The organism is Xanthobacter luteus, assembly GCF_040049235.1.
Classification (GTDB): domain Bacteria; phylum Pseudomonadota; class Alphaproteobacteria; order Rhizobiales; family Xanthobacteraceae; genus Xanthobacter.
Map to the genome: position 1 here is coordinate 1,442,266 of NZ_JBDZDO010000001.1, position 108,942 is coordinate 1,551,207.

At 71.1% G+C, this 108,942-nt stretch carries 107 protein-coding genes (2 of these 107 cut by a window edge); 33 read left to right on the forward strand and 74 right to left on the reverse strand.

What is annotated here, in order from left to right; genetic code table 11:
- Both rpoD and dnaG read right to left on the reverse strand, forming a co-directional pair.
- On the reverse strand, positions 1-1,734 hold the 5' portion of the coding sequence (gene rpoD / locus ABLE88_RS07060; protein WP_348830727.1) for an RNA polymerase sigma factor RpoD. Its footprint begins 267 nt before the window's first position; only the first 1,734 of its 2,001 coding nucleotides appear in the window; the start codon lies at positions 1,732-1,734; its stop codon lies beyond the left edge, outside the window.
- A 187-nt stretch (positions 1,735-1,921) separates the two neighbouring features.
- The gene (gene dnaG / locus ABLE88_RS07065) at positions 1,922-3,829 is read right to left on the reverse strand and encodes a DNA primase (RefSeq protein WP_348830728.1); all 1,908 of its coding nucleotides are present in this window, start codon (positions 3,827-3,829) and stop codon (positions 1,922-1,924) included.
- 154 nt (positions 3,830-3,983) lie between these two features.
- Between dnaG and ABLE88_RS07070 the strand changes: the two genes are divergently transcribed.
- The 3 genes from ABLE88_RS07070 to ABLE88_RS07080 all read left to right on the forward strand — a co-directional run bounded on the left by ABLE88_RS07070 (position 3,984) and on the right by ABLE88_RS07080 (position 6,101).
- Positions 3,984-4,277 carry a BrnT family toxin gene (locus ABLE88_RS07070; protein WP_348830729.1) on the forward strand — a complete coding sequence of 98 codons (294 nt, stop codon included), beginning with the start codon at positions 3,984-3,986 and terminating at the stop codon, positions 4,275-4,277.
- Positions 4,278-4,281: 4 nt separating this feature from the next.
- Positions 4,282-4,563, forward strand: a complete 282-nt coding sequence (locus ABLE88_RS07075) for a BrnA antitoxin family protein (RefSeq protein ID WP_348830730.1) — start codon at positions 4,282-4,284, stop codon at positions 4,561-4,563.
- Between the two features lie 119 nt (positions 4,564-4,682).
- On the forward strand, positions 4,683-6,101 hold the full coding sequence (locus tag ABLE88_RS07080) for an alanine/glycine:cation symporter family protein (protein ID WP_348830731.1): 1,419 nt from the start codon (positions 4,683-4,685) through the stop codon (positions 6,099-6,101).
- Positions 6,102-6,123: 22 nt separating this feature from the next.
- On the opposite strand, the gene ABLE88_RS07085 is transcribed toward ABLE88_RS07080, so the two are convergent.
- Positions 6,124-6,621 (reverse strand): GatB/YqeY domain-containing protein, encoded by a 498-nt coding sequence (locus tag ABLE88_RS07085; protein ID WP_510182858.1) that lies wholly within the window; start codon positions 6,619-6,621, stop codon positions 6,124-6,126.
- 220 nt (positions 6,622-6,841) lie between these two features.
- Here ABLE88_RS07085 and carA point away from each other — a divergent pair, with 220 nt between their 5' ends.
- The gene (gene carA / locus ABLE88_RS07090; protein WP_348830733.1) at positions 6,842-8,032 is read left to right on the forward strand and encodes a glutamine-hydrolyzing carbamoyl-phosphate synthase small subunit; all 1,191 of its coding nucleotides are present in this window, start codon (positions 6,842-6,844) and stop codon (positions 8,030-8,032) included.
- Between the two features lie 63 nt (positions 8,033-8,095).
- Here the strand turns inward: carA and ABLE88_RS07095 are convergent, their stop codons facing one another.
- The 13 genes from ABLE88_RS07095 to ABLE88_RS07155 form a co-directional block, all read right to left on the reverse strand.
- Positions 8,096-8,545 carry a hypothetical protein gene (locus ABLE88_RS07095; protein ID WP_348830734.1) on the reverse strand — a complete coding sequence of 150 codons (450 nt, stop codon included), beginning with the start codon at positions 8,543-8,545 and terminating at the stop codon, positions 8,096-8,098.
- Between the two features lie 185 nt (positions 8,546-8,730).
- Positions 8,731-10,113, reverse strand: coding sequence for an ATP-binding protein (locus tag ABLE88_RS07100; RefSeq protein WP_348830735.1), 1,383 nt, complete (start codon positions 10,111-10,113; stop codon positions 8,731-8,733).
- 39 nt (positions 10,114-10,152) lie between these two features.
- On the reverse strand, positions 10,153-10,821 hold the full coding sequence (locus ABLE88_RS07105) for a response regulator transcription factor (RefSeq protein WP_348830736.1): 669 nt from the start codon (positions 10,819-10,821) through the stop codon (positions 10,153-10,155).
- A 241-nt stretch (positions 10,822-11,062) separates the two neighbouring features.
- A complete protein-coding gene (locus ABLE88_RS07110; protein ID WP_348830737.1) occupies positions 11,063-11,458 on the reverse strand; it encodes a hypothetical protein in 396 nt (131 codons plus the stop codon).
- Positions 11,455-12,315: a glycoside hydrolase family 108 protein gene (locus tag ABLE88_RS07115; RefSeq protein ID WP_348830738.1), complete on the reverse strand. Its 861-nt coding sequence runs from the start codon at positions 12,313-12,315 to the stop codon at positions 11,455-11,457. The genes ABLE88_RS07110 and ABLE88_RS07115 overlap by 4 nt, the downstream gene beginning before the upstream one ends.
- Before the next feature lie 250 nt (positions 12,316-12,565).
- Positions 12,566-12,925 carry a hypothetical protein gene (locus ABLE88_RS07120; protein ID WP_348830739.1) on the reverse strand — a complete coding sequence of 120 codons (360 nt, stop codon included), beginning with the start codon at positions 12,923-12,925 and terminating at the stop codon, positions 12,566-12,568.
- Positions 12,922-14,202 carry a phage head spike fiber domain-containing protein gene (locus tag ABLE88_RS07125; RefSeq protein WP_348830740.1) on the reverse strand — a complete coding sequence of 427 codons (1,281 nt, stop codon included), beginning with the start codon at positions 14,200-14,202 and terminating at the stop codon, positions 12,922-12,924. Before ABLE88_RS07125 ends, ABLE88_RS07120 begins: the two co-directional genes overlap by 4 nt.
- Positions 14,203-14,305: 103 nt before the next feature.
- Positions 14,306-14,626 (reverse strand): spike base protein, RCAP_Rcc01079 family, encoded by a 321-nt coding sequence (locus ABLE88_RS07130; protein WP_348830741.1) that lies wholly within the window; start codon positions 14,624-14,626, stop codon positions 14,306-14,308.
- A 22-nt stretch (positions 14,627-14,648) separates the two neighbouring features.
- Positions 14,649-15,353: a DUF2793 domain-containing protein gene (locus ABLE88_RS07135; protein ID WP_348830742.1), complete on the reverse strand. Its 705-nt coding sequence runs from the start codon at positions 15,351-15,353 to the stop codon at positions 14,649-14,651.
- 35 nt (positions 15,354-15,388) lie between these two features.
- Positions 15,389-19,291: a baseplate multidomain protein megatron gene (locus tag ABLE88_RS07140; RefSeq protein WP_348830743.1), complete on the reverse strand. Its 3,903-nt coding sequence runs from the start codon at positions 19,289-19,291 to the stop codon at positions 15,389-15,391.
- A gap of 291 nt (positions 19,292-19,582) precedes the next feature.
- On the reverse strand, positions 19,583-20,038 hold the full coding sequence (locus tag ABLE88_RS07145; RefSeq protein ID WP_348830744.1) for an NlpC/P60 family protein: 456 nt from the start codon (positions 20,036-20,038) through the stop codon (positions 19,583-19,585).
- Positions 20,035-20,922 (reverse strand): phage/gene transfer agent baseplate hub protein, encoded by an 888-nt coding sequence (locus tag ABLE88_RS07150; protein WP_348830745.1) that lies wholly within the window; start codon positions 20,920-20,922, stop codon positions 20,035-20,037. Before ABLE88_RS07150 ends, ABLE88_RS07145 begins: the two co-directional genes overlap by 4 nt.
- A 7-nt stretch (positions 20,923-20,929) precedes the next feature.
- Positions 20,930-21,568: a phage distal tail protein, Rcc01695 family gene (locus ABLE88_RS07155; RefSeq protein WP_348830746.1), complete on the reverse strand. Its 639-nt coding sequence runs from the start codon at positions 21,566-21,568 to the stop codon at positions 20,930-20,932.
- Positions 21,569-21,676: 108 nt separating this feature from the next.
- On the opposite strand from ABLE88_RS07155, the gene ABLE88_RS07160 reads away from it, so the two are divergent.
- Together ABLE88_RS07160 and ABLE88_RS07165 are read left to right on the forward strand one after the other, a co-directional pair.
- Positions 21,677-22,102 (forward strand): hypothetical protein, encoded by a 426-nt coding sequence (locus tag ABLE88_RS07160; RefSeq protein WP_348830747.1) that lies wholly within the window; start codon positions 21,677-21,679, stop codon positions 22,100-22,102.
- A gap of 590 nt (positions 22,103-22,692) precedes the next feature.
- Positions 22,693-22,977: a hypothetical protein gene (locus tag ABLE88_RS07165; protein WP_348830748.1), complete on the forward strand. Its 285-nt coding sequence runs from the start codon at positions 22,693-22,695 to the stop codon at positions 22,975-22,977.
- A gap of 16 nt (positions 22,978-22,993) precedes the next feature.
- Here the strand turns inward: ABLE88_RS07165 and ABLE88_RS07170 are convergent, their stop codons facing one another.
- From ABLE88_RS07170 to ABLE88_RS07205, 8 genes are read right to left on the reverse strand one after another with little or no spacing between them, the layout of a single operon-like run.
- On the reverse strand, positions 22,994-23,563 hold the full coding sequence (locus ABLE88_RS07170) for a phage tail tape measure protein (protein ID WP_348830749.1): 570 nt from the start codon (positions 23,561-23,563) through the stop codon (positions 22,994-22,996).
- Positions 23,560-23,790 carry a rcc01693 family protein gene (locus ABLE88_RS07175; RefSeq protein ID WP_348831107.1) on the reverse strand — a complete coding sequence of 77 codons (231 nt, stop codon included), beginning with the start codon at positions 23,788-23,790 and terminating at the stop codon, positions 23,560-23,562. Before ABLE88_RS07175 ends, ABLE88_RS07170 begins: the two co-directional genes overlap by 4 nt.
- Complete coding sequence (locus ABLE88_RS07180; protein WP_348830750.1) at positions 23,787-24,128, reverse strand: gene transfer agent family protein; 342 nt, start codon at positions 24,126-24,128, stop codon at positions 23,787-23,789. The genes ABLE88_RS07175 and ABLE88_RS07180 overlap by 4 nt, the downstream gene beginning before the upstream one ends.
- Before the next feature lie 12 nt (positions 24,129-24,140).
- A complete protein-coding gene (locus tag ABLE88_RS07185; RefSeq protein WP_348830751.1) occupies positions 24,141-24,548 on the reverse strand; it encodes a phage major tail protein, TP901-1 family in 408 nt (135 codons plus the stop codon).
- Between the two features lie 22 nt (positions 24,549-24,570).
- Positions 24,571-24,990 carry a DUF3168 domain-containing protein gene (locus ABLE88_RS07190; RefSeq protein WP_348830752.1) on the reverse strand — a complete coding sequence of 140 codons (420 nt, stop codon included), beginning with the start codon at positions 24,988-24,990 and terminating at the stop codon, positions 24,571-24,573.
- Complete coding sequence (locus ABLE88_RS07195; RefSeq protein ID WP_348830753.1) at positions 24,987-25,274, reverse strand: hypothetical protein; 288 nt, start codon at positions 25,272-25,274, stop codon at positions 24,987-24,989. Before ABLE88_RS07195 ends, ABLE88_RS07190 begins: the two co-directional genes overlap by 4 nt.
- Complete coding sequence (locus ABLE88_RS07200) at positions 25,271-25,594, reverse strand: head-tail adaptor protein (protein ID WP_348830754.1); 324 nt, start codon at positions 25,592-25,594, stop codon at positions 25,271-25,273. The genes ABLE88_RS07195 and ABLE88_RS07200 overlap by 4 nt, the downstream gene beginning before the upstream one ends.
- Positions 25,591-26,154, reverse strand: a complete 564-nt coding sequence (locus tag ABLE88_RS07205) for a head-tail connector protein (protein WP_348830755.1) — start codon at positions 26,152-26,154, stop codon at positions 25,591-25,593. Before ABLE88_RS07205 ends, ABLE88_RS07200 begins: the two co-directional genes overlap by 4 nt.
- 101 nt (positions 26,155-26,255) lie before the next feature.
- Here ABLE88_RS07205 and ABLE88_RS07210 point away from each other — a divergent pair, with 101 nt between their 5' ends.
- Together ABLE88_RS07210 and ABLE88_RS07215 are read left to right on the forward strand one after the other, a co-directional pair.
- Positions 26,256-27,017, forward strand: coding sequence for a S1 family peptidase (locus ABLE88_RS07210; RefSeq protein ID WP_348830756.1), 762 nt, complete (start codon positions 26,256-26,258; stop codon positions 27,015-27,017).
- Between the two features lie 155 nt (positions 27,018-27,172).
- Entirely contained in the window at positions 27,173-28,108 is a 936-nt protein-coding gene (locus ABLE88_RS07215; RefSeq protein ID WP_348830757.1) for a lytic transglycosylase domain-containing protein, read from the forward strand.
- A gap of 178 nt (positions 28,109-28,286) precedes the next feature.
- On the opposite strand, the gene ABLE88_RS07220 is transcribed toward ABLE88_RS07215, so the two are convergent.
- From ABLE88_RS07220 to ABLE88_RS07255, 8 genes are all read right to left on the reverse strand, one after another.
- Complete coding sequence (locus tag ABLE88_RS07220; RefSeq protein ID WP_348830758.1) at positions 28,287-29,546, reverse strand: phage major capsid protein; 1,260 nt, start codon at positions 29,544-29,546, stop codon at positions 28,287-28,289.
- A gap of 11 nt (positions 29,547-29,557) precedes the next feature.
- Positions 29,558-30,064, reverse strand: coding sequence for an HK97 family phage prohead protease (locus ABLE88_RS07225; protein ID WP_348830759.1), 507 nt, complete (start codon positions 30,062-30,064; stop codon positions 29,558-29,560).
- A 2-nt stretch (positions 30,065-30,066) separates the two neighbouring features.
- Positions 30,067-30,264: a hypothetical protein gene (locus ABLE88_RS07230; RefSeq protein ID WP_348830760.1), complete on the reverse strand. Its 198-nt coding sequence runs from the start codon at positions 30,262-30,264 to the stop codon at positions 30,067-30,069.
- Positions 30,265-30,827: 563 nt separating this feature from the next.
- Positions 30,828-31,016, reverse strand: coding sequence for a hypothetical protein (locus tag ABLE88_RS07235; protein ID WP_348830761.1), 189 nt, complete (start codon positions 31,014-31,016; stop codon positions 30,828-30,830).
- An 84-nt stretch (positions 31,017-31,100) separates the two neighbouring features.
- Entirely contained in the window at positions 31,101-32,291 is a 1,191-nt protein-coding gene (locus tag ABLE88_RS07240; RefSeq protein WP_348830762.1) for a phage portal protein, read from the reverse strand.
- 300 nt (positions 32,292-32,591) lie between these two features.
- A complete protein-coding gene (locus tag ABLE88_RS07245; protein ID WP_348830763.1) occupies positions 32,592-33,098 on the reverse strand; it encodes an HPP family protein in 507 nt (168 codons plus the stop codon).
- A gap of 623 nt (positions 33,099-33,721) precedes the next feature.
- Positions 33,722-35,095, reverse strand: a complete 1,374-nt coding sequence (locus tag ABLE88_RS07250; protein WP_510182859.1) for a DNA-packaging protein — start codon at positions 35,093-35,095, stop codon at positions 33,722-33,724.
- Positions 34,998-35,738 carry a helix-turn-helix domain-containing protein gene (locus ABLE88_RS07255; RefSeq protein WP_348830764.1) on the reverse strand — a complete coding sequence of 247 codons (741 nt, stop codon included), beginning with the start codon at positions 35,736-35,738 and terminating at the stop codon, positions 34,998-35,000. Before ABLE88_RS07255 ends, ABLE88_RS07250 begins: the two co-directional genes overlap by 98 nt.
- Before the next feature lie 449 nt (positions 35,739-36,187).
- Between ABLE88_RS07255 and ABLE88_RS07260 the strand changes: the two genes are divergently transcribed.
- Positions 36,188-36,859 (forward strand): hypothetical protein, encoded by a 672-nt coding sequence (locus ABLE88_RS07260; RefSeq protein ID WP_348830765.1) that lies wholly within the window; start codon positions 36,188-36,190, stop codon positions 36,857-36,859.
- Here ABLE88_RS07260 and ABLE88_RS07265 read toward each other — a convergent pair.
- From ABLE88_RS07265 to ABLE88_RS07285, 5 genes are all read right to left on the reverse strand, one after another.
- On the reverse strand, positions 36,846-37,418 hold the full coding sequence (locus ABLE88_RS07265) for a YcgN family cysteine cluster protein (RefSeq protein ID WP_348830766.1): 573 nt from the start codon (positions 37,416-37,418) through the stop codon (positions 36,846-36,848). The genes ABLE88_RS07260 and ABLE88_RS07265 overlap by 14 nt on opposite strands.
- A gap of 101 nt (positions 37,419-37,519) precedes the next feature.
- Positions 37,520-38,020: a hypothetical protein gene (locus tag ABLE88_RS07270; RefSeq protein WP_348830767.1), complete on the reverse strand. Its 501-nt coding sequence runs from the start codon at positions 38,018-38,020 to the stop codon at positions 37,520-37,522.
- Positions 38,021-38,299: 279 nt separating this feature from the next.
- On the reverse strand, positions 38,300-39,544 hold the full coding sequence (locus ABLE88_RS07275; RefSeq protein WP_348830768.1) for a GGDEF domain-containing protein: 1,245 nt from the start codon (positions 39,542-39,544) through the stop codon (positions 38,300-38,302).
- A gap of 88 nt (positions 39,545-39,632) precedes the next feature.
- Positions 39,633-39,953, reverse strand: a complete 321-nt coding sequence (locus tag ABLE88_RS07280) for a hypothetical protein (protein ID WP_348830769.1) — start codon at positions 39,951-39,953, stop codon at positions 39,633-39,635.
- A gap of 81 nt (positions 39,954-40,034) precedes the next feature.
- Positions 40,035-40,436: a hypothetical protein gene (locus ABLE88_RS07285; protein WP_348830770.1), complete on the reverse strand. Its 402-nt coding sequence runs from the start codon at positions 40,434-40,436 to the stop codon at positions 40,035-40,037.
- Between the two features lie 163 nt (positions 40,437-40,599).
- Here ABLE88_RS07285 and ABLE88_RS07290 point away from each other — a divergent pair, with 163 nt between their 5' ends.
- Positions 40,600-41,568 carry a diacylglycerol/lipid kinase family protein gene (locus ABLE88_RS07290; RefSeq protein WP_348830771.1) on the forward strand — a complete coding sequence of 323 codons (969 nt, stop codon included), beginning with the start codon at positions 40,600-40,602 and terminating at the stop codon, positions 41,566-41,568.
- 51 nt (positions 41,569-41,619) lie between these two features.
- Here ABLE88_RS07290 and ABLE88_RS07295 read toward each other — a convergent pair whose 3' ends face one another.
- From ABLE88_RS07295 to ABLE88_RS07320, 6 genes are all read right to left on the reverse strand, one after another.
- A complete protein-coding gene (locus ABLE88_RS07295; protein ID WP_348830772.1) occupies positions 41,620-43,236 on the reverse strand; it encodes a serine hydrolase in 1,617 nt (538 codons plus the stop codon).
- Between the two features lie 158 nt (positions 43,237-43,394).
- Complete coding sequence (gene glpK, locus ABLE88_RS07300; RefSeq protein ID WP_348830773.1) at positions 43,395-44,885, reverse strand: glycerol kinase GlpK; 1,491 nt, start codon at positions 44,883-44,885, stop codon at positions 43,395-43,397.
- Between the two features lie 10 nt (positions 44,886-44,895).
- A complete protein-coding gene (locus ABLE88_RS07305) occupies positions 44,896-46,419 on the reverse strand; it encodes a glycerol-3-phosphate dehydrogenase (protein WP_348830774.1) in 1,524 nt (507 codons plus the stop codon).
- A 92-nt stretch (positions 46,420-46,511) separates the two neighbouring features.
- A complete protein-coding gene (locus ABLE88_RS07310; RefSeq protein WP_348830776.1) occupies positions 46,512-47,273 on the reverse strand; it encodes an SDR family NAD(P)-dependent oxidoreductase in 762 nt (253 codons plus the stop codon).
- 70 nt (positions 47,274-47,343) lie between these two features.
- Positions 47,344-48,981, reverse strand: a complete 1,638-nt coding sequence (locus ABLE88_RS07315; protein ID WP_348830777.1) for an acyl-CoA synthetase — start codon at positions 48,979-48,981, stop codon at positions 47,344-47,346.
- 67 nt (positions 48,982-49,048) lie between these two features.
- On the reverse strand, positions 49,049-49,936 hold the full coding sequence (locus tag ABLE88_RS07320; protein WP_348830778.1) for an IclR family transcriptional regulator: 888 nt from the start codon (positions 49,934-49,936) through the stop codon (positions 49,049-49,051).
- 263 nt (positions 49,937-50,199) lie between these two features.
- Between ABLE88_RS07320 and ABLE88_RS07325 the strand changes: the two genes are divergently transcribed.
- Together ABLE88_RS07325 and ABLE88_RS07330 are read left to right on the forward strand one after the other, a co-directional pair.
- A complete protein-coding gene (locus ABLE88_RS07325) occupies positions 50,200-51,219 on the forward strand; it encodes a TRAP transporter substrate-binding protein (protein ID WP_348830779.1) in 1,020 nt (339 codons plus the stop codon).
- A gap of 381 nt (positions 51,220-51,600) precedes the next feature.
- Positions 51,601-53,460 (forward strand): TRAP transporter large permease, encoded by a 1,860-nt coding sequence (locus ABLE88_RS07330; RefSeq protein ID WP_348830780.1) that lies wholly within the window; start codon positions 51,601-51,603, stop codon positions 53,458-53,460.
- A gap of 6 nt (positions 53,461-53,466) precedes the next feature.
- Here ABLE88_RS07330 and ABLE88_RS07335 read toward each other — a convergent pair whose 3' ends face one another.
- The 4 genes from ABLE88_RS07335 to ABLE88_RS07350 form a co-directional block, all read right to left on the reverse strand.
- On the reverse strand, positions 53,467-54,111 hold the full coding sequence (locus ABLE88_RS07335; RefSeq protein ID WP_348830781.1) for a TetR/AcrR family transcriptional regulator: 645 nt from the start codon (positions 54,109-54,111) through the stop codon (positions 53,467-53,469).
- A gap of 80 nt (positions 54,112-54,191) precedes the next feature.
- Complete coding sequence (gene proC, locus ABLE88_RS07340; RefSeq protein ID WP_348830783.1) at positions 54,192-55,028, reverse strand: pyrroline-5-carboxylate reductase; 837 nt, start codon at positions 55,026-55,028, stop codon at positions 54,192-54,194.
- Between the two features lie 281 nt (positions 55,029-55,309).
- The gene (locus ABLE88_RS07345; protein WP_348830784.1) at positions 55,310-55,810 is read right to left on the reverse strand and encodes a type III secretion system chaperone family protein; all 501 of its coding nucleotides are present in this window, start codon (positions 55,808-55,810) and stop codon (positions 55,310-55,312) included.
- Positions 55,811-56,145: 335 nt separating this feature from the next.
- The gene (locus ABLE88_RS07350) at positions 56,146-56,427 is read right to left on the reverse strand and encodes an accessory factor UbiK family protein (protein ID WP_348830785.1); all 282 of its coding nucleotides are present in this window, start codon (positions 56,425-56,427) and stop codon (positions 56,146-56,148) included.
- 212 nt (positions 56,428-56,639) lie between these two features.
- Here ABLE88_RS07350 and ABLE88_RS07355 point away from each other — a divergent pair, with 212 nt between their 5' ends.
- Positions 56,640-58,499: an ABC-F family ATP-binding cassette domain-containing protein gene (locus ABLE88_RS07355; RefSeq protein WP_348830786.1), complete on the forward strand. Its 1,860-nt coding sequence runs from the start codon at positions 56,640-56,642 to the stop codon at positions 58,497-58,499.
- 171 nt (positions 58,500-58,670) lie between these two features.
- On the opposite strand, the gene ABLE88_RS07360 is transcribed toward ABLE88_RS07355, so the two are convergent.
- The 3 genes from ABLE88_RS07360 to ABLE88_RS07370 form a co-directional block, all read right to left on the reverse strand.
- Positions 58,671-61,598, reverse strand: a complete 2,928-nt coding sequence (locus ABLE88_RS07360; protein ID WP_348830787.1) for a TolB family protein — start codon at positions 61,596-61,598, stop codon at positions 58,671-58,673.
- A 142-nt stretch (positions 61,599-61,740) separates the two neighbouring features.
- Complete coding sequence (locus ABLE88_RS07365) at positions 61,741-63,084, reverse strand: MFS transporter (protein ID WP_348830788.1); 1,344 nt, start codon at positions 63,082-63,084, stop codon at positions 61,741-61,743.
- Positions 63,085-63,218: 134 nt separating this feature from the next.
- Positions 63,219-63,926: a L,D-transpeptidase gene (locus ABLE88_RS07370; RefSeq protein WP_348831109.1), complete on the reverse strand. Its 708-nt coding sequence runs from the start codon at positions 63,924-63,926 to the stop codon at positions 63,219-63,221.
- A 291-nt stretch (positions 63,927-64,217) separates the two neighbouring features.
- Here ABLE88_RS07370 and argJ point away from each other — a divergent pair, with 291 nt between their 5' ends.
- From argJ to leuB, 5 genes are all read left to right on the forward strand, one after another.
- Positions 64,218-65,459 (forward strand): bifunctional glutamate N-acetyltransferase/amino-acid acetyltransferase ArgJ, encoded by a 1,242-nt coding sequence (gene argJ, locus ABLE88_RS07375; protein WP_348830789.1) that lies wholly within the window; start codon positions 64,218-64,220, stop codon positions 65,457-65,459.
- Positions 65,456-65,860, forward strand: coding sequence for a (deoxy)nucleoside triphosphate pyrophosphohydrolase (locus ABLE88_RS07380; protein ID WP_348830790.1), 405 nt, complete (start codon positions 65,456-65,458; stop codon positions 65,858-65,860). The genes argJ and ABLE88_RS07380 overlap by 4 nt, the downstream gene beginning before the upstream one ends.
- Before the next feature lie 15 nt (positions 65,861-65,875).
- Positions 65,876-66,730: an aromatic amino acid exporter YddG gene (gene yddG / locus ABLE88_RS07385; protein ID WP_348830791.1), complete on the forward strand. Its 855-nt coding sequence runs from the start codon at positions 65,876-65,878 to the stop codon at positions 66,728-66,730.
- Positions 66,731-66,755: 25 nt separating this feature from the next.
- Positions 66,756-67,607: an SDR family NAD(P)-dependent oxidoreductase gene (locus ABLE88_RS07390; protein ID WP_348830792.1), complete on the forward strand. Its 852-nt coding sequence runs from the start codon at positions 66,756-66,758 to the stop codon at positions 67,605-67,607.
- A gap of 176 nt (positions 67,608-67,783) precedes the next feature.
- A complete protein-coding gene (leuB, locus tag ABLE88_RS07395; protein ID WP_348830793.1) occupies positions 67,784-68,890 on the forward strand; it encodes a 3-isopropylmalate dehydrogenase in 1,107 nt (368 codons plus the stop codon).
- A gap of 200 nt (positions 68,891-69,090) precedes the next feature.
- Here leuB and ABLE88_RS07400 read toward each other — a convergent pair whose 3' ends face one another.
- From ABLE88_RS07400 to ABLE88_RS07410, 3 genes are all read right to left on the reverse strand, one after another.
- Complete coding sequence (locus tag ABLE88_RS07400) at positions 69,091-69,474, reverse strand: (2Fe-2S) ferredoxin domain-containing protein (protein WP_348830794.1); 384 nt, start codon at positions 69,472-69,474, stop codon at positions 69,091-69,093.
- Positions 69,475-69,737: 263 nt separating this feature from the next.
- On the reverse strand, positions 69,738-70,460 hold the full coding sequence (phbB, locus tag ABLE88_RS07405) for an acetoacetyl-CoA reductase (RefSeq protein ID WP_348830795.1): 723 nt from the start codon (positions 70,458-70,460) through the stop codon (positions 69,738-69,740).
- A 153-nt stretch (positions 70,461-70,613) separates the two neighbouring features.
- Positions 70,614-71,792: an acetyl-CoA C-acetyltransferase gene (locus tag ABLE88_RS07410; RefSeq protein ID WP_348830796.1), complete on the reverse strand. Its 1,179-nt coding sequence runs from the start codon at positions 71,790-71,792 to the stop codon at positions 70,614-70,616.
- 273 nt (positions 71,793-72,065) lie between these two features.
- On the opposite strand from ABLE88_RS07410, the gene phaR reads away from it, so the two are divergent.
- Positions 72,066-72,716 carry a polyhydroxyalkanoate synthesis repressor PhaR gene (phaR, locus tag ABLE88_RS07415; RefSeq protein ID WP_348830797.1) on the forward strand — a complete coding sequence of 217 codons (651 nt, stop codon included), beginning with the start codon at positions 72,066-72,068 and terminating at the stop codon, positions 72,714-72,716.
- A gap of 349 nt (positions 72,717-73,065) precedes the next feature.
- Here the strand turns inward: phaR and ABLE88_RS07420 are convergent, their stop codons facing one another.
- Positions 73,066-73,473, reverse strand: a complete 408-nt coding sequence (locus ABLE88_RS07420; protein ID WP_348830798.1) for a hypothetical protein — start codon at positions 73,471-73,473, stop codon at positions 73,066-73,068.
- A 352-nt stretch (positions 73,474-73,825) separates the two neighbouring features.
- Complete coding sequence (gene rpmF, locus ABLE88_RS07425; RefSeq protein ID WP_348830799.1) at positions 73,826-74,011, reverse strand: 50S ribosomal protein L32; 186 nt, start codon at positions 74,009-74,011, stop codon at positions 73,826-73,828.
- 365 nt (positions 74,012-74,376) lie between these two features.
- Between rpmF and ABLE88_RS07430 the strand changes: the two genes are divergently transcribed.
- Positions 74,377-75,291 carry a peptidylprolyl isomerase gene (locus ABLE88_RS07430; protein WP_348830800.1) on the forward strand — a complete coding sequence of 305 codons (915 nt, stop codon included), beginning with the start codon at positions 74,377-74,379 and terminating at the stop codon, positions 75,289-75,291.
- 106 nt (positions 75,292-75,397) lie between these two features.
- Here the strand turns inward: ABLE88_RS07430 and ABLE88_RS07435 are convergent, their stop codons facing one another.
- The 8 genes from ABLE88_RS07435 to ABLE88_RS07470 form a co-directional block, all read right to left on the reverse strand.
- Complete coding sequence (locus tag ABLE88_RS07435) at positions 75,398-75,856, reverse strand: acyl-CoA thioesterase (RefSeq protein ID WP_348830801.1); 459 nt, start codon at positions 75,854-75,856, stop codon at positions 75,398-75,400.
- A gap of 110 nt (positions 75,857-75,966) precedes the next feature.
- Positions 75,967-76,929, reverse strand: a complete 963-nt coding sequence (locus ABLE88_RS07440) for a methyltransferase domain-containing protein (protein ID WP_348830802.1) — start codon at positions 76,927-76,929, stop codon at positions 75,967-75,969.
- A 58-nt stretch (positions 76,930-76,987) separates the two neighbouring features.
- Positions 76,988-77,368: a DUF1850 domain-containing protein gene (locus ABLE88_RS07445; RefSeq protein WP_348830803.1), complete on the reverse strand. Its 381-nt coding sequence runs from the start codon at positions 77,366-77,368 to the stop codon at positions 76,988-76,990.
- A gap of 7 nt (positions 77,369-77,375) precedes the next feature.
- Positions 77,376-79,484 (reverse strand): TRAP transporter permease, encoded by a 2,109-nt coding sequence (locus tag ABLE88_RS07450; protein ID WP_348830804.1) that lies wholly within the window; start codon positions 79,482-79,484, stop codon positions 77,376-77,378.
- A 176-nt stretch (positions 79,485-79,660) separates the two neighbouring features.
- Positions 79,661-80,602 carry a TAXI family TRAP transporter solute-binding subunit gene (locus tag ABLE88_RS07455; RefSeq protein ID WP_348830805.1) on the reverse strand — a complete coding sequence of 314 codons (942 nt, stop codon included), beginning with the start codon at positions 80,600-80,602 and terminating at the stop codon, positions 79,661-79,663.
- Positions 80,603-80,898: 296 nt separating this feature from the next.
- Positions 80,899-81,909, reverse strand: a complete 1,011-nt coding sequence (locus tag ABLE88_RS07460; protein WP_348830806.1) for a Bug family tripartite tricarboxylate transporter substrate binding protein — start codon at positions 81,907-81,909, stop codon at positions 80,899-80,901.
- 19 nt (positions 81,910-81,928) lie between these two features.
- Positions 81,929-82,360, reverse strand: coding sequence for an AtuA-related protein (locus tag ABLE88_RS07465; RefSeq protein ID WP_348830807.1), 432 nt, complete (start codon positions 82,358-82,360; stop codon positions 81,929-81,931).
- On the reverse strand, positions 82,357-83,724 hold the full coding sequence (locus tag ABLE88_RS07470; protein ID WP_348830809.1) for an acyclic terpene utilization AtuA family protein: 1,368 nt from the start codon (positions 83,722-83,724) through the stop codon (positions 82,357-82,359). The genes ABLE88_RS07465 and ABLE88_RS07470 overlap by 4 nt, the downstream gene beginning before the upstream one ends.
- Before the next feature lie 149 nt (positions 83,725-83,873).
- On the opposite strand from ABLE88_RS07470, the gene ABLE88_RS07475 reads away from it, so the two are divergent.
- Both ABLE88_RS07475 and ABLE88_RS07480 read left to right on the forward strand, forming a co-directional pair.
- Positions 83,874-84,779 (forward strand): LysR family transcriptional regulator, encoded by a 906-nt coding sequence (locus ABLE88_RS07475; RefSeq protein ID WP_348830810.1) that lies wholly within the window; start codon positions 83,874-83,876, stop codon positions 84,777-84,779.
- 235 nt (positions 84,780-85,014) lie between these two features.
- Positions 85,015-86,301 (forward strand): glycerate kinase type-2 family protein, encoded by a 1,287-nt coding sequence (locus ABLE88_RS07480; protein WP_510182860.1) that lies wholly within the window; start codon positions 85,015-85,017, stop codon positions 86,299-86,301.
- A gap of 29 nt (positions 86,302-86,330) precedes the next feature.
- On the opposite strand, the gene ABLE88_RS07485 is transcribed toward ABLE88_RS07480, so the two are convergent.
- Both ABLE88_RS07485 and ABLE88_RS07490 read right to left on the reverse strand, forming a co-directional pair.
- Positions 86,331-86,576, reverse strand: a complete 246-nt coding sequence (locus ABLE88_RS07485; RefSeq protein ID WP_348830811.1) for a hypothetical protein — start codon at positions 86,574-86,576, stop codon at positions 86,331-86,333.
- A gap of 103 nt (positions 86,577-86,679) precedes the next feature.
- Positions 86,680-87,552, reverse strand: a complete 873-nt coding sequence (locus ABLE88_RS07490) for a LysR family transcriptional regulator (RefSeq protein WP_348831111.1) — start codon at positions 87,550-87,552, stop codon at positions 86,680-86,682.
- Between the two features lie 151 nt (positions 87,553-87,703).
- Here ABLE88_RS07490 and ABLE88_RS07495 point away from each other — a divergent pair, with 151 nt between their 5' ends.
- A complete protein-coding gene (locus ABLE88_RS07495) occupies positions 87,704-88,885 on the forward strand; it encodes an MFS transporter (protein ID WP_348830812.1) in 1,182 nt (393 codons plus the stop codon).
- Positions 88,886-89,091: 206 nt separating this feature from the next.
- On the opposite strand, the gene ABLE88_RS07500 is transcribed toward ABLE88_RS07495, so the two are convergent.
- Entirely contained in the window at positions 89,092-90,591 is a 1,500-nt protein-coding gene (locus ABLE88_RS07500; RefSeq protein ID WP_348830813.1) for a phosphomannomutase/phosphoglucomutase, read from the reverse strand.
- Positions 90,592-90,785: 194 nt separating this feature from the next.
- Here ABLE88_RS07500 and ABLE88_RS07505 point away from each other — a divergent pair, with 194 nt between their 5' ends.
- Entirely contained in the window at positions 90,786-91,091 is a 306-nt protein-coding gene (locus tag ABLE88_RS07505; protein ID WP_348830814.1) for a hypothetical protein, read from the forward strand.
- Positions 91,092-91,262: 171 nt separating this feature from the next.
- Here the strand turns inward: ABLE88_RS07505 and hisS are convergent, their stop codons facing one another.
- The gene (hisS, locus tag ABLE88_RS07510) at positions 91,263-92,816 is read right to left on the reverse strand and encodes a histidine--tRNA ligase (RefSeq protein ID WP_348830815.1); all 1,554 of its coding nucleotides are present in this window, start codon (positions 92,814-92,816) and stop codon (positions 91,263-91,265) included.
- 453 nt (positions 92,817-93,269) lie between these two features.
- Between hisS and ABLE88_RS07515 the strand changes: the two genes are divergently transcribed.
- Positions 93,270-93,902, forward strand: a complete 633-nt coding sequence (locus tag ABLE88_RS07515; RefSeq protein ID WP_348830816.1) for a GNAT family N-acetyltransferase — start codon at positions 93,270-93,272, stop codon at positions 93,900-93,902.
- Between the two features lie 41 nt (positions 93,903-93,943).
- Here ABLE88_RS07515 and ABLE88_RS07520 read toward each other — a convergent pair whose 3' ends face one another.
- Positions 93,944-94,273, reverse strand: a complete 330-nt coding sequence (locus ABLE88_RS07520; RefSeq protein ID WP_348830817.1) for an SMR family transporter — start codon at positions 94,271-94,273, stop codon at positions 93,944-93,946.
- 301 nt (positions 94,274-94,574) lie between these two features.
- Here ABLE88_RS07520 and ABLE88_RS07525 point away from each other — a divergent pair, with 301 nt between their 5' ends.
- The 3 genes from ABLE88_RS07525 to sfsA all read left to right on the forward strand — a co-directional run bounded on the left by ABLE88_RS07525 (position 94,575) and on the right by sfsA (position 97,500).
- The gene (locus tag ABLE88_RS07525; RefSeq protein ID WP_348830818.1) at positions 94,575-96,359 is read left to right on the forward strand and encodes an amidohydrolase; all 1,785 of its coding nucleotides are present in this window, start codon (positions 94,575-94,577) and stop codon (positions 96,357-96,359) included.
- Positions 96,360-96,635: 276 nt separating this feature from the next.
- Positions 96,636-96,782, forward strand: coding sequence for a hypothetical protein (locus tag ABLE88_RS07530; RefSeq protein ID WP_348830819.1), 147 nt, complete (start codon positions 96,636-96,638; stop codon positions 96,780-96,782).
- Between the two features lie 4 nt (positions 96,783-96,786).
- A complete protein-coding gene (gene sfsA / locus ABLE88_RS07535; protein WP_348830820.1) occupies positions 96,787-97,500 on the forward strand; it encodes a DNA/RNA nuclease SfsA in 714 nt (237 codons plus the stop codon).
- 204 nt (positions 97,501-97,704) lie between these two features.
- On the opposite strand, the gene ABLE88_RS07540 is transcribed toward sfsA, so the two are convergent.
- The 3 genes from ABLE88_RS07540 to ABLE88_RS07550 are packed head-to-tail and all read right to left on the reverse strand — an operon-like array spanning position 97,705 to position 100,397.
- Positions 97,705-98,736: an ABC transporter substrate-binding protein gene (locus ABLE88_RS07540; RefSeq protein WP_348830821.1), complete on the reverse strand. Its 1,032-nt coding sequence runs from the start codon at positions 98,734-98,736 to the stop codon at positions 97,705-97,707.
- A gap of 42 nt (positions 98,737-98,778) precedes the next feature.
- Positions 98,779-99,552: an ABC transporter permease gene (locus ABLE88_RS07545; protein ID WP_348830822.1), complete on the reverse strand. Its 774-nt coding sequence runs from the start codon at positions 99,550-99,552 to the stop codon at positions 98,779-98,781.
- Positions 99,552-100,397, reverse strand: coding sequence for an ABC transporter ATP-binding protein (locus ABLE88_RS07550; RefSeq protein WP_348830823.1), 846 nt, complete (start codon positions 100,395-100,397; stop codon positions 99,552-99,554). Before ABLE88_RS07550 ends, ABLE88_RS07545 begins: the two co-directional genes overlap by 1 nt.
- Before the next feature lie 271 nt (positions 100,398-100,668).
- Here ABLE88_RS07550 and ABLE88_RS07555 point away from each other — a divergent pair, with 271 nt between their 5' ends.
- The 3 genes from ABLE88_RS07555 to ABLE88_RS07565 all read left to right on the forward strand — a co-directional run bounded on the left by ABLE88_RS07555 (position 100,669) and on the right by ABLE88_RS07565 (position 104,754).
- Complete coding sequence (locus ABLE88_RS07555) at positions 100,669-102,264, forward strand: UbiD family decarboxylase (protein ID WP_348830824.1); 1,596 nt, start codon at positions 100,669-100,671, stop codon at positions 102,262-102,264.
- An 84-nt stretch (positions 102,265-102,348) separates the two neighbouring features.
- Positions 102,349-103,935, forward strand: coding sequence for a class I adenylate-forming enzyme family protein (locus tag ABLE88_RS07560; RefSeq protein WP_348830825.1), 1,587 nt, complete (start codon positions 102,349-102,351; stop codon positions 103,933-103,935).
- A gap of 165 nt (positions 103,936-104,100) precedes the next feature.
- The gene (locus ABLE88_RS07565; protein ID WP_348830826.1) at positions 104,101-104,754 is read left to right on the forward strand and encodes a flavin reductase family protein; all 654 of its coding nucleotides are present in this window, start codon (positions 104,101-104,103) and stop codon (positions 104,752-104,754) included.
- Between the two features lie 22 nt (positions 104,755-104,776).
- Here the strand turns inward: ABLE88_RS07565 and ABLE88_RS07570 are convergent, their stop codons facing one another.
- From ABLE88_RS07570 to ABLE88_RS07580, 3 genes are read right to left on the reverse strand one after another with little or no spacing between them, the layout of a single operon-like run.
- Positions 104,777-105,907 (reverse strand): alginate O-acetyltransferase AlgX-related protein, encoded by a 1,131-nt coding sequence (locus ABLE88_RS07570; RefSeq protein WP_348830827.1) that lies wholly within the window; start codon positions 105,905-105,907, stop codon positions 104,777-104,779.
- A gap of 13 nt (positions 105,908-105,920) precedes the next feature.
- Complete coding sequence (locus tag ABLE88_RS07575; protein ID WP_348830828.1) at positions 105,921-107,345, reverse strand: MBOAT family O-acyltransferase; 1,425 nt, start codon at positions 107,343-107,345, stop codon at positions 105,921-105,923.
- A 21-nt stretch (positions 107,346-107,366) separates the two neighbouring features.
- The gene (locus ABLE88_RS07580) at positions 107,367-108,149 is read right to left on the reverse strand and encodes an NAD kinase (protein WP_348830829.1); all 783 of its coding nucleotides are present in this window, start codon (positions 108,147-108,149) and stop codon (positions 107,367-107,369) included.
- A 332-nt stretch (positions 108,150-108,481) separates the two neighbouring features.
- Between ABLE88_RS07580 and ABLE88_RS07585 the strand changes: the two genes are divergently transcribed.
- Positions 108,482-108,646, forward strand: a complete 165-nt coding sequence (locus tag ABLE88_RS07585; protein WP_348830830.1) for a Flp family type IVb pilin — start codon at positions 108,482-108,484, stop codon at positions 108,644-108,646.
- Between the two features lie 9 nt (positions 108,647-108,655).
- Positions 108,656-108,942 carry the 5' portion of an A24 family peptidase gene (locus ABLE88_RS07590; RefSeq protein WP_348830831.1) on the forward strand. The gene runs 199 nt beyond the window's last position, so 287 of the gene's 486 nt are visible here — the first part of the coding sequence; it begins with the start codon at positions 108,656-108,658; its stop codon lies off the right edge, out of view.

The following is a 108,942-nucleotide window of genomic DNA, read 5'->3' on the forward strand; positions in this document are numbered from 1 at the left end:
GTCCTCGATGAAGTCGCCGAGGTGCGAATCTTCCTCGTCGCCGATGGGCGTTTCGAGGGAGATGGGCTCCTTGGCGATCTTCAGCACCTTGCGCACCTTTTCGAGGGGCATGCCGAGCTTCTCGGCCAGTTCCTCGGGGGTCGGCTCGCGGCCGATCTCGTGCAGCATCTGCCGCGAGGTGCGCACGATCTTGTTGATGGTCTCGATCATGTGCACCGGGATGCGGATGGTCCGCGCCTGGTCGGCGATCGAGCGGGTGATCGCCTGCCGGATCCACCAGGTGGCGTAGGTGGAGAATTTGTAGCCGCGCCGGTACTCGAACTTGTCCACCGCCTTCATCAGGCCGATGTTGCCCTCCTGGATCAGGTCCAGGAACTGCAGGCCGCGGTTGGTGTATTTCTTGGCGATGGAAATGACGAGGCGCAGGTTGGCCTCCACCATTTCCTTCTTCGCCTGGCGGGCTTCCTTCTCGCCCTTCTGCACCATCTGGACGATCTTGCGGAACTCGGAGATTTCGAGCCCGGTCTCGGTCGCGAGACCATGGATATCGCCGCGCAGATCCTTGATCATCTCCTTCTCGTGAGCGACGAAGCCCTTCCAGCCCTTGGAGCCGAGCTTGGAGACGCGCAGCACCCACTTCGGGTCGAGCTCGGAGCCCATATATTGCTTGAGGAAGTCGTCGCGGGCGACGCCGTAGCTGTCGGCGAGGCGCAGCAGGCGGCCCTCCAGGCCCACGAGGCGCTTGTTGATCTCGTAGAGCTGCTCCACCAGGGCGTCGATGCGCTGCTGGTTGAGCGAGAGGGACTTCACGTCGGTGACGAGGTCCTCCTTCAGCTTCTTCGCCTTGCGCTCCTGCGCCGGGGAGAGCGTCTCGTTCTTCAGCTTCGATTCGACGTTCTGGTCCTGCAGGCGCCGCAGCTTGGTGTAGGAGGAGGCGATGCGGTCGAAGGTCTCCACCACCTTCGGCTTGATCTCCGCCTCCATGGCGGCGAGCGACATGGAATTTTCCATATCGTCCTCGTCGCCCTCGGGGCCGGCGCCGTCGCCGAGCAGGCCGTCCTCGCCCGCCTCGGGGGCGAGCGCGGCCTCGTCGCCGATGGCGGCGGGCGGGTTCTTGCCCTCGGGGCCGGCATAGGTGGCCTCGAGGTCGATGATGTCGCGCAGCAGCACGCGGCCCTCGGTGAGCTCGTCGCGCCAGATGATGATCGCCTGGAAGGTGAGCGGGCTCTCGCAGAGCCCGGCGATCATCGCCTCGCGGCCGGCCTCGATGCGCTTGGCGATGGCGATCTCGCCCTCGCGGGACAGCAGCTCGACCGACCCCATCTCGCGCAGATACATGCGCACCGGATCGTCGGTCCGCTCGGCCGGCTCCGACTTGGTCTCCGAGCGCGCCACCGCGCGCGGCGAGGCCTCGGCGAGCTCGCCGCTCTCGGGCTCCTCCGGCTCGTCGGCGGTCTCGCCTTCCTCGGCGCTCTCCTCGGTCTCGGCCTCCTCGGCCTCGATCACGTTGATGCCCATGTCGTTGAGCATCGCCAGGGTGTCCTCGATCTGCTCCGAGGTCACCTCCTCGGAGGGCATCACCTCGTTGAGCTGCTCGTAGGTCACGTATCCACGGCGCTTGGCGTTCTTGATCATCTTCCGGACGGCCGCGTCCGAGAGGTCGAGCAGCGGCCCGTCGGGCGCCTCGCTCTCCTTCTCCGGAGCTTCGGTCGTCTCGGCAGACTGCTTCGCCATGGACTTCTCCTGCTGATCTCGCCGGCTAGAAACGACAAGACGGCGGCGCGGCCCCTCGGCCTCACCACCTTTTGCCTTCGCACCCGGGAGCGGCCTTTTCGTCGCCATCCCGTTAAACCAGCCTGAACACGCATCCAACCCCCATGGTCGGAGCGGCAGACTTCCTTCGACTATCCAGAGGACGGTTTCACACCGAGCGCGCCGACGCGCGGCCCGAGGAAGCGCCAAATCCCTCCACCAATGCCTCCGTGCCCTCGATCGCCGAAAGGCGCTCGCGCACGTCGCAAAGCCAAGCAAAATTCTGTTCGCTGGGGTCCTCCCCCAGGGCGCGCTCGGCTTCCCTCAGCTCCCTAGATAGCGCGTGAGCCTTGCGATGCAAGGCCGTGCGCTGGTGCCACCAGAGCCGGACATCGGCCGGGGCGGTATCATTGTAAGCTGGCCAGTCGTGCCGGGGATCGGCAAGCGCGCCCACCCGCCGCGCCAGGGCCTCGATGTCCGCCTCGCCGAGGCGCGCCGCGAGGGCCTGCGCGTCGAAGCCCTGGAGATGGGTTTCCAGCAGCAGCCGGCGCAGGCGGTCGGCATCGGGGTTGGCGAGCGGCAGGCTCGCCACCTCTTCCGAGGCCTCGTCCAGAAGGAAGGGATGATTGATGAGGCAGAACAGCAGCAGTGCCTCGTTGCGCGGCAAGGCGGCCATCGGGCCGCGCACCAGGGCGCTCATGGCGATCTCGCCGCCGCGCGGCACCAGCGGCGCCTCGCGGGGGGCAAAGCGTCCGCCCCGGCTGCCATCGCGCCGCTGGAAGGCGCCCGGGCGGGCGCCGCCGCCGGCCGGCGCGATCAGCGCCCGGAACCGCTCGGACAGGTCCTGGGCGTAATGTTTGCGCACCGTCTCGTCGGCGATGGCGGCGACCACCTCCTTGAGCCGCGCCTCGAGCGCCGCCCGGCGCTCCGGCGTGTCGAGGGAGGCCGCCTCGCTTTCGCGCGCCCACAATTCGGCGGCCAGCGGGCGCGCCTGGGCCAGCACCTCGGCCATGGCGTCCGGGCCGGAGCGGCGGATCAGGTCGTCGGGGTCCTGCCCTTCGGGAAGGCTGGCGAAGGACAGGCTGCGCCCGGCCTTCAGATGCGGCAGCGCCAGGTCGATGGCCCGGTGGGCGGCGCGCCGGCCGGCCTTGTCGCCGTCGAACAGCAGCACCGGCTCGTCCGCCATGCGCCAGAGCAGTTGGAGCTGCTCCTCGGTGAGCGCGGTGCCGAGTGGGGCGACGGTGGCCGAAAAGCCCGCCTCCACCATGGCGATCACGTCCACATAGCCTTCCACGGCGATCACGCGGGCGCTCTTCTGGGCCGCGGCGCGGGCGGAAAAGCCGTTATAGAGCAGCGCGCCCTTGTGGAAGAGCGTGGTCTCGGGGGAGTTGAGGTATTTGGCGGGAACGTCCTTCTCCAGCGCCCGCCCGCCGAACGCCACCACGCGGCCCTTCATGTCGGTGATGGGGAACATCACCCGGTCGCGGAAGCGGTCGAAGGGGACCGGGATGTCGTCGCCGGAGACCAGCAGACCGGTCTCGACCATGTCCTCGGTCGAAACGCCGAGCTTGCCGAGCGCCTCCTTCAGGTGGAAGCGGTCGGGCGCGGCATAGCCGAGGCGGAAGCGCTGCTGGGTGAGCGGGCCGAGGCCGCGGTCGGCGAGATAGCCGCGCGCCTTGGCGCCGAGGCGGGACTGGAGCGTCTCCTCGAAATGGCGCGCGGCGAGCTCCATCACCTCGTGGAGGGTGCGCCGGCGCTCTTCCTTCGCCGCCGCCTCGGGGCTCGCCTGGGGCACCTGGAGGCCGGCCATGGACGCGAGCCGCTCCACCGCCTCGGCGAACGGCAGCCCTTCCGTCTCCATCAGGAAGGCGAACACGTCGCCGTGCTTGCCGGAGGAGAAGCAGTGGTAGAAGCCCTTCTGGTCGTTGACGAAGAAGGAGGGCGTCTTCTCCGCGTTGAAGGGCGAGAGGCCGGCGAACTCGCGCCCCTGCTTCTTCAGCTTCACGCGCCGGCCCACCACCTCCGATACCGGCAGGCGGGCTCTGATCTCGTCGAGGAACGAGGGCGGGAAGCGCATAGGATCAGTCTAGCACGGCTCGGCGGCGGGGTTGACAAATTACGTTTGTATATACAGATTGGAATGCGATCGCTCTGCCACCTGAAAAACAATCCCAGCGTGTAATCCAACGGCGCCAGGATTATTCTAGCCCTACTGTGGCGGGGGCGGGGCGATGGACTGGAGAACGGTCCACTTCGAGTGGGACGAGGCGAAGAACGCGCGGAACGAAGCGAAGCACGGCATGGGGCTCGTGCATGTCTCTGACATGATGAGAAGCGAGCGCCTCCTGCATTTCCGCTCAGACAGAAACGGCGAGGAAAGGCATGTCGCAGTCCTTAAAATCAACGACGTCTTCTTCTCGGTCGTCTTCACTTGGCGCGGCGAAAAAGTCCGCATCATCTCAGCGCGCCGAGCGCGAGACGAAGAGCGGCGCCGCTACCAATTCGTATTTGAACGCGGCAGGTGAGACGGTGAGGTCGGATATCGACTGGGCGCGCCTGCGCGCCATGACGGACGAGGAGATCGAGCAGGCGGCACGCTCCGATCCCGACTGGGAGGGCCTGCTGGACCTTGAGGGATGGACCATGGAGGTCGTGGTCCCGCCGAAGAAGGCGCCGATCTCGATCCGCCTCGACGCGGACGTGCTGGCCTTCTTCAAGGCCTCGGGCCGCGGCTACCAGAAGCGCATCAACGCCGTGCTGCGCGCCTTCATGGACGCGGCCGCGGCGCGCGGCGGCAAAGGCGAGGCGTGAGCGGGCCGCCCGTCCCCGCAATCCACAGCCCTTGCCCGCAACGCGGCCCCCCGAATTCCGATGGACATATGCAAGCCACGCTCTAGCCTGGGTTTTCAACCTATCCGGGCTGGGGCGCCATGGACGCGATCATCGACTTCCTGAATACCGTCTTCTGGGGGTATGTCCTCATTTACGGGCTGCTCGCTGTCGGCATCTATTTCACGCTCCGGCTCCGGTTCCTCCAGATCCTCCATTTCCCCGAAATGCTGCGCTCGGTGCTGCGGGCGAACGAGACCGACAAGTCGGGCATCACCCCGTTCCAGGCGCTGTGCACCTCGCTCGCCTCGCGGGTGGGCACCGGCAACATCGCCGGCGTCGCCGTGGCGCTGGCGCTCGGCGGGCCGGGCGCGATCTTCTGGATGTGGATGGTGGCCTGCGTCGGCATGGCCACCGCCTTCGCCGAGAGCACGCTGGCCCAGCTCTACAAGGTGAAAGACGACGAGGGGCGCTATCGCGGCGGACCCGCTTTCTACATCTCCGCCGGGCTGAAGGCGCCGTGGGCGGGGGCGATCTTCTCGGTCTGCCTGATCCTGTCGTTCGGGCTGGTGTTCAATGCGGTGCAGGCCAATTCCATCGCCGACGCCATGGAAGGCGCGTTCGGATTGCCCAAGATCGCCACCGGGCTCGCGGTGGCGGCGCTGTCGGGGGTCATCATCTTCGGCGGCATCGCCACCATCGCGCGCACCGCCGAGATCGTCGTGCCGTTCATGGCGGCGGGCTATGTGGGCCTCGCTTTGTTCGCCTTGGTGACCCATATCGGCGAGGTGCCCGGGATACTGGCGCTGATCGTGCGCAGCGCCTTCGGCCTCGAGCCGGCGGCAGGCGGGGTGGCGGGCTCAGTGGCCGCCGCCATGCTCAACGGGGTCAAACGCGGCCTGTTCTCCAACGAGGCCGGCATGGGCAGCGCGCCGAACATCGCCGCCGTCGCCACCCCCGATCCGCACCATCCGGTGAGCCAGGGCTTCGTGCAGTCGCTGGGCGTGTTCATCGACACCATCGTCATCTGCACCGCCACCGCCTTGCTGATCCTGCTCTCGGGCGTGTTCCAGCAGGGCACCGGCCTCACCGGCACCCAGCTCACCCAGGCGGCGCTGGAAGCCCATATCGGCTGGGCGGGGCGCTATTTCGTGGCGGTGGCGATCTTCTTCTTCGCCTTCACCTCCATCATCGGCAACTACTCCTATGCCGAGGGCGCGCTGGTGTTCCTCGGCCACGGCCACACCGCCGGCGTGGTGGGGCTGCGCCTTGCCTTGCTCGCCATGGTGGTGTGGGGATCGCTGCAGAACGTCGCCACGGTGTTCAACGCGGCGGACGCCTCCATGGGGCTGATGGCCTCCATCAACCTGGTCGCCATCGTGCTGCTGTCGGGCGTGGTGGTGCGGCTGACCCGGGACTATCTGGCCAAGCGCAAAGCGGGCCAGGAGCCCATGTTCCTCGCCTCCGAGATGCCGGACCTCACCGACGGCGTCGACAAGAGCATCTGGAGCCGCCGCTGAGGCCGGCGCGCCGGGGAGCGGCTCACCCCGCGGTGAGCTGCTCCTTGACCCACTGCGAGGCCTTGCCGAAGTCGATGGCGCCGGCAAATCGCTCCTTCAGCACCGCCATGGTGCGGCCCATGTCCTTGATGCCACTCGCGCCGATCTCGGCGATCACCTTCTTGATCTCGGCCCGGGTCTCGGCCTCCGAGAGCTGGGCCGGCAGGAAGGCCTTGATGTAGCCGATCTCCTCGCGCTCCTGCGCGGCGAGCTCGGGGCGGCCGCCCTCGTCGTAGATCTTGGCGCTCTCGTCGCGCTGCTTGATCATCTTGGCGAGCAGCGCGCGCAATTCGTCGTCGGTCAGCGGGTCCTTGCCGTGGCCGCGCTGCTCGATGTCGCGGTCCTTGAGGGCCGCATTGATGAGGCGCAGCGTCGAGGTGCGCCGCTTGTCCTGCGCCTTCTGCGCCTCTTTCAGCGCGGCGTTGATGTCGTCACGAAGCACGTGGAAACCTCTGTCGAATTGGAATGGATCGGCCGGCATCGGGAGGTCCGGAGCGAGCGTCATCTGGAAAGCGGCACCGGACGGAAAGCCCTCCCGCCGCCCGAGCCGTGGGGCCAGATGGCGCCGCCTGCGGCACGCGCCGCGCTTTCATCCTCTCCCCGGCCGCAGGGGCGGGACCGGGATGCCTCGCTATCCGGCGCGCTGCGCCCATCGCACATCCCTTTGACCCCGCGGCGGCCGATGACTATGTAAGCGTCCCATGACCCTCGAACAAGTCCATTCCGGCTGGGCGGAGCCCACCCCTACGGCCGTGCTGGTGCTCGCCGACGGCACCGTGCTCCATGGCCACGGCATCGGCGCGGAAACCCAGCTCGCCGGCGAGGTGTGCTTCAACACCGCCATCACCGGCTATGAGGAGATCCTCACCGATCCCTCCTATGCCGGGCAGATCATCACCTTCACCTTCCCGCACATCGGCAATGTGGGAACCAACGAAGAGGACATCGAGACGGTCTCCATGGCCGCCTCGTCCGGGGTGCGCGGCGTGGTGCTGCGCACCGACGTGACCCAGCCGTCGAACTACCGCGCCACGCGCCATTTCGACCAGTGGCTGAAGGCGCGCGGCATTCCCGGCATCACCGGCATCGACACCCGCGCCCTCACGGCGCTGATCCGCGACAAGGGCATGCCCAATGCGGTCATCGCCCACCGCGCCGACGGCGTGTTCGACATCGAGGCGCTGAAGGCGGAGGCCCGCGCGTGGCCCGGCCTGGTGGGCATGGACCTGGTGCCCGGCGTCACCGCGCCCCAGCGATTCGGCTGGGACGAGGCGCCGTGGGAATGGGGCACCGGCTACCACCGCAAGGACGACGGCAAGTACCACGTGGTCGCCGTCGACTATGGCGTGAAGCGCAACATCCTGCGGCTGCTGGTGGGCGCCGGCTGCAAGATCACCGTGGTGCCCGCCACCACCTCGGCCGAGGAGATCCTGGCGCTGAAGCCGGACGGCGTGTTCCTCTCCAACGGCCCGGGCGATCCGGCGGCGACCGGGGAATATGCGGTGCCGGTGATCCGCACGCTGATCGAGAAGGGGGTGCCGACCTTCGGCATCTGCCTCGGCCACCAGATGATCGGCCTCGCCGTCGGCGGACGCACCCTGAAGATGCACCAGGGCCACCACGGCGCGAACCATCCGGTGAAGGACCTCACCACCGGCAAGGTGGAGATCACCTCCATGAACCACGGCTTCGCCGTGGACCGCGGCAGCCTGCCGGCCAACGCCGTGGAGACCCACGTCTCGCTGTTCGACGGCTCGAATGCGGGGCTGGCGCTCGCCGACAAGCCGGTGTTCTCGGTGCAGTACCACCCGGAGGCGAGCCCCGGCCCGCGCGACAGCCATTATCTGTTCGCGCGCTTCGTGGAGATGATGGGCAAGCGCAAGGCGGCGTGAGGCGCCGGGCCGGCCGTGCGGCCCAAAACCACTCCCCGCCCGCGGGAAGGGCGGCGGCGCCCGTCAGCTCGTCACCACCGAGGTCCAGACCCCCGCCTCGGTGAGGCAGGCGGCGCCGCGGGCGATCTGCGGGCGGTTGTCGATATAGATGGTGTGGGAATAGTCGCGGCAGCTCTTGTAGCCGGGCCGCACATAGGCCGGGCCGGCGATCACCGTGCCGCGGGCGCCGTCCTCGCCCTTCCAGCCGACCGGATAGCCGGGGCCGCCGGTCTCGAGCGCGGCGATCTCCGCCTCGTAGGCGCGCTGGCGGTCGCCGGCGGCGAGACCGTTGCCCACCGTGCCGCCGATCAGGCCGCCGGAAACCGCGCCGCTCATCACCGGCGCCATGGGCAGCGCCACATTGGCGGTCGAGGTCTTCAGCGCGCCGCCGGGATCGGTGGCGCAGCCCGCGAGCAGTGCCGCAAGCGCCAGCGCGGCGAGCGGAACGGACGGAACGACCAGACGCAGGGCCATTGGACGGGCGAGCCTTTGGGACGAGCGAGCCTTCGACGGGAACGCACGGCGTCCGCGCGCAAAGCGCACGGAAGCCGCCTTGTCGTACATAAGGCCTAGCGGCGTCGGAGGGAAGGCCATCGTGCGGCGGCGGGCGCGCGGCGCGATTCGGCGGCGCAAGGCCGGACGCAGCGCGAAGGCCCGCCTCAGGCGGCGGGCAGCACCAGTTCGCAGCGCAGGCCGCCGATGGGGGCGGCGCCGAGGTCGAAGCGCCCGCCATAGAGGGTGGCGAGCTCCTGGACGATGGACAGGCCGAGCCCGGAGCCGGGCTTCGATTCGTCGAGGCGGCGGCCGCGCCGGCCCACGTCCATGCGCCGCGCCGGATCGAGGCCCGGCCCGTCATCGTCGATGATGACGTGGAAGAACACCCGGTCGGAGGGCGTGCGGCCGCGGCCGATGCACACCTCCACCTCGACCCGCGTCGACGCCCACTTGCAGGCATTGTCGATGAGGTTGCCCACCATCTCCTCGATGTCCTGCTGCTCGCCGCGGAAGCGCACGTCGTCCACCACCTTGACGTCGATGGCGAGGTCCTTGGCGCGGTGGATCTTCTCCATGGTGCGGGCGAGCGAGGTCACCACCGGCGTCACCTCGCACAGGCCCGCCACCACCGACACGCGCGCCGCCATGCGGGCGCGCTCCAGATGGTGGGTCACCTGGTCGCGCATCACGCCGGCCTGGTCGCGCACCAGCACCGCGAGCGGATCGTCGCGGGTGCCGGCCTCGTTCATCAGCACCGAGAGGGGGGTCTTCAGCGCGTGGGCGAGGTTGCCCACATGGGTGCGCGCGCGCTCGACGATCTCGCGGTTGGCGTCCACCAGCATGTTCACCTCCCGCACCAGGGGGGCGATCTCCTCCGGATAGGCGCCCTCCAGGCGCTCCGCCTTGCCGGAGCGCACGGCGGCAAGCGCCTGGGAGATGTGTTTGAGCGGCCGCAGGCCGTAGCGCACCTGGATCATCACCACCAGGAGGAAGGCGATCGCGAGCACCACCAGGGTGCCCACCAGGACCAGGTTGAAGGCCGATATCTCCTCGTCGAGCTCCGCCGCCACCGCCGCCACCGAGACCACGAAGCGCTCGTCCTTGCCGAGGTCGAGGTCGCGCTCGACCACGCGCAGGGTCTCGCCGAGGGGCCCGGCGGCGTAGCCCTGGCGCATGCGCCCGGGGAGCGAGACCACGCCTATTTCCGAAAGGATCGGCAGCTTGCCGGAGGGCAGCGAAGGCGAGGTGCGGTGGCTGTCGGCGCCGCCGACCTTCGCGACCTGCCAGTACCAGCCGGAATTGGGAAACAGGAACAGCGGGTCCGCCATTGCCTGCGGCTGCGGCAGCTGGCCCGGGGCGGCGTTGGCGAGCTCGGCGACGATGGTCTTCAGATAGATGTCGAGCCGACGGTCGAACGAACGCTCGGCGGCGGTGCGGTAGAGGCTCGAGAGCACCAGCCCGACCAGGGTCAGCACCACGACCATGATGGCGATCGCGGACAGCATCAGGCGGACCGCGAGCGAGCCCGGCTTGGTGGAGACGGTCATGGGCGGCGCGCCCGCGGCCCGGCGCGGTGCCCGGGCGGCTCAGGCCTCATCGGGCGCCACCAGGAGATAGCCGAGGCCGCGCACGGTCTGGATCACCTCGCAGTCGAGCTTCTTGCGCAGGCGCCCGACGAACACCTCGATGGTGTTGGAATCGCGGTCGAAATCCTGGTCGTAGAGGTGCTCCACCAGCTCCGCGCGGGAGACCACGCGCCCCGAGTGGTGCATCAGATAGGACAGCAGCCGGTATTCGTGCGAGGTGAGCTTGACCGCGTTGCCCGCCACCGAGACACGGCCCGAGCGGGTGTCGAGCCGCACCGGCCCGCAGGTCAGCTCGCTGGAGGCATGGCCGGTGGCGCGGCGCAGGAGCGCCCGCAGGCGCGCCAGCACCTCCTCCATGTGGAAGGGCTTGGCCACATAATCGTCGGCGCCGGAATCGAACCCCTGCACCTTGTCGCTCCAGCGGTCGCGGGCGGTGAGCATGAGCACCGGCATGGTCTTGCCGGCGCGGCGCCAGCTTTCCAGCACCGAGAGGCCGTCCATCTTGGGCAGGCCGATATCGAGCACCACGGCGTCGTAGGGCTCGCTCTCGCCGAGATAGTGGCCCTCCACCCCGTCGAAGGCGCGGTCCACCGCGTAGCCCGCGTCGGCCAGCGCCTCGACGAGCTGCCGGTTGAGATCGGGATCGTCCTCGATGACGAGCAGGCGCACGAATCCCCCAGGGCACGAGACCGGTTGCGAAAACGATTGCGCGGGCAGAATGCCAGAGCGGGGCCGCGATGTCAGCGCCCCGCTTGCGCGGCCATTTCGCGGACCCCGCGCCGGCGGCCGCCGCGGCGCTCACCACCGGCAGAGCTTGCGCCAGACCGCGTTGTGCGCCTTGGCCTGGCGGATGGTCTCGCCGGTGTCCGCCGTCGACCAGCGCACGGGCTTGGCCGAGCGGCAGAACACGTCAGTCCCGCCGGAACCCGTCGTCGTCGCGCAGGCGGCGAGCGTCAGCATTGCGGCGATCGGCATCAGCGCGCGCGCGCTCCGCCTTCTGAACGGCACGGTCGGCATGGGCTTGCTCCTTGGCCTGCTGCTGGGCGGCGCCCTGGCGCACGCCGAGACGGTGGATGGCGGCGGCCACAGCGCCGGCGAGCCAGGCGAGCGCCGGCTTCAGGCCGAGCGTCGACCAGAGGGCGACGAAGCCGGCGGCGCCGGCCGAGACGATCAGGGCGAGCACCCAGTCGCCGCCGCACAGCAGCGTGGCGATGAGGCTCACCAGCGCCGCGCCGGCCGGCACCAGCCAGCCCAGCGCGAGCGCGGCGCCCCACTTGGCGGAAAGGAGGGCGAGGAGCGCGCTCATGCCGCCACCTCTTCAGGCTCGGCCGCCGACCCGAGATCCGGCGCCTTGAGGTCGAGGGCGTCGAGGAGCTCGGCCGCCTTGGCCTTGGCCCATTCGCGGTAGACGAAGCCGAGCACGCCCACCAGCGCGCCCGCCACCATGAGCACGGTGAGCAGGGTCGCCGCCGTGGCGCTCTTGTCGGCGAGCGGCGCCAAAGCGTCGGTGGCCACCGTGATGCCGGTGGCCACCGTGCCGCCGGCGGCCAGCGCATCGCCGACCGATTTCGGGGGCGGCGCCTTGGCGCTGGAGGCATAGGCCTTGCCGCTCGCGCTCGTGGTCGGCAAGGGCAGGTTCTGCGCGCCGGCCGCCAGCGCGAGGCCGAGCCGGCGCACCTCCTCCACCCGCCGGCCCCACCCTTTGCCGAACACCGGCCAGGTGCGCAGCGCCTTCAGCATGGCGAGCCGGCGCGCCTGGATGCCGGCGACGACGGCGTCGTGATCCTGCGCCCGCGCCACCGCGGCGAGGGTCGCGGGGCCGAGCACGCCGTCCGCCGGGATGCCGAGCGCGCGCTGCAGCCATTTCGTGGCCTGCGCCGGGCCGGAATTCACGGCGCCGTCGAACACCACATAATCGATGCCGGCGGGCAGCCGATCGCCCTGGATCAGATCCCAGTAGCGGCGGCGGTAGATCTCCTGGATCTCGGCCTCGGCGATCTGCCGCACGTCGCGCACGGGCAGGTCCTTGGACCGGCGGTAGTCGTCATAGACCCGCTTGATGACGCCCTTCATGGTGGGGCCGCCGGGGTCGGAAGGGTGGTTGGAATAGCCGCCCTCATGCACCAGCACGGCGGCGAGCGACGGCGTGAAGCTCTCTCTCATGGGATCGGCCTCATTGAGGAAGAATGGCGGGATGGCGCCGCCGCGAAAGTTGCCGCGGACGGGGGCTCATCCCTCGAATTGGGGAAGCAGCGCGCTCGTCCGCCGCGCTAAGGATGGGGCGGCACCAAAGATGCCGGTCAGGAGCGATCGGCCGGCCGAGGGATCCCCCGCACCCGAGGCCGGCCGCTCGTCTCCCTCAACCGCCCGGCCAAGCTGCCGCTCGGCCCGGCTGCTGGCCCGGCAGGTGCGCTCAGGCGAACACGCATTCCGGCGTCGCCGGGAACACCCGCGCGGCGCCGAAATCCGGGATCAGGTCGGCCGGCCCCTGCCACAGCACGTTGACGTGGAAGCCGGGCAGCGGCGCCAGCACCGGGACGGGGCCGATCTCGGCATCGGTCTCGACGGTCTCGCCCGTGGGGCGGAAGAGCGTGCCGTCGGCGCCGACGATCGCGATGTCGTAGCGGTGGCCCTGATAGCTGCCGCAGGACGGCCAGACGGGCGCGCCGTCCGGCCCCGCGACGGTGCCCGAGCCATAGAGCGCGAATGCCGCCTGCGCGCTCGCGCGGTCGGAAAAGCGCAGGAAGATCGTCGTGCCCGTCGTCGTGCTCATGCCCAGCCCCTCGCCTGTGCGGTGAGCGCCGCGCCCGAGCCGCGCGCGGCCCAGGCCACGATCTCGTCGATCTCCAGCGCGCAGCCGGCCGGCAGGCCCACATATCCGCCGAGATAGACCGAGGCGCGCGACGCGGTGACATGGACGGCGTCCGATGCCGCGACGCCGCCATTGACGGCGCCGGCGCGCCCCGCTTCGTCCCAGGCGATGGCGGCGCCGATCTCGCCGGGCACGGCCCCGACGCCGGAGATGTTGAGGCTCGATGCGCCGTCCTCCATCTGGAGGACGCCGGTCGCGCGCGTGCGCAGCAGCGGGAAGTTGCCCGGCAGGCCGATCATGTGCTGGATCGCCGCCGACGCGGCGCGCACCGTCCCCCGCCATACGAACGATCCTGCCGCGCCCTGGAGCGCCGCGGCGGCGCCGCTCGTGAGCTGCGCCACGTCGGCGACGCGCGAGCCCGCTGAAGCCCCGCCGTCCACCAGCGAGGTCGCGGCGGAGCCCGCTTCGAGCTGCATGTAGCGGATGTCGAGGCCGAGGTTGGCGTCGCCCTCCCAGGAGCCGGCACCCGTGCCGGGGTCGGTCGGCGCGGCGCTGATGTAGAGCGCCCCCGACGTGCCCAAGGAGGCGAAGCTCGCCTCAACGAGATAGACATCCGCCGCGATCTGGCGGATGCGCGCCGTGTAAAGGGCGTGGGCGTAGACGACCGCGCCGCTGTCGAGATCGAAGGTGACGTTGTTCAGCCCGCCGCCGGCCAGCGAAGACCGGAAGAAGAGGTAGCGCCGGCCGGCCCGGCGCACCAGCGCGCTGACCGTGTAGGTGGCGCCGGACACCACGGTCACAGCGTCCCGCCCGACACGGTGAAAAGTGGTGTTGACGGTCTCCCGCAGTAAGGACCAGCCCGCCGCAAGAGTGACCGCGGCGTTGCTGGCCGCCCAATCCGCTTGCGTGAGGTCGGCCGGCCAGGTGAGCAGGTTCGTGGCCGGCCCCTCGATCAGGAGGCGGCGCCGGCCGGTGCGGTGGGTATAGGCCGGCGCGTTCGCCGGCGAAGTCACAAGCGCACCGGAGGGGCCGAGCACGCTCTTGATGCCGCTCGACACCGTGAGGATGGCGGAGGCCGCCACCTGCGCGCCGCCGAGCGCATGGCGGTCGCGGGCGAAGTCGGCAACCAGCGTCGGCGCCGCCCCGTCGAGCTGGAAGGCGGAGGCGAGGAAGAAGCGGGCCGGGGGGCGGCGGCTGGCCGCCGTGTCGAGCCCCAGCCCCGGACCGAGATGGGACATCACGCGCACCTCCCCGTGCGGCGGCGGAGGGCGGGACGATGGATCATGGGTTCGCTCCTCGGGAGGGAGAAGGACCGCGCCGGGCGGCGCGGGGCGGCCGGCCTCAGCCTTCCACCAAAGCGTAGACGTGGACGCCCGCCGCGGTGCCGGTCGCCCACACCCGGCGCACCTGGCAGGGCGGCAGCGGCTGCAGGCCGGGCAGCGCGCGGATGTCCACGCTCTCCCCGTCGCCCGCGCCCACCGGCGTCACCCGCACCGTGCCGACGCCGCCGGCCACGTCCTCGGGCACGAACGCCCACAGCGCCTTGGCGTAGGTGGCGAGATCCGCCGCGTCGGAGGGTGTCACCGCGCTGAGCCGGCGGGTGGGCGAGGTGAGCGAGGCGGCGTGGCCGCGCATGGGATCGCGGGCGGGATCGTAAGGCATCAGACACTCCTGGAAGCGGGGATCAGGCGCCGGCCACCGGGCAGGCGAGCAGATGGACGGCGAGGCGCACGACGCCGCCGGTGAAGGCGCCGCCATTGGCGGTGAGGCGGATCGGCGTCGGCGCGTAGAAGGCGGTGGGGCCGATCACGCCGGCATTGGTGGAGCCGGCGCTCGCGCCCAGCGACCCGCCGAACTTCGCCGGCTCGGCGGCGATGCCGCAATCGTAGGAGGCGGCACCGGTGACCGCCGCGAGCGTGCGCGTGGTCACGCCGAGCACGATGGCGCGGTCGGGGATGGCGATGGTGCTCTCGGCGACGGCGCCGGAGAGCGCAAGGTCCTCCTCCAGCACCCGCGCCTCGATGGCGGCGCGGTGGGCGCTCGCCGCCAGCGGCGAGACCCAGGCGGCGCCGTCGAACAGGGCAAGCCGGCCCTCGTCCTTCACGAAGGCGAGGAAGCCGGGCGCCAGCGCGAGGAAGTCGAAGACGCCCGCCTCGAAGGCCGCGATCCGTCCCTCCTGCCCGGCGAAGGCGCCGCTCGCGCCCGCCGGCACGAACCAGCGCCCGCCCTCGGGCGGCGTTGCCGGCGGCGCGCTCGCGGTGATGCTCTCGATCACCAATTGCACGAAGGCGTCGAGGCGGCGCAGCGCCTCGTTGTGGGTCACGTGCTTCTGGGCCTGGGCCGCCGCCAGATAGGGCAGCGCCAGATTGGCCGTGCTGTCGGACGCCATGGGCGGTCCTCTCATGCTCGCAGGTGAGGGAAGGATCAGGCGACGGAAAGCGTCCGCACGCGCGCCGCGCCCGCCCCCACCGCGGCCGAAAGCTGGGCGATGCGCACGGTGAGCGTCGCCTGCGGGGCGCCGAAATCGGCGCTCTCGGCGGCGGCGGGATAGAGCACGGCGGGCGTCTCGGTTTCGAAGGCGCGCACCACGTCGGCGCCGTCGAGGATCTCCAGGCGGTAGGCCTCGCGCGCTTCGCCGAGCGGCACCTCCATCTGCTCCCAGCCGTCGCCCTCGGTGCGGGTGCGGCGGACGAAGGACAGCGCGACCCCTTCCCCGGTGCGCCGCGCCCGGGCGTGGACCGGATAGAGCGGGCGCAGCGCCGTGCCCTCTACGGTACCGGCGACTTCGCTGACCTCCTCGTCGCCCTGGTCGCCGCGCCCCGGGCCGACGCGATAGAGGAAGGACCGCCCCAGCATGGACAGCCCGGAGGCCACCGGCTCGACGCGCCCGTCGAGCTTCACCAGCCGGGTGCCCGCGGGCCAAAGCTCGGCGCCGGCAAGCTCGGTGCCGGCGCGCCCGCGCAGCAGGCCGCCGAGGCGGAACACGCCCTCTTCCAGAAGCTGCGCCTCGGTGAACTGGAGGATATCGCAATCGCGCCCCTCGGCGAACAGCGCGATCATGTTGGCGCCGTCGAGCACCTGCGCCTCGCTCGCCGAGACCAGCGCGGCGGTGGCGACGCGCACGCTCTGGAACCGGTCGAAGCGCCACAGCGGGCCGGGCGCGAGCGCATCCAGAAGCGTGCCGAACACCGCCGGCGAGGTGAGCGCGGCGATCGCCTCGAAGCTCGCCCCGTCGCCCGAGCGCCACACCGCGAGCGTGCCCGGCCAGGGCTCGGCGGCGGCGGCGAGATACTGCAGCGGCACCGGCTCCGCCGCGCTTTCGGCGGGCAGGGACAGCAGCGCCACGGCGGGCGGCCCGGAGGGCGGCGGCAGCGCCACGGCGCCGTCCTCCTCCGGCGCCAGCGCGGCGTCGAACACCTCCGGATCGATGGCGCGCGCGCTCACCGCGCGCGCTTCCGCCTCCTCCACGCGGGTGATCTCCCATAGGTGCTCCCGGCCGTCGAGCGCAAGGCGCACCAGATCCCCCGGCACCAGAGCAAGGCGCGAGGGGGCGAGCGTGAAGGCGGCGGTCTCGCGGCCGGTCCACAGGTCCTGCAGCCAGATGTCGGCGGCGCGCGCCATGGTCGCGGTCTCGGCCACCACCGCGAGGTCCGCCTCCACCTCGTGGCGGCTGCCGCCCACCAGCCGGCGCGAGGTGAGGCTGACGCGGCGATAGTCGCGGTGCGCGTCGATGAAGCCGAGGCGCACCGCCGCCGGCAGCTCGCTCTCCTGCGCCCGCGTGAAGGTCACCAGCGGGCGGTCCTCGGTCCGCACCAGATCGTCGGCATTGAGCGCCACCGGCGCGGCGCGCCCGCGCGGGCGGAAGGCGATGGTCGCCCCCGCCTCCGCCGCCTCGAAGCCGAACGCGCGGGCGAGCGGCTCGATGGCGGCGCGCGCGCTCATGGGCCGCTCCACCACATAGCCATCCACCGCGCCGGACAATGCGGCGGCGTCCACCCCGTCGATGCCGAAATCGGCGCACAGCCGGGCGACGAGGCCGTCGAGCGGCGCGCCGCCGAGCCGGCCGTTGAGCCAGTGGCCGGTGTGCCAGTTGGCGCCGTCCGCCCACACCGCGCGCGCCAGCGGGAACTGGGGATAGGGCCGCGCGTCGAAGGTCCACAGGAAGGTGCAGCCGGCCTCCACCATGCGCCCGTCATAGAGCGCGGCCGGCGGATTGTCGGCAAGGCTCGCGCCCGCCGCCGGCTCGAAGGTGGAAAGGATCGCGCCGAGCGCGCGGCGCTGGACGAGGTCGTCGCGCGCGCCGGTGGAGAACGGCGGCAGCGCGTTTTCGGACGATTTCGGATCGGGAAACACGCTGGGGCGGTTCGGCCCCTTGTCCACCGCCGGGCAGCCCGCCTCCATCAGGCGGATGGGCTTGGCGCCCGGCGCGTAGGCGGTGGGCGCGCCGTGCCGCACGCCGCCGGCGCGCTCGTAATGGGCATTGGCCCAGAACGACCAGAGGTCCTTCTGGCGGAACACCCACGGCTCGCCATAAGCGCCGTCGGCGATGGGCGTGCGCTCCTGGACGCGGCGCGCGGCCTCGTCCGCGTAGAACCAGTCGTAGCCCTCGCCGGCGCGCAGATTGGCCTTGAGATAGGCCGCCTCATAGGGCGCGCGCGCCAGCGCGGCGTCGCGATGGTCCGAGCCCTCGCGCCAGTCGGCCATGGGCGGGTAATAGTCGATGCCGATGAAGTCCACGGCGGGCGAGGCCCACACCGCGTCGAGCGGGAAGCGCAGGTCGCCGCCGTCGAACGCCTGGGCGCCGTATTCGCTCCAGTTGGCGGCGTAGGACACCAACGTGTCCGCCCCCACCACCGCCTTCACCTCCGCCGCGAGGTCGGCGAGCGCCTGCGCCGCCGGGAAGGCGCCGGTGTGGTCGCGCAGGCGGGTGAGCGCCTCGAACTCCGAGCCGATCAGGATCGCCTCCACCCCGCCCGCCGCCACGGCGAGATGGGCATAATGGAGCGCCATGCGGCGCAGGCTCCATTCCGCCGGGCCGCAATAGAGCACGAGGTCGCCGAGCCTGGTGAAGTGATGGCCCTGCGCCGTGCCGAACAGCGCCGCCACCTGCGCCGCGCACGCCGCCGTGCCGTCGACGCTGCCCGGCCGGCCGGGCGCGGGATCGCAGACGATGCGCCCGCGCCAGGGATGGGCGGGCTGGGCGGCCGCGCCGGTCCACGGGTCGGGGCGCGCGTTGTCGGCGGGGATGTCCATCATCACGAACGGGTTGAGGGTGACCTTGATGCCCTCCTGCTTCAGCCGCCGGATCGCCCGCAGCACGCTGCCGTCGTCCGGCGTGCCGCCATAGGCCGCGCGGCCGTCGAAGCGCGAGACCTCGGGCACCGTGAGGCGCGTGTCGCCGCCCACCGCCCAGGAGACCGGCGTGGTCGCCTTCACCAGCCGCTCGCTCCTGGGGCGCACGGCGCACGCGCCGGCGCGCAGGTCGTCGCCGAACCAGGAGACCACGAGGCTCACGCGCGCAAGGTTCGGGCAACAGCTGCGCAGCTGCTCCAGCGCCGCCTCGAAGTCGCTCGGATGGGTGGTGACGTGGCGCGATTCGGGAAGGAACGCGCCCTCCCCCACCTGCTGGCGCACGGTGAGCGGATCGTAGCCGAACTCGGTGGCGCCGGGGATCAGGGTGACGGCGCGGATCTGCCCCTCCAGCGCCCCCACCGGGCGCTCCACCTCGGCGGTGATCTGGGGGATGCGGTTGCCGAAATCGGTGAGGTCGAGCACCTGGAACACCAGGTAGGCGATGCCGCGATAGGCCGGCGTCCCGGCCTCGCTCTGCTTGGCGGCGATCCAGGCATCGGGGGCCTGGTCCTCGCCGCCGAGATGGGTGCGGATCAAGAGGCGGCGCTGGTCCAGCGGCTTGCCGTCGGCCCAGATGCGGCCGATGCGGGTCACCGGCCCCTCGCAGAACGCGACCGCGAAATTGGCATAATAGGTGTAGGTGGTGACCTTGGGCGCCAGCGAGCCGCCCTTGCCGGCGACGCTCTGGCTCTCCTCCCGGCGCACCTCGCGCAGCTTGGTCGCCCAGATCACCTGGCCCGGCAGGCGGGCGCGGCCGTAGAGCCGGGCGACGGGCGCGCCCTCGGTGGAGGCCATCACGTCGAGGTCGGACAGACGCGGGCCCTCGGCCTTCGGCGTGCGCGCGCCGCCGATCAGGGTCTGGTCGAGGACGGCGCCGCCGAGCGCGCCGAGCGCGCGCCCCGCCACCGCGCCGATGGGCCCGAGGAGCGCGCCGCCGATCAGGGAGCCGGCCGCGCCGAGAAGCAGGGTCGCCATGGGGGTGATCCTTGGGCTGGGGAATGGAATTGGCAGAGCAACGGCCGCGGGTGATTCCGCCCCCCGCGTCCCGGCCCGCATTCCGCTTGCGCTGCATGCGTCCGGGGAACAGCCCCGCGTCCCGGCTGACTGCTGCGGAGCGACGCGCAGCGGAAGGAGAGCCGGGACCCGGCGCAAGACTTCCGCGCAGCGGACAAGTCCCTCGGGCGGCGGCCATCGAAGCGCCTTCGGCGATCTGTTGCGCTGGACCCCGGCTCGCATTCCGCTCGCGCTGCATGCGTCCGGGGAACTTCAGTCCTCCACCCCCGGAAAGGCGAAGGCGAAGGCGCAGCGGCGCGCCCACCAGCGGCACACATGGCTTTCGCACACCGCCGCCCCGTCGAAGGCGTGGATCATCCTGCCGCCGCCGAGCGTGCCGGCGGAGAGGATCGCCGCGTGCTTGGCCGGCAGATGCGCGCGGAAGCGGAACAGCAGCACGTCGCCCGGCCGCGCGGCATCAAGCGGCACGGCGACGAGGCGGCGGCGGGCGGTGTCGGCCAGCGTCTCGCGCTTGCCCGCCTCGGCCCAGTCGGGCGCATAAGGCGGCAGCGGCTCGGGCTCGGGGCCGATCAGCGCGCGCCACACGCCGCGCACCAGACCGAGGCAGTCGGCGCCGGCGCCTTTCACCGAGGCGCGGTGGCGATAGGGCGTGCCGAGCCAGGCGCGCGCTTCAGTGAGGATCGCGGCGCGATCGAGCGGGCGGCTCACGACAGGAGCCCGCCGTCGTATCCGCCCTCGCCCGGCACCGCGACGGTGATGACGAAGTCGTTGCCCGGCATGTGGGGGAAGCCGCGGAAGTTGAGCGCGTTGGCGAAGCGGTCGCGGCAGGTGGAAAAGGCCTTGTCGCAGCCCGCCGTGAGGCGCGCCGCGTCGCCCGGCGCCACGGCGAAGGGCGGGCGCTGCCACAGGCGCACCACCGCCGCGCCGTCCTCCACAAGATGCGACTTCACCGCGCTGGCGAAGCCGGCGCACGCACCCGAGGTGAAGACCAGCCGGCCGCGCGCGAACGTCACCGGCGCGAACTCGCCAAGACCGGCGAGCACGAGCCGCGGGCCGTCCGCGCCGATGACGCTCGCCGTGGCGCCGTGGGCCGGCGCGTCGAGGTCGACGCCGCAGCGCGCATCGCCGAGATCGGCGTCGCAGCGCGCCGCATAGAGCCGGCCGCGCGCAGCGCCGAGCGCGTCGGCGCGGGAGCGCACCTCGGCGGTGAAGACGCCGTCCGCGCTGCGCACCTCGCCGATCGTGCCGCTGCGCAGGAGCACGAAGCTTTCCGGCGCCGACCAGTCCACCAGCAGCAGGTCCACCTGCGCGCCGTCATAGAGGCCGGCGGCGAGGTCGTCCGCGGCGAGCGCGTCGGAGGAGAGCGCGCCGGACAGCTCGGCGCCGGTGACGGCGAGCCCCAGCGCGAGCGTGTTCTCGCTCGGCGCGATGCCCGAGGCCGCGCGCATCGGCGTGCCGTCGACCACAAGGTCGCGGTCGTGGTCGGTGAAGCCGAGCACGACGCCGTCGCGGCGGGTGACGCGGACCGCGGTGCAGAACGTGGTCACGCCCGCCGCGAGGCGCGCGGCGAGGGCGGCGGGAAGCTCTCTCATGACGGCCTCACGGACGGATCTCGATGACGGGGATGCGCGGGATGTCGCCGGCCGCGAAGGCCGAGAGATTCACCTCCAGGAAGTCGGTGTCGAAGCGCACCGGCACGTCGAACAGGAAGCCGGCGGTGACGGCCGCGCCATCGGCCGGCGCGGCGTCCGCGGCGAAGGTGATCAGGCCGCTGGCAAGGTCCGCCGCGAACGCCGCCGGCGGCGCCTCCATGCCGTCCACCGCCACGCGCACGCTGCCCGCCACCGGCTTGGCGATGGGCCGCGCATAGGGCGCGTGGAGCAGGCCGTAGGTCTTCGACAGCGCGAAGTCGCGACGCACTCCGGTGCCGGTGCCGATGCGCTGGTCGAGCGGCGTCGGCGCGCACCCCGGCGGGCCGGAGGAATGGTCGAGCCGGTCGCGCCAGCGGAAGCCGTGGAGGCGCCCGCGGCGCTCCTCGAAAAAGGCCACCACCTGGCTCAGCGCGGCGAGCGTGCGCACGCCGTATCCGGCGTCCCAGCGGCGCCGCGAATCAGCCTGCCGCGTGTTGCGCTCCTCGCGTCCGGTGGCGGTCGTGACCACCTGCGTGACGCGCTCCGGACCGCCCGAGGCGCCCAGCGCGACCTCGATCGGGAAGAGAACCTCGTGAAAACCGCCCATGGGAGGCCTCCAATCCCCAATTCTTAAGGCAAATCAATAAAAAGCCGCTTGACATAGTCTAATCGCACGCCTTGACTTTCATTTCCTCGATGAGGATGGAGCAAAAGCATGGCTACGAAGCCCGCGAAGAAGCCCGCCGCCGCCGCCGAGAAGAAGGCGCCGGCCAAGGCCCCCGCGAAGGCCCCCGCGGTGGAGAAGAAGCCGGCCACGAAGGCGGCCGCGAAGGCCCCCGCGAAGACCGCGGAGGCGAAGCCCGCCGAGAAGAAGACGGCGGCGAAGGCGCCCGCCAAGGCCCCCGCCAAGGCTGCGGCGAAGACCGCAGCCCCGGCCAAGGCCGCCGCCAAGGCCCCTGCCAAGATGGCGACCAAGGCCGCTGCGCCGAAGGCCGCTGCGCCCAAGGCCGCTGCCAAGCCCGCCGCCGAGAAGAAGGCTGCGGAAAAGCCGGCCGCCGCGCCGAAGGCCGCCGCCAAGCCCGCCGCCAAGCCCGCGGCGGAGAAGAAGCCCGCGGCCAAGGCCCCGGCCAAGAAGAAGTGAGGGTGGCCCCTTCGGTGGGGCCGCCTCGCGCATCCTGACCGTTCCGAGGACCCGCGCGGCGCCGTGCCGTCGCGGGTCGGTCGCTACGCTGCCGGCGCTGTGCGCGGGACGGCGTCTGCCGCGAACGGATCCGATCATGGTGGCATCGGTCGTGATGCATCGGTCGTGATCGCACAGGTCTTGGTGACGCCGCGTCCGACGGATGCGGGTCGTTTGATTGAGGAGCGCCCGGTTTCGGGGCGCTTCGACTTCGAGTCCTGCGGGCTCGGAGCACCATGCGGATTTTCCGCATGGAACATGCGGCGCGCTTGGCCCGTGCGGCCCGCCTCTGGCGGCTTCGCGCACGACCATGCTTCCCGGCGCTGCCATTCCCGGCGCACCCCTTCGCGTCCGGACCATCCCCCGGAGCTGACCCTTCGGCAGGGACAGGGCAGGCTTGTGCCCGGAATTAACGGCGCTAGATTTCGCCGGGTACGATCCTGTCTCTCGTTCCGGACCCGACGGCCATGGCACCACGCTGCCCCTTGCCTTCCGCGCGCCGCGCCCTGCGCGATGCGACCACGCGCGCCGCCCTGCTGGCGGCCCTAACCGTGGCCGTCCTCTGGCCCCTCGGCAGCCCCGCCTTCGCCCAGTCGAACCCCTGCGCGGCGCTCGGCCCCGGCTTCCAGAAGGTGCCGGGCAGCGACAGCTGCGTGCGCGCCGGCGGCGCCGTGCGCGTGGACGCCTTCTCGGGCGGCAGCCTCAGCGCCAATCCCGGCGCGGGCAACACGCCCACCGGCACCGGCGCGGCCGCGCCGGCCGCCGCCGCCCCCCCGCCGGACAAGAAGACCGCGCCGCCGCCCGCCGCCGCCGACCCCTGGCGCCAGACCCGCTGAGCCGGGCGCCGCGCTTTCACGCGCCGCGCTGGCCGCGCGCCACCGCCCGCGCCACGAGCCCGGACAGATAGGCCTCCGAGCGGCGGAAGGCGGCGAGGTCCGGGGTCGCCACGTTGACCGTCACGCTGGCGCGCCCGCCCGTCGGCGCGCTGCGCACGCCGAGCGTGCCGTCGGCCGCGCGCGAGAGCGGCAGGATCGCCTCGGCGCCCTTCTCGCCCATCAGGCCGAGGCCGGAGGCGAGCGGAAAATAGGTGGGCGCCGCCACCACGCCGCCGCGCGCGAACGGCTTCACCTGGCCCTGCTGGATCACCCCGCCGTCGGCGAAGCCGATGCCGCCCAGCGCGCCGGACAGGAGGCTGGTGAGCCCCTGCTCCAGCGGTTTCAGCGCGGCGGTGAGCGCGAGCCCGGCGAGGCGCTCGGCGAGCTGCTCCAGCACCGTGCCGAGATCCTTGCCCTTGAGCGCCACGCCGGTGAAGGCGCTCGACAGCGCGCTGGCGAAGCCGCGCGCCGAGACCTCGGCGGCGCCGAGCGCCTCCAGGGCCTTTTTGGTGTCGACGGACAGTTCGACGTCCACGCTCTCGCTCACTGCCGGCTCCTCGGGTCGGGGTCATCGGGAAAGCGCGCCATCAGCGCGTCGAGCCCCGGGCGCCCAAGCGGCGGCGCGCGACCGGGGGCAAGCACGGCGAGCGCCGCCGCGAGCTCGCGCGGCGTCAGGCGCCAGAACTGGTCGGCGGGCAGCCGCAGGAGGCCGAGCCCGGCGCCCATCGCCGCCTCCCAGGGGAAGGGGGCGGGGGCGGCGGGCGCGGGGGTCAGCCCTCCGGCGGCGGCGAAGGGCGCTCCTCGGCGCCGCCGAAGGTGGCGGCGAGCAGGTCGCAGACGATGCGGGCATAGCCCGCCGCCCCGCCCTCGGCGCGCATCGTCTCCACCTCCTCGAGGCTCACGCGCTCGCCGGCGCCGGCAAGGCCGGCGGCGATGATCCGGGCGGCGTCGCGCGCGCCGAGCCGGCCGTTCGAGAAGCGCGCGGCGAGCGCCATCAGATCGGCGGCGCCGAAGGCGGCCTCCAGCTCGGCGAGCGCGCCGAGGGTGAGCACCAAAGTGCGCGGGCGGCCGTCGAGCACGGCCGCGATCTCGCCGCGTCGGGGATTGGGCATGGCGGCAGCCTCTCAGAGCGCGGCGAAGGCGAGCGCGCCGGCGCTCTCCAAGGTCAGGTCGAAGGTCACCTCCCGGTCGTGCTCGGCGGCGATCTCGAGCGCGGTGACCTGGAACGGGCCGGTGACGGTGCCGAAATCCGGGATCACCAATTGGCATTCCGGGATCGCGCCGGCGAAGAACGCCTCGCGCACCAAGGCGTCCGAGGCGGCATCCTTGAACACGCCGGAGCCGGTGACGGCGGCGCGCTTCACCCCCGCCCCGGCAAGCAGCTCGCGCCACTGGCCGGACGATTCGGCGTGCGTCACGTCCACGCTCTGGGCGTTGAAGGCGATCTGGCGCGAGCGCAGGCCCGCCACCGTCACCAGGCTCGTGCCGTCGTGCATCTTGAGGAGAAGGTCCTTGCCCTTCTGCGCGGCCATGGCGTGTCTCCGGAAAGAGGGATCAGAGCGGCTCGGTGACGGCGCGGAACCGCACCAGAGCGTGGAACGTGCGCCCGTCGGGATCGCGCACCACCTCCGCCGTGGTGGCGCGCAGGTTGGCGAGGCGGTGGGCATCGAGCGCCAGCGGCTTGTCGTGCAGCGCCTCGGCGATGGCGGCGCCGAGCGCCATCGCCTCGGCCCGCCCGCCGGAGCGGGAGAAGGCGTGCAGCGTGAGCGCATGCTCGGTGCCGCGCTCGGTGGCGGTGGACCAGTCGGCCACCACCGCCTCGCCGAGCGCGACAAAAGGAAAGTCCGCGTCCTTCGGCGGCACGTCGAACACCTTCGCCCCGCCGAGCAGCGCGGCGAGCGGCGCGTCGGCGAGGAGCGCCCCGTGGAGGGCGGCGCGCAAGGCGAGTGCCGGGCTGGTGAGGGGCAGGCTCACGGGCGCCTCCTGCGGAATGCCAGCAGCGCCGCCGCGAGCCAGGGCGCCGGCGGCGCGCCGAGGGTGCCGCGCTCGCGGCCGAGCGCGGCGGCATCATTGACGCGCACCCGGCGCCGGGCCCCGCTGCCCGAGGTCTCGGCGGGCGCGCCGGCCGAGGCGGCCAGGTCCTGCGCCAAGGCGGCGGCGGCGCGCGTCGCGGCGGCCTCCACAGCGGGCGGGAGGGCGCGGGCGGCGAGGCGCCGGGCGAGGCCGTCGAGGCCGCGGGAGCCGACCTTCGCCCTCACGGCTGCTCCTCCCGGCAGCGGCAGCGCGAGAGGCGCCCGCGCCCGTCCGGGTCGCTCGTCGCCTCCACGTGGAAGACGCGCGCGCCGAGCAGCAGCCGGTCGCCGGGGGCGATGGTGTTGGGCGCCCGCACGGTGATGCGCACGCGGTGGCCGCCCTGCGGGCGTTCCGAGGCGAGCGTGAAATCGTCGGCGAGCATCTCCAGGCGGCCCCACAGCTGGTCCACCGTGAGGAAGGTGCGGGCGATGCCGCCGGCACCGTCCGGCAGGTCCACATAGGTCTGGTGCGCGAGGCGCTGGCGCAGCGCGCCGATGGCGCTCACAGCCGCACCACGCGATAGGGCGCGATCAGCGCCAGGACCGCGTCGGGCAATCGCGTCGCCGCGCCCGCGCCGTCGCGCAGCTCGTAGAAATGCGCCACCGCGAGCCGCACCGCCTGGACGAGGTCCGCCGGCACGTCCTGCGCCGCCGCGCCGTAGCCGGCGCGCACGACGATGCGGATGCCGTAGTGGCGCGGGCCGGGCGCGGGCGCCAGCGCCGCGTCCACATGGATCAGAGCGGGGGCGCGATCGCCCTTCAGCGTCAGCGCCCCTTCGGGCACGGCGCGCGTGCCGCCGTCCGCCGCCGTCACGCTGGCGGACAGGATGGCGGAGACCGGCGCCACCGGCAGCGCGATGACGCCGGCGGGCGGCCAGGCGTCGCGGGCGAGCGCGAACACCTGGTCGACCAGGATGCGCCCGCTCGCCGCCTCCACCAGCCGCCGCGCGGCGGGGATGAGCGCGTCGAGGAGCGCGTCCTCGGCATCGTGGTCGATGCGCAGGAAGGCCTTGGCCTCGGCGCGCGTCAATGGCTCGGCCGCGGGGCCGGCGAGGGGCTCGGGCATGGGTGCGCTCCAAAGGAAAGAGAAGGCGTCGGGACGGGGGGCGGCCGGCGCGGCCGGCGCCGTGTGTTGACGGCGCGGCGCGCCCCCGGCAGAAGACCGGGATGAGATGTCCAGCGTGGCGCCGCGCGCCGTCCGCCTTCGCCGCCCTGTTCGCCCTCGCGCTCCTCGCCGGCCCCGCGGCCGGCCCTGCCGGCGCCGTGGTCGGCGGCGCGCCGGCGGCGGCGGAGGTGGCGGCGCAGACGGTGCTCATCGTCTCGACGCGCGGCGCCACCTGCACCGGCACGGTGCTGGCGCCGGACGTGGTGCTCACCGCGGCGCATTGCGTCGCGCCGGCGGCGGACTATGCGGTGGCGCTGCTCTCGGGGGCGGCCCCGAAGCTGCTGCCGGCGGCGCGCATCGCGCTGCATCCGCGCTTCGACCTCGACCAGTTCCGCACAAGGCGGCCGACGCCGGATCTCGCGCTCGTCAAGCTCGCCGAGCCGCTGCCGGCGAGCTTCCGCCCGGCGCGGCTCGCCGATGCCGGCGGCCTGCCGCCCAAGGGCGCGGACTTCCTGATCGCCGGCTTCGGCGTCACCGCGGACGGCGCCACCAAGAGCGCCGGCACGCTGCGCACGGTGTCGCTGCCGAACATCGGCTCCACCGGCGGCATCATGGTGCGCCTGTCGCGCGCCGAGGGCGGGGCCGGCGCCTGCACCGGGGATTCCGGCGGGCCGGCCTTCCGCGACGGCGCGGTGGCGGGCGTCATCGGCTGGGCCACGGCGCCCGGCGGGGCGCGCGGCTGCGGCGGCGTCACCGGCGTCACGCTGGTGTCGCTGCATCGCGATTGGATCGACCCCACACTGCGTGCGCTCGGCGGGCGCTGATCCCGTTCCCCGCGCACCGGCGGAGGCGGAACATGACCATCACTGCGGGAGCGGGCCCGGCGGCGCGGCGCGGCCGGACGGCCGTCACTTGGGACGCCACTTGGGACGCCACTTGGGACGCGGCTTGGGACGCGGCTTGGGACGCGGCTCGGGGCGTGGCTTGGGGCGCCGCGCTCGCGGCGTGGCTCATCGGCGCCGGTGCGGCGGCGGCGCAGGAGCCCGGCGCCGCGCCTCGCGCCAAGCCCGCCGAGACGTCCGCCCAAACGTCCGCCCAAACGTCCGCCGGAAGGCCCGCCGGCGCCCCGGCGGCACCGGCCTCGGCCGCCGGCGAGACCATCGACGACGCGGTCTGCCGCCTCGTCGACGGCGCGGCGCAGGCGGAGGGCATCCCCGCCTCCTTCTTCACCCGCCTGATCTGGCGCGAGAGCGCGTTCCGCACCGACGTGGTGAGCCGCGCCGGCGCCCAGGGCATCGCCCAATTCATGCCGGCGACCGCGCGCGAGCGCGGGCTCGAAAACCCGTTCGATCCCGAGCACGCCATTCCCGCCTCGGCGAAGCTGCTGGCGGACCTGTTGCGGCAGTTCGGCAATCTCGGCCTTGCGGCGGCGGCCTACAATGCCGGGCCGGGGCGGGTGAACGGCTTCCTCGCCGGCGGCGGCCTGCCCGCGGAGACGCGCACCTATGTGCAGCTCATCACCGGGATGAGCGCGCAGGACTGGGCGGCGCTGAAGCGCCAGGGGGGCGCGCCACCCGCCTTTCCCGCCGGCTCGTGCCGCGTCACGCTGGCGTCCCTGCGCCAGGGCGCGCCGCTGCCGGCAGGCGCGGTGAGCGAGCTGTTCGCGCCGTGGGGCGTGCAGCTCTCAGGCAATTTCTCGCGCGAGCGCGCCCTCGCCTCCTTCCGCCGCACGGCGGAGCGCTACCGCGCGGTGATCGCGGACCAGCTGCCGGTGATCATCTCGACCCGCACCGCCGGGCGCGGCGCGCGCCCCTTCTACCGGGTGCGCCTGCCCGCCGGGACGCGCGAGGCGGCGGCGCGGCTGTGCGACCGCCTGCGCCAAGCCGGCGGCGCCTGCGTGGTGCTGCCCAACTGAAGCGCGGCGGACCCGGCCGCCGCCTTTCCCTTTGCCCCGCCGGCTCCCTCTCGCGGGGGGAGAGGGCGGGGGTGAGGGGTTCGCCGCGCGCGGCGCGCAGCCGGCGGGAAAGACCGCCCGGCCGCCCCTCACCCGACCCTCGCCCCGCCGGGGAGAGGGCTTTCCGCCCAGCGGCGCCTCAGGCGGCGAACTTCAGGAGCTTCGCCGCGTCGAAGTCCTGCACCCCGCCGCCCACCCGCTTGGTGGTGTAGAACAGCACGTAGGGCTTGGCGGAATAGGGGTCGCGCAGCACCCGCACCCCGGCGCGGTCGACCACCAGATAGAAGCGGCGGAAGTCGCCGAAGGCGATGGCGTAGGCGTCGGCCGCGAGGTCCGGCATGTCCTCGCTCTCGGCCACCGGGAAGCCCATGAGGCTCGCGCTCTGCCCGGCGCCGGGGGGCGGCGCCCACAGATAATTGCCGTTCTCGTCCTTCAGCTTGCGCGCCGCTGCCTGGGTGCGCCGGTTCATCAGGAAGGTGGCGTTCTGGCGGTACGGCGCCTTCAGCGCATGGACGAGGTCGATCAGCGGGTCGGCCGGGGTCGCCGAGGGGAAGGCCCCCGCCGCGCCGGTGGCGACGAAGCCCACCTTGCCCCAGGTCCAGGCGGCCTCCGCCGCCTTGGCGTAGGCGAGGAAGCCGGTGGGCTTGCCGGCGCCGTCGCCGGCGACGAAGGCGGTGCCCTCCTGGGCGGCGAAGCTCGCCTCCACCTCGCCGGCGAGCCACTCCTCCAGGTTCATCCGGGCATCCTCCAGCAGCGCCGTGGTGGCGGCGGGCATGGCGTAGAGCTCCATGGCCGGGAAGGCGAGCTCGGCCAGCACCGGGCTGTCGGTCTGCGGCCGCGCCGCGGTCTCCGCCGCCCAGCCGCAGACCGGGCCGGAGGTCATGAAGGGCTTGCGGTAGGTGCCGGCGCCGATGGTGCGCACGCTGGCGAGCGCGCGCACCGGCGAGAGCACGGCGAGGCGCCGGCCGATCTCCGCCTCGGCCTCGAACGGCACCAGATAGCCGCCGTCCGCGCCGGTGCCGGCGGAGAGCGCCTTGGCCTCCAGCGCCTTCAGGCCGCCGGCCTCGCCGTGGCGCACATAGGCGTCGAAGGCGTCGGCGTGGGCGGCCTCGCTTGCGCTGCGTTCCGGCGCGCCCGCGGCGCCGCCGAGCGCCGGGCGGCGCGCCTTGGTGGCGAGCGCGTCGAGCCGCGCCTGGTGGGCGTCGAGCGCGGCGTCGATGCGCGCCAGCTTGTCGGCGGTGACGATGTCGGTGCCGCGCGTCTCGATCTGCGCCAGGCGCTCCTCGTTCGCCGCCTTGTAGCTCTCGAAGGCGGCGATGAAGTCGTTCACCGCCGCGCGCTCCTCGGCGGTCTCGGGCTTCGCCACCTTGGTCTCGGGGGCGCTCAGGATCATGGCCATGGGTCTCGTCCTCAGAGGTTGACGGGGGTGCGGGCGGCCTGCCGCAGACGCGCGGCGGCCTCCCTCAAGGCGCGCGCCGGATCGGCGCCGGGATCGTCGGGGGCGCCGCGCGCGACCCGCGCGCCCGGCTGCATGGGGAAGGTGACGATGGACACCTCCCACAGATCGATGCGGGAGAGGCGCCGCACCCGGGTGCGCGGGTCGCTCGCGGCCTCCACCGCCTTGAAGCCGATGGAGAGGCCGTCGAGCGCGCCCTCGGCGACAAGCGCGGCGCATTCGCGCGCCCGCCGGGCGTTGCGCGAGAGGCGGCCGCGCACATAAAGGCCGCGCGCGTCCTCGGCGAGCTCGGTCCACACGCCGATCGGCTCGGCGGGATCGTGCTGGTAGAGCAGGCGCACCCCGCTCGGGCCGCGCCGGGCGAGGCTCTCGCGGAACGCGCCGGGCAGCACCATGTCGCGGCCGAGATCGACCACGCCGAACAGGCAGGCATAGCCGGCGATGGCGGGGCCGGCCTCCATCCTCACGACTCCCGCCCGGGGGCGGACGGCTTCTTCCTGCGCCGCCCCTTCTCCAGGCGCTCGAGCGTCGCCACGAAGTCGCGGAACACGCTCTGCGGCGCGCTCGCGCTTGTGCTCGCGCCTTGGGCCTTGGGACGGGAGGGGGCGCCCGTCAGCGCGCGGATGCGCGGCGCGGGCGCCTTCTGGAACGGGGCGCGCATGGAAGATCTCCGGTGGATGTGGGTGGACGAGGATCGGGGTGGCCGGTGGAACTGGGGCGCGCCCCCTCCGCCCCACGCGCCCCCTCCCCCCTTGTGGGGGAGGGATGGGGTGCGGGGTCCGCGCGGCGGGGCTGTCCTCAGGCGTAGGGCAAGCGGCGGTCAGGAGCAGGACAAGCGGCAAGGCCGGCTGCACCCCCCACCCTGCCCTCCCCCACAAGGGGGGAGGGAGACCGAAGCGGGGAGGGCGGCGCGGGGGATCAGCGTGCCAGCGGGTGGCGGAAACTGGCTGACGGGCTCCGCGCCGCCTCCGCCCAAGCGCCCCCTCCGTCCCACGCGCGCCCTCCCCCCGCGCGCCGTCCGCCCCACGCGCCCCCTCCCCCCTTGTGGGGGAGGGATGGGGTGGGGGGGTCCGCGCGGCGGGGTTGTCCTCAGGCGTAGGGCAAGCGGCGGTCAGGAGCAGGACAAGCGGCAAGGCCGGCTGCACCCCCCACCCTGCCTTCCCCGCAAGGGGGGAGGGAGGCCGAAGCGGGGAGGGCGGCCTCGATCGGGAGGCGGGCGCGCGCTTACTCCAGGCGGCCATGCCGGGCGTTGAAGCAGGCGAGCTCGCGCACGAAGGCGTCGAAGCGCCGGTGCGCCCGCGCCACCTCGGCGAAGGCGCGGAAGAAAGCGAGCGAGGCGCCGAGCGCCCACAGCAGCAGCGCCACATGGGCCAGGTCGCCGCGCTCGGCGATGGCGCGGATCAGGCCGTCCATGTCAGGCTCCTCGAACGCGGCGCGGCGGGCAGGACGAAGCCCCTTCCGCCGGCCGCGGAAGGGGCGCGGGCGGCGCGGCGGCCCCTAGCCCGCGGTCACGCCATAGCCCACCGCCGCGCGCTTCTCGGCGTCGGTGAGGAAGTCCGCCGCGCCGACGCGCTTCCACAATTCGGAGCGCTCGGCGGCGAGCGCCTCCACCTGGTCGAGGTCGGGCACCAGGCGCAGGCTCTCGCCATAAGCGGGGGCCAGCCAGGAGGCGAGCTCGTCGGCGACGCGCCGCACCAGCGGCACCACGCTCTGGCGCCACAGCGCCCGGTTGGCCTCGGCATAATTGGCATAGGTGTTGTCGCCGGGGATGCCCAGCAGCAGCGGCGGCACGCCGATGGCGAGCGCGATCTCGCGCGCCGCGCCGTTGCGCGCCGCCTCGAAATCCATGTCCTTGGGCGAGAGCGAGAGCGCGCGCCATTCGAGCCCGCCCTCCAGCAGCAGCGGGCGCCCGGCATTGGCGGCGCCCTGGAACGAGGCCTCGAGCTCGCTCTTCAGGCGCTCGAACTGCTCCTCGGTGAGCGCGCCCGCGCCGCCATAGATCAGCGCGCCGGAGGGGCGCGCGGCATTGTCGATCAGCGCCTTGTTCCAGGCGCTCGCGGCGTTGTGGAGGTCGAGCGCCTGGGCGGCCGCCGCCAGCGGCGCGAGACCGTAATGGTCGTCCACCGGGTTGAAGGCGGCAAGGTGCAGCACCGGCGGCACGTCGGCGCCGGCGATCAGGCTCTCCTGGGGGATGCGCACGGTGCGGCCGGCGAGCGTGTAGTCGAACGCCTCGGGCCAGCCGTCGGCGCCGGGCACCACGCGCACCCGGTCGGGCCGCAGCAGATGCAGCTCGCGCACCCGCCCCTCCACCGCCACCGCCTCCACATAAGCGTTGCCCGCCACCAGCAGGTGGCAGCACAGTGCCTCCATGAAGGCGGCGCCGCCGAGCCGCCCGTTGGGCCTTGCGATGAGGTCCAGCAGCGGGTGCGCGGCGCGCTCGCGCGGGCCCGCCATCAGCACCAGCGGCACGCTCGCCGCCGCCTCGCCGATCAGCCGCACGGCGCGGTAGGCGACGGCGTTCTTCGTGAAGCCCTCGCGCGCCAGGGTGGCGTAGTCGCGCGGGCTCCAGACCGGCCGGCCGGCGGAGAGGAAGGCGACCAGAGCCGCGGTGCGGCTCGCTTTGGCCTCGGGGCGGGGCGCGGCCGCGCGGAACGGCGCCCGCAAGGGGGCAAGCAGGGCTTCGAGCATGAGGGGCGCTCCGGGCGAGGGATCGGCGAGGGCGTGCGGACGAGGGCATGGGGGCGGCCGAAGGGGCCGCGCCGCGTGCGCGCGGCGGCAGCAGATACCGGCGGCCGACACGGCGGCGCCACGAATTTGCTGCCGTCGGGCCCGATCCGGCCGCCTTGGACGCACAATCGGCGGCTAGGAGGCGGGCTGCGTCCCGCGCACCGGCAACAAGGTCTCGCGTTTGCCGGCCAGCCCCGTCCCGCCTCGGCGGACGGGGCTGCCGTGGGCGCGGGGCCGGCGCCCGCGGACGCGGCCGCCCGGTCAGAACGGACGGCGCGGATAATCGTGGCGCGGCGGCAGCCGGTGGTAGACGATCGCCAGCCCCACCAGGGCAAGGCTCCCCATCACCACCACCCCCACCAGCGGCATGGGATCGCCCGGCGCCAGCACCATCAGGATCGGCACCGCGCCGGCCGGCGGGTGGGAGACGCGGAACGCCAGCATGGCGGCGATGGCGAGGCCGACGCCCACCGCCGCCGCCCACCAGGCGCCGGGAAACAGCAGCGCGAAGCCGAGGCCCACCATCGCCGCGAGCGCATAGCCGCCCACCACGTTGGCGGGCTGGGCGAGCGGCGTCGCGGGATGGGCGAACAGCAGCACGGCGCTGGCGCCGAACGGCGCGATCAGGAACGGCAGATCGGTGAAGGCGGCGAGCCCCGCCACCAGCCCCATGCCCAGCATGCCGCCGGCCCCGGACTTCATGCCGATGAGGACCGAGCCGCAGGACGGCTCATGACGCGTGAAATAGGCTTTCCAATGCGATCTCATGGCACCAAAATGGGCAGAGAGGGAGATTGAAAGGCAAATATCTGCACACGTCGTTGTCATGCAGCCTTATTTGTGGGCAGTACACTGCACGTATTCTGGATGCCAGGTCAAGTCTGTGACGGCCCCCGCGACGGCGTAGCCGGCGCCGTTCCCCGGCCCAGCGACGGCGCAGCCGGAGCGCCGAGCCGGGGTCCAGCGCGGGACTCCTGCGCAGCGGGCAATGCCCCATACCGCCGCCGGCGGAAGACGCCGCCTGCGGCGAACCTTTTTGCGCTGGGCCCCGGCTCTCCTTCCACGGCGCCATGCGCCGTTCCAGTCGGCCGGGGCACGAGGGCAGTGCCTGTCCCAGCCGCGCGACGGCAAAACCTGCGCGTGTTCCCCCGCCCCGCGACGGCGTAGCCGGCGCCGTTCCCCGGCCCAGCGACGGCGCAGCCGGAGCGCCGAGCCGGGGTCCAGGAGAGACTCCCGCGCAGCGGGCAATACCCCTAAGGCCCCGCCCGCGGGCGGAATGAGGCCGCCTTCGGCGCCCCCGGTCGCTGGGCCCCGGCTCGCCTTCCACGGCGCTGCGCGCCGTTCCCGTCGGCCGGCGCGAGGGCGGCGACACCGTCCCGCGCACTGCCCCCTCACAGGCCGCGCACCCGCGGCGCTGGCGCCCTGGGGCCGAGCGACAGGGCGGTCACCGCCCACACCAGCGCGTCGAGCCGGTCCGGCGAGCGGCCGGAGGAGAGGCCGTCAGTGCCGAAGTCGCACATCTCGTCCTCGAGCGCGGGAAAGCCGCCCGCATGGCGCACCCGGCCCTGCTCGTAGAGCGCGGCCACCGGCTCGGCGCGCAGATATTTTCCGCGCGTGGCCCTGACCTCGGCAACCGGCACGTTTGGGTCCACCTCGGCGAGCACGGCGCGCACCATGTCGCCGCCCTGGTTCACCTCCACCACCACCTGGTCCGCCTGGAGGCGCCTGAACAGCGCCACCGCGCGCGCCGCCCACTGCGCCGGGCGCAGGCCGGCGGCGCTCTCGTCGGCGAGCACGTGCACGAGGCCGGCGGCGTCGATGCCGGCGGCGACGAGGCCGCAGGCGTCCGCCCCGGCGCGGGCGGAGGCCGGCGGGTCCACCGCCACCACCACCCGGGCGAGCGGCGGCGCCGCGCGCTCGCGCGCCGCCTCGATGGCGGCGCGGGTCCACAGGGCGTCGGGCCGCTCCGCGACGATCTCGCCCTCCAGCTCCTGGCGGCCGAGGCGGGTGCCGCCGTAGCGGGCGATCACCTCCGCCAGGAACGAGGGGGCGAGGTGGAAGGCGTTGGCCCGCGTGGCGGCCCGCGTCACCGCGCTGCGCGGGTCGGCCAGCAGCCGGCGCAGCAGCGCGGTGGGGCGCGGCGTGGTGGTGACCATCTGGCGCGGCCGCTCGCCGAGCCGAAGGCCGAACTGCAGCATGTCGAAGGCGGCCTCGGCGCGCTTCCATTTGGCGAGCTCGTCGAGCCAGGCGGCGCCGAATTGCGGGCCGCGCAGGCTCTCCGGATCGTCCGCCGAAAAGCCCTGCGCCACCGCGCCGTTGGGCCATTCGAGCCGGCGCCGGCTCGGCTCCCATGAGGGCCGCTCGCCAAGCGGGTGCACCGCCAGCAGGCCGGAGACGCCCTCCACCATCACCTCGCGCAGATCGGCGAGGCTCTCCGCCACCAAGGCGATGCGCGTCACCGGCGCCTCAGTGAAGGGCGGCCGGCCGAGCGCCAGCGCGCGCACCCATTCGGCGCCGGCGCGGGTCTTGCCGGCGCCGCGCCCGCCCATCAGCAGCCAGGTGTGCCAATGCGTGCCCGCCGCCGTGGCGGCGGGCGGCATCTGGTCGGGCCGCGCCCACAGCTCCCAGTCGGCGAGCAGCGCCTGGACCTCGGCCTCGCCGAGGCTCTCAAGCAGGCGGCGCGCCGTCCCCTTCCGCGCGCAGGCGGTCAAGGCGTCGCGCAAGCTCGCTGCGGAAGGCGTCGAGATCGCGGAATTCGGCGCCATCGCCCTCCCCCTCCGTGGCCTGCGGGTCCGCCGCCTTTCGCGCGCCGCCCGGCGCGCGCCCGGGCCGGCGGCGCTTGCGCGCCTCGTCCTTGAGCGCCGAGAGCTCGCGCAAGGTGCGCGCCAGGACGGCGAGGGCGCGGGCGTCCTTCTCGGCGTCGCCGGCGGCGGCCTCGCCCAGGGCGGCGATGCGCGCCTCGATGAGCGCCACCTGCCGCTCGGCCGCATGCCACAGGCGCGAGGTCAGCCGCGCGCGGGGCGTGGAGGCGAGCGTGCCGGCGATCATCCGCGCCCCGGTCACCGGCGCCCGGCGGCGCGGCAGCGGCGAGAACACCACCGTGCCGTCCGGGGCGACGATGCGGTCGATCCAGCGATAGAGCGTGTTGGTGGTGAGGCCGGTGCGCCGGCCGATCTCGGCCAAGGGCACGCCCTCCTCATAGAGCCGGCGGATCAGGCCGGCCTCCGGCGGCGGGCCGAGCGCGGCCGCGCCGTTCTTGGCGCGCGGCGGCGGCGCGTCCGGCGCACCGTCCGGGGTGCTGGCCGAAGCACCGGACGAAGCACCGAACGAAGCCTTGGGCTCGGGGCCGGGCGCAGGGGGGCGCGAGGCCGCGCCTCGCGGCGCGGCAGGACGCGGCGGTGTCGACATGGCGGCGGTTCCAGATGTTCGAGCAGGTTCCGGGCGCGGCGCGCAGCCGTGCGGCACGCCGCTGCGCCCCGGTCCGTTGGCACGGGCCGAGGGGCGAGCGATCAGAGGCGAAACCGATTTCGAAGGAAAGCACGGCGTCCGGGGCGACGCGGCAGGGACGAGGGCACGGAGCCGGGAGCGGGGCCAAGATGCGGGGCGAGAGCGCGTCACGGGGCGAGGATGCGGCAGAAAAGGGAGGCCGGGCGGCGGGACGCCCGGCCTCCCAATCGACGGGACCGGCGCCGGGCGCAAATCCCGAACATGCCGAAACCCTAGCGGAGGAGCGTCACGCTGTCAAGGATTTTATTCCTTACCGCCGCGCCGCTGGATTCCTTGTTTTTTCTCTCTTAAGGTGCCCATCTCATTTTTACAATCCTTGATTGAATCGATCGGGGACGAGGGGGGCGTTCGTGACACAGCCGCATGCGCCGGCGGCCGCGCAGCTGGACGACCAGCGCGCGGTCATTGGCTTGAACCTCCTCATCCAGCGGGTCCTGGCGCGGGAGGGCATGAGCGTCAACGCGCTGGCGCTCGAGCGGGCGGACGAGCCGGTGGCGCGGGCCCAGCGCATCCTCAGCGCCGACCTTCCCGCCACCGCCGCCATCGCCAGAGCCGCCCTCGCCGGTGCCAGCGCCTCGCCGCTGCGCGTCGTGTCCGCCCTCGCGGCCGATGCGATAGGAGAACCCCTGCGCCAGGCGCTGGATGCGGCGGAAATCCCGGTCGGCACCATCCCGTGGATCGGCAAGCCGACGCTGCATTTCCCGTCCGCAAGCCTCGAGGCCCGCAAGCCGGCCGACCGCCTGCGGATCGGTCACTCGATCCGCCACGTCCTCGGCGGCGACGGCACCATCACCATGTTTCTAAAGCTTCCCGGTGCCCGCAACGTGCACCTGCTCACCAGCGGCCATGTGGCCACCTGCTGCGGCGACGCCGCGGCGGGCGACCAGGTGGCCAGACTCTGCCGCAGGCCGCGGCATGAGGACGAAATCAAGATTGTCGGCATCCTCGTGGCGGCCGAGTCCGAGCTGGCGAACGCCTACCCGGTCGGAGCGCAACCGGCCTGGTTCCTCACCCGGCTTTGACATCGCCGGCGAGATCTTCCTCAGCACCGGGCGGCACCTTGCGCCTGGCTCGGCCTGGGCCCGCAGGCGCCTTCCCCCCGCCCTTCCCCCCGCCCTTCGCGCCGCGCGGCCAGCGCACCGGCCAGGAGACGATGTGCTCCACCAGCTCGAACAGGCCGAAGGCATCCTCCTTGCCGGCCACCTTGCCGGCCACCGCGATGCCCGCCGCGGCGACGCTGGCGGGGTCGCCCGAGACCAGAGGATGCCAGAACGGCAGGTCCTTGCCCTCCGCCACCAGACGATAGCCGCAGGTGGGCGGCAGCCAGGCGAGGCTGGTGACCGCCTCCGGCGTCAGCCGCACGCAGTCGGCCACCTGGGCCGAGCGGTTCTCGTAATCGCCGCAGCGGCAGGTGGCGGTGTCGAGCAGGCGGCATGCCACGTCGGTATAGGCCACCTGGCCGGTGTCCTCGTCCTCGAGCTTCACCAGGCAGCAGCGCCCGCAGCCGTCGCACAGGCTCTCCCACTCGGCGGCATCCATGGCAGCGAGCGGCTTGACGCGCCAGAAAGGCTCCTCGGCCATCCTCACTCCCGGTTCGGCCCCGCTCATAGGTAGCGCAGCGCCGCCCCGCAGGCCACGCCTTTGCGGCCGGCGGCCGGGAAAGGCGGAAGACAAGCCGGCCCTCAGCCCGCCGAGCAGGCGACCTTGCCCCGGTAGGTCCAGGTTTTCGCCGCCCGCGCGCCGTCCGGCAGGTCGCTCACGTCGAGCCGGTAGCGGCCGGCATAGGCGCCCTCCTCGTCCGCCTTGCCCGCCTGCCTGGTCTCGATCACCAGCTCCACGGCGCCGTGCCGGCCGGCGGCGCGCTCGTGATAGATGTGAAGCTTCAGCTCCGCGCCGTGGAACCAGTGATGGGCGAGCGCCGCGGCGTCGAGCTCGAGCGCGCGCAGGTCGTCCGGCGCCCCCTTGGCCTTCAGGGTCAGCTCGTAGCGCTGGTTGGTGAAGGCGCCGGCGAGGCCGTGCGAGAACACGATCTGGGCGTCGAAGGCGACCGCCTTGTCGTCGATCTGGCAGTCGATGGTCCCGGAGGCCGCGGCCGGCGGCGCCCAAAGGGCGAGGCCAAGGGCGGCGCCGAGGCAAAGGGGCGCGACCGCCCCCCGGCGCAGGCTGAAGCTCGATGACAGCATGGCGGCCCCCGGCGCGGATCCTGGCGCGGATGGCCCGCGCGCGCCCATGGAACCGGCAACGGGCGCCGCGCGCAACCGCAGCGTCGCCGGGCGGGCGGCGGGCGCGCCTCAGCCGGTCCGCTTGTGGCTCGCGTAGAAGTCGGCGAAGGCGAGGATCACCGCGAAGCCGCCGAAGGCGGCGAGCACGGCGACGATCACGGCGAAGGTCTCAGCAGGCATGGCGTCCTCCCCTTTGGAGCCAGCCTAAGCGGCGCCGTTCGCGGCCCGCCTTGACCTCGATCAATCCGCGCCGCCCTCGCTTGCCTCCCCGGTCGGGTCCGCCGGCGCCGGGTCCGCCTCCGCCGCCTCCACCGCCACGCGGTTGCGGCCGGCGCGCTTGGCCGCATAGACCAGGCTGTCGGCGCGCTGCATGGCCTCGGTGAGTTCCTCGTCCGGCCGCCACTGGGCGACGCCGAAGCTGGCGGTGACGGTGGCGCCCGCCGGCAGCCCGGGAAAGCGCGTCAGCTCGGTCTCGCTGCGCAGCCGCTCGGCGAGCTGCGCGGCCCCGGCGCGGTTGGCGCGCGCCAGCAGCATCACGAACTCCTCGCCGCCGATCCGGGACAGCACGTCCTCGGCGCGCACCTCCTGTTCCGCCAGCCGGGCGAAATGCTGCAGCACCCGGTCGCCCACCGGATGCCCGTAGGTGTCGTTGATGGCCTTGAAGCGGTCGATGTCGCAATAGACCACGCTCACGGGCGCGAGCGGCCCGTCGGGGCGCAGACCCTTCGAGCGGCGGTGGAAGCCGCGCCGGTTGGCAAGCCCGGTGAGGGCGTCGATGCCGCCCTCCCGGCTCAAATCCTCGATCACGTCCATGGCCACCGCGGCAAGCAGCGCCATGGCCATGAGGAAGGCGCTGATGAGCAATGTGAAGTTCAGCACCTGCCAGAACATCGAGGTGCGCAGGGCGCGCGCCAGCGCCGGTGCGTTGTCGAGGCCGGCACGCACGTACTCGCGGATCACCTCCGATGAATTCATCGTGAGCAGCGTTCGCGGAAAGAAGTGCAGGCCAAACAGAATGAGAAGAACCAAGATGATCTGATCGATGATCTTCGGGTTCGACAGGCGGGCGAGCTTGATCGAAGCGAATACAATCATGATTCCATACCCGAAATTCTGGATATAGATCCGCATGATCAAATCCCGGTCGAAGAAGTAGTAATAGTAGAGCAGGACGATGATCGCACCGGCCAGACCGACCAGCACGGCGTCCACCCCCACGGCGCCGCGGCGCAGCATGACGCCTTCCACCAATGCGAGGATGGCGAAGGTGTAGAGGATGGCCGAAACCATCGCGTTGCTCCCGTAGTCGTACGGGAGGCGCAGCATCTGGGAGAGCGAGGCGAGCGCGAAGGCGAGGAAGGTGATGGCGAACAGCAGGACGTAGCCGCGCTGGCGCTGGCTGAGCCAGGCGCCGAAGAAGGTGGCCGCGACGATCAGCGCGAACGCCGGACCCGTGTAAAGATAGATGCCGCCCTCCGACATCATCCCCCCGCCGGTTGCCCCTGCCCCCGCCACCTAGGCCGGCGCAGGAGGATCGCATCCGCGCCAGAAGGTCAAGTGCGCCCGGACCTCCTCAGCCCGGCGGCACCCCCGGCGGCGGCGAGAGCGGCGGCGCCGGGGCGCGGTGGTGCAGGAAGGTCATGGTGGCATAGGCCCCGACCCAGGAGCCCACCGCCGCGAACACCACGTAGACCCAGTTGGCGGTGTAGCTGATGACCGCGAACGAGGAGAGCATGTACCAGACGCTGCTCCAATTGGCCGCCTGCAGCCGCCGCCGTCCGGCCACCGAGGCGGTGAACATCACATAGGCGGCATCGGTGAGCGCGGTGGCGAGCACCACGCCCGCGGCGACCAGCGGGTCGAGGGAGGAGAAGGCGGAGAGGATCTCTGACATGGCGGGCCCCTGGCGGCGCAGCGCCGCGCCCCCATCCTCGCCGCCCGCGCCCGCCGCGCAAGCGCCGGCCCGCGCCGGGGGCTATTTCCTGTAGGCCCACACCCGGATCTCGTGCTTCAGCCGGCGGAAGTCGTAGAAGGTGAACGCGATGAGCCCGGTCGCCAGCAGCGCCAGACCGAAGCTCACCGGCCCCGGCCATTCCATCGCGGTGTGGGAGAAGTCGTAGACCAGATAGGCGAGCAAGGCGGTCACCGCCGCGCAGATGGCGAAATAGACCTTCGGCCCCAGCCGGGCGATCGCCATGCCGGTCCCCACCCAGATGGCGAGCGCCACCAGCACCGACCAGCCGAGCCCCAGGCCCAGCTGGCGCGCGAGGAAATGGCCCCCGGCGCCGCACAGCACCACGGAGACCACGAGCAGCAGCAGCCCGGCGCGCAGGCGCACGATGCCGGTGGACGTCTTGACTGGCGCGCTTCCCGTCATGATATCGAACCTCGACCCTCTCGTTTGGCGCGCCGCGCGGAACCCCGGTGGCGCGGCGCCGTTCTACGCCATCTGGAGAACCCGCGTTCTTCAGCGAAGATGCCGAGCGTCCCCATGCCGGGGTGGGCTCAAGCGGGCGCCGGAGGCCCACACGATGCGGCGAATGCTGGTCGTACTCAATGCCGAAGCGGGCGCGGTGCGCGATGGTGGCGCCGAGAAGGTGCGGGACGAGGTCGACGCGGCGCTCACCCGCGCCGACATGGACGTGGAGGTGATGCTCGCCTCGGGCGAGGAGATCGCCCGGGTGATCGACCAGGTTCCGCACCGCGGCTACGACACCCTGGTGGTGGGCGCGGGCGACGGCACGGTCTCCTATGCCTGCTCCGTGCTCGCCGGCACCGACATCGCCCTCGGCGTGCTGCCGCTCGGCACCATGAACCTGCTCGCCCACGACATCGGCCTGCCGCGCGACCTGCCGGGCGCGCTCGCCGCCCTCGGCCGGGCCGAGCCCATGCGGGTGGACCTCGGTATGCTGAACGGACGGGCGTTCCACGGCGTCTCGGGAATCGGCTTCTTCAGCCAGATGGCGCTGGCGCGCGAGCAATTGAGGGGCAAGTGCGGCCGTGTCCTCGGCTGGCTCATCGCCCTTGGCAAGGCCCTGGTGCGCGCCGGGCGGATGTCGATCGAGATCGAGATCGCCGGCCGCCGGGAGTCGATCGAGGCCTATGCGGCGCTGGTCACGGTGAACGCCTTCGACGCGCCGGGCCTGCACCGCGCGCGCCTCGACGGCGGGTGCCTGGAGGTGCTGGTGGCCGAGCATCGCGGCGCGCTCGCCAAGTTGAAGACCGGCGCCGACGTGCTGGTGGGCGCCTGGCGCGACAATCCCGGCATCCACGCCTTCACCGCCGAGCGCGTCACGATCCACGGCCGGCGGCACCGCGCCTGGGTCGCCACCGACGGGGAGGTGACGCGCGAGACCTTGCCCCTGCGCTACGCCATCGCCCCCCGCGCTTTGACCCTGCTGATGCCGCCGGAGAGCATAAGGGCGCCGGACGAGGCGGCGGCGCCGGCCAACCCGCCGGAGGGCGAGACGATCCACCGCGGCGTCTCCAGCAGCTCCCGCCGAGGGTGAGCCGCGCGCCGGAGGCCGGCGCCCCGCCCGCAGACGACAGCCGCCTTTGCCCTACTCCTTCCGCAACGTCACCGTCTGATCCTCGATGGAGAAGGAAAGCCGGGTGAACTTGCCGTCGCCGTCGGCCTCGAACTGGGCGAAGCCGAGGGGCGTGTCGCCGTTGAGCTTCACCACGTTGGCGAAGCGCCCGGTGGGCAGCAGCCGCACGGCGAACACCGGCCCGTCGAACGGCTCCAGCTTCAACTCCGCCGCGGTCGCCGCCAGCGTCAGCACCAGCGCGCCGCCCTCCTCGCGCAGCTTCGCCGCGCCCAGGACCGCGCTGCCATAGCTGCCGGCGAGCGCCGCGAGCGCGCCCGGCGGGCGCGGCGCCGCGGGGCGTGTGAAGCGGGCCGATGCGGCCTTCGCTTCCGCCTTGGCTTTCTCCAGGGCGCCCTTCATCGGATCGAGGTCGGGGCCGCCCAAAAGCTTGCCGTAGATCCAGAATGCGAGCGCGTCGGGAAAGCCATTGTTCTGCGCGTTGGAGAGCACCACCACGCCAAGCCCGTGCTCCGGCGCGAAGCCGAGATGGGCGCCGAAGCCCACCGTGCCGCCATTATGCCAGATGACGCGGCCATTGGCGGTCTGCGTCGTCACCCAGCCCATGTCGTAGGTGGAGACGTCGCTCATGGCGACGCGGGCCATCCGGGTCACCTTGAGGTTCTCCTCGGAGACCAGGCGCTTGCCGTCAAGTTCCCCGCCGGCCATCTGGAAGGCGAGCCAGCGCGTCATGTCGTCGAGGTTGGAATTGATGTCGCCCGCCGGCCCCAGGGCATAGGGGAACACCGGGTCGAACGGCACCTCCACCGACCCCGCGAGCTCGAAGCGGTGGCCCACCGCATGGTTGGGCGCCGCTTGGATGGCCTCGGCCGTGAAGCTGGTGGCGCCCATGCCGAGCGGCGCGACGATCTCCTTTTGCGCCACCGCCTTCCAGTCCGCCCCGTCCAGCGCCTCGGCGACGATGCGGCCGGCCACCAGGTGGGTGATGTTGGTGTAGGCGAAGGTGGAGCGGAAGGAGGTGATGGGCGCCGCGTGGCGCAGCGAGGCGACCAGCGCGTCCGGCCCGTAGCCCAGCATGGTCATGAAGTCGTGCGCGTAGGGGGTGAGGCCCGAGCGCTGGGCGATGATGTCGAACAGCCGCATCTCGCGCGTCACCCACGGGTCCTGCAGCGCGAAGCCGGGGTGGCGGTCGACGATGGCGTCGTCCCACTTCAGGCGCTTCTTGTCCACCGCGATCGCCATGGTGGTGGCGAGGAAGGCCTTGGTGGTGGAGCCGATCTGGAACAGCGTCCCGGCGTCCACCGGGCGGGCATCGCTCTTGGCGCGCACGCCGAGCGCCTTGGTGTAGGCGACCTTGCCGTCCACCACCACGGCGATCACCGCGCCGGGCACGTCGAAGCCCGTCATGCCGGCGGCGGCGTAGGCCTCGATCTGCGGTCCCAGCGCCTTGGCGCGCTCGGCCATGGACTGCGCCGATGCCGGCGCGGCGGCAAACGCCAGGCCGAGCGCTGCCAACAGGACCGGTCCGATCGGCTCGGCGCCGAAGCGGAGGGAGCCGAGGCCAAGGAACCCCATGCGGCCGAGCGCGCCGCGCGCCTGCCGTCCCGCCCGTTGCCGCGATGAAGCCCGCATCCGCCGTCCCTCCCCTGTCGCCCGCGGGCCGACAGTGGCGCGCCCCGGCGCGCGAGGCAAGGGCGGCACGCACCATTGTCCTCCGGCCGGAGCACCGCGACGCGGGCGAGGTCAAGATATTGTTCCGGCGCACGTTCCCGGCGCAGCGGCCGCGCCCCTCAGCCGAGCAGGCGCGCAACCGCGTCGCGCCAGACGGCGACCCGCGCCGCGCGCGCCGCCGCGTCCATCTGCGGCACGAAGCGGCGCTCGCGGTGCCAGGAGGCGGCGAAGGCTTCGGGCTCCGGGAAGAAGCCGCAGGCGAGCCCCGCGAGATAGGCCGCGCCGAGCACGGTGGTCTCGGTGTGGCGCGGGCGGTCCACCGGCGCGCCGAGCAGATCGGCGAGGCGCTGCATGGTGAAGTCGGACCGCGCCATGCCGCCGTCCACCCGCAGCACGGTCTCGCCGGTGCCCGCGCCGGCTAAGTCGGCGCGCATGGCCTCCAGGAGGTCCACGGTCTGGAAGCACACCGCCTCCAGCGCCGCCCGCGCCAGTTCCTTGGGGCCGGTGGCGCGGGTGAGGCCGAACAGCGCGCCGCGCACGTCCGGGCGCCAATAGGGCGCGCCGAGGCCGACGAAGGCCGGCACCAGGATCACATCCTGCTCCGGATCGGCTTCGCCGGCGAGGCGGTCGCTCTCGCCGGCATTGGCGATCAGCCTCAGGCCGTCGCGCAGCCACTGCACCGCCGCCCCGGCGACGAAGATCGAGCCCTCCAGCGCATAGGTGCGCCGGCCCTCCAGCTGATAGGCGATGGTGGTGAGCAGGCGGTTGCGCGAGGCCACCGGCGCGGCGCCGGTGTTGAGCAGCGCGAAGCAGCCGGTGCCGTAGGTGGCCTTCACCATGCCGGGCGAGAAGCACGCCTGGCCCACCACCGCCGCCTGCTGGTCCCCCGCCATGCCGAGGATCGGGATCGCCGCGCCGAACAGCTCCGGCGCGCTCGCGCCGAACAGGCCCGAGCAGTCCCTGACCTGCGGCAGCAGCGCCGCCGGCACGCGGAACAGAGCCAGCAGATCCTCGTCCCACGCGCCCTCGTGGATGTCGAACAGCATCGTGCGGGCGGCATTGGTGGCGTCGGTGGCGTGCACCACCCCGCCGGTGAGCCGGAACAGGAGGAAGCTGTCCACCGTGCCGAAGCACAGCTCGCCGCGCTCGGCCCGCGCCCGCGCGCCCGGCACCCGGTCGAGGATGTGGGCGATCTTGGTGGCGGAAAAATAGGGGTCGATGACGAGGCCGGTCTTCGCCCGCACCGCCTCCGCATGGCCTGAGGCGTTGAGCCGCGCGCAAGCATCGGCGGTGCGCCGGTCCTGCCAGACGATGGCGCGGTGGATGGCGCGGCCAGTGGCGCGCTCCCACACCAGGGTGGTCTCGCGCTGGTTGGTGATGCCGATGCCGGCGACGTCGCGCGCCGACGCCCCCGCCTCGGCGAGCGCGGCGCGGCAGCAGGCGAGGACGCTGCCGAAGATGTCCTCCGCCTCCTGCTCCACCTCGCCGGAGGCGGGGAAGAATTGCGGCAGCTCCTGCTGGGCGAGCGCGGCCACCGCGCCGTCGGCCCGCAGCAGCACCGCCCGCGAGGAGGTGGTGCCCTGGTCGATGGCGAGGATGAAGGGGGCCATGCGCGCGGCTTCAGGCGGCCGCGCCGGCAAGCCGGGCGTCCACATAGGCGGCGAGCGCGGCCTGTTCGGTGGGCGAGAGGCGCAGGCCGAGCTTGGAGCGCCGCCACAGGATGTCCTGCGCGCTCATGGCCCATTCCCGGTCCATGAGGTGGTCCACCTCGCACCGGCTCAGCCCGGCGCCGAACCAGGGACCGAGCTCGGCCTCGCTGCGCGCGCCGGCGAGGATCTGGAAGCAGCGCGTGCCGTAGGCGAGGAACAGGCGCCGGGTGATGCGCTTGTCGAGGAAGGGGAAGCGCGCGCGCAGGAGCATCAGCACCTTGTCGAAGCTGTCGACCGGGAAGTCGCCGCCGGGCAGCGCGGCCTTTCCGGTCCAGGGGCCGAGCGTCATCGGCAGGTGGCCGGCGAGCTTGTCGAGCGCCGCTTCGGCCAGCCGGCGGTGGGTGGTGATCTTGCCGCCGAGCACGGTGAGGAGCGGCGCCGCCTCGGGCGGGGCGTCGAGGGCGAGCACGTAGTCGCGCGAGGCCTCCTGCGCCTTGCCGGCGCCGTCGTCCTGGAGCGCGCGCACCCCGGCAAAGGCCCACACCACGTCGGCGGGCGTCACCGGCGTGGCGAAATACTCGCTCGCGGCAGCGCACAGATAAGCGACCTCCTCTGGGCTGGCGCGCACCTCCTCCGGCCGGCCGGAAAAGTCGCGGTCGGTGGTGCCGATGAGGGTGAACTCGCTTTCATAGGGAATGGCGAAGACGATCCGTCCGTCGGCGTTCTGGAAGATATAGGCGCGGTCGTGGGTGTAGAGGCGCGGCACCACGATGTGGCTGCCCTGCACCAGGCGCAGGTGGGCGGCGGCGTTCACGTCCAGCGCCTCCAGCACCTCGCCCGCCCAGGGGCCCGCCGCATCCACCAGCGCCCGCGCCATCACCCGCCAGCGCTGGCCGCCGCCCTCCACCGTGAGCGCCCACAGCGCGCCCTCGCGGCGCGCGCCAACCACCTCGGTGCGCGTGAAGATGTCCGCGCCGCGGTCGGCGGCATCACGGGCGGTGAGCACCACGAGCCGCGCATCGTCCGCGACGCAGTCGGAATATTCGAAGCCGCGCCGGTAGCCGGGCTTCAGCGGCGCGCCGAGCGGGCCGCCGGCGAGCTGCACGGCGGCGCTGGGCGGCAGCCGATGCCGGCCGCCCAGATGATCATAGAGGAACAGGCCGAGGCGCAGCATCCAGGCCGGCCTGAGGCCGTCATGGTACGGCAGCACGAAGCGCATCGGCCGCACGACGTGCGGGGCGATGAACCACAGCACCTCGCGCTCGGCGAGCGCCTCCCGCACCAGGCGGAACTCGTACCGCTCCAGATATCTCAGCCCGCCATGGATCAGCTTGGTGGAGGCCGAGGAGGTGCCCGAGGCGAGGTCACCCTTCTCGAACAGCACCACCTTGAGGCCGCGCCCGGCCGCGTCGCGGGCGATGCCGCAGCCATTCACGCCGCCGCCGATCACCGCCAGATCGTGGATCGGGAGAGGCGCGGTATCCTGTTGATCCATAACGCTCTCTCCCGCCAGCCTGACGCAGGAGAATGCCCCGAACTATGCGGAACGTCGAGCTTCGGAAGGCTATGGCGCTGACATTTCTCGCCCTAAAGCCCGATCAGGCCGCCGGCCACGAAGCCGCCGTCCACGGCGATGTTCTGGCCCGTCACGAACGAGGACTTCGCGCCGTCCAGCAGGAAACAGATCGCGCCGGCCACCTCGGCCGGAGCGGCGTAGCGGCGCATGGGCACGGTCTTCATCCAGCCCGCGCGCGCCTCGGCGGTGTGGAGCGCCTTCACCATGGGGGTCTCGATCGGGCCGGGCGAGATCGAATTCACGCGGATGCCGAGCGGGGCGAACTCCACCGCCAGGATCTGGGTGAGCTGGATCACCGCCCCCTTGGAGGCGCCGTAGGCGGTGCGCCCGAGATTGCCGCGCATGCCGGACACCGAGGCGATGTTGACGATCGAGCCGGCGTGGCGCGCGGCCATCGCCTTCGCCGCCTCGCGCGCCACCAGGAACGAGCCCACCACGTTCACGTCGAGGATCTTGCGGAACAGGTCCGGCGAGGTCTCGAGCGCGGGGATGTCGGCGGCGATGCCGGCCGAGTTCACGACCCCCATCAGCGGGCCGAAATCCGCCTCCGCGTCCTTCACCACGTTCGCCACCTGCGCCTCCTGGGTGACGTCCAGGCGGGCGAAGCGCACCGTGTCGCCGTGGGCGGCGAGGGCCGCGCGCGCCGTGTCGAGGCTGGCCTCGACGATGTCCGCCGCCAGCACGCGCCAGCCTTCGGCGAGCAGAGCCTCCACCACGGCGAGGCCGATGCCTGAGGCCCCGCCCGTCACGATCACGGTTCCCGTCTGCGACACGATGCTTCTCCCTTTGGTGTATCGCTTGTGCTTATGCCGACCTCCCTTTGGAGGGGCCAGCCGATGTCCGTCAGCCCGTCCGCGCGGGCGCAGCCGGGTCGAGAAGCCCGCGCGCCTCGATCGCCTCGCGCACCATCTTCTTGGTGATCTTGCCGTAGGCGGACTTGGGCAGTTCGTCCCAGAAGAACACCTTGCGCGGCAGCTTGTAGCGGGCGACCTTGCCGTCGAGGAACTGGATCAGATCCTCGTCGGTGAGCCGCGCGCCGGGCCTGAGCACGCACACGGCGACGCCGACCTCGCCCCACATGGGGTCCGGCACGCCGAGGATCGCCACCTCCGCCACCGCCGGGTGGGTGAGCACCTGCTCTTCCACCTCGCGCGGATAGACGTTCGAGCCGCCGGAAATGTACATGTCGGAGGCGCGGCCGGTGATGTAGACGAAGCCCTCCGCGTCCATGTGGCCGAGGTCGCCGGTGCGGAACCAGCCGTTGCGGAACGCCTTGGCGTTGGCCTCCGGATTGTCATAGTAGCCGGCGAACACCGCCGGCCCGGCCACGCAGATCTCGCCGGTGGCGAAGGGCGCCACCTCCCGGCCCTGCTCGTCCTGGATCTGGACCTGCATGCCGGTGCGCTCAAAGCCGCAGGTGCCGAGCTTCACGTTGGGGCCGTCCTCGGCCTCGTGCAGGGCGCAGGGCAATACGGTGATGTTGCCCGTCACCTCGCCGAGGCCGAAATACTGCACCAGCACCTTGCCGAGTTTCTTCAGCGCGAACTTCTGATCTTCCCGGTACATGGGCGCGCCGGCATAGATCACGTAGCGCAGGGAGGAGTGGTCGAACTGGTCGACCGCCGGATGCTCCACCATGAGCTTGGTGATGGTGGGCACGGTGAACAGGTTGGTGACGCGCCATTCCTCCACGAGCCGCCAGGCCTCGGTGCCGTCGAAGCGCTCTGAGGGCAGAAGGATGGTCTTGGCCGCCCGCGCCACCTGCACCAATTGGTGCACGCCCGCCCCGTGGGAGAGCGGGGCCACCACGAGGGAGGCATCCGCGTTCGTGGTGCCGGGCATCAGGTCGCACAGATGGTTGGTGACGACGAACGCCATCTGGCCGTGGGTCAGCACCGCCGCCTTGGGCCGGCCGGTGGTGCCGGAGGTGAAGAAGAACCAGCACGGATCGTCCCGCGCCACGTCCGCATCGCGAAAGCCGGCGCCGAGATGGGGCGCGAGCACCGCATTGTAGTCCGGCCCGAAATCGGCGGCGCCGATGGCGACCACCACGTCGATCGCCGGCGCCTCGGCGCGCGCCGCCGCCGCGTGCTCGGGGAAGTCGGCGTGGCAGATCATCGCCCGCGCGCCGGAGGCGGAGGCGAGATAGGCGACCTCGGACGGCGTCTGGCGGAAATTGGTCGGCACCCACACCGCGCCCAGGCGGAACGCGACGAACATGCTCTCGAACATTTCGAGGCAGTTCTTCGACTGCACCAGGATGCGGTCGCCCTTTCTCACGCCCTGCGCGGCGAGCGCGGCCGCCATGGCATCGACCCGCGCGTCCATCTCGCCCCAGGCGGCGTGGTGCGCGCCGTGCACGAAGCCGATGTCGTGCGGGAAGCGCCGGCCCGCCTGGCGCAGGAAATGGGCCAGGTTCATCACGCGGTCGCTGACGCGGGCGATGCCGCCGAGCGGGGTGCCGGGAGCCTCGGGTGTCATCGATAAGCCTCCAGGGATGGGGACGCGACCGGCGCGCGGGCGCGGCGGTCGGCGGACGGATTGCGGCTCATGCGGCGCCGGCCCGCGCCGGGGCGCGCGCCGCGCCTGGCGCCTTGGGCGCGCCGCGGCTCTTGGCCGCCGCGCCGAGGGCGGCCTCCAAAGCGCGCGCCTCGCGCTGCAGCAGCGCCGCGAGCTCGGGCTGGCGCTCGGGCGTCAGCCGCGTGTCGATGGCGGCGATGGAGAGCGCGCCCGCCGGGCGCCCCTGCGCGTCCAGCACCGCGACGCCGATGCCCCAGGAGCCGGACACGTAGAGCCCGGGATTGAGGGCGTAGCCATGCCGGCGCGTCTCGGCGACGCCATGCCTCAGGCGCTGCGGCGAATAGCCGGGATAGGCGGTGGCGAGCGCCTCGGCATTGGCGGCGAGCACGCGCTCCACCTCCACGTCCGGCAGCGCCGCGAGGATCGCGAGGCTGCCTGCGCCGACGCCGAGCGGATGCCGGTCGCCCGCCTGCAGCACGTGGGTGCGGATGGGGAAGGTGCCCTCCTCCCGGTGCAGGCACACGGCGAAGATGTCACGCGGCACGGTGAGGAAGGCGCAGTCGCCGCTCTCCGTGGCGATGCGCGAGAGCGCGCCCAGCGACAGCGCATGGATGCCGAACCGCGCCGCGGCGAGCGTGCCTAGGACATAGGCCTCCGGGCCGATATGATAGCGCCGGCTCGCCTCCTCCTGGTCCACCAGGCCCGCGCGCACCAGCGCCAGCAGCACGCGGCGCACGGTGGGCTTGGGCAGGCCGGAGCGCTCGACCACGTCCGACAGGCGCGCCCCGTCCGCCCCGGCGCGGCCCACCAGGAGCAGGAGCGCGATGGCGCGCTCGATGCTCTGGGTGCCGCCCTGGGCCGGCTCGTCGCCCGCCCGCGCCGGAGGGGCGGCGGAATTCTGCGCGCCGGCCGTCATCCGGCCGGCCTTCGCCTGGCCGGCCGGGCTCTTTGCCGGAACCGTTCGCGTGCCCGTGACCACGTTTGCTCCCGATGATCCAGGATATGGACCTGGTTCTTGATTTCTTGGCGCCGATCGGCCAAACCGTTTGGTGGGAAACCATAACCCCCTTGCCTAACCGCCACAAGCGGGCCAGCATTGGGGCGCAATGCAAGGTCCATATCATGGACCTAGAACGATAATGCGGTCCGAACGGACCCTGTCAGGAGGAGACCATGAGGATGTCGCTGACCCGTCGCACCCTTTTGAAGGCGAGCGCCGCGAGCGCGCTGGTGGGCGGCATCGCCGCGCCCCATGTCGCCCGCGCCCAGGCCGCCGAATTCAGCTACAAATACGCCAACAACCTGCCGGTCACGCACCCCATGAACGTGCGCGCCAACGAGATGGTGGAAGCCATCAAGAAGGAGACCGGCGGGCGGGTCGAGATCAAGGTCTTCCCGTCGAGCCAGCTCGGCGGCGACACCGACATGCTGAGCCAGCTGCGTTCGGGCGGCATCGAGTTCTTCACCCTCTCGCCGCTGATCCTGTCGACCCTGGTGGCCAACGCCTCCATCAGCGGCCTCGGCTTCGCCTTCCCGGACTATGCCACCGTGTGGAAGGCCATGGACGGCGAGCTCGGCGCCTATGTGCGCGGCCAGATCGCCAAGTCCGGCATCGTCGCCATGGACAAGATCTGGGACAACGGCTTCCGCCAGATCACCACCTCCACCAAGCCGATCCAGACCGCCGCCGACCTCAAGGGCCTGAAGATCCGCGTGCCGGTCTCGCCGCTGTGGACCTCGATGTTCAAGGCGTTCGACAGCGCGCCCGCCTCGCTCAACTTCTCCGAGGTCTACACCGCGCTGCAGACCGGCGCCGTGGACGCCCAGGAGAACCCGCTCGCCATCATCTCCACGGCGAAGCTCTACGAGGTGCAGAAATACTGCTCGCTCACCAACCACATGTGGGACGGCTTCTGGTTCCTGGCCAATCGGCGCGCGTTCGAGAAGCTGCCGGAGGACCTGCGCGCCATCGTCGCCAAGAACGTGAACGCCGCGGGCGTGAAGGAGCGCGAGGACGTGGTCCAGCTCAACGCCACTTTGCGCAAGGAACTGGCGGAGAAGGGCCTCACCTTCAACGAGCCGAAGGTGGACAGCTTCCGCGCCAAGCTGCGCGAGGCCGGCTTCTATTCCGAGTGGAAGGGCAAGTTCGGCGACGAGGCCTGGGCGATCCTGGAGAAATATACCGGTCAGCTCTCCTGAGGCCGGTCCGGCGGCGGGGCACTCCCTCCGGTGTGCCCCCCTCCCCTGCCCCCACAAGGGGGAGGGGTTTTCCGCCCTAAATCGGTTAGCACGGTCCGCGCCCGCAAAACGCCCCCCCTTGGAGGCCTCCCCTCCCCCTTATGGGGAGGGGCGAGGGGGTGGGGGTGGCGCAACGGTCTGCGCCGGTTTCCCGGGCGGCAGAGGTGGGCTGCCCGGACCCGGCGCACCGATCTTCGCGGACGGCAGGGGGCATTCCGCAACGTCTGCTTGCGAATTGCGCCGGGACCAGCGCAGAACTGGACAAATCCATGCGGGCGTCAGCGCGCGCCCACAAGCCCCCTCCTCGGGGCTGCTGAGAGACCAAACACCGGGACCCCCGCAATGGCCGCAGCCGATGAAATCCTGCCGCTGGTCGCCGAGAGCGACGCCCCCCGCGCGGGCTCGCGTTTCATGCGGCCGGTGGAAGCCATCGCCGCCGGACTGCTGCTGCTGGTGGTGGGCCAGCTGCTCGCCAACGCGCTGTCGCGCTATTTGTTCGTCAAGCCCATCATCTGGGGCGACGAGGTCGCCTCCATTGCCTTCATCTGGCTCGCCATGCTGGGCTCGCTGGTGGCCATCGACCGCAACGAGCATCTGCGCCTGACCCTGTTCGTGCGCGCCATGCCCCAGCGCATGCAGCAGTTCGTGGACACTCTGGCGCTGCTGCTGGTGGCCGCCTTCCTGCTCGCGCTCGCTTATCCCGCCTACGACTATGCGTCGGAGGAGGCCTACATCACCCTGCCGGCGCTCGGCATCGCCGGCTCGTTCCGGGCGGCGGCGCTGCCGGTGGGCATCTGCGGCATGGCGGCGCTCGCGGTGGCGCATGCGGTGCGGCGCTCGAAGCTGGTGGACATCCTCGCCTCGCTCGCCATCGTCGCCGGGACGCTCGCGGCCCTGTGGCTCGCCGCGCCCATGCTCATCAAGGCCGGCAATGTCACCATCCTCCTGTTCCTGGTGGGCTTCGTGGCGGCGTGCCTGGTGGCCGGCGTGCCCATCGCCTTCTGCTTCGGCATCGGCACCATCTGCTATCTCGCCTTCTCCACCCACGTGCCGCTTCTGGTGATGATCGGCCGCATGGATGAGGGCATGAGCTCGCTGGTCCTGCTCTCGGTGCCGGTGTTCGTTCTGCTCGGCTGCGTGCTCGACCACACCGGCATGGGCAAGGCGATCGTCGACTTCCTCGCCTCGCTGCTCGGCCACGTGAAGGCGGGCATGTCCTACGTGCTGCTGGGCTCGCTGTTTGTGGTGTCGGGCATCTCCGGCTCCAAGGTCTCCGACATGGCGACCGTGGCGCCGGCTTTGTTCCCGGAGATGAAGCGGCGCGGCCACAAGCCGAAGGAGATGATCGCCCTGCTCGCCACCGGCGCCGCCATGGCGGACACGGTGCCGCCCTCCATCGTGCTGATCGTGCTCGGCTCGGTGGCGGGTGTGTCGATAGCGGCCTTGTTCACCTCGGGCTTCGTGGTGGCCATGGTGCTGCTGGTGGCGCTCGCGGCGCTGGCGCGCTTCAAGGCGCGCCATGAGGACATGGAGGGCGTGAGGCGCGCGCCCGCCGGCCTCATCGTCAAGACCATGCTGGTGGCGGCGCCGGCGCTGCTGCTGCCGTTCTTCATCCGCAGCGCGGTGTCGAGCGGGGCGGCCACCGCCACCGAGGTGTCCACCTTCGCGGTGGTCTATGCGCTGATCGTCGGCATGGTGCTCTATGGCGGCATCGGCCTGCGCACCTTCTACGCCATGCTGGTGGAGACCGCGGCGCTCACCGGGGCGATCCTGGTCATCCTCGCCTGCGCGGTGGCCATGGCGTGGGCCATCACCCAGGCCGGCATCGCCAACGACCTCGCCGCCATGATGGCCGCTTTGCCTGGCGGCTCGTGGGGCTTCCTGGCGGTCAGTATCCTGGTGTTCCTGGTGCTGGGCTGCATCCTGGAGGGGCTGCCGGCGATCGTGCTGATGGCGCCGCTGATGTATCCCATCGCCCGCAAGCTCGGGATCAACGACATCCACTATTCCATGGTGATCGTCACGGCCATGAACATCGGCCTGATGACGCCGCCCATCGGCATCGGCTTCTACCTCGCCTGCAAGATCGGCCAGGTCTCCCCCGACGCGGCGCTGAGCGCCATCTGGCCGTATCTGGTGGCGCTGTTCCTCGGCCTGATCGTGATCGCCGCCGTACCCTGGATCTCCATCGGCCTGCTCTGACGAGCGTCAGGCCGGCGGCGGCGCCTCGGCCGGCGCGGCGCGCCGCTTGCGCCCGGGGAGGGCGATGAAGGCGAGGTCGTCGAGCATGCCCAGCAGCTTGGCGCCGGTGTCCAGTTCCCGGTCGAGCGCCGCCATGGTGCGCGCGAGGCCGATGTCCTCATCGTCGAGCCAAACGGAAACGATGCGGGCGAACAGCAGCGCCAGCCCCTTCGCCCGCACCGATCCGGAAAGCCCGGTGCAGCCGATGCCGGCCGCCGCCAGCATCCAGCGCTGCGAGCGCTCGGACAGACGCAGCAATTCGAGCACCAGCGCCGGATCGCGCCGCGCCGAGCGGACGAGGCCGCGCACCGCGCCCTTGTGGGGCTCCAGGGCGTCGAGCCGGCGCATCAGCACCTCGAACAGGCGCTCCTTCGGCCCTTCGCCGGCGAAATCGTCGCTGTCCGGCCCGCCTTCGGCGAGCACGTGGCGGTCGGTGGCGCGGAAGAAGGCGGCAAGCAGGTCCGAGCGGGTGGCATAGGCGGCGCGCATCTCGCCGAACGGCACGCCGGCATGGACGGCGACGTCGGCGAGGTCGATCTCGCCATAGGGCCGTTCCTCCAGCAGCGCGAGGAAGGAACGCAGGCAGGCGTCGCGGCTGGTCTCAGAGGCCATGGCTTCCTCCTCGGGCAACACCAAACGGCGGCGTCGCCGACATCCTTGTCCTCAACTGTAGCGCCAATAGGCGCGGGCGGTCAGCCCGCCAGCTCCTTGCCCCGCCGCGTCGCGGCGGCGACGGCTTCGGCGAGCAGCGGACCGAAGCCGGCCGTCTCGTCCATGAGCACGGCGAGCGCGGCCGCCGTGGTGCCGCCGGGCGAGGTGACGTTTTGGCGCAGGGTGGCGGCCGGCAGGTCCGACTGGTCCATGAGGGCGCCGGCGCCGGCGACGGTCGCCCGGGCGATGCGCGCCGAGAGGTCCGGCGGCAGGCCGGCCTTGGCGCCCGCCTCGGCCAGCGCTTCGGCGAGGAGGAAGGCGTAAGCGGGACCGGAGCCGGACACCGCGGTGGCGGCGTCCATGAGGTCCTCGTCCGCCACCCATTCGACGATGCCGATGGCGCCGAGCAGCGCGCCCGCGAGCGCGCGGCCCTGCGCGCTCACCGCCCCGTTGGCCACCGCCACGGTGACGCCGCGCCCGATGGCGGCCGGCGTGTTGGGGATCGAGCGCACGATCGCGGTGCCCGCCGGCAGAGCGCCTTCCATGAAGCAAAGGGTGCGACCGGCCATGATCGAGACCACCAGGGTTCCGGGCGCGACCAGCGGCGCCACTTGCGGCAGCACGTCCGGCGCCACCTGGGGCTTGACCGCGAGCAGCAGCACGCTCGGCGCGGGGATGGCTCCGGCCGGCGGGTTCACCGCGACGCCCTTCGCGGCGAGCGCCGCGGCGGCGTCCGCCGGCAGGTTGGGATCGACGGCGACGGCGAGCTGCGCCGGCAGGCCGAGCTTCAGCCAGCCTTCCAGCATGGCCCCGCCCATCTTTCCCGCGCCCACCAGCACCACGGGACCGGACAGTGCGGACAAAGCGGGCGCGGACATGGGGGGCCTCGATCGGTGGGACGTCACAGGACGCGCGCCGACGGCGGCGCGCATTCCGGTTCTAGAGCCCGACGGCGCGGGGCGGAAGGGGAACGGCAAGGGCCGGTCGGGTCGAGGATGGAAGAAGGGGCGCCGCACCGGGGCCGGCCGGCCAAAGGCGGTAGCGCCCCGCGGCAGGCGCCGGAACGCGCCGCCCGCACGCCGGTCCCTCACCCCCGCACCGTCCCGAAGAGAAGGGGAGCCGGTCGCGCGGGGGAGAGGGTGGAGAAAGCCGGTGGCGCTCAGGCCTCCCCGACCGTGTCGAACAAGGCGGTGTCCATGGCCTCGCGGGCGGTCTTGCCGGCCCAGACCACGAACTGGAAGGCGGGATAATAGCGCTCCACCGAATCGATCGCCGCGTCGACGATCGCCTCGCATTGGCGGCCTGAAGCGGTGGCCCCGCCCGCCAGCACCAGAGCGTGGCGGAACATGATCACGCCCTCCTGCGACCACAGGTCGAAATGGCCGAGCCACATCTGCTCGTTCACCAGCGCGAGGAGCTTGAGCACCTCGGAGCGCCGGCCGTCCGGCACCTTGAAGTCGAAGGCGCAGGCGAGATGCAGCGCCTCCAACTCGTCCATCCACTGGAACGAGACGTGGCAGTCCGTCCAGCGGGTGGCGAGCGAAAGGGTGATCTCGTCCTCGTCGGAGCGCTCGAAGGACCAGTCATGGACGGCGGCGAGCCGCTCCACGAGGTCCACGGGGTTCGCCGGCGCATCGGCTTCGATGTCGATGAGAGACATGGCCTCGACCTCGCGGTGTGAGGGACGCGGAGAGGGTCGAACGCGGCACGGGCGTCAACTCAGGCCGGGGAGGCATGCGCAGCGCGGCGTGCCGTTTCCAGTGTCGGAGCCGGATGTCCCGTTCAGGTTGGCCGGCCTGAACGGACCCGGCTCCAGGCGCACCGGCGGACCGGCCCGCCGTGGCGAGGCTACGCCCCGTCGCGCCCCGGCGCGACGAACCGGCTACGAATCGCCACGAAAATCAGTATATCGCGGGGAATCATTGCGGTGCTACGACAGATTGTGTGCCGCACCGCCCTGTCCCCGGCGGCCGCTCCCGAAGCCCGGCGCCGGGATCAATCCTCGGACTGGTCGGCGGTGGCGCGGCCGGCGGCGAGCTTCTCCTCCAGCAGAGCGATGCGGGCGGCAAGCGCCTCGTTCTCCTCGCGCGCCTTCGCGGCCAAGTCCTTGACCGCCTCGAACTCCTCGCGCTTGACGAGGTCCATGTCGCGCAGGAAACGCTCCATCTGGGCCTTCATCACGGTCTCGGCCTCGCGGCGCACGCCCTGGGCGACGCCGGCGGCATCGTTCACGAGGCGGGCCATCTCGTCGAAAATGCGGCCCGTGGTCTGGGTCATGGGTGCCTCCATCGGCGCTCGGCGCCTCCCCCGCTAAATGGAGGCACCGCGCACCCGATGCAAGTGCGCGCCGCGGCGCACCCCGGCGGCGCTCCCCCTGCGGTCCTCCCAAAGGGGAGGGAGCGGAACGGCGCCGGGTGCCGAAAGCGGGCCGGCGCGGAATGCTCCCCCCTCCCTTTGCCTTCCGGGCCCGGGCGGGATAAGCGGGGCGCATGGCCCCGCCCCTCATCCTGCTCCAGGACATCCAGCTGCGCTACGGCGCCACCCCTCTGCTCGATGGGGCGGAGCTGTCCGTCTCCGCCGGCGAGCGCCTCGCTCTGGTGGGGCGTAACGGCTCCGGCAAGTCGACGCTGCTGAAGATCGCCGCCGGCCTCGTCGAGCCCGACGGCGGCACGCGCTTCTTCCAGCCCGGCACCACCGTGCGATATTTGCCGCAGGAGCCCGACTTCACCGGCTTCGCCACCACGCTGGCCTATGTGGAAGCCGGCCTTGCCCCCGGCGACGAGACCTATCGTGCCGCCTATCTCCTGGAGGAACTCGGCCTGACCGGCCGCGAGGACCCGGCCACCCTCTCCGGCGGCGAGGCGCGGCGCGCCGCGCTCGCCCGCGTCATCGCCCCCGAGCCGGACGTGCTGCTGCTGGACGAGCCCACCAACCATCTGGACCTGCCCGCCATCGAATGGCTGGAAGCGGAATTGAAGTCGCTGCGCTCGGCGATCGTGCTCATCAGCCACGACCGGCGCTTCCTGGAGACCCTCTCGCGCGCCACCGTCTGGCTCGACCGGGGGACCACGCGGCGCCTGGAACAGGGCTTTGCCGCCTTCGAGGCGTGGCGCGACGGCGTGCTGGAGCAGGAGGAAAGCGAGCGCCACAAGCTCGACCGCAAGATCGTCGCCGAGCTCGACTGGCTGCGCTACGGCGTCACCGCCAGGCGCAAGCGCAACGTGCGGCGCCTGGGCCTGCTCCACTCCATGCGCAAGGACCGCCGCGAGGAGCGCCGCGCCACCGGCAATGTGAAGCTCGCCGTGACCGAGGCCGAGACCTCCGGCAAGCTCATCATCGAGGCCAAGCACATCGCCAAGTCCTATGACGGCGTGTGCGTGGTCAAGGACTTCTCCACCCGCATCCTGCGCGGCGACCGCATCGGCATCGTCGGCCCCAACGGCGCCGGCAAGACCACGCTGCTGAAGATGCTGACCGGCGCGCTCGCGCCCGACACCGGCAGCGTGCGGCTCGGCACCAATCTCGAGATCGCCTCGCTCGACCAGCAGCGCGGCGCGCTCGACCCGTCCACCACGCTGCGCGACGCGCTCACCGGCGGCGGCTCGGACCAGGTGATGGTGGGCGGGACGCCCAAGCATGTGATGGGCTATCTCAAGGACTTCCTGTTCACCCCCGAGCAAGCCAATGCGCCGCTCTCCGTGCTCTCGGGCGGCGAGCGCGGGCGGCTGATGCTGGCGCGCGCGCTCGCCATGCCGGCCAACCTGCTGGTGCTGGACGAGCCCACCAACGACCTCGACCTCGAGACCCTCGATCTGCTCCAGGAGATGGTGGCGGACTTCCCGGGCACCGTGATCCTGGTCTCCCACGACCGCGACTTCCTCGACCGCACGGTGTCGAGCGTGATCGCGGCGGAGGGCACGGGCATCTTCCGCGAATATGCCGGCGGCTATGCCGACATGGTGGCCCAGCGCGGCCACGGGGTACGGGCGAAGGCGGCACCGGGCAAGGCGCCGCCCCCAGCCTTCGCCGGGGAGGCGGGCAAGGGCGCTGCGAAAGGCGCGGCGAAGGGCGGCGCCAAGGAGGGTAGCCTCGGGCAGGACCTCAAGGAAAAGAAGCGCCTGTCGTTCCACGAGCAGCACGCTCTGAAGACGCTGCCCGCCACCATGGAGAAGCTGAAGGCCGAGCTGGCGAAGCACGCCGCCACCCTGGCCGACCCGGCCCTCTATGCCCGCGACCCGGCCAGGTTCGAGGCCGCCTCGGCGGCGCTCGCCAAGGCCCAGGCCGCCCTGGACGCCGCCGAGGAGGAATGGCTGCGGCTGGAGATTCTGAGGGAGGAGATGGGCGGGTGAGGGAGGAAAGGCCGGCGCTCGGCTTCGGCGATTGGCGCGCGGCGAAGCTCCCCCGATCTGATGAAGGATCGCCAGCCAAGGACACGGGAAAAGGCTGCAGGGGCCGACGGCCGCGCCCCGGGGCGCGCCCCGTCCCTTGCAAATCCGGAACCCGCTTTTGTTGAAAATGCTTTAGATCAGCCAGTGCCCGCCATCGTGACCGATGTGAAGGGCGCTCCGAAGCTCGGTCGCCAGCGCCGCCGACAGGTCCGCGACGTCGTGGGGAAACACGGTCTTCGCCGCGGCGCCGTGTTCCAGGGCGTAGGTCCAGAGGCCGTCGAGAAGATCGGCGCCGGGCGCCGGCAGCCGGTCGAGCGCCTGCTCCAGGACGCCCAGGTCCCAGGCTCCGGGGTCGAATGCCGCATGCGCCGCCGCCCCCGCGACGGCCCCGGCCAGGACCTGAGGATGCGCGGCACCGAAAGCGCGCGTCTCGATGGACGCGAGGAGGTCGGCGAGCGTGTCGCCGGCGTCGCCGAAGCAGGCGGCGACCGATGCCCAAAGATCGGCGCCTGCCGAGTGCGCCTGCGCCTGCTTCTGCGCCTGCGCCGCATCGTCCGGCGCGAACCTGAAGGTGGCGATCGTGGCGGCGTCCTCGCCCGCTCCGACCAGCGTGACGGCCACGGTGGTGGCGGTCGTGCCGCCGGCACCGTCGGACACCAGTAGGGTGAAGGTATCGACACGGCTTTCGCCCGCCGCGAGCGCCGCCACGTCGCTCTCGTCCACGGCATAGGACCAGACGACGGCGCCGGTGCCGTTCATGTCGCTCACGACCTTGGCCGAGAGCGTGCCCAGCGTCTCCTGGGGCTGGCTCACGGACACCTCGTGGGCATCAAGCGTGTCCGCGTCGGAGAAATAGACCGTGCCGATGGCCGAAAGCCGGCTCTGCGCCGGGTCCTCGGTCAGCGTGACGCTCGTCACGGAAGGCGTGGCCAGCGCCGCCATGAAGATGTCGCTGGCGAAGTTCGCGTCGCCCGCGACGAGGCCGCTCGCGGCGGACGAGAAGACCACATGGGCGCCGTCCGCCGTGAACACGGCACCACCGCTGGCACCATCCACATTGCCTTCGACGCGCGTGACCGCCCCGGTGGCGAGATCCTTGATGAAGACGTTCGCGACCCCGTCCGTATCGCCGGCGACGAGGTTCGAGGACATGGACGAGAAGACGATCCGGGTGCCGTCCGGCGAGAAGGCGAATTCGCCGGTGGCCAGGCCGTTGCCCGGGGTGCCCGCCGCATCGGAACTCACGAAGGTCACTTCGCCGGTGGCGAGGTCCTTCATGAAAAGCTGCACAGAGTCGTTCACCGCGCCGGGGATCACCTCTCCCGGGTAGGAGAGGAAGGCGACCTTGGTGCCGTCGGGGGAGAAGACGGGAAGCACCTCATGAGCGCTGGCATAGGACACGAAGGTCACATCACCGGTGGCGAGGTCCTTCACGTAGACGGCGGTACTCCCAGGCAGGCCGGGTCCAACCGCGGTGCCGAACGCCATGAAAACGATCCTGGTCCCGTCCGGCGAGAAGGATGGATTGAAGCTGCCGTTGCCGAACGCGCTGCCTGCCGCATTGTTCGAAACCAGCGTTAGAGTGCCGGTGGCGAGATCCTTGACGAAAAGATCGGAACTGCCGTTCGTGTCGACATAACCAAGGTTGGATGCGGGCGTTTCGAACGCGATCTTGGTTCCGTCAGGCGAGAATACGGGCTTTTCGCTCCACGTATTGATCTGACCGCCCGCGGAATCGGTGGAGACCCGGGTGATGGCGCCCGTGTCGAGGTCCTTGACGAACACATCCTCCGCCCCGTTCGTGTCCCCCGGCACGAGGTTCGACGCGTCGGAAACGAAGGCCACCTTGTGGCCATCCGGCGAGAAGGCGATTTTATCGACGCTGTCGTCATTGCCCGCTGTACCGGAGGCGCTCGAGGACACGAGCGTGACCTCCCCGGTCGCGAGGTTGCTGACGAAAACCTGGCGCTGCCCCGCCATCGAGGACATGTACGCCACCTTGGTCCCGTCCGGCGAGGCGACGGGTTGCGCGCTGCCTTTACCCGTGGACAGACGGATGATGCCGCTCCCGTCCGGACTGGCCGGCAGGAACTCCGGAGCCGCGTTCGTGAAGCTGAAGCTCACGTCCTGATGGACGACCCCCTTCTGCGCATCGGTGAGCGTGAACGAAACGGTGGGCGCATCCGTCAGGGGGCCGGACGCGGTCGAGCGGTAGGACACCTGCTCCAGCAGCGTGCTCACCTGCGCGTCGGACAGCGCGCCCTTGCCCAACTGGCCCTTGACCTGGAAGGTGAAGGCGAGGTCGTGGCCGGACACGCCGTCGGCCGAGACGGTGCCCACCACCTTGCCGTTGAAATAGAGCTTGGTGCCGGTGATGCTGAACGCGCCGGGCGCCAGATAAAGCTGGTCGGTGCTGCCGGCGTCGGCGACATGGACGTTGAGCGTGGCGCCCTTGTAGGTGGTCCCGTCGGGATCCAGAACGCGCGCGTCGGCGTCGATGACGAAGCCGGCCGTGAAATCGGCCCGGTCGCGGGTCGAGGCCGGCTCCAGGCCGGAGAAGACCGGGGCGTCGTTCTGCGGCGTCAGCTTCAGCTGCATCTTCGCCGATTTGGTGGTTCCCTCCGCATCGGTGACGGAGAAGGTGAGGGCGCGGGCCGCGGCGGCGGGCGTGTCCCCGGAATAGGCGAAGGCGACGGCGCGGGCCAAGGCGGTGGCGGCGGCATCGTCCACCGGCTGGTCGAAGGCAACCACCAGCGCCGTCCCGTCCTGCCCGGACGAGGTCAGGGTGCCGATCCGCGCGCCGTTGTAATAGACCTCGGTGGCCCCGCTCTCGCCATTCACCTGCAGGGCGATGCCGTCTTTTTCGGTGATGACCAGATCGTCATGGGTGGTCGCCTTGGCCAGCTTGACGCTGAAGGCGCCGCCCTGGAATCCGGTGCCGTCCGGATTTTTCAGGGATACGTCGGAATCCAGCTGCACCGGCCCGGCATTGACGCTGTTCTCGGCCAGCGTGGCGTTGCGATTGAGGGCGCCGAAGACGGGGGCTTTCTTCGCGGGCATCGTCACAGCTCTCGGCAGCCAGGGTTGCAGCTACGGGTAGCGGCCGGGCCCGTCACAGTCCAGCGCGAAGCGCCCTGCAATCCCGTTTCAAGCCGGGCCGATGCACGCCGGCCACGGCCTGCCCGCCATCCCCCGCCCCACCCTAGCCCTCCGCTGCGATCCTGCGCGCCAGCCCCGCGCCGAGCGCGCCGACCAAGGCGATCATCGCCAGGACGCCGGGAAATCCGGCGATCATGAAGGCGATGGCGCCCGCCGCCACGCCGACGCTGCCGCCGAGGAACGCGCAGGCATTGACGATGCCCGCCCCCTGGCCGGCCTGCGCCGGCGGCAGGGCGGACAGCGCAAGGCGCGGGGCCAGAGCGTAGGGCACGGCGAGGCCCGCGCCCACGGCGCAGAACCCGGCCGCGAGCAGGATGAGGCTGCCGCGCGCAACCGCGGCCCCCGTGACGGCGCTGGCGAGCACGATCAAGGCCATGCCGGCCGTCATGGCGTTGCCGACCCCGATCCGCGCGGCGACCGCCGAGGCTGAGAGCGCGAGCACGAGCAGCGCCAGCCCGAGCGGCAGCAGCAGCGCCCCGGCCGCGAGCGCCGTGAGGCCGAGGCCGTGCCGGCTCTGCGCATAGAGGTTGAAATAGAGCAGCAGGCCCATGATGCACATCATCGCCAGCGCGCCGATGGCGGTGCCGATCACGAACCCGGGCCGGGTGAAGAAGGCGAGGTCCACCAGCGGCGCGGCCGCGCGCGCCTCCACCCGCAGCAGGAGCAGGAGCGCCGCCCCCGCCAGCACCAGCGGGCCGAGGGCGGCGAGCGGCGCCGCCTCGGCGTGCGGCAGCCCATGAAGGCCGAACACCACCGACACCATGAACGTCGCGAGCAGGACGAAGCCCGCGACGTCGCCGCGCCCGCCTGGCGCGGGCGCGGCGCGCGCGGCCGGCGCGCCGGACAGGGCGAGGCCGGCGAGCGCCGCCAGAGTGAGCGGCACGTTGAGCCAGAAGATCGCGCGCCAGCCGGCAAGATGGATCAGGCTGCCGCCGAGCAGCGGGCCGATGCTGAAGCCCAGCATCAGGAAGCCGGTCCAGGCGCCGATGGCGGCCTCCTTGCGCTCCGGCGGCGCGCCGGCATTGATCGCCGCGAGCGTGCCGGGCACCGCGAACGCCGCCCCGAGGCCCTGCAGGGCGCGCCCGGCCAGCAGGGCGACCTGCCCCTCGCAAGTGGCGATGATCGCCGAGGCGAGGCCAAACAGCGCCAGCCCGGCCATGGAGGCCGCGCGCGCGGAGAAGCGGTCCGCCGCCCGCCCGCCGAGCACCACGCAGGCGGCGGACATGACGAGATAGGCGTTCACCGCCCACTGGACGCCGGCAGCCGGCAGCCGCAGCTCGCTCCCCATCAGCGGCAGGGCGGCCATGATCGCCGTGCTGTTGGCGCCCACCGCCAGCATGGCGAGGCAGGAGGCCCAAAGGACCAGATCGAATCCGCCCAGCCTCATCCCAGCCCCCCCGGGCGCCGGCCGGCCTGTTCGAAGGCCGCCACGCATCGCGGCCCATACTGGCCGGCGGCCGGCCCGTTGTCGAAGCGGGAGCCCGGAGCCCGTTCGGCGGACCGCTGTACGGCGGACCGGTGCTAGGCCGGCAGCACGGTCACCTTGGTCTTGACCGGCGTCTGGTCGTAGAGGTGGATCATGTCCTGGCTCAGCAGGCCGACGCAGCCGCTGGTGACGCCGGTGCCGATGCTCTCCGGATCGCTCGAGGCGTAGATGGTGTAGAGCGTGTAGGCGCCGTTCTGGTAGAGGTAGAGCGTGCGGGCGCCGAGCGGGTTTTCCAGGCCGCCGGGCATGCCGCGGGCGTATTTCGCCACTTCGGGCTGGCGCTGGATCATCTCCTTGGGCGGAGTCCAGGTCGCCCATTCGCCCTTGCGCCCCACATAGGCGTCGCCGTGCCACAGAAAGCCGCTGCGGCCCACATTGGCGCCGTAGCGGGTGGCGGTCTCCCCGTCCTCGATGCGGTAGACGTAGTAATTGCTCGGATCGACGATGATCGTGCCGGGCGCTTCCTTGGAATCGTAGCGCACCGTCCGGCGGTAGTATTTGGGATTGACCTTGCTGATGTCGGCCGCCGGGATCGGGAACTTCTCGGTGGGCACCGGCCCGTAGAGCTTCTCCGCCTCGGCAAGGCTCATGCCGTCTCCGGCGCAGCCGGCGAGGGAGAGCGCGCCGAGGCCGGTGGCGGAGCCGAGGAGGAACGACCGGCGGCTGAGCGCCCCCGCTTGCGGCCGCCGCCGAGCGCGCTCGTCCCCTTCGCCGGCCGCAGCCGTCCCACCGTCAATGATCATCATGCGTCCCAAACCCAGTCGCCTGGCGCGAGCCCGCGCCAGAATGCAACCATTTGATGTTGTTCCAGGCAGACATTGCCGCCCGGCGGGCCTCCTGGCAAGCACGGGTGGCCGCGGCGAAGTTGCAGCCCGACCGGCCCGGTCGTCAAGGCTCAGCAATGCCGACTCGACCATGGCAAGATCCCCCGCCCTTGCGTCCGCCCCCGTCCTGCGGCACACCCTCGGCCACGCGCGCCGGCCCCGGGCACGATGCCCGGTTCCGGCGCGCCGCCGCCGATCCCGGGAGCCACCATGTCCACGCCCGTCTCTCCCCTCGCGCCCAAGAGCCTGCCCGAGGTGCCCGCCGTGCCCGGCGTCGCCTTCGCCACCGCCGAGGCCGGCATCCGCTACAAGGGCCGCACGGACGTGCTGCTGATGGCGTTCGCGCCCGGCACCACGGCGGCGGGGGTCACCACCCGCTCGCGCTGCCCCTCGGCGCCGGTGGAATGGTGCCGCGATCTGCTCAAGAAGGGCAAGGCCAAGGGCCTGGTGGTGAATTCCGGCAACGCCAACGCCTTCACCGGCAAGAAGGGCCGCGCGGCGACCAGGCTCACCGCCGAGATCGCCGCCCGGGCGCTCGGCTGCAAGCCGAACGAGGTGTTCCTCGCCTCCACCGGCGTGATCGGCGAGCCGCTCGACGCGACGCGCTTCGAGGGGGTGCTGGAGCAAACCGCCTCGCGCCTCGCCAACGGCCCCTGGGAGGCAGCCGCCCGCGCCATCATGACCACCGACACCTTCCCCAAGCTGTCCACGGCGACGGTGCTGATCGACGATCTGCCGGTCACCATCACCGGCATCGCCAAGGGCGCCGGCATGATCGCCCCCGACATGGCGACCATGCTGTCCTTCATCTTCACCGACGCCCCGCTCGCCTCGGGCGTGCTCCAATCCATGCTCGACAAGGCGGTGAAGACCACCTTCAACGCCATCACCATCGACGGCGACACCTCCACCTCCGACACGCTGCTGCTGTTCGCCACCGGCGCCGCCAAGGCGCGTGGCGTGCCGGCCATCAAGGATCCCACCGACCCGCGCCTGCGCGCCTTCCGCCGCACGCTCCGCGCGGTGATGGCGGACCTCGCCGAGCAGGTGGCGCGCGACGGCGAGGGCGCGCGCAAGCTGGTGCGGGTGCACGTCAATGGCGCGACCTCCAAGAAGTCGGCGCGGCGCATCGCCATGTCGATCGCCAACTCGCCGCTGGTGAAGACCGCGGTGGCGGGCGAGGACGCCAATTGGGGCCGCGTGGTGATGGCGGTGGGCAAGGCCGGCGAGCCGGCCGAGCGCGACCTGCTCTCGATCTCCTTCGGCGACATCCGCGTCGCCCATGCCGGCGCGCGCGATCCCGCTTATGACGAGGCGACGGTGTCGGACTACATGAAGAACGACGTGATCGACCTCACCGTGGACCTCGGCCTCGGCCGCGGCGCCGACACCGTGCTCACCTGCGACCTCACCAAGGAATACGTGGCCATCAACGGGGACTATCGCTCGTGAGGCTCACCCTCGTCGTCGCCTGTGCGCTGGTGGACACGGACAACCGCGTGCTGGTGGCCCAGCGCCCCGAAGGCCGGACGCTCGCGGGGCTGTGGGAGTTTCCCGGCGGCAAGATGGAGCCCGGCGAGCGGCCGGAGGAGACGCTGATCCGCGAGCTCGACGAGGAGCTCGGCATCCGCGTGAAGGAGGAGTGCCTCGCCCCGCTCTCCTTCGCGAGCCACGCTTATGAGACCTTCCATCTGCTGATGCCGCTGTGGGTCTGCCGGCGCTGGGACGGCATGGTCCAGCGCAAGGAGCACCAGGCGCTGAAATGGGTGCGCGCGGGCAAGCTGCGCGACCTCGACATGCCGCCCGCCGACGCGCCGCTGATCCCGCCGCTCATCGACCTCCTCGGCCCCTGACCCCCGAGCCCTGAAATGCCCCCCGCCAGCGCGACGCGCATCGGCCTTGCCGCCATCCTCCTTTGGGCGACGCTGGCGCTGCTCACGGCGGCGACCGGCCGGGTGCCGCCGTTCTTGCTCACCGCACTCACCTTCGCGCTCGGCGGCGCGGTCGGGCTCGCCGCGGCGCTCGCCGGGCCGGGCATCGGCGTGCTGGCGCAGCGCCCGCTCGCTTATCTGCATGGCGTGGGCGGTCTGTTCGGCTACCATTTCCTCTATTTCGCGGCCCTGAAATGGGCCCCGCCGGCGGAAGCCGGGCTCATCAACTATCTGTGGCCGCTGCTGATCGTGCTGCTCTCGGCGCTGCTGCCGGGGGGCGGGCTGAGAAGAGGCCACGTGATCGGCGCGCTCATGGGCTTCGCCGGAACCGTGGTGCTGCTGCTCGGCAAAGGCGGCTTCGGCGGCATCGAGGCGCGCTACCTGCCGGGCTATGCCGCCGCCTTCGCCTGCGCCTTCATCTGGTCGTCCTACTCGGTGCTCTCGCGCCGCTTTGCCGATGTGCCGACGCAGGCGGTGGCGGGCTTCTGCCTCGTCACCGCGCTGCTGGCTGGCGCGTGCCACCTCGCCTGGGAGGAGACCGTGTGGCCGTCCGGCCCCGGCGAGTGGGCGGCGGTGGCGGCGCTCGGCATCGGCCCGGTGGGCATCGCCTTCTATGCCTGGGACGTCGGCATGAAGCAGGGCGACGTGCGCCTCTTGGGCGTCGCCTCCTATGCCGCGCCGGTGCTCTCCACCTTGTTACTGGTGCTCGCCGGCTTCGCCGCGCCCACTTGGTCCCTCGCCCTCGCCTGCCTGCTCATCGTCGGCGGCGCCTTCGTCGCCACGCGGCGCTGAGGCCCCCACCCCAAGGAGCCCCGCCATGCCCCATCCCGCCCTGTCCGCCGGCGCGGTCGCCGTCGTCACCGGCGGCGCCTCCGGCATCGGCCTTGCGGCCGCCCGGCGGTTCGCCGCGCGCGGCCTGAAGGTCGCGATCGCCGACCTTCCGGGCGCGAAGCTCGAGGCCGCGGCGGCAGAGGTCGCCGCGCGCGCCAGAGGCGGGGCCGACGACGTGCTCGCGCGCGCCACCGACGTGAGCCGCCTCGAGGACATCGAACGCCTCGAGGGGGAGGTCGCGGCCCGCTTCGGCGGCACGGACCTCGTCATGAACAATGCCGGCGTGCAGCCCGGCAGCGCGCTGTTCGGCCCGCTGGCGAACTGGGAGCAGGTGATCGCCGTGAACCTCTGGGGCGTGATCCACGGCGCGCGCGTGTTCGGGCCGAGGATGCTGGCGCGCGGCAAGCCGGGCCTGATCGTCAATACCGGCTCCAAGCAGGGCATCACCACCCCGCCCGGCGATCCCGCCTACAATGTCTCGAAGGCGGGCGTGAAGGTGTTCACCGAGCAGCTCCAGCACGAATTGCGCAACACCGAGGGCGGCCGCGTCTCGGCCCATCTGTTCATCCCCGGCTTCGTCTTCACCCCGCTCGCCGCCGGCGGGCGCACCGAGAAGCCGGCGGGCGCCTGGACCGCGGACGAGACCGTGGACTTCCTGCTGGAGCGCCTCGAGGCCGGCGACTTCTACATCCTGTGCCCGGACAACGACGTGCCGCGGGCGCTCGACGAGAGGCGCATCGCCTGGGCGGCCGGCGACATCATCGCCAACCGCCCGCCGCTGTCGCGCTGGCACAAGGACTATGCCGCGGCCTTCGCCGCCTTCGTGAAGGGCGGCTGAGGCGGCGGCTCGCCCGCCCGCCGGTTCCCGCCGCGCCCTTGCGCTCGCGGCGGCGACGCCTTAGAGCCGTGACGCCCTTTCGGCGGCGCGACCGCGCCGCCCCACGCCGCCCTCAGGACGGACGCCCCACCAAGACGGCGCGACGCCGCATCGACCCTAGGAACGAGGAGACCCGCATGGCCACCCACAAGCTGCTCCTGCTCGCCGGCGACGGCATCGGCCCCGAGGTGATGGAGGAGGTGAAGCGGGTCATCGCGTGGCTGGAAAAGGCCGGCCTCGCCTCCTTCGCCATCGAGGAGGGCCTGGTGGGCGGCGCCGCCTATGACGCCCACGGCGCCGCCATCTCGGAAGCCGACATGGCGCTCGCCAAGGCCGCCGATGCGGTGATCTTCGGCGCCGTCGGCGGGCCCAAATGGGCCGACGTGCCCTACGAGGCGCGTCCCGAGGCGGGCCTTCTGCGCCTGCGCAAGGACCTGGAGCTGTTCGCCAATCTGCGCCCCGCCATCTGCTATCCCGCGCTCGCCGAGGCCTCCTCGCTGAAGCCGGAGGTGGTGGAGGGGCTCGATCTGCTGATCGTGCGCGAGCTCACCGGCGGGGTCTATTTCGGCGAGCCCAAGACCATCACGGACCTCGGCAACGGCCAGAAGCGTGCCGTCGACACCCAGGTCTATGACACCTTCGAGATCGAGCGCATCGCGTCCGTCGCCTTCGAGCTCGCGCGCACCCGCCGCAACAAGGTGACCTCCGCCGAGAAGCACAACGTGATGAAGTCCGGCGTGCTCTGGAAGGAAGTGGTGACCCAGCTGCACGCGCGCGCCTACAAGGACGTGGAGCTGGAGCACCAGCTCGCCGACAGCCTCGCCATGCAGCTGGTGCGCTGGCCCAAGCAGTATGACGTGATCGTCACCGACAATCTGTTCGGCGACATCCTGTCCGACCTCGCCTCCATGCTCACCGGCTCCATCGGCATGCTGCCCTCCGCCTCGCTCGGCGCGGCGGACGCGGCCGGCAAGCGCGCGTCCATGTATGAGCCGGTGCACGGCTCGGCGCCCGACATCGCCGGCCAGGGCATCGCCAATCCCATCGCCATGATCGGCTCGCTCGCCATGGCGCTGCGCTATTCGCTGGGCAAGGGCGAGGTGGCCGACCGCATCGAGGCGGCGATCGGCACCGTGCTCGACGCCGGCAAGCGCACCGCCGACATCGCCCCCAAGGGCACGCCGGCGATCAGCACGCGCGAGATGGGCGAGGCCATCGTCGCAGCCCTCGACGCCGGCGCCTGAGGGACGGCGGGAGGGGCGCCAGAGTAGGCCGGGCCCGGCGCGACACCCCTATCCGCCGTCATGCTCCGGCTCGACCGGAGCATCCATCCGCGCCGCAGGGTGAACGGCACCGGCGCTTGGGCCCTCCGGTCAAGCCGGAGGGCGACGGGGCGGGACATGGGGAGCCGCAATCCGACGACGCGGCGCGCCGCCCGCGCTCCTCACACCCGCGGAACGACGATGAGGCGCTCCACCGGCCGGCCGCCTAGGAGGTGGGACGCGACGATCTCGTCGATGTCCTCGGGGGTGCGCGGCTGGTACCAGATGCCCTGCGGATAGACCACCATGATGGGCCCCGCCTGGCAGAAGGTGAGGCAGCCCGAGGCGGTCATGCAGATGTCGCGCCGCCCCGTGGCCTCGATCTTCTTGCCGAGCCGCTCCCACAAAGGCTGGGCGCCGTTGGCGCCGCACGAGCCGCGCGGATGCTGCGGCGGGCGCTGGGTGAAGCAGCAGAAGACGTGGTGCGCATAGACCTGGGGGATCTCCAGCGCCTCCTCGACGGCGGCATCCGCGGTCAGGGCATCGGTGGTCAAGGCATCGGTCATGGAAGCTCGCGCGGGCTGAGGGACGATGCTGGAACGATTCAAGTCCCGTGCCGCGCTGGCCGATCTAATTTTTACATTATATTTCAGATAGATGCCTGGATCGACCGATTGGCGCTTATGCGACATCCCCGGCCGGCGGGGCGCAAACCCGACAGGAGCCGGCAGGCGCTGCGGCGGCGCTGTTCGGGGAAGAGCGGCAAGCGGGAAGGTCGCCCTCCGGCCAGGCCGGAGGGCGACGGCGTGCGAGCAAGCGCCGGCGGGGCTCAGGTGATGTACTGCGCGCCGTTCACCGTCATGGTGGAGCCGGTGATGAAGCCGGCGTCGTCCGCGGCCAGGAACACGACGCAGCGGGCGATGTCCTCGGGCTCGCCGAGGCGGCCCACCGGGATGGTGGCGACGATCTTGGCCAGCGCCTCCGCCGGCACCGCCTTCACCATCTCGGTGGCGATGTAGCCCGGGGCGATGGCGTTGACGGTGATGCCGAGCCGCGCCGTCTCCTGGGCCAGCGCCTTCACGAAGCCGATCTCGCCGGCCTTGGCGGCGGAATAGTTGGTCTGGCCGAACTGGCCCTTCTGTCCGTTGATGGAGGAGATGCAGACGATGCGGCCGAACTTGCGGTCGCGCATGCCCTCGATCACGTTGCGGGTCATGTTGAAGGCGGAGTTGAGGTTGGTGTTGATCACCGCGCTCCACTGCTCCAGCGACATCTTGTGCAGCTGGCCGTCGCGGGTGATGCCGGCATTGTTGACCAGGATCTCCACCGGGCCGACTTCGGCCTCCACCTTGGCGATGCCGGCCTTGCAGGCCTCGAAATCAGACACGTCCCACTTGAAGGCAGGGATGCCGGTCTTCGCGGTGAAGGCCTTGGCGGCCTCCTCGTTGCCGGCGAAGTTCGCTGCCACCTTATGGCCGGCAGCCTTCAGCGCGACCGAGATCGCCTCCCCGATGCCGCGAGTGCCTCCCGTGACCAATGCGACGCGCCCCATTGTCTCCTCCTCACTTCTGTTGGCCCGACCTGAAGACGCCTGCCCCTTGACCCGAGCGGATCGAGCTACGCCCGGATCGGTACTTAGCAAGTCTTTGATTGATTTGAGAACCGGACGCCGCGATCGAACGTCGCGGCGTCCTTGAGCGCGGCCTCAGTCGCGCGCGAGGCACATGGCGATGCCCATGCCGCCGCCGATGCACAAGGTGGCGAGGCCCTTCTTGGCGTCGCGCTTCTGCATCTCGTGCAGCAGGGTGACGAGGATGCGCGCGCCGGAGGCGCCGATCGGATGGCCGATGGCGATGGCGCCGCCGTTCACGTTCACCTTGGAGGTGTCCCAGCCGAGCCCCTTATTGACCGCGATGGCCTGGGCGGCGAACGCCTCGTTGGCCTCGACGAGGTCGAGGTCGGAGGCGCTCCAGCCGGCCTTCTCCAGAGCCAGCTTGGCGGCCGGGATCGGGCCGGTGCCCATGACCGAGGGATCGACGCCCGCCTGGGCCCAGGAGACGATGCGGGCCAGCGGCGTCTTGCCGGCGGCCTTGGCCTTCTCGGCGCTCATGAGCACCACCGCGGCGGCGCCGTCATTGAGGCCCGAGGCGTTGCCGGCGGTCACCGTGCCGTCCTTCACGAAAGCGGGGCGCAGCTTGGTCATGGCTTCCAGGGTGGCGCCGTGGCGGATGTACTCGTCCTGGTCCACCACCACGTCGCCCTTCTTGGAGGCGATGGTGACGGGCACGATCTCGTCCTTGAACCGGCCCGCCTTCTGGGCCGCTTCCGCCTTGTTCTGGGAGGCGACGGCGAATTCGTCCTGCTCCTGGCGGGTAATCTGGAACTCCTTCGCCACGTTCTCGGCGGTGTTGCCCATGTGGTAGCCGTTGAAGGCATCCCACAGGCCGTCCTTGATCATGGTGTCGACGAAGGCGAGGTCGCCCATGCGCTGGCCGTTGCGCAGGTGCGCGGCGTGGGTGGACTGGCTCATGGATTCCTGGCCGCCCGCCACGACGATGTCGCTGTCGCCATTGGCGATGGCCTGGGCGCCCAGCGCCACCGTGCGCAGCCCCGAGCCGCACACCATGTTCACCTCCCAGGCCGGGCTGGTGATCGGCAGGCCGGCCTTGAGCGAGGCCTGGCGCGCCGGATTCTGGCCCTGGGCGGCGGTGAGCACCTGACCGAGGATCACCTCGCTGACCGCGTCGGTGGCGACGCCGGCGCGCTCCAGCGCGGCCTTGATGGCGATCGCGCCGAGCTCGTGCGCAGGCAGCGCCCCAAGGGCGCCGTTGAACGAACCGACCGGGGTGCGCGCTGCGCCGACGATGACGACCTCGTCCTTCATGGTGCTCTCTCCTGGGCCTATGCGGCCGGTTCTGGCCTCTCGCGGCGTGCGCTGCAGCGCCGCCGCGTTCGGATGCTAAAGTGGTTGTGCCGTCGACAATGTGTCAATGACACATGTCAAGGCAATGGGCACGCGGCGATGCCTGCGGGCCGGTCCCGGGCGGCGCGCGGCGATGCGCTGCACGTTCGGCGCCCGCGGCGCACACAAATTGGTAGCCCTGTGTTTGGAAACGCCCTAACGTGTGTCACCCCAAGGAAAACGGATGACCGGACGATGGCAAAGTCGCAAGAGCCAGTCACCATCAAGAAATACGCGAACCGCCGCCTCTACAACACCGGCACGAGCACCTACGTGACCCTCGAAGACCTCGCCAACATGGTGAAGGAGGGCGAGGACTTCGTGGTGTACGATGCCAAGAACGGCGACGACATCACGCATTCGGTGCTCACCCAGATCATCTTCGAGCAGGAGAACAAGGGTCAGAACCTTCTGCCCATCACCTTCCTGCGCCAGATCATCCGATTTTACGGCGACAGCATGCAGATGCTGGTGCCGCGCTACCTGGAAGCGTCCTTCGACAGCTTCACCAAGGACCAGGAGAAGTTCCGCGACCACGTGGCGAAGACGCTCACGGGCGGCGGCTTCGCCGGCCTCGACGACCACGTGCGCCGCAACATGGAGATGTTCGAGCGCGCGTTCCACATCTTCCTGCCCTTCCCGAAGACGGAAGGGGCGGAAGGCGTGCCCGCGGCCGCCGCCGGCACCCCGGCGGCGCCGGGCACCGCTCCCGCCGCTCCCGAGCCGCGCCCGGGCGAGTTCGACGCCATCAAGCGGCAGATGGCCGAGATGCAGGCGAAGCTCGACCAGCTCATCAAGAAGCCCGAAAGCGAAGGCGAAGGCGAAGGCGGCCCGTCGCAGCCCTGACGGGCGGGCGATCCCGGGCGCGGTGCCTCCCCGGCGCCCCTTCCCCTCGCCTGCCCTCTGCCGGGGAGAGGCTTCTGCCGACCCGCGCCGTGGCGCCCTCTGCTGGGGTTTCCCCCTGCGGAACGCGTTCCTTTGCCTGCGGGAGAGGGGCAGGGTGAAGGGCCCCGCCCGCCGGGCCGCGCAATCCCAGCCGCGCGCGGGACGCAGGCGCGCGGCGCCGAGCCCCGTGGCGCTCGAGGCCCGTGGCGCTTGAGCCCCGTGGCGATCGTGGCGAGGCGGCGGCTGCGGAGACGGCGCCAAGACGACTCGCTTGCGCGGCACCCGGCCGCGCCCCGGGTCCGGGACGGTCTCAACCGTTGTCGCGCGGCTCGACCGAGAAGTCGCGCTGGGCGACGCGCACCGAGACCGAGAAGCCCGCCACCACGTCCAGCAGCATGATGCACAGCAGCAGCGCGAATACCGAATTGCCCGCCTGCGGCACCAGCAGGAATTCCGCGAGACCGACCGCGAACAGCAGCATCGACAGCATGTGGTCGATGATCGAGCGGGAGGTGATGCGCGTCGACTTCAGGATCTCGAAGAACAGCACGAACAGGCTGAAGGCGAGGAATGCCTCGGCCAGGCTGATCTCCCATTTCGACCCGGACAGCATCTGCACCGTGGTGAGGGGGGAGTGCCAGTCGAGGCCGGGGGTGAGGAAGGCGACGATATTGAACAGCGCCAGCGGGATAATGAGCAGAGGAATCGGCGTCAGCATCAAATTCTCCTCGACCGGACCTGAGGCGGCCCGCCGCGCCGCGGCGGCCGACGGGTCGCCAATCGCGCCGGGACAGTCACCGTTCCCGGCGAAGGGACGATGACGGAGAACACGCTAAGCGGCACGCGTCCGGGCGCGGCGGCCCGGAAGGGCGGCGGACCGAAACCCATCCCGCAATGGGAGATTGGCCCCTCGCCCGGTATCAGGACCGGCCGTGCCGGCCGATCCCGTCAAGCGGCCCGGCCCTGCGGCGCGCGAATCGGCGGCGCCGAAGCAGCGCCAGAGCCGGTCGCGCCTTGGGCCGAGCCCTGCCGGTCCCCGCCCGGCCGCGCCAGGCGCGGCCGGGAGGCGATCAGGCCTCGGCCTTGGGCTTCAGGACCTGCCGGCCCCGATACATGCCGGTCTTCAGGTCGAGGTGGTGCGGACGGCGCAGCTCGCCGGAATCCTTGTCTTCCACATAGGTCGGCTGCTTCAGCGCGTCGGCGGAACGGCGCATGCCGCGGCGCGACGGGGACGTCTTTCTCTTCGGGACGGCCATGTCCTAAACTCCTCAAGGCGAGCCATCAGCCCGCTGCGGCGGTTCGCGCACGGTCTGCGAAACCAGCATTCGAATTGAAGGCGCGCCTTATACAGTCTCTTTCGCGCCAACGGAAGCCCTGCCGCCGGCGAATTGCACGCGCCGGGGGCGCGGCGGGCGGCCGCGTCACGATCCTGTCAGGGGCCGGCTCTTGTGTTGCCGGGCGAGCTAAGCGAGGGTGCGCGCGGCTCGCCCCCGGCGGGACTTTTCCTTGGCCAGCGCCATGCTGCCATGGAAAAGCTCCATCCGCCCGCGAGGAATGAGCGAGGCGGCCCCCGCAACGGGCCGCTCCAGGGGCACACCCACTTTCCGAGGAAACCGGACCCATGATGCGTTCCGCCCAAACCGCCGCTCTCGCGCTCGCCCTCGTTGCGGCGACGGGCACGGCCGCCTTCGCCCAGGCCACCGCCACGCCCCCGGCCACCGCGCCGGCCGGCGCCGCCGCGCCCGCCGGCGCCGCCGATCCCGTCCTCGTGACGGTGAACGGAACGCCGATCCGCGCCAGCGACCTCGCGCTCGCGGCCGAGGATATCGGCCCGAACATCCCGCCCCAGCTGCAAGGCGAGCAGCGGCTCGAATACATCGCCTCCTACCTCACCGACCTGACGCTGCTCGCCCAGGCGGCCGCCGCCGAGAAGCTCGACCAGACGCCCCAGTTCCAGCAGCGCATGGCCTATGCCCGCACCAAGGCGCTGGTGGACCTGCTCTTGACCGAGGCGGCGAAGAAGGCCGTGACCGCCGAGGCCAAGCGCGCGACCTACGAGGAGTTCGTCAAGCAGCGCAAGCCCGAGACCGAGGTGCGCGCGCGCCACATCCTGGTGGACGACGAGACCAAGGCCAAGGAGATCGCCAAGAAGGCCAAGGCCGGCGAGGACTTCGCCAAGCTCGCCAAGGAGAATTCCAAGGATTCGAGCGAGGACGGCGGCGATCTCGGCTACTTCACCAAGGAGCAGATGGTGCCGGAATTCGCCGAGGCCGCCTTCAAGCTGGACAAGGGCCAGATCTCCGACCCGGTGAAGACCCAGTTCGGCTGGCACGTCATCAAGGTGGAGGACAAGCGCGAGACCCCGGTGCCGACCTTCGAGCAGGTGCAGGACGAGATCGATCGCTTCCTGGTGCAGAAGTCGCAGGCGGAATTGGTCACCAAGCTGCGCGCCGAGGGCAAGGTGGAGAAGACCTCGGTCCCGGCCAAGCCGGCGACGCCCGGCACCCCCGCCGCGCCGGCGCCGGCCAAGCCCTGAGCCAAAGGCCCTGAGCAAACGCCGCGCGGCCTCGGCGCGCGGCCTGGACCACGACCCGCGCCGGCCCGGAGCGTCCGGGCCGGCGCCGCCGCTTCAAGCGGCGCCCTCAGCCCTGCGGCACCAGCGCCGCGAGCACGGCGCGCACGTCGTCAGGGATCGGCACCGGGCGCTGGGTGGCGCGGTCCACATAGACGTGGACGAAGTGGCCCTGGGCGCAGGCATCGTCGCCGCCCTGGAACAATGCGATGTCGTAGCGCACCGAGGAGGTGCCGAGCTTCGCCACCTTCAGCCCCGCAATCACGGGCTCGGGGAAGTTGAGGCTGCGGAAATAGGTGCAGCGGGTCTCCACCACGAGGCCGATCACCGCGCTCGCCGCCGGGTCGAGCACGCCCTTGCGGATCATGTGCTCGTTCACCACCGTGTCGAAATAGGAATAATAGACCACGTTGTTCACATGGCCGTAGACGTCCACGTCCGCCCAGCGCGTGGTGAGCGCCAAAGTGTGGGCGAAGTCCGCGCGCGTGAAGGGCACCTCCCGCCCGGCCGCCGATCCCTGACCGCTCATCGCTGCGTGCTCCCGCCGTGCCGCGTCATCCGTTGGCCCTTTCCTCTGTCAGGCGTTGTTGCGCCTGCAATACGTCGCGCCGCCCCTCGCCTCAAGGCCCGCCGCGGCCCTCACGAAGCGTCCGGCGGCCCCTTGGTCGCCGCCAGAGCGTCGGCGAGGCGCATCTTGGCGGAGCCGGGCTTCAGCGGCTGCTGCTGGCTGGCGTGGGGCGCCCAGCCGGACAGCCACAGGATCTCGAACGTGGCGCGTACGCGCTTGTCCGGATCGGCGAACCGCTGCTGGTAGATCTCCGCCGCCCGCAGCAGCGTCGCCCGGCGCAGCGGCACCCGGCGGCGCTCGGCCAGCGCGTTGGCGCCACCCATGCGGCGCAGATCGTCGAACAGCGCGAAGGGCGATGCGTAGCGCACCACCACCTTGTCCACGTCGGTCACCGGCAGCGCGAAGCCGGCCCGCTGCAGCAAAGCGCCGAGGTTGCGCACGTCGGCGAACGGCGCGACCCGGGGCGAAAGGCCGTCGGTGGTCTCGCTCTCGGCCTCGGCGAAGGCCTGGCGCAGTTCGGCAAGGCTGCGCCCGCCGAGCAAAGCCGCGAGGAACAGCCCGTCCGGCCTCAGCGCGCGGCGCACCTGGGCGAGCGCGCCCGGCAGGTCGTTCACCCCCTGCAGGGCCAGCAGCGAGACCACGAGGTCCAGCTGCTCGCCGGCGAAGGGCAGCGCCTCCGCATCCGCCACCACCGCGCCGGCGCCGGGGGCAAGGCCGAGGGCGGCAGGCGCGGCGCGGAACACCCGCCCCACGGCGGGATGGACGTCCAGCACGCGCGCGGCGGCATCGGTGGGGGTGCCGATGTCGAGCGCGGTCTCGAAGCGCCGGCTCACCGCGCCGAGCCGCTCGGCGAGGTCCTCGGCGGCGCGGTCGAGGAGGAAGGTCGCCGGCCCGAGCCTCGCCGCGCGGGCCAGCCGGCGGCGCAGCAAGGCGCGGTCGAACACCAGCGGACCCGCTGCGGCGGGGGCCGCGGCCGGCCCGGGGGCGGACGCGCGCGGAGGGTCGCGGGATTGGTCGCGGGGCTGGTCGTTCATGGCCCGCATATAGGCCCTTTGCCGCCCCTGCGCATCCTCGCGGGCGCCGGCCGGCGCCTTAGCCCGGAGCGTCCGGGCACAGAGCGAGCGTGACCGGGTCGGCGTCGGCGGGGATCAGATCGCCCATGAGGCGGCAGCGCCCGTCGATGCAGATGCGCCAGTCGGCGGTGGCGCCGGAGCGGCGCAGCACCACTTCCCTCAAGGGCGGCAGCCGGGGATGCGCCACGTAGCGCCCGCCCTCCAGCACCGCGCCCTCGGGCGGCTCCATGCCGGCGCCGGAGCCCTCCACCCGCATCTCGACCATGGCGAGCCCCTCCGGGGTGGCGCGCCAGTCCTCCTGCCACTCGCTCTTCTGGACCGAATGGGTCCAGGCCAGCGTGAAGGCGGCGGCGAGCCGCACCATCTGGCCGCCGGCGATCAGGCAGGCGAGTGCGCCCACCCGCCGGTCAGGCCTTGGCCGCGCGGGTGGCGCGCAGGCGCGTCACGTGCCAGGCGAGGAAGGCGAAGGCGGCGGCGAAGCCCAGTTCGTCGGTGAGCGGCAAGGCCGCGATCAGCAGCGCCGCCGCTGCGAAGGCCGCCACCCGCTCGGCGGTGTTCAGCGGCCCGAGCAGATAGCCGGTGGCGGTGGCGGCCCACAACACGATGGCCACCAGCGCCTTGATGACGCCATAGGCCACCGCCGGCCAGAAGCCGATCGCCGCCGCCATGGGATCGCCCGGCTGGAGCATCAGCGCCGGCGCGTAGACCGCCATGAATGGCACCACGTAGCCGGCGAGCGCCACCCGCGTCGCCTGCACGGCGATCTTCATGCCGCTCTCCTTGGCGATGGGGGCGGCGGCGAAGGCCGCCAGCGCCACCGGCGGCGTGAGGTCGGCCATGATGCCGAAATAGAACACGAACATGTGCGAGACGATGAGCGGCACCCCGAGCTCCAGCAGCGCCGGCCCGGCGATCGAGGCGGTGATGATGTAGTTCGGGATCGTCGGCAGGCCCATGCCGAGGATCAGGCAGGCCACCATGGTGAGCAGCAGGGACAGGAACAGCGAGTTCTGCCCCACCGCCACCACGTAGGAGGCGAACGCGCTGGCGACGCCGGTGAGCGTGAACACGCCCACCATGGTGCCCACCAGGGCGCAGGCGATGCCCACCGGCAGCGCGTTGCGCGCGCCGTCCGCCATGCTCTCCAGGCTGATGCGCAGGGTCTCACGCCCGCCCTTGACGAAGAACAGGACGGCGACCAAAGCCGCCACCGCCCAGGCGATGCCATTGATGCCGTATTCGAGGAAGCTCGCCGCGGCGACGCCGAGCACCACCCAGAACACCAGCTTGAGGCCGTAGGGGCCGATGGCCTGGGCGACCGGGGTGCCGAGCACGATCAGGGCGGTGAGCGCGAGCCCGACGGTGCCCGCGAACAGCGGCGTGTAGCCGGAGAACAGCAGCCAGACCAGGACCGCGAGCGGCAGCAGCAGGTACCAGCGGTCGATCAGCGCCTTCAGCGCGTCGGGGCACTGGTCCTTCGGCAGGCCGAGCAAACCGTGCCGGCCGGCCTCCAGGTGCACCATGGCGAACACGGTGAAGAAATAGAGCATCGCCGGGATGATCGCCGCGGTGGCGATATCCGAATAGGGCACGTCGATGGTCTCGGCCATAATGAAGGCGACCGCGCCCATCACCGGCGGCATGATCTGCCCGCCCATGGAGGAGGTCGCCTCCACCGCGCCGGCGAAGGCCGGCTTGTAGCCGAACTTCTTCATGAGCGGGATGGTGAACTGCCCGGTGGTCACCACGTTGGCGACCCCAGAGCCGTTGATGGTGCCCATGAGCGCCGAGGAGATCACCGACACCTTGGCCGGACCGCCGCGGGTGTGGCCCACCGTGCCCATGGCGAAATCGGTGAACAGCTGGATCATCCCGGCGCGCTCCAGGAACGCGCCGAACAGGATGAACAGGAAGATGTAGGACGACGAGACATAGGTCGGCGTGCCGTAGATGCCCTCGGTGCCGAGGAACATCTGGTCCACCACCTGCGCATAGTCGAAGGAGCGGTGGTCGAGCGGCGGCGGCAGATACTGGCCGAACAGGCCGTAGAGCAGGAACGCAGCGCACAGGATCGGCAGCGACAGGCCCATGAGCCGCCGTGCGCCCTCGAACACCAGGATCACCGCCAGGGTGCCGACGACGATGTCCATGGTCGAGGGGTCGCCGGCGCGGGCGATCAGGTCGGAATAGAACACCCAGTGATAGAGGCCGACGATGAACGAGAGGATGCCCACCGCCCAGAGCACGAAGCGCATAGGCCCCTGCTTGTGGTTGCCGGCGATGGCGAACATCACCAGCAGCAGGAAGCCCACATGGACCGAGCGCACGATCTGGCTCGCCAGCGGGCTCCAGGCGGCGGTGATCACCTGGAAGGTGGAGAAGAGCACGGCGATCCAGAACACCGCCCGGCCCCACGCGCCCGGTCCCCATTCCAGGTGGCCGAGGCCTGGCTCGACGATCACCTCGGCGCCGTGATCGAGGCGACCGGGCTCGGCGTTGGTGATGCTCTGCGACATGGACGGGTCTTCTCGCGGCTCTGGGCCCGGCGCGGCATGGCGCCGCCGAGGCACGCCATGGGAGCGGAAAGCCCGTTCGAATTCAATGGCCCCGCGGGGCGCAGGGCCTCAAAGGCGCACGCCGCCGGCCCGGGAGCCGACGGCGTGCGGACGCGTGCACGAAGGCGGCCTGCGCCTCAGGGCGTCACGCCCTTCTCCTTGAAGTACTTCGCGGCGCCGGGATGGAACGGCACGGGCGAGCCCTTCATGGCGTTCTCGAGCTTGATGGACTTGGCCGCCGCATGGGCCGCCGCCAGCTCCGGCAGGCTCTCGTAGATCGCCTTGGTGATGGCGTAGACCTCGTCGTCCTTGAGGTCGGCGCGGGTGACGAGGAAGTTCGGCACCGCGGCGGTGGCGACGTTCGCCTCCTGGCCCTCATAGGTCTTGGCCGGGATGGTGGCCTTCAGATAGGGGGCGCCGATCTTGTCGATCACCGCGCCGGGCACCTCCACCACGACGATGGCGACCGAGTTGGCGAGGTCCTTGATCGAGGCGACGCCGAGGCCGGCGGACTGCAGGGTGGCGTCCAGCTGGCGGTTCTTCATCAGCTCGACCGACTCGGCGAACGGCAGGTACTCGATCTTGCCGAGATCCTCGTACTTGATGCCGGCGGCGTTCAGGATGGCGCGGGCGTTGAGCTCGGTGCCGGAGCGCGGCGCGCCCACCGACAGGCGCTTGCCCTTCAAATCGGCGATGGTCTTGATGCCGGATTCCTTCGAGGCGACGATCTGGATGTAGTTGGAATAGATGCCGCCGAGCGCCCGCACCTTGGAGAGCGGCGCCTTGAAGCCGGCCTCCTCCTTGCCCGCCGCGCCGTCGGCGAGGCTGTCGGCGAGGGTGAAGGCGACCTCGCCCTTGCCCTGCTGGATCAGATTGAGGTTCTCGACCGAGGCCTTGGTGGCCTGCACCGAGGGCCGCGCGCCGGGCACCTTCTCGCCGATCACCTTGGCGATGGCGACGCCCATCGGATAGTACACGCCGGAGGTGCCGCCCGTGAGGACGTTGACAAACTCCGCCTTGGCGGCGACGGGCGCGAGCGCGAGGGCTCCGGCGAGCGTCGCCATGATGAGCTTCTTCATTGGCGTCCCTTCCTGCTGATGTGGTTGGCCGAGAAGCTACCTGCTTGCCGCACAAAGGCCAGCGGGTTTTTCCTTCCCTGCGACTAAAGTCTAGGGCGTGATCGGCCCACAGGGAACCGCCGCGCGCCGCCATGCGGGCGGCCGGCCGCCCGCCACGGCGTTGAGCACGAGGGATTTATCGCCCTCGGTGGCTTGCCCGGGCGAGGCGATGGACCCGCAAATGACGAAACGCCCGGCGCAGGCGGTCAGCCGGCACCGGACGTCCTGCCCGCCGGGATCCCCCGGCCGGGGTCGCCTCATTCCGGCTCGATGCCGGCGGCCTTGGTGATCTCGGCCCACTTCTTGGTCTCGGCCGCCACCAGCTTGGCGAGCGCCTCGGGGGTCGAGGAATTGGGCTCGATGCCGGCATTCAGCAGCGCGGTCTGCACGCCCTGGTCGGCCATGGCCTGCACCATGGCCTTGTTGAGCGTCGCAACGATGGGCGCCGGGGTCTTGGCCGGCACGAAGGCGGCGAACCAGGCGGTCAGCTCGTAGCCGGCGATGCCGGCCTCGCGCATGGTGGGCAGCTCGGGCGCGAGCTTGGAACGCTGCGCGCTCGACACGCCGAGCGCCTTCAGCTTGCCGGCGCGGGCCTGCGGCAGGGTGGTGGAGATGTCGGCGAACATCACCTGGATCTGGCCGCCGAGCAGGTCGCTCACCGCCTGCGGGTTGCTCTTGTAGGGCACGTAGAGGATGTCCACCCCCGCCCCGGTCTTCAGCATCTCCACCGCGAGCCGCGAGGAGGTGGAGCCGGCGCCGAACGAGAGCTTGCCTGGATTCGCCTTGGCGTAAGCGATGAAATCCTGCGTCGTGGCGGCCGGCACCGACGGGTTCACCACCAGCGCCAGCGTGATGGTGCCGAGCGTCGTGACCGGCTCGAAATCCTTGATGTGATCGTAGGAGAGCTTCTTGTAGAGCGCCTGGTTGGAGGCGTGGGTGGAGTTCGAGGTGATCAGCACGCTGTAGCCGTCGGGCGCCGCGCGGGCGACGTTGCTGGCGGCGATCTGGCCGGTGGCGCCGGGCAGGTTCTCCACCACCACCGGCTGGCCGAGGAGGGACGACACCTTCTCGCCCAGCACGCGGGCGAGCGTGTCGGTGGCGCTGCCGGCGGAGAACGGCACGACGAAGCGGATCGGCCGGGTCGGATAGGCCTCCTGCGCCGCCGCCGGCGCGGCGACGGCGAGAAGGGGCGCGGCCGCGAGCGCGGCCAGGGTCGCGAGCACCCGGCGTCGCGGCGGTGTGGTCGTCATGGGGGTCGTCTTGCTCATGGGCGGTTCTCCCGGAATGTCAGGGTCTTGGTGTTGCCGGCGCGGCCGTGGCCGCGGCCGGAGGGGCGAGCGCCTGTGCGAGGTCCGCCGGCACGCGGACCTCGAGGGCGAGGAGCAGGAAGGAGAGCGACTTGCCGTGCCCGTCGAGGCCGAGCGAGGCGTTCACCCCGCCGTCCAGCACGTCGTCGAGCACGAAGTTGAAGGCGAAAAGGTTCGGCAGGTCGTAGCGCACCACCCGGCTCGGCTTGCGGGCGGCGAACAGCGCGGCGACCCGCTCGGCCGTCACCTGCGCGGCGATCAGGGGGAAGGCCTCGGGCGTGCGGCAGACGAGCGCGAGGTTCAGCCGGTTGCCCTTGTCGCCTGCGCGCGCATGGGCAACGAGGCGCAGCGGCACGCCGACCTCGGCGCGGGCCGGCGCCGGAGCCGGATCGCGGATCGCCTGGGGGTTCATGGCGCCACCTCCGGGCCGAGCAGCGACATGGCGGGCGAAACGAGGTCGCGCTCCACGAGGCACGAGGCGCTGGCAAGGCGCGGCGTCAAATGGCGCCGCACGCCCGCCCCGCCCGCGGGCCCGGCGCAGTAGAGCGCCTCCACCTCGTCGAGCAGCAGGCCGAGCGCCGCGGTGTCCGCGCTCTGGGCGCTGAAGCGCAGGCGCACGTCCGCGGCGCGGCTTTCCGGGAAGGCGGCGGCGAGCGTCGCGCCGGCGGTGTCGTTGAACAGGCTGGCGATGCCGATGGCGTCCACGCGCACGGCCAGATCGGGCGCGCGTTTCGTCAGGCGCGCCAGCACCACGTCGGCGGCGAGCCGCGCGCGGGCGGCGGCACCGGGGCCGGCATAGGAGATTTCCGCCTCGGCCAGCAGGCCGGCCTCGACGCAGACGGTGGCCTTGAGCGTCTGCGGTCTCGGACGCCCCCGCGCGCCCGAGACCCGCACGCGGTCCACCCCCACCTCCGCCACCTGGACGCCGGTGACATCCAGCACCACGTCGGGCGTGAGATAGGCGGCGGGATCGTGGATCTCGTAGAGGATCTGCTCGGTCACGGTGAAGCGGTCGATGCGCCCGCCGGTGCCGGGCGGCTTGCCGATGACGAAGGTTCCGTCGGCGGCGATCTCCGCCACCGGGAAGCCCACCTCGTCGAGGCCGGGCACGTCCTTGATGCCCGGGTCGGCGAAATAGCCGCCGCTCACCTGGCTGCCGCATTCGAGCAGGTGGCCGGCGAGGGTGCCGGCGGCGATCAGGTCCCAGTCCTCGTCGCGCCAGCCGAAGGCATGCATCAGCGGGCCGAGGGCAAGGGCGGGGTCGGCGACGCGGCCAGTGACGACGATGTCGGCACCGGCGTCGAGCGCGTCGGCGATCGGCCGGGCGCCGAGATAGGCGTCGGCGGAGACCGGCACCGGATGGCCGGCGAGCAGGCGCCCGCCCACCTCGCGCGCGGCGAAGCCCGCCGGGTCGAGCCGGCCGGCGAGGTCCGCCCCCTCCACCACGGCGATCTTGGGCGCGCGGCCGAGGGCGCGGGCCATGGCGGCGATGCGGCGCGCGCCCGCCTGGGGGTTGGCGGCGCCGAAATTGCCGACGATGCGGATGCCGCTCTCAAGGCACCGCGCCAGCACCGGCGCGAGGAAGGCCTCCAGCGCCGGGCTGTAGCCGGCGTCCGGATCGCGGCGCCGGGCAAGCTGGCACAGAGCGAGGGTGCGCTCGGCGAGGGTCTCGAAGATCAGGAAGCGCGGGCCGTCGAGGCCGGCGAGCATCTCCACCACCGGCACCGCAGCGTCGCGCCGGTCGCCGGCGAACCCGGCCCCGCTGCCGATGCGCACGATCCCGCCCGCGCCCAAGCCTCGCTCAAAGCCCCCGTCCATGCGTCCGCCTCGCATCCCGCCCGTCTGGCGCGGGCGTGGGGAGAGCCTAGACAGCGGCTATTCATCAAGTCAAATAGCGTAATACGATGGATTATGAGGTTGGCCTTATGAACATTACCATCCGCCAGCTGGAGGTGTTCGCGGCCGCCGCCCGCGCGCCGAGCTTCACGCAGGCGGCGGGCCTGCTGGGCATCTCGCAGCCGGCGCTGAGCGAAACCATAAGGCGCATCGAGCAGGAGCTGGGCCTGCGCCTGTTCGAGCGCACCACCCGCAAGGTGGCGCTGACCGCCGACGGGCGCGCGCTCGCGGGCCTCGCCGAGGAGGTGATGCGCGACGTGCGCTCGGGCCTGAAGGACCTCGCCGAGCGCGGCGCGCGGCGCCCGCGCATCGCCATCGCGCTGCTGCCCTCGGTCGCCTCCGCCATCCTGCCGCAGGCGGTGGCGGGGCTGCGCGCGCGCTTTGCCGAGGCCGAGGTCTCGGTGTTCGACGTGCTGCACGAGCGCGCCTCGGCTCTGGTGGAGGACGGGGTGGCCGACATGGCGGTGACCATGCGGCCCGCCGGCGACGCGCTCGCCTTCGAGCCGCTGGGCGCCGACCGCGTGCACCTGCTGATGCCGAGGGGCCATGCGCTGGCCGGGCGCAGCCCGCTGCCCTGGGCGGCGCTTGCCCCCTACCCGTTCGTGGCGCTCGCCCGCACCACCTCGGTGCGCCGCATGGTGGACAATGCCATGGCGGCGGCGGACCTCGCCTTGGGGCCGCGCTACGAGGTGGAGCAGATCCCCTCCGCCGTGGCCCTCGTGGCCTCCGGGCTCGGCATCACCGCTCTGCCGGAGCTGACCTTCGCCATGTTTCCGCGCAAGGGGGTCGCCATGCGCCCGCTCCAGGCGCCGGTGGTGGCGCGCGGCCTCGGCCTCCTGACCCGCGCCGGCCGCGAGCTCTCCCCCGCCGCCGCGGCGCTGGCCGCCGCCGTGCGCGCCGCCTTCCGCGACGCCGGCCTCGCGCGCGCCGAGTGATGGGCGGACGCAGCGATAGATTGCCTGCGGCGCAGGGCGGCGGCGGGGGAAGGATTGCCCGCTGCGCGGGAGTCCTGCGCTGGACCCCGGCTCGGCGCTCCGGCTGCCGCCGTCGCTGGGCCGGGGAACGAAGGCGCCCGTCTTTTCCCCCCGCGCGAAGCATCCTTGTCGGCCGGTGCATTGATAGGGCGGGGCCGCCGGTCTAGTGATCGGCGGCCAGAACAAGAACCAGGAAATGCCCGTGCCGGACATGCCCGAGACCGCCCCCACCGCCGCCACGATGAGCGACCGGGAGATCCTGCTCGCCCTGTTCGAGACCGCGCTCGCCGCCGCTTTGCCGGAGGGCAAGTTTTCCGGCCGCCTGCCGCAGCCGCCGAAAGGGCGCACCATCGTCATCGGCGCCGGCAAGGCCTCGGCCCGCATGGCGCGCGCCTTCGAAGAGGAATGGGGCCGGCCCTGCGAGGGGCTGATCGTCACCCGCTACGGCCACGGCTGCGCCACCCGGCACATCGAGATCGTCGAGGCCTCCCACCCGGTGCCGGACCAGGCGGGGCTCGACGCGGCGCGCCGCATCCTGGAGCTCGCCCGCTCGGCAGGACCAGACGACCTCGTGGTGTGCCTGATGTCGGGCGGCGCCTCGGCGCTCCTCACCTTGCCGGCCGAGGGGCTGACGCTCGCGGACAAGCAGGCGCTCAACCGCGCGCTGCTGAAGTCCGGCGCCCCCATCGGCGTGATGAACAAGGTGCGCAAGTCGGTTTCCGCCATCAAGGGCGGGCGGCTTGCCGCCGCCATCGCCCCGGCGCGCGCGGTGACCTATCTCATCTCCGACGTGCCGGGCGACGATCCCGGCGCCATCGGCTCCGGCCCCACCATCCCCGAGGCCTCCGACCCCGAGGCGGTGCTCGGCCTGCTGAAGGCCTGGAAGGTGCAGGTGGACGCGACCATGGAGGCGGTGATCCGCGCCAACAAGGTGGCGGGCGATGCCATCGCCGGCCAGGAGGTGCACATGATCGCCACTCCGCTGATGGCGCTCGAGGCCGCCGCGCAGAAGGCGCGGGACCTGGGCCTCGCCCCCCTGATCCTCGGCGACGCCATCGAGGGCGAGGCGCGCGAGGCGGGCATCGTCTTCGCCGGCATCGCCGCCGCGGCGGCGCTGCATGGTGTGCCGGCGCGGGCGCCGTGCGTCCTGCTCTCGGGCGGGGAGACCACGGTGACGGTGCGCGGCAAGGGCCGGGGCGGGCGCTCGGTGGAGTTCCTGCTGTCCCTCGCGGTGGCGCTGAAGGGCATCGCCGGGGTGTCGGCGATCTCCTGCGACACCGACGGGGTGGACGGCACCGAGGACAATGCGGGCGCCTGGTTCGATGCCGCCATCCTGACCGAGGCCGAGGCCAAGGGCGTCGATGCCGAGGCCTTCCTCGCCAACAATGACGGCTACAGCTTCTTCTCCGCCCTCGACCGGCTGGTGGTGACCGGGCCGACGCTGACCAACGTCAACGATTTCCGCGCCATCCTGGTGCGCTGAGCGCGGCGGGCATGCCCCCCCCCCGCGGTTCAGGTGCGGGGAGCATCGCGACTCGATGCCCGTCCTTCGGCGCTTGCCCTTCGGCGCTTGCCTTGGGGCGCCTCGACGAGGGCGTCCAGCTTGCGGTTGATCTGGCCCAGCTGGAAGGCGACGTATTCGAGCGCGTTGGCCACCCGCATGTCCGGCGCGAGCGAGGCGCCGGCGGCCCCGCTCGGGTCGAAGTCGCGCTCCAGGCGCAGCTTGGCGCGCTCGTTGATCACGGGCTTCTCGGTCATGGGGGTCCTCCCGTCCAGTGCCATCCCGGTTCAACGCCGAAGGCCCGGCGGACGATCCATCGCCCGCGCATCACCCGCTGCTTGGCCCGTGAAGCGGCGGTTGTCAGATCCGCACATTGGCGGCGAGGAAATCCACGAACGCCCGGATGCGCGCCGAGAGCGGGCCGGAGCCGCCCATATAGACCGCATGGACCTCCGAGAGGTCGCCGGGATTGAGGTGCTCCAGAACCGGCACCAGAAGACCCGCCGCCACCTCGGCGCGCACCTGGAATTCCGACACCCGCACCAGGCCGAGGCCGGCGAGCGCCAGTGCCTTGATCGCCGCCCCGTCGCTCACCAGCGCGTTGCCGTCCGGCGGCACGGTGAGGATGCCGCCCGCCCCGTCCAGGAACGGCCAGCCCTCGACCATGCGGGTGAAGCAGAAGCGCAGCCGGTTGTGCCGCTCGAGCTCGCGCGGGGTGCGCGGCAGACCATGGCGGGCGATGTAGGCTGGCGCTGCCACCACGATGTTGCGGCTCTCGCCGAGCTTCTTCGCCACCAGGCGCGAGTCGCGCATGGGGCCAACGCGGATGGCGACGTCGGCGCGCTCGTCCAGCAGATCCACCACCGTGTCGGTGAGCGCCACGTCGACGCTCATCTCCGGATGGCGTTCGAGAAAGGCCGGCAGGAGCGGCAGCAGATGGGCCATGCCGAAATGCACCGAGGTATTGACCCTGAGCCGCCCGCGCGGCGCCGCTCCGGCCGCGGCCTCCTGCTCGGCGGCGGCGATCTCGTCGAGGATGCGGACCGCGGAGGCATAGAAGGCGGCGCCTTCGGGCGTGAGCTGGAGCCGGCGGGTGGAGCGGTTCAGAAGCCGCACGCCGAGCCGCCGCTCCAGCCGCGCCATCAGCTTCGAGACGGCCGAGGGCGTCAGGCGCGACAATCGGGCGGCGGCGGAGAAGCCGCCCTGCTCCACCACGCGCACGAACACCTCCATCTCGCCGGAGCGGTTGATGTCCTGGCTCAAGACGCCTGGCCCATTGCTGATTTCAATTCATGAATGCTGTGATTGCTCGCATGCTAGTTCACGGCCGCGGCGGGGTCCATGCTGCACCGCACATCGTCCCCTACCCCGGACCCGAACCACCATGCCCGTCGCTCTCTACGCTCTCGCCGCCGGCGCCTTCGGCATTGGCGTCACCGAATTCGTCATCATGGGCCTGTTGCTGGAGGTCGGCGCCGATCTCGGCGTCTCCATCTCCTCGGCCGGCCTGCTGATCTCCGGCTATGCCTTGGGCGTGGTGGTGGGCGCGCCGCTGCTCACCGGCCTCACCGCCCGCTGGCCGCGCAAGCAGGTTCTGCTCGGCCTCATGGTGGTGTTCACCCTCGGCAATCTCGCCTGCGCGCTGGCGCCCAGCTATGGCTGGCTGATGGCGGCGCGGGTGCTCACCTCGTTCGCCCACGCCACCTTCTTCGGCGTCGGCTCGGTGGTGGCGACCGGCCTGGTGCCGGCCAACAAGAAGGCCTCCGCCATCGCCATCATGTTCACCGGCCTGACGCTCGCCAACATCCTCGGCGTGCCGTTCGGCACCTGGCTCGGCCAGATCGCGGGCTGGCGCGCGACCTTCTGGGCGGTGACCGGCATCGGCCTCGCCGCCGTGACGGTGATCGCGCTTCTGGTGCCGCGGGACCGGCAGGCGCCCGAGGCGACAAGCCTCGCCGACGACCTCAAGGTGCTGCGCCGCCCCGCTTTGCTGCTGGGGCTCGCCACCACGGTGCTGAGCTGGGTCGGCGTGTTCGCGGCGTTCACCTATATCGCCCCCATGCTGACCCGCCTGTCGGGCTTCTCTGAGGGGGCGGTCTCGCCCATCCTGCTGGTGTTCGGCGCCGGCCTCGTGGTCGGCAATCTCGCCGGCGGCCGGCTCGCCGACAAATGGCTGGTGCCCACGGTGTTCGGCTCCCTCGCGGCGCTTTCCCTGGTGCTGTTCGCCATGACGCTCGGCATCCACCACCCGGTCACCGCGGTGGTCTTCGTCGGCGTGCTGGGCGCCGCCGCCTTCGCCACCGTGGCGCCGCTGCAGATGTGGGTGCTCGAGAAGGCGAAGGGCGCCGGGCAGTCGCTGGCCTCCTCCTTCAACATCGCCGCCTTCAACCTCGGCAACGCTTTCGGCGCGGCGCTGGGCGGCCTCGTGATCGACTTCGGGCCGGGATTGTGGGCGCTCACCTTGGTGGCGGGCGCGGTGCCGCTGCTCGCCATGGCGACGGCCTATGGCGCGGTGCGCGTGGAGCGGGCGGGGGCGATGGCGCCGGTGCCGGCGGCCGGGGAGTAGGGGCGCGGCCGGCGCGCCCCTCGCCGTGCCGTCGCCCCGCCGGGAGAAGGTTTTCCGCAGGGGAGGAGGGTTCGCCAAGCGACGCGACGCGGCTTCCTCTTCCTGAGGGAGCGGGATGGGATGAGGGGTTCCGCCGCCGGGCCGCGGCGCCGGTCCCCAGGCCGACGGACCCTCCGGTCAAGCCGGAGGGCGACGGCGGTGCGCCCTCAGATCTTCTGGTTGTACTCGCCCACCTCGGGGTGGGTGCGCAGCACGCCGTCCACCTCGGCGAACATCTCGCGCATGCGCGCTTCCGACACCGGGCTCTCCACCACCACCACCAGCTCCGGCTTGTTGGAGGAGGCGCGCACCAGGCCCCAGGACCCGTCCTCGCAGGTGACGCGCACGCCGTTCACGGTGACGAGGTCGCGGATCTTCTGGCCGGTGACGAGCGCGCCCTTGGCGGCGAGATCCTCGTAATACTTCACCACCTGGGCGACGATGCCGTACTTCGCCTCATCCGCGCAGTGGGGCGACATGGTGGGCGAGGACCAGGTCTTGGGCAGCGCCTCGCGCAGCTCGGACAGCTTCTTGCCGGGGTTGCGGTCCATCATGTCGAGCACGGCGATGGCGGAGACGAGGCCGTCGTCATAGCCGCGGCCCACGGGCTTGTTGAAGAAGTAGTGGCCGCTCTTCTCGAAGCCCACCAGCGCGCCGGTCTCGTTCACCCGCCGCTTCATGTAGGAATGGCCGGTCTTCCAATAGTCCGCCTTCGCGCCGAGCTTGATCAGCTCGGGATCGGTGGCGAACAGGCCGGTGGACTTCACGTCCACCACGAAGGTGGCGTTCGGGTAGATCTTGGCGAGGTCGCGGGCGAGCATCACGCCCATCTTGTCGGCGAAGATCTCCTCGCCCAGATCATCCACCACGCCGCAGCGGTCGCCGTCGCCGTCGAAGCCCAGCGCCAAATCGGCGCCGTGCTCCAGCACCGCGTCCCGCATGGCGTGGAGCATCTCCATGTCCTCGGGGTTGGGGTTGTATTTCGGGAAGGTGTGATCGAGCTCGCAGTCGAGCGGGATCACCTCGGCGCCTAGCGCCTCCAGGATGCGCGGGGCGAAGGCGCCGGCGGTGCCGTTGCCGCAGGCGGCGATCACCTTGATAGGGTGCTTGAGCTTCGGCCGGTCGGTGAGGTCCTTGATATAGACCTCCGGGAAGTTCTCCACGAAATGGTAGGCGCCGCCGCCCCGGAGGTCGAATTTCGCGCCGAGCACGATCTCCTTCAGCCGGGTCATCTCGTCGGGCCCGAAGGTGAGCGGGCGGTTGACGCCCATCTTCACGCCGGTCCAGCCATTGTCGTTGTGCGAGGCGGTGACCATGGCCACCGCCGGCACGTCGAGCGCGAACTGGGCGAAATAGGCCATGGGCGACATGGCGAGGCCGATGTCGTGCACCTTCGCGCCGGCTGCCATGAGGCCGCTGACCAGCGCCAGCTTGATGGCGGAGGAGTAGGACCGGAAATCGTGGCCGGTGACGATCTCGGGACGCACGCCCATCTCGTGCATGAGCGTGCCGAGGCCCATGCCGAGGGCCTGCACGCCCATCAGGTTGATTTCCTTCTGGAACAGCCAGCGCGCGTCGTATTCGCGGAAGCCTGTCGGCTTCACCATGGGCTCGGATTCGTACGCATAGGTGTTGGGCACGAGGACGGGCTTCGGCACAGGAAACATCGGTTGAATTCTCCGCATGGCTGAAGGCTATAGGTGTTGGATACCACGAATTCGTGACTGCACGAACGAAACGCCGGCTAAATGCACACCGCTGTTCAACCCGAATTGCCTGTGCTAGCCAAACCTTGGCCCTGCGATCTCACCGTGATCGTTGGTTGGCGCACTATTGCGCTTCTGGCCTTTGGGGGGACCTCATGTCTGCCACCATTCTCAATCTCATCATCCAGCTCATCGCCGGCGCCGCGGGCGGCAACGGCATCGCCGGCGCGCTGAAGAACCTGTCGCTCGGCCCGTTGGGCAACACCATCGCCGGCGCCATCGGCGGCGTGGGCGGCGGCCAGATCCTTCAGTTGCTTCTGCCGGCCCTCGCCAGCGCTGCCACCACCGGTAATTTCGACGTCGGCTCCATCATCGGCCAGGTGATCGGCGGCGGCGCCGGCGGCGCGATCCTGACCCTGGTGGCCGGCCTCATCAAGAACGCGATGGCCGGCAAGGCCTGAGCCCAGCCGGCTCGGCCCTGCTCCGCACGACGCCTGAGGGCGGCTCATCCTCTTGCGCCGCCCGCTAACGTGTTGACGAAGGACGCTCCCCTTCCCCTTGTCGGCGAGGCGCGGCGAGGCGCGGGGGGGCGCCGAACCTCGGCGGAGGTGGCGTTCGCCTCGACCGCCCCCTCAGTCCGCCAGCCCCAGGCTGCCCTCCGCGCGTTGCTCCAGGATCGCGCGGATGGCGGCGACCATCTCCGCCTCGGGCACGGCAAGCTGCGCCGGGCGGGCCGCGCGATATTCGGCATTGTCGGCGATCGAGGCGGCGATCCTGGCGCCCTCCACCAGATCCTTGATCTGCACCTCGCCGGCGGCCTTCTCGTTCGAGCCCTGGATCACCACGGCCGGGGCGCCGCGCCGGTCGGCATACTTCATCTGCGCCTTCATGCCGGCGCCGCCCAGATACATCTCGGCGCGAATGCCGTTGGCGCGCAGCTCCGCAACCATCTTCATGTAGTCGGCGATGCGGGCGGGCTCCTTGTCCATCGCCAGCACCACCACCGGGCCGATCTGCGGGTCCGCGTCGAGCTTGCCCAGCGCCGCGAGCGCCGCGAGCAGGCGCGAGACGCCGATGGAGAAACCCGTCGCCGGCACCTTCTCGCCCCGGAAGCGCGCCACCAGCCCGTCATAGCGCCCGCCGCCCGCCACCGAGCCGAAGCGCACCGGGCGGCCGTCCTCGTCGGTGATCTCGAAGGTCAGTTCCGCCTCATAGACCGGGCCGGTGTAATATTCGAGCCCGCGCACCACCGAGGGGTCGATCCTGACCCGATCCCCATAGCCAGCGGCCGCCACCAGCGCGGCGATCTCGGCCAGTTCGTCCATGCCCGCCTTGAAGGTGGCGCTGGAGACGAGGCGCGCCGCCAGCTCGATGTCGCGGCCCTCCATTTCGAAGCTCACGCCTTCGGCGGTGGCGCAGATGCCTCCGTCGAGCATGGCGAGCACCAGGGAGGCCTGGGCCTCGGTGAGGCCGGCACCCTTGGTGAAGTCGCCGCTCTCATCCTTGCGGCCGGCGCCGAGCAGCAGCTTGACGCCCGCGATGCCGAACTTGTCGAACTTGTCCACCGCGCGCAGCACCGTCAGGCGGCGGCCGAAATTCTCGTCGCCGCCGAGGCCGATGGCCTCCAGGACGCCGTCGAGCACCTTGCGGTTGTTGACCCGCACCACATAGGAGCCGCGCGGAATGCCCACCGCCTCCAGCGTGTCGGCGGCCATCATGCAGATCTCGGCGTCGGCCGCCACCGTAGGCGCGCCCACCGTGTCGGCGTCGAACTGCATGAACTGGCGGAAGCGCCCCGGCCCCGGCTTCTCGTTGCGATAGACATAGCCGGCGCGCCAGGAGCGGTAGGGCTTGGGCAGCCTTTCGAAATGCTCGGCCACGTAGCGCGCCAGCGGGGCGGTGAGGTCGTAGCGCAGCGAGAGCCACTGCTCGTCGTCGTCCTGGAACGAGAACACGCCCTCGTTGGGCCGGTCCTGGTCCGGCAGGAACTTGCCGAGCGCGTCGGTATATTCGAACGCCGGGGTCTCCAGGGCCTCGAAGCCATAGAGCTCGTAGACCGCGCGGATCCTCTCCAGCATCGCCCGCGTGGCGGACAGCTCCGCGCCTGAGCGGTCGGCGAGGCCGCGGGGAAGGCGGGCCTTCGGTCCGTCCTTGGGCGTGTCCTTGGGCTTGTCGATGCTGGCCATGGGTGTTCGGGTGCCCGCTCGGTGTGGATGGGGCCTCTTAGAGGAGCCGTGTGGGCACGGCAAGGCTGCGCCCGTTGGCGGTCGCCCCCGGCCGCCGGGCCAGCCGGGCAGGCGGCGGCCGATTCGCGCGCAGCCCGATCACGGCTGAATGAGGGCCGAGCCCTGATTGTGCAGCGCAGCGGAAATGCGCGGCACGCATAGCACCGGAATTCGTATGCACACCCATGTCACTAGCGGGATCAGGTCGACATCTCCGGGGGATGGGCTCGGAACCATTCAGGTCAGATCCATTGACCTTTGCTGCGTTGCACCTAAGTTCCGCAGCGGAGGAACCCCGGGGGCATCCGAGGAGAGCCGAGGCGCATGCGCTTCGGCGGGTGTCGTTGGCGAGAACGCTGCCGGAGCAGAGCGAAGTGCTCGCGCCGGACGACGACGCCAAGTCTGGAGACCACCATGACCGATCAGGTCACACCGGGCATCATCCGCAAGCTGTGGGCCGGGGAGGCTGAGATCTTCCGCGATCACCTCCTGCGCCTTGATGTGGAGAGCCGCCGGTTCCGGTTCGGCTCGGCCGTTTCCGCCGAGTTCGTCGAACGCTATGCCTCCCGCGCCTTCCGCTCGGGCGCCATCGTCCACGGCTGCTTCGTGGACGGGGTGCTGCGCGCGGCCGCGGAGCTCTATCCCATGGGCGACGTGCTGCCGGGGGAGGCGGAGGCCGCCTTCAGCGTCGAGCACGATTTTCAGAACCACGGCCTCGGCACCCAGCTGCTGGAGCGCGTGATCCTCACTGCCCGCAACCGCGGCATCCGCACGCTTTTCCTCAACTGCCTGGCGCAGAACCGGCGCATGCAGCAGATCGCGCGGAAGTTCGCCGCCGACCTCACCTTCGATAGCGACGAGGTGGTCGCCGAACTCACCGCCGCCTTCCCCACCGCTTTGTCGCTGGCGCGGGAGGCGGCGGCGGACGCCCAGGGCATGGCCGGCGCCGTGCTTCAGGCGCAGCGCCTTGCCACCGGCCGCATGTTCGACCTGTTCCTGCCGCAAGTTCAGGAGGACCCGCCCGTGCCGGAGCTCGTGCGGCCCTGATCCGCGCGGGGCGCGGCGGGTCCGCGCCCCCTCTTTGCCGCTCAGTGGGCGACCGATTTCGAGAACAGGTTCACCACCAGCACGCCGGCGATGATAAGGCCGAGCCCGATCAGAGCCGGAAGATCCAGCGCCTGCCGGTGGTAGAGCCAGGCGAAGCCGGTCACGAGCACGATCCCCACCCCGGACCAGATGGCGTAGGACACGCCGACCGGGATTTCCCGCAGCGTCAGGGACAGGCAATAGAAGGCGGTGGCGTAGCCCACCGTCACGATCACCGACGGCACCAGGCGGGTGAAACCCTCCGCCGACTTCAGCGCCGAGGTCGCCACCACCTCGGCGACGATGGCCACGAACAGATAGACATAGCTCACGACACCCTCCCCCTGGCCTGCACCGCGTGAACCAGGCGCCGGACAACCCGGCGTGTCAACGCCGAGCGCCTGCGACCCTATTGCGCGCCGGCTGCGGCACCCGCCGAAAGATCATGCCCGCCGCGCCCGAGCCGAAGACCGGAAGCCCTGCCGCGCCATCAATGGCGGGCTCTCAAACACGCGTTGATGAAATGCCGCGAGCTGCAAGCTTCACTGGACATTCGTGAACCCGCCCTGGTCTATGTCAAATTGCAGGACAGACGCCGCTACCGAAGGCGCCGGACGACCAGGGAGGCTCACTATGTGCCGTGGCTGTTTCAATCAGCTCTTCTTTCGTGATGAACTCCATACCAGCGGCCTTGCCGGGCTCCTCGGCAATGTGGTCGGCACGCCCACCCGGCGCGCATTCATGGCCTATTCGGTCGGCGCCGCGGCGGTGCTGAGCGCGGGCGGCTCTGCGTCCGTCTCGGCGGCGGAGGGCGGCGCCGACCTCATTCTGCAAGGTGGCATAGTGCGTCCCATGCCGGGCGCGCCGGTCGCATCGGCCGTGGCCGTCAAGGACGGCAGGGTGCTCGCCGTCGGCAGCGCGAGCGACCTTGCGGGCCTGAAGACCGCCAGCACCCGCATGGTCGACCTGAACGGGCGCACCCTTCTGCCGGGCTTCATCGATCCGCATTGCCACACGATTCTGGCGGCGCTGATCTTCGAGCTGATCGACGATGTCGGGTACGCGAAATATCCGACCCATGACAAGGTCGTGGCGCATCTGAAGGACGAGGCGGCCAAGACGCCGAAGGGCCAATGGATCGTCGGCTCGAACTACGACAACCTCCTGCAGGGAGGCGACTTCACGCTGGCGGCGCTGGACGCGATCTCCACCGACCATCCCATCTTCGTCTGGTACACCAATGGGCATGACGCCTGCGTCAACTCCGCGGCGATGAAGGCCGCGGGCATCACCGAGGCCATCGGCGATCTTCCCGGAGGCGGGCACTTCGGCCGGGACGCCAACGGCAAGCTCAACGGCATGGTCTTCGAGGAAAGCGCGATGCTCAAATTCGCGGTCCACTTCCTCGGCAAGATCACGCCCGAGGTCGCCGCCAAGGCCGTCACGGATTTCTCCAAGCACGTCAGCGCCGTCGGCAACACGATGATGCACGAACCGGGCACCATCCAGTCGGCGTGGATCGCGCCGTTCGCCAAGCTCTCCAACACGCTGACCTGCCGCACCAGCGGCAGCGTCATGTACGAGGACATGAAGGGGCTGGAGCCCTGGCGCAGCCTCGGCCTCGGACCGAAAGCCGCCACGGTCGACAATTCCCTGTTCTCGCTCTACGGCATCAAGATCGTCGGCGACGGCTCGAACCAGACCGAGACCGGAGCGCAGACCAAGCCCTATCTGAACACGAGCTCAAAGGGCACGCCGAACTTCGACGCGGCGCAGATGAAGCAGATGGTCGCCGGGGTGAAGGCTTTCGGGATGCCGGTTCTGATCCACTGCAACGGTGACTATACGATCGACATCGCCCTCGACGCGATCGAGGCCGCCTATGCGGGCGCGACCGAATACGGCGTGAACCGCATCGAGCACGCGACCATGGCGCGCCCCGACCAGATCGCGCGCATGAAGCGGATCAACGTGCAGCCAACCTTCCTGATGAACCATGTGCGCCTTTATGGCGCCGCCTATCGGGACCAGCTCTTCGGCCCCGAGCGCGCCGCCTTCATGGATCCCGCCGGCGCCTGCATCAAGGCCGGGGTGCCCTTCACCCTGCACACCGACGCGCCCTGCTCGCCGCCGGGTCCGCTCGCGCTGATCAGCACCGCCGTGACGCGCCGCTGCATCATCGACAAGTCCGTGGTGGGCGCCGATCAGGCGATCTCGCTCGACGACGCGATCCGCGCCGTGACCATCAACGCGGCCCGCCAGATCGGCCAGGGTGACCGCATCGGCTCGCTGGCGGCCGGCAAGGAGGCCGACTTCACCATCCTGGAGGCCGATCCCTACACGGTGGGTCCGGACGAAATCGCCAGCATCAAGGTCAGCGAGACCTGGGTGGCGGGGCAGCAGAAGTTCGCCGCGTAGTCCGCCGCAACCGCCGGCCGCCGGCAGTGGCCGGCGGCCTTGAAGCACGGGCGCTGCCGGATGGCGCGGCACGCGCGATCCCCGGCCAGGCCGCGGCGCGCCCGCTTGGAGATCCATCGCCAGCGCCAAGCGCGAGTTGCACCGGTGATGGAACGCACGATCTGCCTCCCGTCGGGCGCGCCGTCCCCAAATCTTCGCCTCCGCCGCCGCTTCAGCCTCGCTGTCGTGCTGGCGGAGATGATAAACAGGGCTGCTCGCACGCACTCTGGGGCTGCCATGACCGACGACGCCTTGCGTCCTTTCTCCTTCACTCCCTCCGATTCGGATCTTGCGGCGCGTGCGCGCGGCAGCTTCGCCCGCCGGCCCCCCGGCGGCTGCCAGATCCTGATCCGCCTTGGCGGCAAGAGCGGCGCGCGCGCCTGAGCCCATGCGTTTCCCGGCCCCCCTCGTGCCGGCGCGCCTGGTGCGCCGCTACAAGCGCTTCCTCGCCGACGTGGTGCTGGAGGACGGCGCCGAGGTCACTGTCCACGTGGCCAATTCCGGCGCCATGCTGGGGCTCGTGGCGCCGGGCGCCCGCGTCCTGCTCTCGCCCGCATCGGGGCCGGGGCGCAAGCTACCGTTCGGCTGGGAGCTGGTGGAGGCGGATTTTGGCGCCGGGGCGGAATGGGTGGGCGTCAACACCATGCATCCGAACCGCCTGGTGGCCGAGGCCATCGCCGCCGGCCGCATCCCCGCGCTTGCCGGCTATTCGCGCATGCGCAGGGAAGTGAAATACGGCCGCAACAGCCGCATCGACATCCTGCTGGAGGATGACGCCCGCCCGCCCTGCCTCGTGGAGGTGAAGAACGTCCACCTCATGCGCCGGCCGGGAGCGGCGGAATTTCCGGACTGCGTCACGGCGCGCGGCGCCAAGCATCTGGTGGAGCTGGGCGAGATGGTCCAGGCGGGGAGCCGCGCGGTGATGGTCTATCTGAGCCAGATCGGCTCGGCGCGGCAGATCGGCTTCGCGCGCGATCTCGATCCCGGCTACGGCGCCGCCTTCGACAGAGCGCGGGCGCTGGGGGTGGAGGCCATCGGCCTCGTGTGCCGGCTCGATGCGCAGGGCATCGAGGTCGACCGGCCCGTGCCGGTCACCGGCTGAGCCCGCGGCCGCCCGGGACAATGAAAATGGCCGCTGCCCCGAACTCGGAAGCAGCGGCCCAGTGGCGCCGAAGTCGAGCGCCTTGCACCACGGCAGTCTCGCCGTTTCGGTCAGCCGCGCGCCGTCTCGCTCACGATCGCGGCGCGCGGTGTTTCGGGCTTCGCCCGGCGCTCAAGCGGCGCTCAAGCGGCGCTCACTTGGCGCTCACTTGGCGTCGTAGGCCTTCCAGAGCGGCTCGAAGGACACGTCCACCACGTCCTTGTAGGCCGGCGCCGGCTCCTTGATGAGGCCGTTCGGCACCAGCAAGTCCATGGTCTTCTGGATCATGTCCTCGTGCATGTAGGGCACGTAGGTCTTGGCCTGGGTCTCCACCGAGATGCGCATCGCCTTGGGCTGGCTGTCGCCATATTCCTTGAGCGCGATCCGCGTCACCTCTTCCACGTTCTTGGGATCGGCGATGAACTTCTGCGCCCGCACGATCGCGCGCACCACCTTCTCGGCGATCGGCCGGTTCTTGGCGAGATAGTCCCGCGTCGTCTGCAGCACCACGTAGCCCATGTCCTGGAACAGCTTGGGGCCCTGGCCCAGGGTGGTGTTCACCACATAGACCCACTCGCCGAGGCCTTCGACCGCGATCGGCCCCCACGGCTCGGTCACCATGGCGGCGTCGATCTCGCCCGCCTTGCCGGCGGCGAGCTGGCGGTCGGCGCCGCGGATCGGCACCAGGACCGCGTCCTTCTCCGGCTCGATGCCGGCGGTCTTGAGGATGTAGCGGGTGGACACGTCGGTGAAGCCGCCGCGCGAGAGCGTGCCGATCCGAAGGCCCTTCAAGTCCTCGACCTTGGGTGCCCGCCCGAGCTTGTCGGCGATGTCCTTGCGCATGATGATCGCGCCGGCATAGTTCGACTGGATGTTCATGATCGTGACGATCGGCTGGTTGGCCTTCGCCGTCTTCACGTTGTTCTCCAGCGCCCCGTTGAGGAACTGGAGCGAGCCGCCCATCAGGGCCGCGGTGGCCGGCGGGCCGCCGGCGAAGTATTCGAGCGTGACGTTGAGGCCCTCGTCCTTGAAGAAGCCCTCGTCGCGCGCCACCACCAGCGGCAGGCCGAAGATGGACTTCACCGAGATGCCGATATTGAGCGGCGTCTGCTGGGCGGATGCCGGCGCGGCCAAGGCCAGGCCGAGCGCGACGATGGCCGTGGCGGCGAAGCGGCGCCGGGTGTGTTCTCCAATCATGGCGTTTTCCCTCGAGAAGTTGGTTTTGCTTGAAGCATGGCCCTAGGTCAGGCCCTCGTCGCGCCACCGAAGCAGACGATTTGAGGTGGCGACGAATGCGCGGTCGATGCTGAAGGCGAGGACCATCAGCACGATGAGCGGCATGATCATGCCGGTGGTGTCGAAGGCCCCGGCGGCGCTGTCGATCATGTAGCCGATGCCGGCGCGGGCGGAGATGAACTCGCCGACGATGGCGCCGATGATGGCGAAGGAGATCGACACCCTGAGCGCCGAGAAGATCCACGGCACGCAATTGGGCAGCAGCACCTTGAAGAACACCTGGAAGCGCTTGGCGTGGATCACCCGCATCATGTTGATCAGCTGCGGGTCGGCCGCCTTGATGCCCTCATAGGTGTTGAGCATGATCGGCACCACCACGAGGGAGAAGGCGAGCAGGAATTTCGAGGCGAAGCCGATGCCCACGAACATCACGATGAGCGGAGCGAGCGCGACGCGCGGCAGGCTGTTCATGGCGATCACGAACGGCTCCAGCGCCGCCCCGAGCACCCGGCTCACCCCCAGCACGAGGCCGAGCATGATGCCCACCACCGCGCCGGCGGCGAGGCCCGCGAGCGCCTCCTGCATGGTGATGTAGGTGTGGTAGGTGATCTCGTTCTCCTTCAGGGATTCCCAGAAGGCGGTGGCGATCAAGGACGGGCTGGAGGTCCAGAAGACGGGAATGAGGCCGTAGCGGGCCGACAGCTCCCAGCCGCCGATGATGACGATCAGCAGCACCACCTTGACGATGGTCACCTGACGCGCGGTGTCCTGATCCATCAGGCCCTCCCCTGCATGGCCTTGAGCGCCTCGCCGCGCAGATCCTCCCAGATGGCGTCGTGCAGCTCGGTGAAGCGCGCCATGTGGCGCACCTGGTCGAGGGTGCGCGGGCGCGGGATGCCCACCTCGTACTCGGCGAGGATGCGGCCGGGCCGCGAGCTCATCACCAGCACCCGGTCGGCCAGCGCGATGGCCTCGGCCAGATCGTGGGTGATGAAGAGCACGCTCTTCCTGTGCTCCTCCCAGTATTTGAGGAACATCTCCTGGATCAGCAGCTTGGTCTGCGCGTCGAGGGCGCCGAACGGCTCGTCCATGAGGATGAGGCGCGGATTGTCGACCAGCGTGCGGGCGAGCGAGACGCGCTGGCGCATGCCGCCGGAAATCTCGCGCGGGAAATGGTCCTCGAAGCCGTCGAGCCCCATCACCCCCAGCATCTCGCGGGCGCGCTGCTCGCGCTCGGCCTTGCCGACACCCTTCACCTCGAGGCTGATGACGGTGTTCTGAAGCACGTTGCGCCAGGGCAGCAGCGCGTGCTGCTGGAACACGTAGCCGATGGGCGCGCCCTCGGCGCCCGGCGGGGTCCCGAACACCTCCACGGAACCGCTCTGCACCGGCGTGAGGCCGGCGATGAAGTTCAGAAGGGTGCTCTTGCCGCAGCCGGAGGGACCGACGATGGAGACGAACTCGGCCTCCTTGAGGGCCAGGTCCACATGATCGAGGATCTGCAGCTGGCGCTTCTGCCGATCCATCAGGCGAAAGCTCAGCCCGGCGATCCGGACCGCGTCCTGCGCGTCCGGTCCGCCGGTGCCGGCGACGACCTGAAGCCCCATTCGCACCGCTGCCATCCTTGCCTTCCCATTGGTAAATTATATTTATCGCATACCTATACCTAAATCTAGCTTAGGTCCAGCCGAGGCCTCAATGCGTTTCATGCTGTCTAGGATGGCCAGAGTGGCGCCTTGACACACCAAATTACCTGGATTGCACTTTATCTCATTGGACCATGAAGAAATTTCAATCCCCGCGCGCGACCAGAAGCGTTCACTAGAGTCGTAAAGCCGCGCTACGAGTACGCGTAAATACGCGCTAAATTACCAAAACAGCCAGGAGCCGCTCATGACCATCGCCCACAAGCCGTCCGGCGAGGACGGCAACTTCCAGAACCACCCCAATCGGCACCTGCTGGACCTGCGCGCCACCCTCGCGTGGCTCGAGCAGCAGGGCGACCTCGTGGTCACCGACAAAGAGGTCAATCCGGACCTCGAGCTGACCGGCCTCCAGAAGCTCATGGACGGCGCCTGCCCGGTGCTCTTCAACAACGTGAAGGGCAAGCCCAACCACCGCCTGCTCACCAACCTGTTCGGCGACATCAACGCCGTGAACAAGATGTTCGGCTGGGCCTCCGACAAGGAGCGCACCCGAAAGCTCGCTCATGCCCTCTCCCACCCGCTGCCGCCGGTGGAGATCGCCCAGGCCGACGCCCCCTGCCAGGAGGTGGTGATCGAGAATCCCGACGACGTGAACCCGTTCCTCGTGCCCATCCGCCACACCGACCTCGAGAGCGAGATGACCATCGGCTCGGGCATCCGCTGCGTCACCGGCGCGGCGTTCGGCGGCGGCACGGACCTCGGCTACAACCGCATGAATTTTCGCTGGGGCAATGTGGGCACGTTCCAGATCTCGCCCGGCTCGCACATGTGGCAGGTGGTCAGCGAGGCCTACCGCAAGCATGAGCGCGTGCCGCTCACCTTCTGCTTCGGCGTGCCCGCCGCCTGCACCCTGCTCGCCGGCGCCGCGTTCGACTATGTGATCCTGCCCTATGGCTGCGACGAGATCGGCGTCGCCGGCGCGGCGCAGGGCTTCCCGGTGCGTCTCGTGAAGGCCCGCACGGTGGATGCCTATGCGCTCGCCGACGCCGAGATCGTCATCGAGGGCTACATCGACCCGCGCGACAAGCGCTTCGAGACCGCCGAGGCGGAGGCCGACCAGACCCAGGGCCGCCACCACTTCCACCCGGAATGGGCCGGCTACATGGGCAAGGCCTACCGCGCCCCCACCTTCCATGTGACCGGCATCACCACCCGCAAGCCGGAGTCGAAGCCGATCGTCTTCGCGCTGGGCGCCCATACGCTGGACGAGCACAACATCGACACCTCGATCCGTGAAGCAGCCATGTTCGAGCTGTGCAATCGCATGCAGCCGGGCATCGTGCAGGACGTGAACATCCCCTACTGCATGACCGACTGGGGCGGCGTGATCATCCAGGTGAAGAAGCGCAACCGCATCGAGGAGGGCTGGCAGCGCAACTTCCTCTCGGCGCTGCTCTCCACCTCCCAAGGCATGCGGGTGGCCATCGCGGTCAGCGAGGACACCAACATCTACTCCATGGACGAGATCATGTGGTGCATCACCACCCGGGTGAACCCGCGCACCGACATCCTCAACCCCACCCCCGGCGGACGCGGCCAGACCTTCATGCCGGCCGAGCGCATGACCGCGGGCGACAAGGAATGGACCGCCACCAACACCTCCTACGAGGGCGGCATGGGCATCGATGCCACCGTGCCCTACGGCTACGAGGAGGACTTCCTGCGTCCGCAGTATCCGGTGAGCAAGGTGAAGCTCGAGGACTTCCTCTCGCGCGACCAGATCACCAAGGTCCAGGGCCGCATGCACGGCTGGACCGAGCTGCTCGCCAAGACCGGCCACTGAGGCATCGGACGGGGGCCGGCCGCAGAGCCCGGCCCCCGTCCGAGGATCGCGCGTAGAACGAGACATCGGATGGGGGAGGTTCCAATGCACGACATCTTCAGCGGTCACCAGCTGGACATCCCCTTCGCGAGCGTGCCCGAGCTCTTGGCGCGCTACCGCGACCGCGACCCGGACAAGGTCGCCATCGTCGATCTCGACCAGGACACGCAGATCACCTTCGGCGCGCTCGCCGAGCTCGCGGACCGGATCGGCGCCCGTCTGGTGGAGGCCGGCGTCGGCACCGGCGACAAGGTGCTCCTGCTCTCCGACGAATGCCTGGAGAAGCTTGTCCTGTGGCTGGGCATCTGGCGCATCGGCGCCGTGGTGTGCCCGCTGAACATCGAGCTCAACAATGCCTATATCGGCGACTTCGCCGCGCTGCTGAAGCCCAAGGCGGTGCTCTATCAGAACGGCCTCGATTACGGCGCCATCGTCGGCGACGGCCCGACCCTCCGCTTCGGCGCGTGGCGCAAGGACGGCGCCGCCGATCCGGGCGACGAATTCTTCGCCAGCCTGCCCCCACGCGCCGACCCGGCGAAGCTGCCCGCAGGCTACGGTCCCACCGACATGGCCGGCATCTTCTGCACGTCCGGCACCACCGACCGGCCGAAGGCGGTGGTCTACGACCACGCCGCCTATTGGCTGAGCGGTCTGTCCACCCTCGACATGCTCGGCCTCACCGAGGACGACAGGACGCTGGAATACCGCTCCTTCGGCTGGAACTCGGCCCAGGTGCTGAGCCTCATGCCGTTCCTTCAGAAGGGCACCACGCTCCACATCGCCAAGCGCTTCTCCCACTCGCGCTTCTTCGAGTGGATCCAGAAATACGGCATCACCTTCTCGGCCGGCGTGCCCACCGTGCTCAACATGCTGCTGAACAAGCCGCTCGGCTACACGGCGGACGACATCCCCACCTTGCGCCTCATGACCTGCTCCACCGCGCCGCTGAGCGCGGAGCAGTGGCGCAAGTTCGAGGCCATGTACGGCATCACCCTGCTGCAGCTCTACGGCATGTCGGAAGCCGGCTGGATCTGCGGCAACCGCCATTACAAGGCCAAGCTCGGCACGGTGGGCCTGCCCGCCAGGCACCAGGAGTTCGCCATCGTCGATCCGGAGGGCAAAGAATGCCCGCCCGGCGTCGAGGGCGAGGTGACCATCGGCGGCCCGCAGACCGCGCTCGGCACCCTGCGCGAGGACGGCACCATCGAGCCGGTGCGCGGCCTCAGGATCAAGACCGGCGACCTGGCGGTGCGCGACGCCGAAGGCTTCATCACCGTCACCGGGCGCACCAAGGACCTCATCATCCGCGGCGGCATGAACATCGCGCCCGTGGAGATCGACAACATCCTCATGGCGAGCGACCTGGTGCTGGAAGGCGCGGCGCTCGGCGTGCCGGACCCGATCTACGGCGAGGAGGTGGTGTGCGTGGTGGTCCCCAAGACCCCCGAGGTCACCGGCGAGGACATCGCCGCCTACCTGCGCGCCCGCCTGCCCATGCCGAAGGTGCCGAAGAAGATCTACCTCGCCGAGGCCCTGCCCAAGAGCGACCGCGGCAAGGTGCTGCGCGACAAGCTCCGCGAGATGCTGCCCAGCCTCACCGAGGCCGTCGCGGCAAATCTCAAGGCATCGTGAAGTCCGAGCGCGGCGCCGGGACACTGCGTTCGTCGCAGCGAGCGGCGATAAACCGAGCAAAGTGATTCAAATCGCCCGGATCGCGCTCTAGGATCGGCCGACCGATCTGCGGCGGGCGACGCATGCCGCCCCGCGGCAACCTCCCCCGCGCCGAGGCCCCTCCCCATGTTCTACGAGCCCGCCAAGAACGATCACGGCCTGCCCCACTCGCCGCTGAAGGCGATCGTCGCGCCGCGGCCGATCGGCTGGATCTCCAGCCTCTCGCGCGAGGGGGTCGCGAACCTTGCGCCCTATTCCTTCTTCAACATGATCGCCGACGATCCGGCGCTGGTGATGTTCTCCTCCACCTCCCGCAAGCATTCGGTGGCCAACATCGAGGCCACCGGCGAGTTCGTATGCTCGCTCGCCGTGGCCGGCCTGATCGACGAGGTGAACGTGTCCTCGGCGGCCGTGCCGCACGATGTGAGCGAATTTGACCTCGCAGGCCTTGCCAAGGCGCCTTCGCGCCTCGTGAAGCCGCCGCGCGTCGCCGCCGCGCCGGCGGCGCTCGAATGCGTTTATGTGGACACGATCCAGCTTAAGGGCCGCGACGGCCGGCCGGCCGACCAATACATGGTCATCGGCGAGGTGATCGGCGTCTATATGGACGACGCGGCGATCGTCGACGGGCGCTTCGACGCCGCCCGCGCGCAGTCGCTCGCGCGCTGCGGCTACCTCGATTACTCTGCCATCGAGCACCTGATGGAGCGCGATCGCCCGACCCGCGCCAGCCTGCCCGGCATGGTGGACGCGCTCAGGGCGAAGCGCGCGGCGGAGTGAGCGCGAGCGGGCCGGAGGCGCATCACTGCGCGCCGGGCGGGCCTCCACAGGGCAGGAATCGCTCGGTGGGCGCGTAGATCAGGATGTCCGGCTTGAAGCGCCGGATCGCGTCCATGTCGAAGCGGCACAGGCGGTGGTGCATCCACAGAAAGGCGGAGGCGCGGGCGGCAAGGTAGCCGTCCCAGAAATACTGGGTGAAGCTGTCGCCTATCACCATGATCCGCGGGCCGTCATGGCCGGTCTCGAACGCGTGCGAGACGAACGGGTCCTGGCCCTTCGTGCTCTCGCCGGTATCGCGTGAGGAACTCTCCCTCACCATGTCGGTGATCGGCTTGAGGCCGTCCGTCGCCGCGGCGTAAGGCGACTTCGGCGGATAGAGGACGTCCGGCGTGTCGGACTTGGTCACGCCCTTCATGCGCAGGAGGTCGCCCTGGAGGCGCGGCCGGGGGGTACCGATGGCGTCAGCCTCCGCGATCTCCAGGTCCGGCCGGCCCACTGCCGCCATCGCCGCGTTGAAGCCGATCAGCGCACCGCGCTGGTTCCAATGCGTATCGAGGATGTAGTAGACCGGCCCGCCCGCCTTGCCGGCCTCGAGCAGTGGGCGCAAGTCCACGAACGGGATGCCGCGCTTCGTCAGCGCCTCGGCGATGAGGTCGTATTCGGTGGGCGTGCGCTTGTGATGGCGGGCATAGCCCGGCAGCAGGTCGAAGTTCGCGGTGTGGCCGTTGGGCGGGACCATGAAGAGGAAGCGGCCGCCCAGGGCGCGCATCTCGGCGTCGAGGCGCGCGGCCACATCCGCCACCATCTCCACCTTCTGCGGCCGCACCAATTGGCCGATGGACTGCTCCAGCGCCTGTTGCTCGTTGAGGAACAGCGCGCCGCCCTCGCCGGTGATCACCCGGTCGCTGCCGCTGCCGCCGATCCACTTCTCGTAGGTGCCATGGGCGGCGAGCACCGCGCCGCGGAAGCCGAAGACGTTGTTGATGTAGGGATCGAGCCGCTCGGTCGCCCGGGTCCACCAATGCGCCTCGGGGGCGATTACCGTGCGCATGGGCGCCGGCAAATCGGGCGTCAGGAAGCCGATGGTCGGCAGCGTCAGCACGGCGAAGAAAACGATCGCCCAGTAGCGCCGGAGAGCCATCAGGAGCGGCATGGCACGGACCTCCCTAGAACCGGAAATAGAGGAAGGGGCTATAGGCGGCCGCTCCCACCGAGATCACGCACAGCACGAACAGCACCGCCATCAGCGCCGTGTCGGCGGCGCCGTAGATGGCGAGGCGCAGCTGCTCGGGCAGGCGCCGGCCACCCGGCCGCGGCCAGCCGAACATGGCGAGCGGCCAGCCGAGGATCATGACCACGATGGTGCTCATCTGCAGCGTGGTGACCACGCCAGCCGAAATCTTGCCCGCCCCGTTCAATCCGACGAGACCCGCAAACAGGCCGCCGGCGCGCGGCAGGTCGTCGGCGCGGAACCAGACCCAGCCGGTCAGCACCACCAGCAGCATATAGGCATGGGAGACGATCCGCGGCGCCTGGGCGAGAATCGCGCCGAAGCGGGTGCGCTCCAGCACCAGGAAGGTGCCGTGGTGGATGCCCCAGATCACGAAGTTCCAGCTCGCCCCGTGCCACAGGCCGCACAAAAGGAAGACGGTCCACAGATTCACGGCCGTGCGCAGGTGGCCGCGCCGGTTACCGCCGAGCGGGATGTAGAGATAGTCGCGGAACCAGCTCGACAGGCTCATGTGCCAGCGGCGCCAGAAGTCGGTGATGGACAGCGAGCCGTAGGGCAGATTGAAGTTGCGCGGGAACTTCAGGCCCATGGCGAGCGCAAGGCCGATGGCCATGTTGGAATAGCCGCCGAAGTCGAAATAGATCTGCAGCGCATAGGCGAGGAGGCCGAGCCACGCCTCGAACAGGTTGGGCGCCATCCCGGTCTGGGAATCGAACACGGCCGCGACCACGGGGGCCACCTCGTCGGCGATCAGCACCTTCCAGCTGAGGCCGATGACGAAGATGCGCAGGCCGGCCGAGACGCGGCCGAGCGTCGTGCGCCGGGCGGCGATGCGCCGGTTGATGGTGGAGTAGCGCACGATCGGTCCCGCCACCAGCTGCGGGAACATGGTGATGTAGACCGCGATCTCTTCGAAGCGGGCGTTGGCGCGCACCCGGCGGCGGTAGACGTCGACCAGGTAGGAGATGGCGTGGAAGGTGAAGAAGGAGATGCCGAGCGGCAGATCCAGGTGCACCACGGGCAGCGCAAGGCCCGCCGGCGCAAGCAGCAGGTTGAGGTTCTGCGCCAGGAAGCCGGCATATTTGAAGACGATGAGGCCCGCGAGATTGAACGCCACCGCAAGGCCTAGCGCCCTCAGGCGCCAGCGTTCCGAGCGCGCGTCGATCATCAGCGCCAGGAGATAGTTGGCGACGATCGAGACCGCCAGCACGGCGACATTGCCGAGCCCGCCCCAGGCATAGAAGACCAGCGAGAAGACGAGCAGGATGAAGTTCCGCACGCGTGTGCCCCGCGCGAGGAAGTAGCACAGCAAGAATGCAGGCAGGAAATAATAGAGGAAGGTGACTGACGAGAAGACCATGTCGTTCCGGGAAGCTCGCTGCTAATAAACGAACTGCTCACGCAGGATACGCTCTTCGAGGCCGTGATCGGGATCGAACAGCATGTCCACCGAGGAATTGCGGTCGAGCCGCGCGGAGACGGCGATGATGTCGCGCACCTCCTGGTGATCCGCAACCGCGCTCACCTGGCGCTTCTCCGCCTCGAGCACGGCGATGTCGATGCGGGCATGATCGGGCACCAGCGCGCCGCGCCAGCGCCGCGGCCGGAAGGGCGAGATGGGCGTGAGCGCCAGAAGCGGCGTGCCCAGGGGCAGGATAGGGCCGTGGGCGGAGAGGTTGTAGGCGGTCGAGCCCGCCGGCGTGGCGACGATGATGCCGTCGCAGATCAGCTCTTCGAGCCGCACCCGACCGTCGATGGAGACGCGCAGCTTCGCCGCCTGGTAGGTCTGGCGCAGCAGCGAGACCTCATTGAACGCGGGGGCCCGGTGGCGACCGCCGGCGGCGTCCACCGCCTCCATGATCAAAGGATGGATCTTCACCCGGCTCGCCTTGGCAAGGCGCCCGCGCAGCCCGTCTTCGCGGTAGGTGTTGAGAAGGAAGCCGACGGTGCCGCGGTTCATGCCGTAGATCGGCACGTCGCGGTCGCGGAAGCGGTGCAGCACCTGGAGCATGAGGCCGTCGCCGCCGAGCGCGACGATCACGTCCGCCTCGTCCTGGTCCACGGCGCCGTACTGCTCGGACAGCTTGAGGCGGGCGATCTCCGCCTCCGGCGTCGCGCTCGCCACGAAGGCGATCTTCTCGAACGGGCAAAGCGTGTCGGGCATGAACGATCCGATGGGCGGGTCTCGGCCGCCTGGCGCGGCACCGGATCGCGGACCGGCGGTCCCCTTCTAGTGCCAATCGCGGCGCGCAACAAGCGAGCGGCCGGCCGGGCGCAAGGCGGGCCGGAGCCGGCACCGGAACTCGGGCCCGGGCGGCAGGACTGCCCGGACGGCAGGGCTGCCCGGGCGGCAAGACGGACCGTTAACCCTTACCGCAGAGCCCAGCTTGTGGACGGTATTTTGGTAGAACCGCTTTACTTCCCCGCAACGGGCGCACCCTAGCGTTGCCCCGTCGCGGCGATCCCGTCGCGATCCCGACAACCGGATCAGACCCAATGAAGCTTCTCCTCACCCGCTTCATTCGGGAGGAGCACGGCTCGACCGCCCTGGAATACGGGCTGATCGCCGCCGGCCTCTCCATCGCCATCGTCACCGTGCTAGCGCAGGTGGCGAGCACGTTGTCGCGGCTGAAGGCGACCGCCGCCATCGCCGGCAACTAGGGCGCGCTTGTGTCGGCCTCCGTGCTCCAGGAAATCATCCTCCTCGGCCTCTATCCGGCCGTCCTGTGCGCGGCCATCGGCACCGACATTGCCCGCCGGGTGATCCCGAACCTCCTGGTGGCGGCGCTGGTGGCGGGGTTCGCCGCCATGGTGCTGGTCTCCCCCATGCCCGACCTGTCCCTGCGCCTGCTGGTGGCGGGCGCGGTGACGGCGCTCGGCTTCTCGCTCTTCGCCCAGGACCTCGTCGGCGCGGGCGATGCCAAGTTCGCCGGCGCCCTCGTGCTGTGGCTCGACCC

What these genes read in the sequence shown, in the direction of transcription:
- ABLE88_RS07430 (WP_348830800.1), top strand. Translation starts at nt 74,377, where the DNA reads ATGATGCGTTCCGCCCAAACCGCCGCTCTCGCGCTCGCCCTCGTTGCG.
- ABLE88_RS07490 (WP_348831111.1), bottom strand. Translation starts at nt 87,552, where the DNA reads ATGGAGGTGTTCGTGCGCGTGGTGGAGCAGGGCGGCTTCTCCGCCGCC.
- ABLE88_RS07580 (WP_348830829.1), bottom strand. Translation starts at nt 108,149, where the DNA reads ATGCCCGACACGCTTTGCCCGTTCGAGAAGATCGCCTTCGTGGCGAGC.
- ABLE88_RS07465 (WP_348830807.1), bottom strand. Translation starts at nt 82,360, where the DNA reads ATGAACCCCCAGGCGATCCGCGATCCGGCTCCGGCGCCGGCCCGCGCC.
- ABLE88_RS07440 (WP_348830802.1), bottom strand. Translation starts at nt 76,929, where the DNA reads ATGAACGACCAGCCCCGCGACCAATCCCGCGACCCTCCGCGCGCGTCC.
- hisS (WP_348830815.1), bottom strand. Translation starts at nt 92,816, where the DNA reads ATGGCCAGCATCGACAAGCCCAAGGACACGCCCAAGGACGGACCGAAG.
- ABLE88_RS07560 (WP_348830825.1), top strand. Translation starts at nt 102,349, where the DNA reads ATGCACGACATCTTCAGCGGTCACCAGCTGGACATCCCCTTCGCGAGC.
- ABLE88_RS07530 (WP_348830819.1), top strand. Translation starts at nt 96,636, where the DNA reads ATGACCGACGACGCCTTGCGTCCTTTCTCCTTCACTCCCTCCGATTCG.
- ABLE88_RS07295 (WP_348830772.1), bottom strand. Translation starts at nt 43,236, where the DNA reads ATGCGGGCTTCATCGCGGCAACGGGCGGGACGGCAGGCGCGCGGCGCG.
- ABLE88_RS07070 (WP_348830729.1), top strand. Translation starts at nt 3,984, where the DNA reads ATGGACTGGAGAACGGTCCACTTCGAGTGGGACGAGGCGAAGAACGCG.
- ABLE88_RS07500 (WP_348830813.1), bottom strand. Translation starts at nt 90,591, where the DNA reads ATGTTTCCTGTGCCGAAGCCCGTCCTCGTGCCCAACACCTATGCGTAC.
- ABLE88_RS07185 (WP_348830751.1), bottom strand. Translation starts at nt 24,548, where the DNA reads ATGGCCGCGCAGAAGGGCAAGGACCTTCTCCTCAAGATGCACGACGGC.
- leuB (WP_348830793.1), top strand. Translation starts at nt 67,784, where the DNA reads ATGGCCACCCACAAGCTGCTCCTGCTCGCCGGCGACGGCATCGGCCCC.
- glpK (WP_348830773.1), bottom strand. Translation starts at nt 44,885, where the DNA reads ATGGCCCCCTTCATCCTCGCCATCGACCAGGGCACCACCTCCTCGCGG.
- ABLE88_RS07360 (WP_348830787.1), bottom strand. Translation starts at nt 61,598, where the DNA reads ATGCCCGCGAAGAAAGCCCCCGTCTTCGGCGCCCTCAATCGCAACGCC.
- ABLE88_RS07290 (WP_348830771.1), top strand. Translation starts at nt 40,600, where the DNA reads ATGCTGGTCGTACTCAATGCCGAAGCGGGCGCGGTGCGCGATGGTGGC.
- ABLE88_RS07115 (WP_348830738.1), bottom strand. Translation starts at nt 12,315, where the DNA reads ATGAGAGAGAGCTTCACGCCGTCGCTCGCCGCCGTGCTGGTGCATGAG.
- ABLE88_RS07345 (WP_348830784.1), bottom strand. Translation starts at nt 55,810, where the DNA reads ATGTCTCTCATCGACATCGAAGCCGATGCGCCGGCGAACCCCGTGGAC.
- ABLE88_RS07230 (WP_348830760.1), bottom strand. Translation starts at nt 30,264, where the DNA reads ATGCGCGCCCCGTTCCAGAAGGCGCCCGCGCCGCGCATCCGCGCGCTG.
- ABLE88_RS07220 (WP_348830758.1), bottom strand. Translation starts at nt 29,546, where the DNA reads ATGGCCATGATCCTGAGCGCCCCCGAGACCAAGGTGGCGAAGCCCGAG.
- ABLE88_RS07135 (WP_348830742.1), bottom strand. Translation starts at nt 15,353, where the DNA reads ATGGCGTCCGACAGCACGGCCAATCTGGCGCTGCCCTATCTGGCGGCG.
- phbB (WP_348830795.1), bottom strand. Translation starts at nt 70,460, where the DNA reads ATGGGGCGCGTCGCATTGGTCACGGGAGGCACTCGCGGCATCGGGGAG.
- ABLE88_RS07400 (WP_348830794.1), bottom strand. Translation starts at nt 69,474, where the DNA reads ATGACCGATGCCTTGACCACCGATGCCCTGACCGCGGATGCCGCCGTC.
- ABLE88_RS07160 (WP_348830747.1), top strand. Translation starts at nt 21,677, where the DNA reads ATGGCTACGAAGCCCGCGAAGAAGCCCGCCGCCGCCGCCGAGAAGAAG.
- ABLE88_RS07210 (WP_348830756.1), top strand. Translation starts at nt 26,256, where the DNA reads ATGAGATGTCCAGCGTGGCGCCGCGCGCCGTCCGCCTTCGCCGCCCTG.
- ABLE88_RS07555 (WP_348830824.1), top strand. Translation starts at nt 100,669, where the DNA reads ATGACCATCGCCCACAAGCCGTCCGGCGAGGACGGCAACTTCCAGAAC.
- ABLE88_RS07480 (WP_510182860.1), top strand. Translation starts at nt 85,015, where the DNA reads ATGCCCGTGCCGGACATGCCCGAGACCGCCCCCACCGCCGCCACGATG.
- ABLE88_RS07455 (WP_348830805.1), bottom strand. Translation starts at nt 80,602, where the DNA reads ATGAAGAAGCTCATCATGGCGACGCTCGCCGGAGCCCTCGCGCTCGCG.
- rpmF (WP_348830799.1), bottom strand. Translation starts at nt 74,011, where the DNA reads ATGGCCGTCCCGAAGAGAAAGACGTCCCCGTCGCGCCGCGGCATGCGC.
- ABLE88_RS07485 (WP_348830811.1), bottom strand. Translation starts at nt 86,576, where the DNA reads ATGACCGAGAAGCCCGTGATCAACGAGCGCGCCAAGCTGCGCCTGGAG.
- ABLE88_RS07325 (WP_348830779.1), top strand. Translation starts at nt 50,200, where the DNA reads ATGTCGCTGACCCGTCGCACCCTTTTGAAGGCGAGCGCCGCGAGCGCG.
- ABLE88_RS07545 (WP_348830822.1), bottom strand. Translation starts at nt 99,552, where the DNA reads ATGGATCAGGACACCGCGCGTCAGGTGACCATCGTCAAGGTGGTGCTG.
- argJ (WP_348830789.1), top strand. Translation starts at nt 64,218, where the DNA reads ATGTCCACGCCCGTCTCTCCCCTCGCGCCCAAGAGCCTGCCCGAGGTG.
- phaR (WP_348830797.1), top strand. Translation starts at nt 72,066, where the DNA reads ATGGCAAAGTCGCAAGAGCCAGTCACCATCAAGAAATACGCGAACCGC.
- ABLE88_RS07365 (WP_348830788.1), bottom strand. Translation starts at nt 63,084, where the DNA reads ATGAGGCTGGGCGGATTCGATCTGGTCCTTTGGGCCTCCTGCCTCGCC.
- ABLE88_RS07250 (WP_510182859.1), bottom strand. Translation starts at nt 35,095, where the DNA reads ATGGCGCCGAATTCCGCGATCTCGACGCCTTCCGCAGCGAGCTTGCGC.
- ABLE88_RS07540 (WP_348830821.1), bottom strand. Translation starts at nt 98,736, where the DNA reads ATGATTGGAGAACACACCCGGCGCCGCTTCGCCGCCACGGCCATCGTC.
- ABLE88_RS07410 (WP_348830796.1), bottom strand. Translation starts at nt 71,792, where the DNA reads ATGAAGGACGAGGTCGTCATCGTCGGCGCAGCGCGCACCCCGGTCGGT.
- ABLE88_RS07320 (WP_348830778.1), bottom strand. Translation starts at nt 49,936, where the DNA reads ATGACGGCCGGCGCGCAGAATTCCGCCGCCCCTCCGGCGCGGGCGGGC.
- ABLE88_RS07420 (WP_348830798.1), bottom strand. Translation starts at nt 73,473, where the DNA reads ATGCTGACGCCGATTCCTCTGCTCATTATCCCGCTGGCGCTGTTCAAT.
- ABLE88_RS07475 (WP_348830810.1), top strand. Translation starts at nt 83,874, where the DNA reads ATGAACATTACCATCCGCCAGCTGGAGGTGTTCGCGGCCGCCGCCCGC.
- ABLE88_RS07305 (WP_348830774.1), bottom strand. Translation starts at nt 46,419, where the DNA reads ATGGATCAACAGGATACCGCGCCTCTCCCGATCCACGATCTGGCGGTG.
- ABLE88_RS07315 (WP_348830777.1), bottom strand. Translation starts at nt 48,981, where the DNA reads ATGACACCCGAGGCTCCCGGCACCCCGCTCGGCGGCATCGCCCGCGTC.
- ABLE88_RS07255 (WP_348830764.1), bottom strand. Translation starts at nt 35,738, where the DNA reads ATGTCGACACCGCCGCGTCCTGCCGCGCCGCGAGGCGCGGCCTCGCGC.
- ABLE88_RS07505 (WP_348830814.1), top strand. Translation starts at nt 90,786, where the DNA reads ATGTCTGCCACCATTCTCAATCTCATCATCCAGCTCATCGCCGGCGCC.
- ABLE88_RS07225 (WP_348830759.1), bottom strand. Translation starts at nt 30,064, where the DNA reads ATGGAGGCCGGCCCCGCCATCGCCGGCTATGCCTGCCTGTTCGGCGTG.
- ABLE88_RS07285 (WP_348830770.1), bottom strand. Translation starts at nt 40,436, where the DNA reads ATGACGGGAAGCGCGCCAGTCAAGACGTCCACCGGCATCGTGCGCCTG.
- ABLE88_RS07270 (WP_348830767.1), bottom strand. Translation starts at nt 38,020, where the DNA reads ATGCTGTCATCGAGCTTCAGCCTGCGCCGGGGGGCGGTCGCGCCCCTT.
- ABLE88_RS07525 (WP_348830818.1), top strand. Translation starts at nt 94,575, where the DNA reads ATGTGCCGTGGCTGTTTCAATCAGCTCTTCTTTCGTGATGAACTCCAT.
- ABLE88_RS07100 (WP_348830735.1), bottom strand. Translation starts at nt 10,113, where the DNA reads ATGACCGTCTCCACCAAGCCGGGCTCGCTCGCGGTCCGCCTGATGCTG.
- ABLE88_RS07550 (WP_348830823.1), bottom strand. Translation starts at nt 100,397, where the DNA reads ATGGCAGCGGTGCGAATGGGGCTTCAGGTCGTCGCCGGCACCGGCGGA.
- ABLE88_RS07585 (WP_348830830.1), top strand. Translation starts at nt 108,482, where the DNA reads ATGAAGCTTCTCCTCACCCGCTTCATTCGGGAGGAGCACGGCTCGACC.
- ABLE88_RS07460 (WP_348830806.1), bottom strand. Translation starts at nt 81,909, where the DNA reads ATGAGCAAGACGACCCCCATGACGACCACACCGCCGCGACGCCGGGTG.
- ABLE88_RS07085 (WP_510182858.1), bottom strand. Translation starts at nt 6,621, where the DNA reads ATGCCGGCCGATCCATTCCAATTCGACAGAGGTTTCCACGTGCTTCGT.
- ABLE88_RS07125 (WP_348830740.1), bottom strand. Translation starts at nt 14,202, where the DNA reads ATGTCCCATCTCGGTCCGGGGCTGGGGCTCGACACGGCGGCCAGCCGC.
- ABLE88_RS07095 (WP_348830734.1), bottom strand. Translation starts at nt 8,545, where the DNA reads ATGGCCCTGCGTCTGGTCGTTCCGTCCGTTCCGCTCGCCGCGCTGGCG.
- ABLE88_RS07450 (WP_348830804.1), bottom strand. Translation starts at nt 79,484, where the DNA reads ATGTCGCAGAGCATCACCAACGCCGAGCCCGGTCGCCTCGATCACGGC.
- ABLE88_RS07150 (WP_348830745.1), bottom strand. Translation starts at nt 20,922, where the DNA reads ATGAGAGAGCTTCCCGCCGCCCTCGCCGCGCGCCTCGCGGCGGGCGTG.
- ABLE88_RS07080 (WP_348830731.1), top strand. Translation starts at nt 4,683, where the DNA reads ATGGACGCGATCATCGACTTCCTGAATACCGTCTTCTGGGGGTATGTC.
- ABLE88_RS07120 (WP_348830739.1), bottom strand. Translation starts at nt 12,925, where the DNA reads ATGAGCACGACGACGGGCACGACGATCTTCCTGCGCTTTTCCGACCGC.
- ABLE88_RS07235 (WP_348830761.1), bottom strand. Translation starts at nt 31,016, where the DNA reads ATGGACGGCCTGATCCGCGCCATCGCCGAGCGCGGCGACCTGGCCCAT.
- ABLE88_RS07570 (WP_348830827.1), bottom strand. Translation starts at nt 105,907, where the DNA reads ATGCCGCTCCTGATGGCTCTCCGGCGCTACTGGGCGATCGTTTTCTTC.
- ABLE88_RS07275 (WP_348830768.1), bottom strand. Translation starts at nt 39,544, where the DNA reads ATGATGTCGGAGGGCGGCATCTATCTTTACACGGGTCCGGCGTTCGCG.
- ABLE88_RS07240 (WP_348830762.1), bottom strand. Translation starts at nt 32,291, where the DNA reads ATGCTCGAAGCCCTGCTTGCCCCCTTGCGGGCGCCGTTCCGCGCGGCC.
- ABLE88_RS07495 (WP_348830812.1), top strand. Translation starts at nt 87,704, where the DNA reads ATGCCCGTCGCTCTCTACGCTCTCGCCGCCGGCGCCTTCGGCATTGGC.
- carA (WP_348830733.1), top strand. Translation starts at nt 6,842, where the DNA reads ATGACCCTCGAACAAGTCCATTCCGGCTGGGCGGAGCCCACCCCTACG.
- yddG (WP_348830791.1), top strand. Translation starts at nt 65,876, where the DNA reads ATGCCCCCCGCCAGCGCGACGCGCATCGGCCTTGCCGCCATCCTCCTT.
- dnaG (WP_348830728.1), bottom strand. Translation starts at nt 3,829, where the DNA reads ATGCGCTTCCCGCCCTCGTTCCTCGACGAGATCAGAGCCCGCCTGCCG.
- ABLE88_RS07390 (WP_348830792.1), top strand. Translation starts at nt 66,756, where the DNA reads ATGCCCCATCCCGCCCTGTCCGCCGGCGCGGTCGCCGTCGTCACCGGC.
- sfsA (WP_348830820.1), top strand. Translation starts at nt 96,787, where the DNA reads ATGCGTTTCCCGGCCCCCCTCGTGCCGGCGCGCCTGGTGCGCCGCTAC.
- ABLE88_RS07335 (WP_348830781.1), bottom strand. Translation starts at nt 54,111, where the DNA reads ATGGCCTCTGAGACCAGCCGCGACGCCTGCCTGCGTTCCTTCCTCGCG.
- ABLE88_RS07370 (WP_348831109.1), bottom strand. Translation starts at nt 63,926, where the DNA reads ATGATCATTGACGGTGGGACGGCTGCGGCCGGCGAAGGGGACGAGCGC.
- proC (WP_348830783.1), bottom strand. Translation starts at nt 55,028, where the DNA reads ATGTCCGCGCCCGCTTTGTCCGCACTGTCCGGTCCCGTGGTGCTGGTG.
- ABLE88_RS07245 (WP_348830763.1), bottom strand. Translation starts at nt 33,098, where the DNA reads ATGAGATCGCATTGGAAAGCCTATTTCACGCGTCATGAGCCGTCCTGC.
- ABLE88_RS07130 (WP_348830741.1), bottom strand. Translation starts at nt 14,626, where the DNA reads ATGCCTTACGATCCCGCCCGCGATCCCATGCGCGGCCACGCCGCCTCG.
- ABLE88_RS07110 (WP_348830737.1), bottom strand. Translation starts at nt 11,458, where the DNA reads ATGAGCGCGCTCCTCGCCCTCCTTTCCGCCAAGTGGGGCGCCGCGCTC.
- ABLE88_RS07350 (WP_348830785.1), bottom strand. Translation starts at nt 56,427, where the DNA reads ATGACCCAGACCACGGGCCGCATTTTCGACGAGATGGCCCGCCTCGTG.
- ABLE88_RS07575 (WP_348830828.1), bottom strand. Translation starts at nt 107,345, where the DNA reads ATGGTCTTCTCGTCAGTCACCTTCCTCTATTATTTCCTGCCTGCATTC.
- ABLE88_RS07265 (WP_348830766.1), bottom strand. Translation starts at nt 37,418, where the DNA reads ATGGCCGAGGAGCCTTTCTGGCGCGTCAAGCCGCTCGCTGCCATGGAT.
- ABLE88_RS07565 (WP_348830826.1), top strand. Translation starts at nt 104,101, where the DNA reads ATGTTCTACGAGCCCGCCAAGAACGATCACGGCCTGCCCCACTCGCCG.
- ABLE88_RS07205 (WP_348830755.1), bottom strand. Translation starts at nt 26,154, where the DNA reads ATGCCCGAGCCCCTCGCCGGCCCCGCGGCCGAGCCATTGACGCGCGCC.
- ABLE88_RS07330 (WP_348830780.1), top strand. Translation starts at nt 51,601, where the DNA reads ATGGCCGCAGCCGATGAAATCCTGCCGCTGGTCGCCGAGAGCGACGCC.
- ABLE88_RS07280 (WP_348830769.1), bottom strand. Translation starts at nt 39,953, where the DNA reads ATGTCAGAGATCCTCTCCGCCTTCTCCTCCCTCGACCCGCTGGTCGCC.
- ABLE88_RS07155 (WP_348830746.1), bottom strand. Translation starts at nt 21,568, where the DNA reads ATGGGCGGTTTTCACGAGGTTCTCTTCCCGATCGAGGTCGCGCTGGGC.
- ABLE88_RS07515 (WP_348830816.1), top strand. Translation starts at nt 93,270, where the DNA reads ATGACCGATCAGGTCACACCGGGCATCATCCGCAAGCTGTGGGCCGGG.
- ABLE88_RS07140 (WP_348830743.1), bottom strand. Translation starts at nt 19,291, where the DNA reads ATGGCGACCCTGCTTCTCGGCGCGGCCGGCTCCCTGATCGGCGGCGCG.
- ABLE88_RS07355 (WP_348830786.1), top strand. Translation starts at nt 56,640, where the DNA reads ATGGCCCCGCCCCTCATCCTGCTCCAGGACATCCAGCTGCGCTACGGC.
- ABLE88_RS07180 (WP_348830750.1), bottom strand. Translation starts at nt 24,128, where the DNA reads ATGCCCAATCCCCGACGCGGCGAGATCGCGGCCGTGCTCGACGGCCGC.
- ABLE88_RS07435 (WP_348830801.1), bottom strand. Translation starts at nt 75,856, where the DNA reads ATGAGCGGTCAGGGATCGGCGGCCGGGCGGGAGGTGCCCTTCACGCGC.